At 69.8% G+C, this 115,343-nt stretch carries 100 protein-coding genes and 1 tRNA gene (2 of these 101 running past the window's edge); 50 read left to right on the forward strand and 51 right to left on the reverse strand.

What is annotated here, in order from left to right:
- On the reverse strand, positions 1–1,005 hold the 5' portion of the coding sequence (locus MNQ95_RS03935) for an efflux RND transporter permease subunit (protein WP_277884374.1). Its footprint begins 2,160 nt before the window's first position; the window shows 1,005 of its 3,165 coding nt (coding positions 1–1,005); it begins with the start codon at positions 1,003–1,005; its stop codon lies beyond the left edge, outside the window.
- Between the two features lie 3 nt (positions 1,006–1,008).
- Positions 1,009–2,136 carry an efflux RND transporter periplasmic adaptor subunit gene (locus tag MNQ95_RS03940; RefSeq protein WP_241953873.1) on the reverse strand — a complete coding sequence of 376 codons (1,128 nt, stop codon included), beginning with the start codon at positions 2,134–2,136 and terminating at the stop codon, positions 1,009–1,011.
- A gap of 76 nt (positions 2,137–2,212) precedes the next feature.
- Here MNQ95_RS03940 and MNQ95_RS03945 point away from each other — a divergent pair, with 76 nt between their 5' ends.
- The 3 genes from MNQ95_RS03945 (at position 2,213) to MNQ95_RS03955 (ending at position 5,127) form a co-directional block, all read left to right on the forward strand.
- Positions 2,213–2,875: a TetR/AcrR family transcriptional regulator gene (locus MNQ95_RS03945; RefSeq protein WP_241953874.1), complete on the forward strand. Its 663-nt coding sequence runs from the start codon at positions 2,213–2,215 to the stop codon at positions 2,873–2,875.
- A 139-nt stretch (positions 2,876–3,014) separates the two neighbouring features.
- Positions 3,015–3,677: a protein-L-isoaspartate O-methyltransferase family protein gene (locus MNQ95_RS03950; RefSeq protein WP_241953875.1), complete on the forward strand. Its 663-nt coding sequence runs from the start codon at positions 3,015–3,017 to the stop codon at positions 3,675–3,677.
- A gap of 85 nt (positions 3,678–3,762) precedes the next feature.
- Entirely contained in the window at positions 3,763–5,127 is a 1,365-nt protein-coding gene (locus tag MNQ95_RS03955; protein ID WP_241953876.1) for a TolC family outer membrane protein, read from the forward strand.
- 87 nt (positions 5,128–5,214) lie between these two features.
- Here MNQ95_RS03955 and waaA read toward each other — a convergent pair whose 3' ends face one another.
- Positions 5,215–6,552 carry a lipid IV(A) 3-deoxy-D-manno-octulosonic acid transferase gene (gene waaA / locus MNQ95_RS03960; protein ID WP_241953877.1) on the reverse strand — a complete coding sequence of 446 codons (1,338 nt, stop codon included), beginning with the start codon at positions 6,550–6,552 and terminating at the stop codon, positions 5,215–5,217.
- Positions 6,553–6,626: 74 nt separating this feature from the next.
- Between waaA and MNQ95_RS03965 the strand changes: the two genes are divergently transcribed.
- Positions 6,627–7,565: an LpxL/LpxP family Kdo(2)-lipid IV(A) lauroyl/palmitoleoyl acyltransferase gene (locus MNQ95_RS03965; protein WP_241953878.1), complete on the forward strand. Its 939-nt coding sequence runs from the start codon at positions 6,627–6,629 to the stop codon at positions 7,563–7,565.
- Here MNQ95_RS03965 and MNQ95_RS03970 read toward each other — a convergent pair.
- The 5 genes from MNQ95_RS03970 to MNQ95_RS03990 form a co-directional block, all read right to left on the reverse strand.
- Positions 7,535–8,869: an O-antigen ligase family protein gene (locus MNQ95_RS03970; RefSeq protein ID WP_241953879.1), complete on the reverse strand. Its 1,335-nt coding sequence runs from the start codon at positions 8,867–8,869 to the stop codon at positions 7,535–7,537. The two genes, MNQ95_RS03965 and MNQ95_RS03970, sit on opposite strands and share 31 nt — an antisense overlap.
- Positions 8,850–9,968 carry a glycosyltransferase gene (locus MNQ95_RS03975; RefSeq protein WP_241953880.1) on the reverse strand — a complete coding sequence of 373 codons (1,119 nt, stop codon included), beginning with the start codon at positions 9,966–9,968 and terminating at the stop codon, positions 8,850–8,852. The genes MNQ95_RS03970 and MNQ95_RS03975 overlap by 20 nt, the downstream gene beginning before the upstream one ends.
- A 31-nt stretch (positions 9,969–9,999) precedes the next feature.
- A complete protein-coding gene (locus MNQ95_RS03980) occupies positions 10,000–10,197 on the reverse strand; it encodes a zinc-finger domain-containing protein (RefSeq protein ID WP_162409794.1) in 198 nt (65 codons plus the stop codon).
- Positions 10,198–10,379: 182 nt separating this feature from the next.
- The gene (locus tag MNQ95_RS03985; protein ID WP_241953881.1) at positions 10,380–10,964 is read right to left on the reverse strand and encodes a YceI family protein; all 585 of its coding nucleotides are present in this window, start codon (positions 10,962–10,964) and stop codon (positions 10,380–10,382) included.
- A gap of 59 nt (positions 10,965–11,023) precedes the next feature.
- Positions 11,024–11,611, reverse strand: coding sequence for a malonic semialdehyde reductase (locus tag MNQ95_RS03990; RefSeq protein WP_241953882.1), 588 nt, complete (start codon positions 11,609–11,611; stop codon positions 11,024–11,026).
- 110 nt (positions 11,612–11,721) lie between these two features.
- On the opposite strand from MNQ95_RS03990, the gene MNQ95_RS03995 reads away from it, so the two are divergent.
- Positions 11,722–12,714 (forward strand): mitochondrial fission ELM1 family protein, encoded by a 993-nt coding sequence (locus tag MNQ95_RS03995; protein WP_241953883.1) that lies wholly within the window; start codon positions 11,722–11,724, stop codon positions 12,712–12,714.
- A gap of 3 nt (positions 12,715–12,717) precedes the next feature.
- On the opposite strand, the gene glnE is transcribed toward MNQ95_RS03995, so the two are convergent.
- From glnE to MNQ95_RS04010, 3 genes are all read right to left on the reverse strand, one after another.
- Positions 12,718–15,558, reverse strand: coding sequence for a bifunctional [glutamate--ammonia ligase]-adenylyl-L-tyrosine phosphorylase/[glutamate--ammonia-ligase] adenylyltransferase (glnE, locus tag MNQ95_RS04000; protein ID WP_241953884.1), 2,841 nt, complete (start codon positions 15,556–15,558; stop codon positions 12,718–12,720).
- 287 nt (positions 15,559–15,845) lie between these two features.
- Complete coding sequence (locus tag MNQ95_RS04005) at positions 15,846–18,014, reverse strand: AsmA family protein (RefSeq protein WP_241953885.1); 2,169 nt, start codon at positions 18,012–18,014, stop codon at positions 15,846–15,848.
- A gap of 172 nt (positions 18,015–18,186) precedes the next feature.
- Positions 18,187–19,260 (reverse strand): 3-deoxy-7-phosphoheptulonate synthase, encoded by a 1,074-nt coding sequence (locus MNQ95_RS04010; RefSeq protein ID WP_241953886.1) that lies wholly within the window; start codon positions 19,258–19,260, stop codon positions 18,187–18,189.
- A 349-nt stretch (positions 19,261–19,609) separates the two neighbouring features.
- On the opposite strand from MNQ95_RS04010, the gene MNQ95_RS04015 reads away from it, so the two are divergent.
- The 8 genes from MNQ95_RS04015 (at position 19,610) to MNQ95_RS04050 (ending at position 30,169) form a co-directional block, all read left to right on the forward strand.
- The gene (locus tag MNQ95_RS04015; RefSeq protein WP_241953887.1) at positions 19,610–20,218 is read left to right on the forward strand and encodes an ECF-type sigma factor; all 609 of its coding nucleotides are present in this window, start codon (positions 19,610–19,612) and stop codon (positions 20,216–20,218) included.
- A complete protein-coding gene (locus MNQ95_RS04020; RefSeq protein ID WP_241953888.1) occupies positions 20,208–22,859 on the forward strand; it encodes a serine/threonine-protein kinase in 2,652 nt (883 codons plus the stop codon). Before MNQ95_RS04015 ends, MNQ95_RS04020 begins: the two co-directional genes overlap by 11 nt.
- Positions 22,860–23,068: 209 nt before the next feature.
- Positions 23,069–24,673 carry a hypothetical protein gene (locus MNQ95_RS04025; RefSeq protein ID WP_241953889.1) on the forward strand — a complete coding sequence of 535 codons (1,605 nt, stop codon included), beginning with the start codon at positions 23,069–23,071 and terminating at the stop codon, positions 24,671–24,673.
- Between the two features lie 213 nt (positions 24,674–24,886).
- Complete coding sequence (locus tag MNQ95_RS04030) at positions 24,887–26,122, forward strand: hypothetical protein (RefSeq protein WP_241953890.1); 1,236 nt, start codon at positions 24,887–24,889, stop codon at positions 26,120–26,122.
- A 29-nt stretch (positions 26,123–26,151) separates the two neighbouring features.
- Positions 26,152–26,895, forward strand: coding sequence for a carboxypeptidase-like regulatory domain-containing protein (locus MNQ95_RS04035; protein ID WP_241953891.1), 744 nt, complete (start codon positions 26,152–26,154; stop codon positions 26,893–26,895).
- Between the two features lie 35 nt (positions 26,896–26,930).
- Entirely contained in the window at positions 26,931–27,299 is a 369-nt protein-coding gene (locus tag MNQ95_RS04040) for a hypothetical protein (protein WP_241953892.1), read from the forward strand.
- Positions 27,296–27,745, forward strand: a complete 450-nt coding sequence (locus MNQ95_RS04045; protein WP_241953893.1) for a hypothetical protein — start codon at positions 27,296–27,298, stop codon at positions 27,743–27,745. The genes MNQ95_RS04040 and MNQ95_RS04045 overlap by 4 nt, the downstream gene beginning before the upstream one ends.
- Positions 27,746–27,814: 69 nt before the next feature.
- On the forward strand, positions 27,815–30,169 hold the full coding sequence (locus MNQ95_RS04050; protein ID WP_241953894.1) for a coiled-coil domain-containing protein: 2,355 nt from the start codon (positions 27,815–27,817) through the stop codon (positions 30,167–30,169).
- A 699-nt stretch (positions 30,170–30,868) separates the two neighbouring features.
- Here the strand turns inward: MNQ95_RS04050 and groL are convergent.
- Both groL and groES read right to left on the reverse strand, forming a co-directional pair.
- Positions 30,869–32,509, reverse strand: coding sequence for a chaperonin GroEL (gene groL / locus MNQ95_RS04055; RefSeq protein ID WP_162409808.1), 1,641 nt, complete (start codon positions 32,507–32,509; stop codon positions 30,869–30,871).
- Positions 32,510–32,566: 57 nt separating this feature from the next.
- Entirely contained in the window at positions 32,567–32,857 is a 291-nt protein-coding gene (gene groES / locus MNQ95_RS04060; protein ID WP_052631102.1) for a co-chaperone GroES, read from the reverse strand.
- Positions 32,858–33,065: 208 nt separating this feature from the next.
- Between groES and cutA the strand changes: the two genes are divergently transcribed.
- The 13 genes from cutA to MNQ95_RS04125 all read left to right on the forward strand — a co-directional run bounded on the left by cutA (position 33,066) and on the right by MNQ95_RS04125 (position 46,195).
- A complete protein-coding gene (cutA, locus tag MNQ95_RS04065; RefSeq protein ID WP_162409810.1) occupies positions 33,066–33,383 on the forward strand; it encodes a divalent-cation tolerance protein CutA in 318 nt (105 codons plus the stop codon).
- Between the two features lie 10 nt (positions 33,384–33,393).
- Entirely contained in the window at positions 33,394–35,721 is a 2,328-nt protein-coding gene (locus MNQ95_RS04070) for a protein-disulfide reductase DsbD family protein (protein WP_241953895.1), read from the forward strand.
- Positions 35,718–36,311 (forward strand): TlpA family protein disulfide reductase, encoded by a 594-nt coding sequence (locus MNQ95_RS04075; RefSeq protein ID WP_241953896.1) that lies wholly within the window; start codon positions 35,718–35,720, stop codon positions 36,309–36,311. Before MNQ95_RS04070 ends, MNQ95_RS04075 begins: the two co-directional genes overlap by 4 nt.
- 304 nt (positions 36,312–36,615) lie before the next feature.
- Positions 36,616–37,056, forward strand: coding sequence for a type II 3-dehydroquinate dehydratase (aroQ, locus tag MNQ95_RS04080; protein WP_241953897.1), 441 nt, complete (start codon positions 36,616–36,618; stop codon positions 37,054–37,056).
- A 32-nt stretch (positions 37,057–37,088) separates the two neighbouring features.
- Complete coding sequence (accB, locus tag MNQ95_RS04085) at positions 37,089–37,568, forward strand: acetyl-CoA carboxylase biotin carboxyl carrier protein (RefSeq protein ID WP_162409816.1); 480 nt, start codon at positions 37,089–37,091, stop codon at positions 37,566–37,568.
- A gap of 10 nt (positions 37,569–37,578) precedes the next feature.
- Entirely contained in the window at positions 37,579–38,946 is a 1,368-nt protein-coding gene (accC, locus tag MNQ95_RS04090) for an acetyl-CoA carboxylase biotin carboxylase subunit (RefSeq protein WP_162409818.1), read from the forward strand.
- 120 nt (positions 38,947–39,066) lie between these two features.
- Positions 39,067–39,984 carry a 50S ribosomal protein L11 methyltransferase gene (prmA, locus tag MNQ95_RS04095; protein ID WP_162409820.1) on the forward strand — a complete coding sequence of 306 codons (918 nt, stop codon included), beginning with the start codon at positions 39,067–39,069 and terminating at the stop codon, positions 39,982–39,984.
- Between the two features lie 61 nt (positions 39,985–40,045).
- Positions 40,046–40,876 carry a DUF3426 domain-containing protein gene (locus MNQ95_RS04100; RefSeq protein ID WP_241953898.1) on the forward strand — a complete coding sequence of 277 codons (831 nt, stop codon included), beginning with the start codon at positions 40,046–40,048 and terminating at the stop codon, positions 40,874–40,876.
- 108 nt (positions 40,877–40,984) lie between these two features.
- Positions 40,985–41,260, forward strand: coding sequence for a DNA-binding transcriptional regulator Fis (gene fis / locus MNQ95_RS04105; RefSeq protein WP_162409824.1), 276 nt, complete (start codon positions 40,985–40,987; stop codon positions 41,258–41,260).
- Positions 41,261–41,352: 92 nt separating this feature from the next.
- Positions 41,353–42,936 carry a bifunctional phosphoribosylaminoimidazolecarboxamide formyltransferase/IMP cyclohydrolase gene (gene purH / locus MNQ95_RS04110; RefSeq protein ID WP_162409826.1) on the forward strand — a complete coding sequence of 528 codons (1,584 nt, stop codon included), beginning with the start codon at positions 41,353–41,355 and terminating at the stop codon, positions 42,934–42,936.
- 128 nt (positions 42,937–43,064) lie between these two features.
- A complete protein-coding gene (locus MNQ95_RS04115; protein ID WP_162409828.1) occupies positions 43,065–43,571 on the forward strand; it encodes a GNAT family N-acetyltransferase in 507 nt (168 codons plus the stop codon).
- An 84-nt stretch (positions 43,572–43,655) separates the two neighbouring features.
- Positions 43,656–44,945, forward strand: coding sequence for a phosphoribosylamine--glycine ligase (purD, locus tag MNQ95_RS04120; RefSeq protein ID WP_241953899.1), 1,290 nt, complete (start codon positions 43,656–43,658; stop codon positions 44,943–44,945).
- A 14-nt stretch (positions 44,946–44,959) separates the two neighbouring features.
- The gene (locus MNQ95_RS04125; protein WP_162409832.1) at positions 44,960–46,195 is read left to right on the forward strand and encodes an MgtC/SapB family protein; all 1,236 of its coding nucleotides are present in this window, start codon (positions 44,960–44,962) and stop codon (positions 46,193–46,195) included.
- 54 nt (positions 46,196–46,249) lie between these two features.
- Here the strand turns inward: MNQ95_RS04125 and ygiD are convergent, their stop codons facing one another.
- Positions 46,250–47,113: a 4,5-DOPA-extradiol-dioxygenase gene (ygiD, locus tag MNQ95_RS04130; protein WP_162409834.1), complete on the reverse strand. Its 864-nt coding sequence runs from the start codon at positions 47,111–47,113 to the stop codon at positions 46,250–46,252.
- Positions 47,114–47,273: 160 nt separating this feature from the next.
- Here ygiD and MNQ95_RS04135 point away from each other — a divergent pair, with 160 nt between their 5' ends.
- From MNQ95_RS04135 to MNQ95_RS04145, 3 genes are all read left to right on the forward strand, one after another.
- Complete coding sequence (locus MNQ95_RS04135; RefSeq protein WP_241953900.1) at positions 47,274–49,184, forward strand: MFS transporter; 1,911 nt, start codon at positions 47,274–47,276, stop codon at positions 49,182–49,184.
- A 195-nt stretch (positions 49,185–49,379) separates the two neighbouring features.
- Positions 49,380–49,721: a CD225/dispanin family protein gene (locus tag MNQ95_RS04140; RefSeq protein WP_241953901.1), complete on the forward strand. Its 342-nt coding sequence runs from the start codon at positions 49,380–49,382 to the stop codon at positions 49,719–49,721.
- Between the two features lie 6 nt (positions 49,722–49,727).
- Complete coding sequence (locus MNQ95_RS04145; protein WP_162409840.1) at positions 49,728–50,141, forward strand: DUF2752 domain-containing protein; 414 nt, start codon at positions 49,728–49,730, stop codon at positions 50,139–50,141.
- Positions 50,142–50,333: 192 nt separating this feature from the next.
- Here MNQ95_RS04145 and MNQ95_RS04150 read toward each other — a convergent pair whose 3' ends face one another.
- The 5 genes from MNQ95_RS04150 to MNQ95_RS04170 are packed head-to-tail and all read right to left on the reverse strand — an operon-like array spanning position 50,334 to position 53,765.
- The gene (locus MNQ95_RS04150; protein WP_162409842.1) at positions 50,334–51,224 is read right to left on the reverse strand and encodes a hypothetical protein; all 891 of its coding nucleotides are present in this window, start codon (positions 51,222–51,224) and stop codon (positions 50,334–50,336) included.
- A gap of 51 nt (positions 51,225–51,275) precedes the next feature.
- Positions 51,276–52,190 (reverse strand): NAD(+) diphosphatase, encoded by a 915-nt coding sequence (nudC, locus tag MNQ95_RS04155; protein ID WP_241953902.1) that lies wholly within the window; start codon positions 52,188–52,190, stop codon positions 51,276–51,278.
- An 18-nt stretch (positions 52,191–52,208) separates the two neighbouring features.
- Positions 52,209–52,568 (reverse strand): iron-sulfur cluster insertion protein ErpA, encoded by a 360-nt coding sequence (gene erpA / locus MNQ95_RS04160; RefSeq protein WP_162409846.1) that lies wholly within the window; start codon positions 52,566–52,568, stop codon positions 52,209–52,211.
- 31 nt (positions 52,569–52,599) lie between these two features.
- Positions 52,600–53,031: a bactofilin family protein gene (locus tag MNQ95_RS04165; protein WP_425501319.1), complete on the reverse strand. Its 432-nt coding sequence runs from the start codon at positions 53,029–53,031 to the stop codon at positions 52,600–52,602.
- Positions 53,032–53,033: 2 nt separating this feature from the next.
- On the reverse strand, positions 53,034–53,765 hold the full coding sequence (locus tag MNQ95_RS04170; RefSeq protein ID WP_162409850.1) for a DUF6776 family protein: 732 nt from the start codon (positions 53,763–53,765) through the stop codon (positions 53,034–53,036).
- Positions 53,766–53,894: 129 nt separating this feature from the next.
- Here MNQ95_RS04170 and MNQ95_RS04175 point away from each other — a divergent pair, with 129 nt between their 5' ends.
- From MNQ95_RS04175 to MNQ95_RS04185, 3 genes are all read left to right on the forward strand, one after another.
- The gene (locus MNQ95_RS04175; RefSeq protein ID WP_241953903.1) at positions 53,895–54,485 is read left to right on the forward strand and encodes a DUF4126 domain-containing protein; all 591 of its coding nucleotides are present in this window, start codon (positions 53,895–53,897) and stop codon (positions 54,483–54,485) included.
- A 74-nt stretch (positions 54,486–54,559) separates the two neighbouring features.
- A complete protein-coding gene (locus MNQ95_RS04180) occupies positions 54,560–56,431 on the forward strand; it encodes an EAL domain-containing protein (protein ID WP_241953904.1) in 1,872 nt (623 codons plus the stop codon).
- Positions 56,431–59,040, forward strand: coding sequence for a hybrid sensor histidine kinase/response regulator (locus tag MNQ95_RS04185; RefSeq protein ID WP_241953905.1), 2,610 nt, complete (start codon positions 56,431–56,433; stop codon positions 59,038–59,040). The genes MNQ95_RS04180 and MNQ95_RS04185 overlap by 1 nt, the downstream gene beginning before the upstream one ends.
- Here MNQ95_RS04185 and bfr read toward each other — a convergent pair.
- The 3 genes from bfr to MNQ95_RS04200 form a co-directional block, all read right to left on the reverse strand.
- On the reverse strand, positions 59,013–59,483 hold the full coding sequence (gene bfr / locus MNQ95_RS04190) for a bacterioferritin (protein ID WP_162409853.1): 471 nt from the start codon (positions 59,481–59,483) through the stop codon (positions 59,013–59,015). The two genes, MNQ95_RS04185 and bfr, sit on opposite strands and share 28 nt — an antisense overlap.
- 105 nt (positions 59,484–59,588) lie before the next feature.
- Positions 59,589–59,786 carry a (2Fe-2S)-binding protein gene (locus tag MNQ95_RS04195; RefSeq protein WP_162409880.1) on the reverse strand — a complete coding sequence of 66 codons (198 nt, stop codon included), beginning with the start codon at positions 59,784–59,786 and terminating at the stop codon, positions 59,589–59,591.
- Between the two features lie 99 nt (positions 59,787–59,885).
- Positions 59,886–60,482 (reverse strand): RNA pyrophosphohydrolase, encoded by a 597-nt coding sequence (locus MNQ95_RS04200; protein ID WP_241953906.1) that lies wholly within the window; start codon positions 60,480–60,482, stop codon positions 59,886–59,888.
- 114 nt (positions 60,483–60,596) lie between these two features.
- On the opposite strand from MNQ95_RS04200, the gene MNQ95_RS04205 reads away from it, so the two are divergent.
- Positions 60,597–60,673 (forward strand) — tRNA-Met (locus MNQ95_RS04205).
- A 237-nt stretch (positions 60,674–60,910) separates the two neighbouring features.
- Here the strand turns inward: MNQ95_RS04205 and MNQ95_RS04210 are convergent.
- The 19 genes from MNQ95_RS04210 to MNQ95_RS04300 form a co-directional block, all read right to left on the reverse strand.
- A complete protein-coding gene (locus tag MNQ95_RS04210; protein WP_241953907.1) occupies positions 60,911–62,410 on the reverse strand; it encodes a CoA-acylating methylmalonate-semialdehyde dehydrogenase in 1,500 nt (499 codons plus the stop codon).
- Between the two features lie 134 nt (positions 62,411–62,544).
- Complete coding sequence (locus MNQ95_RS04215; protein ID WP_241953908.1) at positions 62,545–67,788, reverse strand: Calx-beta domain-containing protein; 5,244 nt, start codon at positions 67,786–67,788, stop codon at positions 62,545–62,547.
- A gap of 416 nt (positions 67,789–68,204) precedes the next feature.
- Complete coding sequence (locus MNQ95_RS04220) at positions 68,205–69,584, reverse strand: metal-dependent hydrolase family protein (protein ID WP_241953909.1); 1,380 nt, start codon at positions 69,582–69,584, stop codon at positions 68,205–68,207.
- A 96-nt stretch (positions 69,585–69,680) separates the two neighbouring features.
- Positions 69,681–71,144 (reverse strand): DcaP family trimeric outer membrane transporter, encoded by a 1,464-nt coding sequence (locus tag MNQ95_RS04225; protein ID WP_241953910.1) that lies wholly within the window; start codon positions 71,142–71,144, stop codon positions 69,681–69,683.
- 128 nt (positions 71,145–71,272) lie between these two features.
- Positions 71,273–71,872, reverse strand: coding sequence for a cytochrome c3 family protein (locus MNQ95_RS04230; RefSeq protein WP_162411423.1), 600 nt, complete (start codon positions 71,870–71,872; stop codon positions 71,273–71,275).
- Positions 71,873–71,875: 3 nt separating this feature from the next.
- Entirely contained in the window at positions 71,876–72,439 is a 564-nt protein-coding gene (locus MNQ95_RS04235; protein WP_241953911.1) for a nitrate reductase cytochrome c-type subunit, read from the reverse strand.
- A 10-nt stretch (positions 72,440–72,449) separates the two neighbouring features.
- Positions 72,450–74,945 (reverse strand): periplasmic nitrate reductase subunit alpha, encoded by a 2,496-nt coding sequence (gene napA / locus MNQ95_RS04240; RefSeq protein ID WP_241953912.1) that lies wholly within the window; start codon positions 74,943–74,945, stop codon positions 72,450–72,452.
- Positions 74,942–75,250, reverse strand: coding sequence for a chaperone NapD (locus MNQ95_RS04245; RefSeq protein ID WP_241953913.1), 309 nt, complete (start codon positions 75,248–75,250; stop codon positions 74,942–74,944). Before MNQ95_RS04245 ends, napA begins: the two co-directional genes overlap by 4 nt.
- Positions 75,247–75,747, reverse strand: coding sequence for a ferredoxin-type protein NapF (gene napF, locus MNQ95_RS04250; RefSeq protein WP_241953914.1), 501 nt, complete (start codon positions 75,745–75,747; stop codon positions 75,247–75,249). The genes MNQ95_RS04245 and napF overlap by 4 nt, the downstream gene beginning before the upstream one ends.
- A gap of 3 nt (positions 75,748–75,750) precedes the next feature.
- Entirely contained in the window at positions 75,751–75,921 is a 171-nt protein-coding gene (locus MNQ95_RS04255; RefSeq protein WP_162411428.1) for a periplasmic nitrate reductase, NapE protein, read from the reverse strand.
- Between the two features lie 144 nt (positions 75,922–76,065).
- The gene (gene cobA / locus MNQ95_RS04260; protein ID WP_241953915.1) at positions 76,066–76,872 is read right to left on the reverse strand and encodes a uroporphyrinogen-III C-methyltransferase; all 807 of its coding nucleotides are present in this window, start codon (positions 76,870–76,872) and stop codon (positions 76,066–76,068) included.
- Between the two features lie 16 nt (positions 76,873–76,888).
- Positions 76,889–79,651 carry a nitrate reductase gene (locus tag MNQ95_RS04265; RefSeq protein ID WP_241953916.1) on the reverse strand — a complete coding sequence of 921 codons (2,763 nt, stop codon included), beginning with the start codon at positions 79,649–79,651 and terminating at the stop codon, positions 76,889–76,891.
- Positions 79,651–80,031, reverse strand: a complete 381-nt coding sequence (gene nirD, locus MNQ95_RS04270; protein ID WP_241953917.1) for a nitrite reductase small subunit NirD — start codon at positions 80,029–80,031, stop codon at positions 79,651–79,653. The genes MNQ95_RS04265 and nirD overlap by 1 nt, the downstream gene beginning before the upstream one ends.
- Before the next feature lie 2 nt (positions 80,032–80,033).
- Positions 80,034–82,469 carry a nitrite reductase large subunit NirB gene (nirB, locus tag MNQ95_RS04275; RefSeq protein ID WP_241954352.1) on the reverse strand — a complete coding sequence of 812 codons (2,436 nt, stop codon included), beginning with the start codon at positions 82,467–82,469 and terminating at the stop codon, positions 80,034–80,036.
- A 32-nt stretch (positions 82,470–82,501) separates the two neighbouring features.
- A complete protein-coding gene (locus tag MNQ95_RS04280; RefSeq protein WP_241953918.1) occupies positions 82,502–82,984 on the reverse strand; it encodes a GNAT family N-acetyltransferase in 483 nt (160 codons plus the stop codon).
- Between the two features lie 9 nt (positions 82,985–82,993).
- Complete coding sequence (locus MNQ95_RS04285) at positions 82,994–84,163, reverse strand: nitrate/nitrite transporter (protein WP_241954353.1); 1,170 nt, start codon at positions 84,161–84,163, stop codon at positions 82,994–82,996.
- Between the two features lie 410 nt (positions 84,164–84,573).
- A complete protein-coding gene (locus MNQ95_RS04290; RefSeq protein WP_241953919.1) occupies positions 84,574–85,653 on the reverse strand; it encodes a CmpA/NrtA family ABC transporter substrate-binding protein in 1,080 nt (359 codons plus the stop codon).
- A gap of 57 nt (positions 85,654–85,710) precedes the next feature.
- Entirely contained in the window at positions 85,711–86,280 is a 570-nt protein-coding gene (locus MNQ95_RS04295) for an ANTAR domain-containing response regulator (protein WP_241954354.1), read from the reverse strand.
- An 83-nt stretch (positions 86,281–86,363) separates the two neighbouring features.
- Entirely contained in the window at positions 86,364–86,801 is a 438-nt protein-coding gene (locus tag MNQ95_RS04300; protein WP_241953920.1) for a CopD family copper resistance protein, read from the reverse strand.
- A gap of 167 nt (positions 86,802–86,968) precedes the next feature.
- Here MNQ95_RS04300 and hemN point away from each other — a divergent pair, with 167 nt between their 5' ends.
- The 8 genes from hemN to MNQ95_RS04340 all read left to right on the forward strand — a co-directional run bounded on the left by hemN (position 86,969) and on the right by MNQ95_RS04340 (position 98,234).
- Entirely contained in the window at positions 86,969–88,372 is a 1,404-nt protein-coding gene (hemN, locus tag MNQ95_RS04305) for an oxygen-independent coproporphyrinogen III oxidase (protein WP_241953921.1), read from the forward strand.
- Between the two features lie 19 nt (positions 88,373–88,391).
- Entirely contained in the window at positions 88,392–89,147 is a 756-nt protein-coding gene (locus MNQ95_RS04310) for a helix-turn-helix domain-containing protein (RefSeq protein ID WP_241953922.1), read from the forward strand.
- A 341-nt stretch (positions 89,148–89,488) separates the two neighbouring features.
- Entirely contained in the window at positions 89,489–91,786 is a 2,298-nt protein-coding gene (locus MNQ95_RS04315) for a nitric-oxide reductase large subunit (protein ID WP_241953923.1), read from the forward strand.
- Positions 91,787–91,990: 204 nt separating this feature from the next.
- Positions 91,991–92,371 carry a hypothetical protein gene (locus tag MNQ95_RS04320; protein WP_162411441.1) on the forward strand — a complete coding sequence of 127 codons (381 nt, stop codon included), beginning with the start codon at positions 91,991–91,993 and terminating at the stop codon, positions 92,369–92,371.
- A gap of 56 nt (positions 92,372–92,427) precedes the next feature.
- Positions 92,428–93,717: a TolC family protein gene (locus tag MNQ95_RS04325; RefSeq protein WP_241953924.1), complete on the forward strand. Its 1,290-nt coding sequence runs from the start codon at positions 92,428–92,430 to the stop codon at positions 93,715–93,717.
- Complete coding sequence (locus MNQ95_RS04330; protein ID WP_338423332.1) at positions 93,714–94,763, forward strand: efflux RND transporter periplasmic adaptor subunit; 1,050 nt, start codon at positions 93,714–93,716, stop codon at positions 94,761–94,763. Before MNQ95_RS04325 ends, MNQ95_RS04330 begins: the two co-directional genes overlap by 4 nt.
- Entirely contained in the window at positions 94,753–97,956 is a 3,204-nt protein-coding gene (locus MNQ95_RS04335) for an efflux RND transporter permease subunit (protein ID WP_277884375.1), read from the forward strand. The genes MNQ95_RS04330 and MNQ95_RS04335 overlap by 11 nt, the downstream gene beginning before the upstream one ends.
- Before the next feature lie 101 nt (positions 97,957–98,057).
- On the forward strand, positions 98,058–98,234 hold the full coding sequence (locus MNQ95_RS04340; protein WP_202922904.1) for a hypothetical protein: 177 nt from the start codon (positions 98,058–98,060) through the stop codon (positions 98,232–98,234).
- Between the two features lie 6 nt (positions 98,235–98,240).
- On the opposite strand, the gene MNQ95_RS04345 is transcribed toward MNQ95_RS04340, so the two are convergent.
- Entirely contained in the window at positions 98,241–98,528 is a 288-nt protein-coding gene (locus tag MNQ95_RS04345) for a hypothetical protein (protein WP_162411444.1), read from the reverse strand.
- 217 nt (positions 98,529–98,745) lie between these two features.
- Between MNQ95_RS04345 and MNQ95_RS04350 the strand changes: the two genes are divergently transcribed.
- The 3 genes from MNQ95_RS04350 to MNQ95_RS15820 are packed head-to-tail and all read left to right on the forward strand — an operon-like array spanning position 98,746 to position 100,575.
- Complete coding sequence (locus MNQ95_RS04350) at positions 98,746–100,005, forward strand: NnrS family protein (RefSeq protein WP_241953925.1); 1,260 nt, start codon at positions 98,746–98,748, stop codon at positions 100,003–100,005.
- A gap of 15 nt (positions 100,006–100,020) precedes the next feature.
- A complete protein-coding gene (locus MNQ95_RS04355; protein ID WP_162411446.1) occupies positions 100,021–100,422 on the forward strand; it encodes a SirB2 family protein in 402 nt (133 codons plus the stop codon).
- A gap of 18 nt (positions 100,423–100,440) precedes the next feature.
- Positions 100,441–100,575, forward strand: coding sequence for a hypothetical protein (locus MNQ95_RS15820; protein ID WP_274379421.1), 135 nt, complete (start codon positions 100,441–100,443; stop codon positions 100,573–100,575).
- 10 nt (positions 100,576–100,585) lie between these two features.
- Here the strand turns inward: MNQ95_RS15820 and MNQ95_RS04360 are convergent, their stop codons facing one another.
- The 6 genes from MNQ95_RS04360 to MNQ95_RS04385 form a co-directional block, all read right to left on the reverse strand.
- Positions 100,586–100,945: a GFA family protein gene (locus MNQ95_RS04360; protein ID WP_202922905.1), complete on the reverse strand. Its 360-nt coding sequence runs from the start codon at positions 100,943–100,945 to the stop codon at positions 100,586–100,588.
- Positions 100,946–101,054: 109 nt separating this feature from the next.
- Positions 101,055–101,720, reverse strand: a complete 666-nt coding sequence (locus MNQ95_RS04365; RefSeq protein WP_162411447.1) for a DUF2894 domain-containing protein — start codon at positions 101,718–101,720, stop codon at positions 101,055–101,057.
- Complete coding sequence (locus tag MNQ95_RS04370) at positions 101,710–102,354, reverse strand: OmpA family protein (protein ID WP_241953926.1); 645 nt, start codon at positions 102,352–102,354, stop codon at positions 101,710–101,712. The genes MNQ95_RS04365 and MNQ95_RS04370 overlap by 11 nt, the downstream gene beginning before the upstream one ends.
- Entirely contained in the window at positions 102,351–104,456 is a 2,106-nt protein-coding gene (locus tag MNQ95_RS04375; protein WP_241953927.1) for a DUF802 domain-containing protein, read from the reverse strand. Before MNQ95_RS04375 ends, MNQ95_RS04370 begins: the two co-directional genes overlap by 4 nt.
- Positions 104,453–105,184 (reverse strand): DUF3348 domain-containing protein, encoded by a 732-nt coding sequence (locus tag MNQ95_RS04380; RefSeq protein WP_202922906.1) that lies wholly within the window; start codon positions 105,182–105,184, stop codon positions 104,453–104,455. The genes MNQ95_RS04375 and MNQ95_RS04380 overlap by 4 nt, the downstream gene beginning before the upstream one ends.
- Positions 105,185–105,331: 147 nt before the next feature.
- On the reverse strand, positions 105,332–106,567 hold the full coding sequence (locus MNQ95_RS04385; RefSeq protein WP_162411451.1) for an alginate export family protein: 1,236 nt from the start codon (positions 106,565–106,567) through the stop codon (positions 105,332–105,334).
- Between the two features lie 177 nt (positions 106,568–106,744).
- On the opposite strand from MNQ95_RS04385, the gene MNQ95_RS04390 reads away from it, so the two are divergent.
- From MNQ95_RS04390 to MNQ95_RS04415, 6 genes are all read left to right on the forward strand, one after another.
- Positions 106,745–106,999 carry a DUF2249 domain-containing protein gene (locus tag MNQ95_RS04390; RefSeq protein WP_162411452.1) on the forward strand — a complete coding sequence of 85 codons (255 nt, stop codon included), beginning with the start codon at positions 106,745–106,747 and terminating at the stop codon, positions 106,997–106,999.
- Between the two features lie 12 nt (positions 107,000–107,011).
- Positions 107,012–108,271, forward strand: coding sequence for a hypothetical protein (locus tag MNQ95_RS04395; RefSeq protein ID WP_241953928.1), 1,260 nt, complete (start codon positions 107,012–107,014; stop codon positions 108,269–108,271).
- The gene (locus MNQ95_RS04400; RefSeq protein ID WP_162411454.1) at positions 108,268–108,699 is read left to right on the forward strand and encodes a putative zinc-binding protein; all 432 of its coding nucleotides are present in this window, start codon (positions 108,268–108,270) and stop codon (positions 108,697–108,699) included. Before MNQ95_RS04395 ends, MNQ95_RS04400 begins: the two co-directional genes overlap by 4 nt.
- A gap of 119 nt (positions 108,700–108,818) precedes the next feature.
- Positions 108,819–109,697, forward strand: coding sequence for a ubiquinone anaerobic biosynthesis accessory factor UbiT (gene ubiT, locus MNQ95_RS04405; protein WP_241953929.1), 879 nt, complete (start codon positions 108,819–108,821; stop codon positions 109,695–109,697).
- Between the two features lie 13 nt (positions 109,698–109,710).
- Positions 109,711–110,748 (forward strand): quinolinate synthase NadA, encoded by a 1,038-nt coding sequence (gene nadA / locus MNQ95_RS04410; protein ID WP_241953930.1) that lies wholly within the window; start codon positions 109,711–109,713, stop codon positions 110,746–110,748.
- Positions 110,745–112,205, forward strand: coding sequence for an L-aspartate oxidase (locus MNQ95_RS04415; RefSeq protein ID WP_162411457.1), 1,461 nt, complete (start codon positions 110,745–110,747; stop codon positions 112,203–112,205). Before nadA ends, MNQ95_RS04415 begins: the two co-directional genes overlap by 4 nt.
- 34 nt (positions 112,206–112,239) lie before the next feature.
- On the opposite strand, the gene MNQ95_RS04420 is transcribed toward MNQ95_RS04415, so the two are convergent.
- The 3 genes in view from MNQ95_RS04420 to MNQ95_RS04430 are tightly spaced (at most 52 nt apart) and all read right to left on the reverse strand, a layout consistent with a single transcriptional unit that may run on beyond the window.
- Complete coding sequence (locus tag MNQ95_RS04420; protein ID WP_162411458.1) at positions 112,240–113,127, reverse strand: U32 family peptidase; 888 nt, start codon at positions 113,125–113,127, stop codon at positions 112,240–112,242.
- Between the two features lie 35 nt (positions 113,128–113,162).
- Positions 113,163–114,161, reverse strand: coding sequence for a ubiquinone anaerobic biosynthesis protein UbiU (gene ubiU / locus MNQ95_RS04425; protein ID WP_162411459.1), 999 nt, complete (start codon positions 114,159–114,161; stop codon positions 113,163–113,165).
- A 52-nt stretch (positions 114,162–114,213) separates the two neighbouring features.
- Positions 114,214–115,343: the 3' portion of a UbiD family decarboxylase gene (locus MNQ95_RS04430; protein ID WP_162411460.1), read on the reverse strand. It continues 355 nt past the right edge of the window; the window shows 1,130 of its 1,485 coding nt (coding positions 356–1,485); the start codon falls outside the window, past its right edge; it ends in the stop codon at positions 114,214–114,216.

The raw sequence follows: 115,343 nt of genomic DNA on the forward strand, positions 1-115,343 counted from the left end.
GCCGACCGATTCGCGCACCGCCTCGGGCTGGTCGGAGACCTTGCGCAGCTCCATGCCCACCGGCAGGGTGTCCTGCAGCTGCGCGAAGCGCGCTTCCAGCTCATCGCCCAGTCGCAGGATGTGGCCGCCGTCCTTCATCGCCACCGAGATGCCGATCGCGTCCTCGGCCATGAAGCGCATGCGCGGAGCGGCCGGATCGGAAAATCCGCGATGCACCCGCGCCACGTCGCCCAGGCGTATGGTGCGGCCATCGGCACGGACCGGGAACGCGCGGATCTCCTCGAGGCTGCGGAACGGGCCATCCACGCGCAACTGCACGCGCTCGCTCGCCGTCTCGAAGAAGCCGGCCGGCACCACCGCGTTCTGGCTCTCCAGCGCCTGCTGGACCGCCTGCAGCGGGATGCCCAGCGTCGCCAGCTTGGTGTTGTCGATCTCGATCCAGACCTTTTCGTCCTGCAGGCCGAGCAGTTCGACCTTGCCCACGTCGGGCACCCGCTGCAGGTCCAGCTGGATGCGGTCTGCATAGTCCTTGAGGATCGCGTAGTCGAAGCCAGGGCCGGTCAGCGCATAGATGTTTCCAAACGTGTCGCCGAACTCGTCGTTGAAGAATGGGCCGACCACGCCCTCGGGCAGGGTCGGGCGGATGTCGCCGACCTTCTTGCGCACCTGGTACCAGAGGTCGGGCACGTCGCGCGAGGGCATCGAGTCGCGCGCCATGAAGATCACCTGCGACTCGCCCGGGCGCGAGTACGAGCGCACGAACTCGTACTTGCCGGTGTTCATCACCGCCTTCTCGACCCGCTCGGTGACCTGCCTGGCCACCTCCTCGGCGGTGGCGCCCGGCCATAGCGTGCGCACCACCATCGCCTTGAAGGTGAACGGCGGATCCTCGCTCTGGCCCAGCCGCAGGTAGGACCAGCTGCCGATGATCGCCAGCGCGATCATCGCGTACAGCACCAGGCCGCGGTTGTGCAGCGCCCACTCGGAGACGTTGAAGCGGCGCACCGGTCAGTCCGCCTTCGGCTTCGAAGCGACGACGGCAACCGGGCGGTTCTCGCGGTCCACCGGCGCGACAGGCTCGCCTTCGCGCAACAAGTGACCGCCCGCGGCGACCACCCAGTCACCGGCCTGCAGCGCGCCGGTCACCGGCACGCTTTCGCTGCCGAACTTGCCGGTATCCACCGGCACGCGCAGTGCCTTGCCTTCGCGCACGACCCAGACCGCCGCGGCGCCATCTTCGCCACGCTGCAGTGCCGACAGCGGCACGTGCAGGCTGGCGTCGCCATTCGATTGGGGCAGGTAGACGCGCGCGCTCTGGCCCAGTTCGACCTCGCCCTGCGCGGCGGCGTCCAGCGCGACGCGCGCGGCGAAGCTGCGGGTCTGCGCGTCGGCAGCCGCGGCGATCTCGCGGATCGTGCCGGGCAACCGCTGGCCAGGCGCGCTCCACAGCTCGACCTGTGCGGTGTCGCCGACCTTGAACTGGCGGATGCGGTCTTCCGGCAGGTCGATGGCGACCTCGCGGCCGCCGTCGGCGGCCATCACGAAGATCGTCTGGCCCGCGGCGACCACCTGCCCGGCTTCGGCCTGGCGCGAGGCGATGACGCCGGCGCGCGGGGCACGCAGTTCGGTATAGCCGGCCTGGTTGCGGGTCACGTCGCGCTGCGCGCGGGCGGCGCGTGCCTGGCCGGCGGCGGCTTCGTACGCGGCCTTCTGCGCGTCGTAGGTGGAGCGGCTGACCAGTTGCTGCTCGACCAGCTTCGCGTAACGGTCCAGGTCGCCCTTGCTGCGGGCCAGTTCGGCCTCGGCTGCAGCGAGCTGGGCCTGCGCGGCCTGGGCCTGCAGCGCCTGGTCGGCGGGATCCAGTTCGGCCAGTACCTGGCCCTGCTCGACCCGCGCACCGGCATCCACCGCGCGGCGCACCAGCTTGCCGCCGACGCGGAACGAGAGCGGGCTCTCCTCCCGCGCATGCACTTCGCCCGGGAAGGCCAGCGCCGCGCCGGCACCGCCGGCCTGGGGCTGCACCACCCACACCGGCCGTAGCGCCGTGGCGGCTTCTTCCTTGCCGCCGCACCCGGCAAGCGCGGCTGCGACCAGTACCATGGCCGACACGCCGGCCATCCGGAATCCGTTCTTCATCGCCGCCATCCTGCTGTTCAATATTGAACCAGCGGGTATGGTATAAATAGAAAACCGAGTAGTCCAGTATTACCGCATGATCCCGAAGAACGCCGCCACCACTACCCCTGCCGCCCCGTCCAAGGCTCCCGGCCCCGGTCGTCCGAAGGACCTGGGCAAGCGCGCGTCGATCCTGGAGGCCGCCAAGCGTCTGTTCCTGGAGCAGGGCTACCAGGGCGTGAGCATGGACCAGATCGCCACCGCCGCCGGCGTGTCGAAACTGACCGTCTACAGCCACTTCGGCGACAAGGAAGCGCTGTTCTCCGAGGCGATCACGGCCAAGTGCCAGGAAGTGCTGCCGGACGACCTGTTCGTCAGCCCGCCGGAAGGACCGCTGCACGAACAGTTGCGCGCGATCGGCCACGCCTTCTTCGCGCTGATCACCAGCGAGGAGGCGATCAGCATGCACCGCATGATGAACACCCCCGGCACCGCCGAGCACACCCTGCGCGAACTTTTCTGGAACGCCGGCCCACGCCGCGTGCAGGAGGTCTTCGGGCAGTTCCTGCAGGCGCGCGTGGACCAGGGCCAGTTGCGGATCGACGACGTCGCCCTGGCGTCCTCGCAGTTCTTCTCGCTGCTCAAGGGCGAGCTGCATCCGATGATGGCCTGCGGCCTGTGCGTGGATCCGGGGCCGGCCGAAGTGGCGCGCCACATCGATGCCACCGTCGAATTCTTCCTGCGCGCGTATGCGGCCTGAACTGTGCCAGCACCGGGCGGGGATGGAGGTCGCGGTGACTTCCGGCACTGCGACGGTCCCGCCGGCCAAGGCGATCCTTGCCGGCAAGGGGCGGTCCGGCCCGGTAGAATGCCCGGCCTCCCGCGTTGGATGACTCCCCATGACGATCGACTACGCCCGCGCCCGTGAACTGATGGTGGAACAGCAGGTCCGGCCCTGGGACGTGCTGGACATGGCCGTGCTTGACGTGGTCGGTCGCCTGCCGCGTGAAACGTTCGTGGCCGAGCAGTACCGGGCATTGGCCTACGCCGACATGGAACTGCCGCTGGGCCATGGCGCGACGATGATGAAGCCCGTCGTCGAGGGCCGCATGCTGCAGGCGCTGCAGCTGCAGCCGGGCGACAGCGTGCTGGAAGTGGGCACCGGCAGCGGCTACATCAGCGCCTGCCTCGGCGCCCTGGCGCGCGAAGTGGTCAGCCTGGAACGGGTACCGGAACTGGCCGCCGCCGCACGTGCGCGCCTGGATGCCACCGGCCTGGGCACCAATGTCCGCATCGAGGTGGCCGACGCGCTGCAGTACGAGGGCGGCCGGCAGTTCGACGCGGTTTGCGTCACCGCCGCGGTCGCGGAGATTCCCGCCCGGTTCCTGCAGTGGCTGCGCCCGGGCGGTCGCCTGTTCGTGGTCCGCGGCCAGGCCCCGGTGATGGAGGCCGTTCGCCTGGTCAAGGGCGATACGGTCAACGCCGCCGCCACAGAATCGTTGTTCGAGACCGAGCTGGGCTATCTGCACGGCGCCGAGCCGGTCCCGCAGTTCCTGTTCTGACCGGCGCCAAGGCGCGGTCGGCACGACATTCCCCCCGACGACCTGCATTCCAGCGCAGGCCGCATACCTAGAAAGGAAGCCGCTGATGATCCGCCGTTCCCTCGCCCTGGCATTGGCCGCCGCCCTGGCCTCCGGCTCCGCGCAGGCAGCCGACCTGCTGCAGACCTACGAGATGGCCCGCAACGGTGATCCGCAGCTGGCGATCGCCGAATCCAACACGCTGTACGACAAGGAAGGCGAGGTCCAGGCCCGCGCCGCGCTGCTGCCACAGGTCTCCGGCGACGCCTCGCTGCGCAAGTCGCGCACCGAGTACGACGGCATCAGTGGCTCGTTCACCGGCACCGCGCGCAGCTATGGCGTCAACGCCAGCCAGACGCTGTTCAACTGGAGCCAGTTCTCCAGCCTGCGCACCCAGCGCGCGCTGAGCCAGGCCGCCGACTACACCCTGGACGCCGCCAACGACGACCTGGTGGTGCGCACCGCCGCGGCCTACTTCGACGTGCTGGTCGCGATCGAATCGCTGGCCGCCGCCGAGACCAACGAGGCCGCCGGCAAGCGCCAGTTCGACTACGCCGACAAGCGTCTGGAAGTCGGCCTGGCGCCGATCACCGACGTGCACGAAGCCCGCGCCCAGTACGACGACGCCCGCGCCAACACCATCCTGGTCCGCAACGCGCTGGCCGACGCCTACCAGGCGCTGGCCGAGCTCACCGGCCAGCCGGTGAACAGCCTGCGCGCGCTGCCGAGCGATTTCCGTCCCGAGCTGCCGGCGCAGCACGCCGATGCCAATGCCTGGGTCGCCCGCGCCATCGACAACAACCCGGCCCTGCGCGCGACGCAGCTGCAGGGCGACGCGGCCGAATCCAGCGTGCAGACCGCGCGCGGCAACCACTACCCGACCCTTTCGCTGGGCGGCGGCTGGGGCAAGGACGCGGCCTGGGGCGACAGCGTCGGCGGCGGTGGCGGTTCCACCGGCGACAGCACCGGCACCAGCATCGGCCTGACCCTGAGCGTGCCGATCTTCACCGGCGGCGCGACCCAGTCGCGCGTGCGCCAGGCCCTGGCCCAGCGCGACGTGGCCCAGGACCAGTACGAGCAGCAGCGCCGTGCGCTGGACCGCAATACCCGCGCCCTGTACCAGGCGCTGGTCGCCGGCGTCAGCGAAGTCGAGGCCCGCCGCCTGGCGGTGGTCTCGGGCCAGAGCGCCTTCGACGCCTCGCAGGTCGGCCTGGAAGTCGGTACCCGTACCGTGCTGGACGTGGTCCAGAACCAGCGCACGCTGTTCCAGGCGCAGGTCGAGTACGCGCGCTCGCGCTACAACTTCCTGCTCAACCGCCTGCTGCTGGCCCAGGCCGTGGGCGAGCTGGATATCGAGCAGCTGCGTACGGTCAACAACATGCTCACCGTGGATGCCGAAGCGCAACTGGCCAATCCGCAGACGCAGCAGTAACGCCACGCCGGCGTTCGCGCCGCAGCGAAAGGGCCGCCCTTGGGCGGCCCTTTCCATTTCCAGCAGGGACAGGCGGCCGCTTCGTGCTCAGCGCGCCGCTGCGACACCACCGGCGGGCACGGTTTCGACCGCGGCGGCCGGCAGGTCGCCGGCGATGAGCTCGAGCGTGCGCTGCAGCGCGCCGCGGCCCTGGTCGACCAGGGTTCCGCCCGCATCGGTCATCACCTCGCGCGCCGCCGGATCGCCCAGCAGGGTTTCCAGCAGGGTCGCCACCGCATCGGCGCTGTCACCGATGCGCAGCGCCCCGGCCTCTTCCATGCGCCTGGAGATCTCGGCGAAGTTGTGCAGGTGCGGACCGGTCACCACCGCGCTGCCGACCGCCGCCGGCTCCAGCAGGTTGTGGCCGCCGATCGGCTGCAGGCTGCCGCCGACGAAGGCCACGTCGGCGCAGGCGTAGAACGCCATCAGTTCGCCCAGCGTGTCGATCACGAACACGCCATCGTCCGGGCGTGGCCAGGTGTCGCGCCTGCGCGCGCCGACCTTCCAGCCGGCCTCCGTCGCCAGTGCCTGCACCCGCGCGAAACGTTCCGGATGGCGCGGCGCCCACAGCAGCAGCAGGTCGGGCCAGCGCGCGCGCAGGCGCCGGTGCATCGCGACCACGTCCGATTCCTCGCCTTCGTGGGTGCTGGCCGCCAGCCACACCGGCCGCGCGGAGCCCAGCGCGGTGGCGAACGCCGAGCGGAACGCATCGAGCCCTTCCGGCACGGCCACGTCGTACTTGAGGTTGCCCAGCACCTGGACCTGCTCGGCGCCGGCGCCGAGCCTCTGGAAGCGGCGCGCGTCGGCGACCGACTGCGCGGCCACGCACTTGACCGTGCGCAAGGCGCGGCCGATCAGCGGGCGCAACAGGCGGTAGCCACGCAGCGAGCGCGCCGACAGCCGCGCGTTGAGGATGTACACGGGGATGCCCAGGTTGCGGCAACCGAACAGCATGTTCGGCCACAGCTCCGTCTCCATGATCAGGGCCAGGCTGGGACGGAAGTGCTGCAGGAAGCGCGCGGTGCTGCCCGGCAGGTCGTAGGGCAGGTAGACGTGCTCGACCCGCTCCCCCCACAGCGCGCGCACCCGGTCCGAACCGGTTGGCGTGATCGTGGTGATGACCCAGTGGATGTCGGGCCTTTGCTTGAGCAGTGAATTGACCAGTGGCGCGGCGGCGTTCACCTCGCCCACCGAGACCGCGTGCAGCCACGCGCATGGCCGCCCCGGCTCCGCGCCGTAGGTGGCGTAGCGCTCGTCCCAGCGACGGAAGTACTCGTGGACGCGGAAACCGCGCGAGATCAGGTGGTACAGCGTGAACGGCGAAAGCAGGTAGAGGGCGAACGAATACAGCGCGCGCAACGCGCCTTCGCCCGGTTCCTTCCGCATGGCTTCGTTCGGCATGCGCGCAGCATAGCCGAGCCGCTGGGCCGCCATCATGGATGAAGCCGTAGAATCGCCCCATGACCGCGCCCGACTCGCCGCCACCGCGTCCACCCTTCACGCCACGCCACTGGCCGATGTGGATCGGCCTGGGCGTGATGACCGCCGCCGCGCACCTGCCATGGCTGTGGCAAAGGGCGATCGGACGCGGCATCGGCTGGCTGGCCCTGCGCCTGGCCGGCACGCGCCGGCGCGCGGCCGAGGTGAACATCGACCTGTGCTTCCCCGAGCAGTCGCCCGCATGGCGCCGGCGCCTGCTGCACGACAGTTTCGACGCGCTGGGCATCGGCCTGTTCGAATTCGCGCGGGCCTGGTGGGGCAACGTGAAACCGATGCGGCAGGGCCTGCGCATCGAGGGGCTCGAGCACCTCCGCGCGCTGCAGGCCGAAGGCCGCGGCGTGCTGCTGGTGTCGGGCCACTTCATGACCCTGGAAATCTGCGGGCGGCTGATGTGCGAGCAAGTGCCGCTGGCCGGCATGTACCGCCGTCATCGCGATCCGGTGATGGAATGGGCGGTCAAGCGCGGCCGCCTGCGCTACGCCAGCGCGATGTTCGGCAATGGCGACATCCGTGGCGCGGTGCGCCACCTCAAGCGCGGCGGCTTCCTCTGGTACGCGCCGGACCAGGACATGCGTGGCAAGGACACGGTGTTCGCGCCGTTCTTCGGCATGCCCGCATCCACGATCACCGCGACCCACCAGCTCGCGCGGCTGACCGGCTGCGCGGTAGTGCCTTTCTTCCACCGTCGCGAAGGCGGGCGCTACATCCTGCGCGTGGCTGCCCCGCTGCCGGACTTCCCGAGCGAGGACGTGGTCGCCGACACCGGCCAGGTGAACGCCGCTATCGAGGCGATGGTGCGCGAGGCACCCGCGCAGTACCTGTGGATCCATCGCCGCTTCAAGCGCCAGCCGCAGGGCCGCAGCACCTACTACGAACGTCCTTCGACTCCGCCCGCGTAGACGCCTGCACGGCCGTACAGCGCCCCGGCATAGAGTCCGGCCAGCAACAGCACCAGCCCGCCCCAGAAGGTCGAGTAGAACGCCAGGTGGGTGTTGAGCGGGAACACCGTGACCGCCAGCGCCAGCAGCGCCGGACGCGCGCGATCCCGCGCTATCGGATCGGCCCTGCGCCAGCTGCGCCAGACCAGGCCGGCACCCGCCAGCCAGAGCAGCAGGCCGGACAGGCCGGTCTCGCTGAGCAGCTCCAGCACCAGCTGGTGCGCGTGGTAGGCCTCGCCGCCGCCCCAGGCCGGTGCCTGCGCCGGTGCCGGATCGCACTGCGGCCAGGCGACGCGGAAGCCGCGCACACCGACTCCGTTGAGCGGGTGCTCCCGTGCCATGCAGGCCGCGCCTTGCCAGATGCGGGCGCGTCCCGACAACGCGCCATCCACGCTGGACCCGTCCGCCTGCAGAGCCATCGTGGTCCGCGCCACGCGCTGTTGCAGCTGCGGCGACACCAGGTACAGCGCGGCGATGCCGAGCAGGCTAGCGGCGGCGAATGCAGACAGCCTGCGCGCACCCAGCGCTCGCCAGCCCGAGAACACCAGCACGAGCGCGTAGGTGAGCCAGGCCGCACGCGCGCCACCGAGCACGATCGCAATACCCAGCGCCAGCGCGGCGACGCACCAGCCCAACACGCCGGAACGACGCGATGCCGCCGACAGCAGGAACGGCGACAGGCTCGCCAGCACCAGCCCCAGCTTCAGGTTGCACGGGCCGAACACACCGCCCAGGCGGTCGGCGGCCAGGACTTCGGCGGCGCTGCAGAACGCCTCGCCGCCCAAGCCGCGCTTGAGCGCGTCGAGGCTCCAGAACAGCGGGCTGGCGCCCAGCAAGGCCTGCATCAACGCGTCCAGCGTCCATGCACCCACGATCAGCGCCAGGCCGGCGAACACGATCTTCCGCCCGCGCGCAGCGTGCACGGCGATCGCCACGCCCCACAGGAACGGCAGGTAGCGCAGGTCGGCGGCAACTTCCTTCAGCGCGCGCCCGCGATCGAGTGCGTCCGGCGCGGAGAGCAGCTCCGGCAGCCAGTACACCGCGAACAGCGCCGTCGCCAGCCACGCCGCGCTCCGGTCCAGCGGCAACACCCGGCGTCGTGCGATGGCGAACAGCAGTTGCGCCAGCAGCGCCATCGCACCGAGCGCGAGCACGCCTTCGGCCGGCCCGGGCAGCGGCCACAGCGCGACGAAGGCCAGCAACCACCAGGGCGTCCAGGCGAAAGCGCGCGCGTGCGTTGCGTCGTCAGCCGGCCAGTTCGGCATACGTCTCCAGGGTCGCCTGCTGCATCGCGTCCAGCGTGTAGGGAACGCCATCGGGCGGTTGCGGCGGGGCACGCAGCAGCGAGGCCGCCGTGGCAGCCAGGGCAGTGGCATCGAAGGGTGCGATCGCGCCCTGCGGCTGCAGGTGTTGCAGCAACTCGCCGACTCCGCCGTGCGCCCACCCCAGCACCGGCCTGCCGACCGACAGCGCCTCCACCACGGTGCGGCCGAAGGCCTCGGGTTTGCGCGAAAGCTGCAGCACCAGGTCGCAGGCCGCATAGGCCTCGGCGATCCGCGAGGTCGGTGCGGTGAACAGCGCCGCGTCGGCCACGCCCAGCTGGACGGCCTGGCTCCGGAGTTCGTCGAGGTAGGCTTCGCGCCCGGCTTCGCGCGCGCCGGGCAGCCACAGCCGCGCTTCAGGGAATGGCCCGGCGCGCAGCGCCGCCAGCAGTTGCAGCGCGTCGGCATGGCCTTTCAGGCGCGTACCGCGGCCGGGCAGCAGCAGCAGCGGACCATGGCCTGCGAGTGGCGGGTACTCGGCACCCAGTCGTGCGCGCGCCACATCGTCCGGATGCGGGCGGCGCGGGAACTGGGCCGGATCGATCCCGCGCGGAATCACCCGCAGCCGCGCGGGGTCGAGCTTGGGGTAATGCCGCAGCACGTAGTCGCGCACCGTGTCCGACACGCAGATCACGCGTTCGCCGCTGGCCATCACCGCGCTGTAGCGGCCCGGCGAGTTGAGTCCGTGCACCGTCGTGATCCAGCGCGGCCGCGTTGGCGTGGGCAACGTGGCCAGCGCCAGCCGCCCCAGCCATGCCGGCAGCCGCGAGCGCGCATGCACGATGTCCACCCGCTCGCGTTCGAACAGTGCACGCAATGCGGGCACGTGGCGCATCACGGCCAGCGACTTGCGGCCGATGTCCAGGGTCACGTGTTCGCCGCCGCATTCGCGCAGTGCCGGCAGCAACCGGCCGCCCGCCGAGACGACGATCGCGCGATGCCCGGCCGCGACCAGCGCGGCGGTGATTTCGAGGGTGGACCGCTCGACGCCGCCGGACTCGAGCGCCGGCAGCAGCTGGACCACGGTCAGGCGGCGTCGCACGGGGAGGCCGGCCTGCACGTAGGCGATGGCGTCAGTCGACCAGCTGGTAGATCGCGCCGCAGTACGGGCACTGGGCCTGGTGGCCCGGGTCGTCCTCAATGGGCAGGTACACGCGCGGATGCGAGTTCCACAGCGCCATCTCCGGCGTCGGGCAGCTCAGCGGCAGGTCGGCGCGGTGGACGGTGTAGCGCTTCTCGGCGTTGGCGGGCGCGTTGGCAGTGGTGGTCATGGCGGCTACTGGCGATGCGGAAGCAGGCGCCAATTCTAGCCGCCCGCCGCCCGGGCGGGGTCGGCGGACCGAAAATAGCCCTGCCCTGCACGACGCCGGGCAACAAAAAAACGCCGGCCCGTCGAAACGGGCCGGCGCGCTCGGCGGTGGGGAGGGAGACCCGCCGGCTTACCTGGCCAGACTTACTTGGCCTTCGGCACCGAGGCCTCGGTGGTGATGCGCAGGGTGACCTGGTCGCCGACATTGGGGACGTAGGCACCCACGCCGAACTCGGTGCGGCTGATCGTGGTGGTGGCATCGAAACCGATCGCCTTGGCCTTACTCATCGGATGCTCGCCGACCTTGTTCAGGGTCACGTCCAGCACCACGGGCCGGGTCACGTCCTTGATGGTCAGGTCACCGGTGACCTTGAGCTTGCCCTCGCCGGCGGACTCGACCTTGGTGCTCTTGAAGGTGGCGTTCGGGAACTTGGCCGCATCGAAGAAGTCCGCGCTGCGCAGGTGGTCGTTGAACTTGGCGCTGAAGCCCTCCAGCCCCGACAGCGGCAGGTTCACCACGACGCTGGACTTGCCGACATTGGCGGCGTCGTACACCAGCGTTCCCTCGACGTTGCCGAAGTTGGCGAACGGGTTGGAGAAGCCCATGTGGTTCCACTGGGCCAGCACGTTGGTGTGGGTAGGATCGAGCTTGTAGGTAACCGGCGCGGCGAAGACCGGGGCGACGGCGAAGGCAAGCAGGGCGGCGGCGGAAAGCAGGCGGATACGCATGGGAGGGCTCCTGGAAAGCATGATGGAAAGCAGTCGGGTGGGTCGTGGCAGCGCGCGCGTTACTCGATGCGCGCGGCCTCATCGAACGACAGGCGCGGGGAGCGCGGATAGATGCTGGCCGGATCGCCCTGGCCGAGGTTGACCAGAATGTCGGACCTGATGTTCGTGCCCGTGAAGAAGGCCTCGTCGACCTTGGCGTTGTCGAAGCCGGTCATCGGACCGGCGTCCAGGCCGAGCGCCCGCGCGGCGACGATCAGGTAGGCCGCCTGCAGCGAACTGTTGCGCAGCGAGGGCTTTTCGCGCCCTTCGCGCGGGCCGTCGAACCAGGCCTTGGCGTCGGCGTGCGGGAACAGGTACGGCAGCTTCTCGTGGAAATCCTCGTCACGGCCGATGATCACCGTCACCGGGGCGGCCATGGTCTTGGCGTAGTTGCCCTCGGCCAGGGTCGGGCCGAGCTTGGCCTTGGCTTCCGGGGATTTCACGAAGACCAGGCGCGCCGGCGTCGTGTTGGCCTGGGTCGGACCGAACTTCAGCAGGTCATAGAGCTGGCGCAGGGTGGCATCGCTGACCTCGCCGGTGAAAGCGTTATAGGTGCGGGCGGTGCGAAACAGCTGGTCGAGCGCGGCATCGTTCAGCGGGTGCGGCATTATCGGTCCTTGGGTCGGAGGGGCCGGTCGGTGAAACCCGGCCTTTCAGGCTGGGCGCCAGTGTAGACTGTTGCACCCATGGTTTTGTGAACCCATTCCGGAACGAATTGATGTCGTTTCCGCAACAAACCACCCTGATTTCCACCACCTGGCTGCTCACTGACGGGCATGCCGGCAACGTGCGCCAGGCCGAAGCGCTCGCCCGTGCGCTGGGCCAGTCAACCGCGGCACCGCCCCTGGAGCCGGCCGCACCTTGGCGCTGGCTCGCGCCCCGCCGATTGCCCGGTGACGAGCGTGCGTTCGGCCCTTCCTTCGCTGCCGCCCTGGCAGGCCACGCGCCATCGCTCGCCATCGGCTGCGGACGACAGGGGGCGCTGGCCACGCGCCTGTTGCGCGAACGCGGTGCGCGCACGGTGCAGATCCTCGACCCGCGCATAGATCCTCGGCACTGGGACCTGGTGGTCGCACCCGAACACGACGGGCTGCACGGGGCCAACGTCATCCCGTTGCTGGGTAGCCTCAATCCGGTGGACGATGCCTGGCTGGCCGAGGCGGCCTTGCGCTTCCCGTCGCTGCTGGCATTGCCACGCCCGCGCATCGTGCTGCTGGTCGGCGGGCCGACGCGGAACGCGCCGTGGACCGCAGCAGCGCTGGAAGCGGTCCTGCAGCGACTGCGCAAGCGCGTGCTTGCCGAAGGCGGAAGCCTGTTGGCCACCGCTTCACGACGCACGCCCACGGCGGCCCTGGAGCTGTTGCGCCGGCAGCTGCGCGACGTGCCCGGCCTGCTGTGGGAAGGCAGTGGAACCAATCCGTACCCGGGGATGCTGGCATGCGCGGACCAGCTGGTCTGCACGCCCGACTCGGTGAACATGCTGTCCGAAGCCTGCGCGACGGACTTGCCGGTGCAGGTTCTCGAAGCCGCGCGAGCGAAGGGCCGGACCGCCGCTTTCCTCGCCTCGCTGCAGGGCCGTGGCCGGATCGCCACGATGGATGCAGGCCCGGACCACCCGCGCGTCGCTCCGCTGCGCGAAACCGCACGGGTGGCCGCGGAAGTCGCCCGCCGGCTCGGCCTCGATTCCGGTCGACCCGCCACGCCACGCTGATCGCTACCGGCCCACTCCCGGCGGATCGAACCCCAGGCCGTGTCGCTCCACCACGCGCCCGATGTCGGCGCGTGCCACGGTGATCGCTTCGGTTTCCGTCGCCAGCCGCGGCCTGCGATCCAGCGTGCAGGCCAAGCCGGCCTCCAGCAGCACCGCATGCGCGCGATGCAGGGCGTTCGCATCCTCGCCGTCGAGCCAGCCACAGCCGGCAAGCGCATCCAGCAGGCCTGGCGTGTCACGCGGTTCCAGCAGCGCGGCGACGTCCACCGAACCCGCCAGCACGCCGAACTGCAGCAGGAATTCCAGATCGACCAGCCCGCCCGCGCCCTGCTTGAGGTCGAACCGCGCCGCGTCGCTGCGGTCCAGCTCGGCACGCATGCGCTGGCGCATCTGGCCGACGTCGCCCGCCAGTACCGCGACGTCGCGCGTCTGGCCCAGCGTGCGTGCGCGTACCTGGCCGAAGTCCGCGCACAGCGACGCATCGCCGGCGACCTGCCGCGCACGCACAAGGGCCTGGTGCTCCCAGGTCCATGCACGCTGCAGCTGATAATCCGCGTAGCTGGCCAGCGAGGAAACCAGCAGGCTCTTGCCGCCATCCGGGCGCAGGCGCATGTCGGTCTCGTACAGGCGACCGGCACTGGTCACCGCACCGAGCAACGCGACGATCTTTTGCGCCAGGCGCGCGTACCAGCGCGCCGGTTCCAGCGGTCGCTTCCCGTCCGACATCGCCGCCGGATCGGCGTCGTACAGGAACACCAGGTCCAGGTCGGAGCCGAAGCCCAGCTCCCTGCCGCCCAGGCTGCCGTAGCCGACGATGGCAAAACGCCCCCCCGGCATCGCGCCATGCGCGTGGGTGACTTCGGCATCGGCCATGCCCAGCACTTCGAGGACGACCGCATCGGCCAATGTCGCCAGCTGGCGCGCACTGTCCTCGGCGGGCTGGCGCCGGTCCAGGGTCGCCAGGGCGATGCGGAAACTCAGCGCCAGGCGTACTTCGTTGAGCGCGCGCAGCGCCGCTTCCGGATCGTCGCCCTGGGCCTGCACCGCGCCGGCGCAGGCCGCACGCATCGCCGCGGCATCGGGCATCGCGCCGGCCACCCGCGTGTCGAGCAGTTCGTCGAGCAGCAGCGGATAGGCGGCGATGCGCTCGGCCAGCAAGGCACTGCGTGCGAGCACGTCGACCAGGCGGGCCAGCGCACTGGGTTGTTCGTCGAGCAGGGCCAGGTAGCTCGCCCTGCGCAGGATCGCCTGCAACAGGCCGAGCAACCGCCGCAGGGCGGCGTCGGGTTGCGCCGAGCGGGCGGCCGCACCGAGCAAAGCGGGCACCACCCGGTCCAGCCGCGCACGCGCCGCATCGGACAGGGCGCGCACGCCGTTGCCACGGGCGAAGTCGCGCAGCGAGGCGTCGGCCGCGGCCGCATCGCCGAAGCCCGAATCGGCCAGCACCTGCGGCTCACCGCCCTCGGGCAGCGCGCGCCAGTAGCTTTCAAGCGCATCGGGCGCCGCTTCGCCACGCCGCGGCACGAGCAGCGCGTCGAACTCCGCCGACACGCCGGCGCGGCACTGCGCCAGGTCCTGCCGTAGCGCATCCCAGCCCGCGTAATCGAGGGCCCGCGCCAGGCGCTGGCGATCCTCGTCGCTGCCGGGCAGCGCGTGGGTCTGCGCGTCGCGCAGCATCTGCACCCGGTTCTCGAGCCGGCGCAGGAAACGGTAGGCCCGGGCGAGGTTGAGCCCGTGCTCGGGTGCGACCTGCCCGGCGTCCACCAGCGCCTGCAGCGCCGGCAGCAACTGGCGTCCGCGCAGCGAAGACTCGCGCCCGCCGCGGATCAGCTGCAGCGACTGCACCAGGAATTCGATCTCGCGGATGCCGCCGGGGCCGCGCTTGAGGTCGTCGGCCATGTCGCGGCGCTGCATCTCGGCCACGATCGCGGCCTTCATCGTGCGCAGTCCGTCCAGTGCGGTGTAGTCGAGATAGCGGCGGTAGATGAAGGGCCGCAGCGTCTCCAGCCAGGCCTCGCCGGCGGCGATGTCGCCCGCCACCGTGCGCGCCTTGAGCCAGGCGTAGCGCTCCCAGTCGCGGCCTTCGCGCTGGAAGTACTGGTCCATCGCCGCGAACGACCACGCCACCCGGCCGGCGTTGCCGAAGGGCCGCAGGCGCAGGTCGACGCGATGACAGAAGCCGTCGGCGGTCATTTCGTCGAGCAGCTTGGCCAGGCGCTGCCCGAGCCGCGCGAAGTAGTCCTCCGCGGCCAGCGCGCGACGGCCATCGGATTCGCCATCGTGGGGATAGGCGTAGACCAGGTCGACGTCGGATGAAAAATTCAGCTCGGCGCCGCCCAGCTTGCCCAGGCCGAAAACGACCAGTCTCTGCGCGGTACCACCGGTATCGCGGACCACACCATGGCGTTCGGCGAACTCGCCCTCGACCGCCTCCAGCGCCAGGCGCAGGCAATCCTCTGCCAGCCGCGTGCTGCCGGCCAGGGTGGCGTCGACATCGTCCAGGCCCAGCACGTCGCGCCAGACCAGACGCGTGGACATGGCAGTCCGGTACTGGCGCAGCTGCGCCGGCCAGTCCGGCGGCCGTGCAGGATCGAGGACCGGCTCGGGGAGCGGGCCAGGATCGGCCTGCGAAAGATGCTCCAGCAGCGCCGGCTGGCGGCGCAGGGTCTCGATCGCGAAATCGCTGGCCAGCGCCACGCGTGCCACGCGCTCGCGCAGGCCCGGCATTTCGAGCAGGGCGCCGTGGCGCGGCGAGGAGGCCGCCAGCGTCGCCAGCGCGCGGGCGCCGATGCGCTCGCGGACATCGGAAGGCGGGTCGGGCGTGGGTCCGGGCGGCGTACTCATCGCCGCGATTGTGGCATGCAGCCCCGGCGTCTCCGGGCACCCGGCCAGCTTCCGGAAAGGCCCCTTGCCGGGGCGCGGGCAAAAAAAAGCCCGCTTGCAGCGAACTGCCAGCGGGCCTGCTCCCTCCCCCACGTCGGGATGCGGGACCATCGTGAAGGACTCGTTAGATGCATTGCACGCTGCACTGCAAAACAGCACCGGCAGGTTCAATTTCTGCGGTTTTTCCCCTTAAAACTGAATAGGCACAATCCGCAAATTGACACCGGTGACAGGGCGTTCGAACGGGGTCACTGGAGCAGGTGCGGCTGCGCGTCGAACCATTCCCGGGCACGAATCAGGTGCATCTCGCGCTGGCCGTTCCGAAGGTCGACGCCGGCCGAAAGCAGGCCCGAACGCGCGAACAGCTGCCCCTTCCGTTCGCCGCCGGCCAATCGCAGCCGCGCCATGACCTCGTAGCGGTCATTGCTGGCGTGCACCCTGTCCAGTACCAGCGCCTCGTCCTGCCAGTGCACGCGGGCGCGGGCCTGGACCTGCCCGGAATCGACCAGCCGGTCCATCCAGCGCGGGTAACTGCGCCCGCTGCCGAACAGGTCGATCAGGAAGCCCACGTCGCGCGCCTGCACTTCGACCTTGCCGGATACCGAACTGGATGCGGCCAGATCGATCCGCGCACTGGGCAGGTCGACCTTGGTCCACCAGCCCGTGCGCGACTGCCCGTCCGCATTGCGGAAGCTCACGTTGTGCAGCCGCACCTGGCTGCCATCGAGGTCGAACTGGCGTTGCTGCAGATCGGCACGTTGCAGGCGCGCATCCAGTTCGACATCGCCCTTCAACGCATGCCCGCCCATCGACATCCGCGCGCCGTGCCCCTGCACGCTGACCACGCCATGGCCGATCCCGCCGCTGCCATCCAGCTTCAGATCCGCGCTGGCGGTTCCACTGCCGCCATCGATGCGCATCTGCTCGGACAGGAACCGGTTGTAGACCCGCAGGTCCGGCACCTGCGCGCCGGTGAAACGCAGGTGCGCGGTGGTCGCGCCCAGCGCCTCCCCGCGCGCGGGCATGCCGTCGACGGTCAGGTCCAGCTGCAGGTCGGTGCCCTTGGCGTACGGAGCCGCCGCAGGACCGCCCGCGATCGAATACCCATCCAGGTGCACGGCCAGCTGGGTCTGCAGCGTGCCTTCGGCTGAAGTGACCAGGTCGGCACGGACGCGACCCTGGCCGCTGATCTGGTTGTCCATGACCGTGGCCGCCACCGCGACCTGCGGCAACTCGATGTGGCTGCCCGGCGCCGGCCGGCCCTCGTCCAGGCGCAGGTCGGCGATCAGGTCGCCGGAACCGTCCAGCCTTAACCACGGCGGCGCGTTGAACATCGTCGTGACCCACGCCAGCGACGGGAAGTGCCAGTGCCCCACCAGGTGCCCCGAGGCACGTGGCAGCACGGAGAGCAATCCGTCCTGGGTCGGCAACTCGCGGCCCTGCAAGCGCAGCTCCGCGTCCAGGTCCAGGATGCCGCCCTCGCGCTGGGGTACCTGCAGTCGTAGCGCGATGTCCTGGTCCACGCTGGCCTGCACCTGCAGCGCGCCGCCCAGCGGCGCACCGGTCACGCCGACGCCGTGCATGGGCGCGGTCCAGCTCAACGTGCCGCCGGGCTGGAGCACGCCATCGCGCATTTCCAGTTGTGCATGCAGCTCGCCCCCGCCTGGCGTGGTGGTGATCCGGAACTTGCCTTGCGGGTCGAAGTAGCCGCGCAGCGAAGAACCCTTGCCATCGATCGACAGCGCGCCGTCGGTCAGCGCCAGCTTGCGCATGCCCGGCGCCTGCGCACGCGTGTGGCGCTTCATCGAGAAGCTGCCGTCCAGGCGCACGCCATCCAGCAGCTCGTCGCCGTCGGCGAGCAGGCGCACGCTGTCGAAATGGACCGACGAGGGCAGGATCTGCATCGCCCCGCCACGCAACTGCTTGGAGAACCCGAACACGGCCTGGCCGTCCCCCTCGAGCACGAGTTCGTCGAAGTGGCCACGCAGCACGTGGTCGGCCGCGATCCGGTCGAACAGGAGCGTCCATCCACCTTCGCGTGGCGGTGGCGGTTCGAGGTTGCGTGCGACATGCCGCGCACCGCCAGCCACGCCGGTGGCGGCTATCGACGGTACGCGAACCTCCTTGCGCAGCAACGGCCACAACGCCAGGCGCCCGCTGACGCGCTGCGCCTGCACGTCCCAGGAAAGCTTGCGGACCTGCCCCTGCAGGCGGACATCCCGCGCGATGACGTGACCGGGATAGAGCGTGAGCGCCCGACCCCACTGCGCCTGGAATTTCTCCGGCTTGCGGTTGGCCGCCCACGGGCCCAGTGGCGTGTTGAGGAACAGGTTGCCCAGCAGGAAATAGGCCCCGTAGGCGACCAGCAGCGTCCAGACCGTGCGCCGAAGCCAGCGTGGCCGATCGTTCCAGAACATCCGCCATCGGGTCCTGCCCTGGCGGGCCGTCTCCCGTACCGCTTCAAACGTCCAAGCGCGAGCTTCCATGGCCAACGACCTTTCTGCGGCAGGGCGTGTTCACGCTACCGCGAATGCAGGTGCTGCGCACATGCGTAGAACTACGCAGGCCGCCCCCGGCCTGCCGGCAGGCTCAGGCCGCCACGCCGCCGGCGCTGGCGCGCCGCACGCGCACTGCCTGCGCGAGCCGCTCGAGCACGCCCAGCGAACGCTCCCAGTCCAGGCAACCGTCGGTGATGCTCTGGCCGTAGGCGAGCACGCCGCCGTCGACCAGTTCCTGGCGGCCACCAACCAGATGGCTCTCGACCATGACTCCGATGATGCGCCGGTCGCCGCCTTCCACCTGGCGCGCGATGTCCTCGACCACGGCGGGCTGGTTGTCGGGATTCTTGCCGCTGTTGGCGTGGCTGGCATCGATCATCAGACGTGCCGGAAGGCCGGCCTTGGCGAGCGCGTCGCTGGCGGCCTGCACGCCGGCGGCGTCGTAGTTGGGTGCCTTGCCGCCGCGCAGGATCACGTGCCCGTCCGGGTTGCCGGCGGTGGCGGCGATCGCCGAACGCCCGTCCTTGGTCACCGCCAGGAAATGATGCGGATGCGATGCCGCCATGACCGCGTCGGCGGCGATGCGCACGTTGCCGTCGGTCCCGTTCTTGAAGCCGACCGGGCACGACAGTCCCGAGGCCATCTCGCGGTGGATCTGGCTCTCGGTGGTGCGCGCCCCGATCGCGCCCCAGGCGACGAGGTCGGCGATGTACTGCGGCGAGATCGTGTCCAGGTACTCGCAACCGGCGGGCAAACCGAGCAGGTTGATGTCGCGCAGCAGCGCGCGGCCGACATGCAGGCCCTTGTTGATGTTGAAGCTGCCGTCCAGGTCCGGATCGTTGATCAGGCCCTTCCAGCCCACGGTGGTGCGCGGCTTCTCGAAGTACACGCGCATCACGATCTCCAGCGCATCGCCAAGCGCGTCGCGCAACGGGCGCAGCCTGCGCGCGTACTCCATCGCCGCGACCGGGTCGTGGATCGAGCACGGGCCGATCACCACCGCGAGCCGGTCGTCCTCGCCGTGCAGGATGTGGTGCAGCGCGCGGCGCGCATCGGTGACGGTGTCGGAAGCCTCGTCGTTGCAGGGCAGCTCCGCGATCAGTTGCGCGGGGGAGACCAGCGCGTCGATGCGCCGGATGCGCAGGTCGTCGGTATGGGGGGCCATGGGGGAATGCTCCTGGGGGCTTGTCTCGTTTCCCGCCGGAGACTGGCGACAAAAAAAACCGCCAGGGTCTCTGGCGGCTTTCAGGGGTGTGTTCTGTGGATCGAATTTCAGAACGCGCGTACCCCTTCCTCCGCCTGTGGCTTCGGAAAGTAATACCAGAAATAAAAACGGGCGCGTTGCGTGTTCACGGCGCCATTGATAACAGCCGGTTCCGGGTGGCGCAACCGTTTCAGGGGCAACACAGGCGCCAACGCGGTCGTTCTTGGCTGCCGGGGCCGGCAGCGCCTGCTTGTGCCCGCCGGGCCAGCGCTGTAGCGTCCCGGCGGGGTCTTCGAGGCTGGGGCTGGACTTGTCCGATACCGACATCACGCGGTTGCTGGCGCTCGCCCGCGCAGGCGAACCGGCGCAGCTTGGCGCAGTGTTCGAGGCGTTGTACCCCGAGCTGAAGCGACTGGCGCATTCGCGCATGCGTGGCGGCGAGGCGACCTTCACGCCCACCGTGCTGGTGCACGAGCTGTTCCTGCGCATCACCCAGGGTGCGCCGCTGGCGGTGGCCGACCGCGACCATTTCTTCGCCGCATCGGCGCGGGCGATGCGCTGGATCCTGGTCGAGCACGCGCGCCAGCGGGCCACCGACAAGCGCGGCGGCGGCCAGGTGATGGTCGCGCTGGACGAGGAGCTGGCCGGGGTGCAGCCGGCGATCACCAACGTGCTGCTGCTGGACCAGGGTCTGGAGGCGCTCGAGGCGATCAGCCCGCAGCGGCGCCGGATCGTCGAGATGCGCTACTTCGCCGGCATGGAGTTTGGCGAGATCGCGCGCCTGCTGGAGTGCTCGGACCGCACCGTCTACCGCGAGTGGGAGCGGGCCCGGGCCTTCCTGCAGGCCCTGTTCGAGGAACGGCCAGGCGATGACGATGGCGATGACGGGAATGATGGCGGGGATGGCGATGGACGCTGAAACACTGGCCTACTGGCGCACGGCCGACGCATTGTTCGACCAGTGGCTCGACCTGCCTGCCGGCGAACGCGAGGCCTGGCTCGCGGCGCAGTCGCCCGAGGCGCCGGTGCGGAACCGGCTCGAGCGCCTGGTCGCGGCGCACCTGCGGCCGGACGTCTCACTGGATCCGCTCGGCCACGGTCTGTCCGGCTGCCAGCTCGGCGACTGGACCCTGGAGGACGAACTCGGCCGCGGCGGGATGGCGGTGGTCTACCGCGCGCAGCGCGAACGCGGCATGGCCCGCCAGCACGCGGCGATCAAGATCCTGACCCTGGGCGCGATCGGCGCCAACGGCCGCGAACGCTTCCACCGCGAAGCGGCGATCCTCGCCCGCCTCGACCATCCCGGGATCACCCCGCTGGTCGACTCGGGCACCACCGCCGACGGCACCTGCTGGCTGGCGATGGCGCTGGTCCAGGGCGAGCGCATCGACGAGTGGTGCCGGGTCCGGTGCGCCGACGCGCATGCGGTGGTGCACCTGTACCTGCAGGTCTGCGAAGCGGTGGCCTGCGCGCACCGCCACCTGGTGGTCCACCGCGACCTCAAGCCGTCCAACGTGCTGGTCGACGGCGAGGGCCATGCGCGCCTGCTCGACTTCGGCATCGGCCAGTACGTGGACGCCGGTGGCGAGCGCACGCTCACCCTGTGGCGTGCGCTGACTCCGGGCTACGCCGCGCCCGAACAGCTGCGCGGCGATCCGCCCAGCACCGCGGTCGACATCTACGGCCTCGGCGCGCTGCTGCACCGTTTGCTGACCGGGCGCACGCCGCAGGCCATCACGCAAGGCGCGGACACCACCCGCCCCTCGCTGCTGGTGCGGGCCGCCGGCGATGCCTACCACCACCATTACGTGCCGCTGAAGAACGACCTGGACCGGGTCCTGCTCAAGGCCCTGGCCGAACAGCCCGACGAGCGCTATGCCACCGCGGAGGCGCTGGCCGACGACCTGCGCCGCTGGCTCGACGGCCTGCCTGTGCTGGCCCAGCCGCCGAAGCCGGCCTACCGCCTGCGCAAGTTCGTCGGCCGGCACAAGGCCGCGGTTGCCGCCGCCGGGGTGCTGGTGCTGGCGGTCGCCGGCGGCGTCGGCGCCACCTTGTGGCAGGCCGACATCGCCCGGGAGCATGCGGCCGAGGCGCTGGAACAGGCCGTCCTCGCCCGCCGCGAAGCGGAGAACGCGCGCCAGCGCGCGCACCGCGCCGAAGCCGTGCGCGACTTCCTCGGCAACATGTTCGTGAGCACGCGCGGCGGCGATGGCGGCGCGGCCCGCGTCGACGAGGTGATGGCGGCCACCGCCGCCGGCGCGCGCGGCGAGTACCTGGCCAAGGACCCGCAGGTCGCGGCCGACCTCCTGCTACTCACCGGCAGCGTGCGCTACAACCTGGACGATTACGTCCGCTCGCGCGAGGACCTCGAGCAGGCACTGCAGCTGCTTGCACCGCACGCGGACGGTTCGGCCGGTGAACTGGCGCGCGTGCACTGGGAACTCGGGCGCCACGCCAGGCGCGAAGGCGATGCCGCGGCGATGGCTTCGCATTACCGGCAGGCGGTGGCGTTCAACCAACGCTGGGACGCGCCGCCGAACGAGAGCCTGCGCGCGCGGATCTCGCTCGCCGAGGCGCTGCTGCAAAGCGACCGGCAGGGGGCCGAGCGGATGTTCCGCGCGCTGGTGGACGAGATCGCCGCCAGCGGGCTGAAGGATTCGATCCGCCATCTCAACGCGCTGAACGGCCTGTCCATCGCGCTTGCCGGCCCCGGCCAGGACCCGCGCCTGCGCCTGCCCGTGCAGGAGGAGCGGCTGCGCATCGCGCGCAAGGTCTACGGTCCCGACGACGGCGGCCTGGCCTTCACCCTGAGCGATGTGACCCACACCTACCGCGGCCTGGGCCTGCTGGACCAGGCCGAAGCGCTGGCCCGCGAGTCGATCGAAGTGGCCGACCGCAGCCTGCAGCGTCCGCTGATACTGCGGGCGATGACCCGCTGCAACCTCGGCCTGGTGCTGCAACAAGGTGGGCGCCATGAAGAATCGCTGCCCGTGTTCCGGCAAAGCGTGGCGATGCTGCGCGAACTGGACGATGACAGCCTGCCGGGCGAACGCTGCTCTTCCGGCCTGGCCTATGCCGCAGCGGCCGGCGCGCACGCGGCCGAGGCGTTGCAGGCACTGGCACGCAGCGACGAGTTGCTGACCCGCCACCGGCGCACGCGGCACGTGGATGCGGTGAAGGCCTGCGGCCTGCGCGCTTCGGTGCTGTTGCGCCGGGGCGATGCCGCCGCAGCCGGGCGGACCCTCTCGGGCTGCGCCCCCGCGGACGTGGAACAGGCGCCGGTTGCCTACCTGCAGGCACGCGCGGAATGGCTGCTGGTCACCGGCCAGACGGCTGCCGCCTCGGTGCTGCTGCGGGAACTGCGCGACCGGCAACCACCCGTGGATGGACAACGCGAGTGGATGCGTTCGTGGATGCTGTCGGCCCTGCTCACGCAACGCATGGAGGGCGGCGATGCCGTGGCGGCGCTGGCCTCGGGCCTGGGCAGCCACGCCACCCTCCCGGTACTGGCGCAGTGCCTGGCCCGGCCGGCCGAGGACAGCTGCCTCGCGCTTCCGTAAAGCGCGCTGCCGTAACCCGCCCGGGTTGCAACTCCCACGCCATCGTCCTGGTTCGCGCGCATTCGCCCTGGCCGAGCGAGCCGGTGATCGCGCACGGCCGGTCCGGCCCCCGGCGTGTCCGTCGCAGGCCCCTGTCAGTTGCCTGCCCTGGTTCGCGTGGATGGTGTGCCCACCCCGCCCCTGCGGGTAGGCACACCATCGGAGCCCGCATGAAACACCTCATCCACAGCGCCGCGGCCCTCGCCGTGACCGCCCTCGTCGCGGCGGGCCTGCTGGCCGCATGCACGCCCGGCGGCGCCGGCGGCGGTGCCGCCCCGGTCGACCTGGGCAGCTTCGACGACCCGCTCAAGGTCACCCCGACGCTGGACGCCGATCGCGCCGTCACCCAGGTCGTCGGCCTGGCTGGCGGGACCATCGCCGCCACCGCCGCCGACGGCACGGTCTTCACCCTCGCCATTCCCGCCGACTCGCTGCGCCAGGCCAGCCGCATCACCATGACCCCGGTGGCGAAGCTGGGCGGCCTCCCGTTCGGCGACGGCACCGACGTCACCGTGGACCTGCAACCGTCCGGGCTCGTCTTCGACGTGCCGGCTACGCTCACCATCGCGCCGGCCAAACCTATTCCCGCCGGCGAGCGGATCCTGTACGGCTACTCCGACGACCGGCTGGTGTTCGCCGAACCGGTGCTCGACGCCGGGGGCATCGCGATCGTGGTGCCGCACTTCAGCGGCTACGGCGCGGCCCGGGGGTTCCTGGGCGACGTGGAAGAAGCACGCAAGCGGATCGGTGGTTCGGCGGAGGAGCGGATCGGCAGCGAGATGCGGGCGGCCCTGCAGCAGGCTCACCAGGCCGAGCTGCGCGGCGAGCCCTTCCGGGGTTACTCCTACCTGCTCGACCCGTACTTCGAGCAATTCGAGCGTGAAGTGATCGAACCGCGCCTCGCGGCGGCCGGGCAGAGCTGCGCCGCCGGACGTTCGGCCATCTTCACCGTGCTCGGCTACCAGCGACAGCGCGCACTACTCGGCGACGAGGATGCCGGCTCGATGAGCGACATTTCCGACCTCCTGCAGGACGTGATGAGAAAGTGCATGGACGAGGAATACGAGATGTGCGTCAACGAGCACGTCGTCCATCGGCTCTACCCGAACTACCTGGGAGTCACCCGGACGCTGGAAATGCTCGACATCAGCAACGCCCCCCTTGTCGAGCACATGAAAAGGCAGGTGGAGAGCTGCATGCGCTTCGAACTGGACTTCAAGGTCCATACGAGGTTCGAGCTCGACACGCGCGCCCTCAACCAGAGCTACCTGTCGTTTGCCGAAAGCACCGAACTGTCCACGGAAATCGCCTCCAGCTTCGGCGGCGGGCTCTATCTCGACGGATACGAACCCTCCAGCGGGCCGATGCAGTCGCTCAAGCAGGTATACCGCCAGAAGGCCCCCGGCTGCGTCCCCGGGACCACATCGACCTGGACCGATACCGGCCATTTCCTCTCGATGTCATGGGTCGTGGATGCCCCCGACGACAAGCTGGGCAAGATCGAGTCCATCGAAGTCGAACTCGGCCTGCCGTCGCCGATGGTCACGATCTCCGGCATGTCCTGCGGTGGCGTCGCCGCACCCGCGGCGGCCGAACTCGCCGGCGCACCGGCCGCCTACCTGCTCAACCATGGCGACGGCTTCATACGCGACTGGAAAATCCACGGAAAGGGCGAAATCATCGCCACCGCCGAGTGGTCGAACATGAACGGGCTCAACGCCATGTCCTCGGTCGAAGACGTCGGTACCGCCACGCTGCGCCACACCCCGCGCTGATCCGGCGCCGCTCCGGAGGCGCGCTACGGTCGCCGCGGCATTCCTGCAACCGGTTCGCAGGGAACGGGCGGGCGGGTCCGCGCCCTCCGGAAACGCGCCGATCAGCATCGTCCTGTCAGTTGGCTTCACCCTTTCTCGTGGATGGCATGTCCGGGCGCGCACCGGGTCCGGCCAGGCCGCCGTCCGGCCCGTCTTTCCTGCAAGGGCACGATCATGCATGTCTCCGTCATCCCCGCCGCCTCGGCCTTGGTCCTCGCCCTGTCCGCCTGCCTGCCCGCGCATGCGCAGGCGACGCAGGCCGAGCTGTACATCGACGTCGCCACCCATGCCATGCCCGGGATGCCGGGCATGGGCGCGATCGGCCGGCTGGCCGGTGCCATGGGAGGCGAAACCGCCAGCTACGGCCAGGCGCGCCATCCGGGCATGCCGGGGAAATACCTGGACGTGGCCCTGCACAACCGCCGCCAGCCGGGGACGCCGGCCGACCAGGCGGTACCCGGCGGGCTCGGCGTGGGCCCATCGATTCGCCTGCTGGCACCGGCGACCAGCGGCTCCACGCCCGATGCCACTCCCGCCATGGGCAACGCGACGCAGCAGGATGGCAGCTTCCGGGTCCGCTACTACTGGGGCTGCGGCGACCAGGTGCGTTCCGGCCAGCCCGCCGAGTTCACGGTGACCGTGCGCAACGGCAGACCGGTGACCGGTGGCCGCGCGATGCAGCCGCGCACCATTCCCGCGCATGGCCCCAAGGCCGCTCCGCCCTACGTGCTGTGGCCCAACACCTCCACGCGCAAGGCAGTGGGACCCAAGGCTTCGCTGGTCGGCGCGCACCAGCTTGCCGGTGACGCCTTGCCTGAATCGATGCGCTTCGTACTGGACAGCGGCCACGACTTCCTGCCGGAACTGAAAGTCCGCAGTGAAGGCGGAGCCGGACAGGGCACGCTGCTGCGCTGGGATGGTGTGGATGGCGCACGCGCCTATTTCGCCCATGCCTTGGCCAGCGACGGTGACACCATCGTCATGTGGAGCAGCTCGGAGGACGGCTATGCCGGGCCGGAGCTGGTCGACTACCTGCCGGACTCGCTGGTGACGCAGTGGACAGGCAAGCGCACCCTGATGAAACCCGACACGCGCGAATGCCGCATTCCCGACGCAGTGTTCGCCAACGCCGGTGGCAACGGCCCGATGCTGCAGATGATCGCCTACGGCAGCGAGCGCTCGATCGCCGAACCCCGTCCGGATGGCGCCGCGCGCGAATGGAAGCCGGCCTGGAACGTGCGCGTGCGCACCAAGTCCACCGCGATGCTGATGCCCGGCCTGGGCGCGATCGGCGCCGACGCCGCGCGCGACGCGGCCAAGCCGGCGGCCAGGGACAAGGCCGGGAACGAGGTCAAGGAAGAGGTGAAGGACGCGGCCAAGAGCCTGTTGCGCGGCCTGATCCGTCGCTGATGCCGGCCCGGACATCGCGAACCATGGACATGAAGGCCCCCCTCCTCCTGGCAGCCCTGTTGTCGCTGGGGCTGCCGGCCTGTGAAACCGGCACCGGCAGCGGCGCGCCCAGGGTCGAATCCGGCCATGCCACCGGCAAGGTCGTCGACGCGCGGGGCGCACCCGTCGCTGGCGCGAAGATCCTGCTGGACAACAGCGTGCTCTACGCGTCCTACATCCGCGGCTCGTCGGGCGAGGACGGCCGCTACCGGATCAGGGTGCAACCCGGCGCCTGGACCGCACATGCCTCGCTGCAGCGCGAATACAACGGCAAGACCTACACCCTGGAACTGCATCCGGACCAGGTCGATTCGTTCGATGAGACAGGCGCGGTGCGCAACTTCTCCTGGAAACTGGAGGGGCGTACGCCGGCCAACCACTACGGCTACTACGGCGGCTTCATCCAGCTCAGTACCGACATCGGCTTCGACGGCGACCTGGACGACGTCGAACTGACCCTGGTACCCAGCGGCCCGCTGATCGACGGCTCCGAAGGGAAGACGCTGCGGCTGCGGCGGGGCGACCACTACTGGGTCGACCGCCACCAGGTCGAGGACGTGCCGATCGGCCGCTACCTGGTCACGGCGCAACTGCGCGACGGCCAGGCGACCCGCCCGCTCCGGATCCAGGACTGGCACGCACGCGGCCCGTTCGCGACGCAGTTCCAGCTGGATTTCCGGCCCGATTCCGCCGGCGGGACCCGGAACTCCGCTTCCATCGTCATTGGCCACTGACGCCGAACCGCCACACCAACCGGAGCACGACACCGATGGCAAACAACACCATGATCCGGACCGCACTGGCCATCGCAAGCCTGGCCATCGCGAGCCTGTCGCTGGTCGCATGCACCGGCGCCGCCGGGCGCGATGCCGCCCGCGTTGACTGCGGCACGCCCGGCCCCCACGGCGTCGACTGCCAGGTCAGGCGCACCGGCGGCGACGGCGCCTTCGAGGCCTGCTGGAGCCTGGCGATCACCTGCCAGAACGGCGGCGTGATGAACGGTTCCACCTGCCACGCGATGGCTGCCGGCGCGGGCGAGGCCACCGCGAACATGCCGGTGGCCGGGTTCTCCGGCCAGGACAGCTGCGACGTCCCGGCTTCCGGCAAGGTCGAACAGCTGAAGGTCACCTCGCGGTGACCGGTGTCCCCGCGCGGGCCGCGGCCACGCGCGGCTGGCTTGCGCTGTTCGGTGCCGCCGGCCTCGCCGTCGCCATTCCGGCCTGCGAGGCCCCGCCTCACGCGCTGCGCAAGGACTGCTCGGGCATGACCTTCGGCACCGAAACCAGCCGCGACTGCACGCTCGCCATCGCCCGGTTCGACCGGACTGTCTTCGCCAACCTGCCGGTCGACAGCAGGCGGCGCCTGGCACTGGTCCAGGGACACTTCAGCGTGCAGCAGGGGACCGTACGGGTATCGCTCCATGGCAGCACCGGCACGGCGGCGGAGTTCGTGGTCGGTCCCGGACGGCCCGGCAGCATCGACACCACGCTGCGCCTGGACCGCCGCAACGGCTTCCGCCTGCGCTTCGAGCCGGATGGCGAGGCCTCGGGACTCGACGCCAAGCTCCACTACGAAGCCCGCTGAGTCGTCGGCTGCAACCGTCCCTCACCATTCATCCACTGGAACCGCGGCATGGCAATGGGCTGGAAACACATGCTCGAACGGATCGCGAAGACGCTCGGCAAGGGACTGTGGCTCCTGGCCCGGTGGCTGTACGCGCTACTGGTCGTGCTCGGCCGGTTCATTTTCCTGCGGGCGATTCCCGGCAGCTGGCGATGGCTGCGGGGGACCCTGGCTCCCGCGCTGCGGCGGTTCTACCTGTGGCTGCCGCATCGGCGGGTCCTGGCCGCCGGCGCGGCTGGCATGGCCGTGATCGCGATCGCGGTCCTGCTGTTGCGCACGCCCGGCGACATGCCAGCCACGGACGAGACGATCGCGGGCGACGACGTCAACGCCTCGACGTCGTCCGCCCCGGTGCACACGATCGTGGACGCGAACGGCCTGACCCCGTTGCCGCGCGGACCCTGGACCGATCTCGCCCGCCAGCTGGTCGAGGCGAAGGACCTCGCCACGGCCACCCGCGTCACCCGGGAGGTGCTGGCGCGCGGCGGCATGGCCACGACCGACGGCGAACGGATCGTGGTCAAGGCCATCGGACCTCCCACGCCTTACGCGATCACTGCGCTGGAGGCGCGCAACCTCGCGCTGGAAGCACGCAACCGCGAAACCGCCTTCCGCCTGCATGCCTCGGAGTTCGCGCATTTCCTCGACACGTTCGCATGGGACCTGGGCGGGTCGTCCAGTAGCGATGCTCCGTCCTGGCTGGGCAAGGAGGAAGTGCGTGCGATCGAGGACGAGCGCGAAGCACGATTCGACGCCATCGCTGCCGCCGCGACCACCGAAGCCGGGGCACTTGAGCAGGAGTGGCAGCAGCGGATCGCTTCGCTCGAGGTCCGTTTCGACGAGGCACGCGCGGAGCTCAAGGTCGTCGAAGACGCCATCAGGGCCGTTCCGCTGGCGGAGCGCAAGCAACTGCAGCCACGCCTGGAAGCCGCCAGACAGCGCAGGCGGGACGCGCTCACGCCCTTGCTCTCCGCCCGCGATGCCGCGAAACAGGCCAACCGCGAAGCGCGGCAACGCGCCACCAGGATCGAAGAGGACGGAAACCGAGAGGCTTGGGCCGAACGCAATGTCGGCCCCAACTACGAATCGGGCGACGCCCTCCTGCAGTTGCTGGACACCTGGGTGCGCGAGGCGGCGGGGCACCCGGACGATCCGCAAAGCTTCACCCCCTTGTTCCTGGCCGAGATGGCGCGCCTGCAGCAGGCACCATTCGACCTCCTCGGCTCCGAGTACATGCGCCCCTCGCGCGGCACCGGCCAGCCGGTAGACCTGCGCGGCGCCCCGCGTGCGGACGACTACCGGATGACGCTGCTGGAGATGCAGATGTTCCTGGCCGCGTTCCAGCGCGGGCAGCCGCCCACGTCTATGGCTGGCCTTACGACGACATGGCCGTCACGATTCGCGACCGGCATCGCCGACGCATTGCTGCCTCCCGCACATGCCTACGACGGGCTGTCCCAGTGCGCCGACATCAAGAAGATCCTCGGCGGCGATTCGCCCGGCGAGGCCAGCGCGACCGACTGGGCCGTCAACGAATCCGGCAACTCCGCACTCGGGGCGCTCGGCAAACTTTTCGGAATTTCCGATGCGGCGCTGTCCGGCATCGGCAGCGCATCCAAGATCCTGCGGGTCGTGATCCAGTTCGCCAACACCGAGGCCAAGGTGCATGCGGAGCAGGGCACGGTGCACAAGCCGCCGTCGGGCGGTGGCGACGGACACGGCAGCCGCCATGCCTGGTTCACCGCCAGTGCCGGCGTGGATCCCAAGGACCTGGAGGACTACGAACGCGCGCTGCAGGATCAGGAAACACGCACCGGCGAGATCATCAACCAGTGCTTCGGCGCACTGGAACTGCCGGCCCTGCAAAGCTTGCGCGAGATCGCCGACGCCGCCGAGAACTGGCGCGTGCAATGGGAAATCCGCCCGCTGTTCCCCGCGCACATGAACATCCCCATGGGCGACCCGGACAACGACTTCGTCAAGCGCAACTCGGTGCAGCGCGAGATGCAGCTCAAGCGCGCCTCGCCCGCCCATGCCGAAGCCCGCCTCAAGGCGATGGTGGAGCCCGAACGGGCCAACCGCGGCGAAGTCGCCCTGGCCCACCACACCGTGGTGGCCAAGGTGGTGGACACCGGCGCTCCGGGCTTCGGCGAGATGGTGAATGCGGTCAAGGGCATGCTCGGCCTGGGCATGACCAGCACCGTCGTGGACATGGCCGCCGGCTGGATGAAGCACATCCTGGTGCCACGCGCCGCCGCCCTGCAGGCGGTCGAGTACCACTGCCTGGACAAGCATTACATCCGCCGGGTCAGCAATCCCGTCGCCGACGGTCGGCCGCAACCGCGGACGCGCGATCATTGCGTGGTGCCGGAGGTGGCGGATTAGGAAGCACCGGGTCAGCCCAGCCGCCATTCGACCGCTGCGGCGCGGCCGCCAGGCCCGGCCTGCGACGGCGGCAAAAGTAGGTTCTTTCCGGATTGCGGGGAGCGTGCAGGAGCAGGGCAGCAGCGAAGCCGAAGCCGAAGCCGAAGCCGAAGCATTGCATGGGTTGGCTCCGGAGGGGGCCGGCGTTCTGTTGCAATGGGGATCGTCGCTCACGTCGGCGTCCTTGCCTCAGCTCGCGACCGCGGCACATCCCTGTGCCGCTCGACCCCCATTGCAACAGAACACCGTCCTTCGGGGCGTTGGGAGTAGCGCTGCGATCATTGCGGCCCGACGTGGCGGGGAACGGGGTGAAAAGCCGCTGCAATGGCGGCGGGCGGCGGGGCGGTCGGGCTAGGCCGGCACTGCTTTCCCCAATCGAAGCCACGACCACAACGTTCGCCGAGGCCGTCGTCCCCCGCCGAAGCCGGCGCCTCTCGCTTGTCGCTTGTCGCTTGTCGCTTGTCGCTTGTCGCTTGTCGCTTGTCGCTTGTCGCTTGTCGCTTCCAGCTTCCAGCTTCCTGCCTCCCGCCTCCCGCCTCCCGCCAACGCACCGGAGCCGCCGCCCCTGGCTGTCACCAGCCAGCCCCCCGGCGGAAGAGCCAAAGAAAAACCCCGCCTCGCGGCGGGGTTTTCCGTGTCACGGTCCAGCGGTGGGGCGGATCAGAAATCCATGCCGCCCATGCCGCCCATGCCGCCGCCGCCCGGCATCGCCGGCTCGTCCTTCTTCGGAGCCTCGGCCACCATCGCTTCGGTGGTGATCATCAGGCCCGCGATCGAAGCGGCGTTCTGCAGCGCCGAACGGGTGACCTTGGTCGGATCCAGGATGCCGAACTCGACCATGTCGCCGAACTCGCCGTTGGCGGCGTTGTAGCCGAAGTTGCCCGTGCCTTCCTTGACCTTGTTGAGGATCACGGAGGGCTCTTCGCCGGCGTTGGTGACGATCTCGCGCAGCGGGGCTTCCATCGCGCGCAGGGCGATCTGGATGCCGTGGGTCTGGTCTTCGTTGGCACCCTTCAGGTCGCCGATCGCGCTGATCGCACGGACCAGGGCCACGCCGCCGCCCGGGACCACGCCTTCCTCGACGGCCGCACGGGTCGCGTGCAGGGCGTCTTCGACGCGCGCCTTCTTTTCCTTCATCTCGATCTCGGTCGAGGCACCGACCTTGATCACCGCCACGCCGCCGGCCAGCTTGGCCACGCGCTCCTGCAGCTTCTCGCGGTCGTAGTCCGAAGATGTCTCTTCGATCTGCGCCTTGATCTGCTTGATGCGCGACTCGATCGCCGCGGTGTCGCCGGCGCCGTCGATGATGGTGGTGTTCTCCTTGGAAACCTGCACCTTCTTGGCGCGGCCCAGATCCTTGATCGTGGCCTTCTCCAGCTGCAGGCCCACTTCCTCGGAAATCACGGTGCCGCCGGTCAGGGTGGCCATGTCTTCCAGCATCGCCTTGCGACGGTCGCCGAAGCCCGGGGCCTTGACCGCCACGACCTTGACGATGCCGCGGATGGTGTTGACCACCAGGGTCGCCAGGGCTTCGCCCTCGACTTCCTCGGCCACGATCAGCAGCGGCTTGCCGGCCTTGGCCACGCCCTCGAGCACGGGCAGCAGGTCGCGCACGTTGGAGATCTTCTTGTCGTGCAACAGGATGAACGGGTCATCCAGGTCGGCGCTCTGCGACTGCTGGTTGTTGATGAAGTACGGCGACAGGTAGCCGCGGTCGAACTGCATGCCCTCGACCACGTCCAGCTCGTTCTCCAGGCCCGAGCCTTCCTCGACCGTGATCACGCCTTCCTTGCCGACCTTCTTCATCGCGTCGGCGATGATGTTGCCGATCGACTCGTCGGAGTTGGCCGAGATGGTGCCGACCTGGGCGATCGCCTTGTCGTCGGCGGTGGGCTTGCTGATCTTCTTCAGCTCGGCCACGGCGGCCACGACGGCCTTGTCGATGCCGCGCTTGAGGTCCATCGGGTTCATGCCGGCGGCGACCGCCTTGGAACCTTCGCGGATCAGCGCCTGGGCCAGCACGGTGGCGGTGGTGGTGCCGTCGCCGGCGTTGTCGGAGGTCTTGGAAGCGACTTCCTTGACCATCTGCGCGCCCATGTTCTCGAACTTGTCGGCCAGCTCGATCTCCTTGGCGACGGACACGCCGTCCTTGGTGATCGTCGGGGCGCCGTAGCTCTTCTCGAGCACGACGTTGCGGCCCTTCGGGCCCAGGGTCGCCTTGACGGCGTTGGCGAGGATGTTGACGCCGCGCACCATGCGCGCGCGGGCGTCTTCACCGAAACGGATTTCCTTGGCAGCCATTGTCGAATTACCTCAGTTCTGTGAATGCGGATTTGAAAGGCGGGAAGCGGCGGGCGCTCAGCCCAGCACGGCGAAGATGTCGTCTTCCTTCACCACCAGGTACTCGGTGCCGTCGAGCTTGACCTCGGTGCCGGCGTACTTGCCGAACAGCACCTGGTCGCCGACCTTGACCTTCGGCGCGCGCACGTTGCCGTTGTCGAACACCTTGCCCTCGCCCACGGCGACGACCTGGCCCTTGATCGGCTTCTCGGTGGCGGAGTCCGGAATCACGATGCCCCCGGCGGACACCTTCTCTTCCTCGGTACGCTTGATGACGACGCGGTCGTACAGCGGCTTGATGTTGCTCATGTTTCAATCCCTCTCAAGTGATTGACTGGGTTGGAAAAAGGGCGGCTAGACTAGCACTCGGACACAGCGACTGCCAGCACCGCGGGCGGACAGGACCCGGTCTTGACCGGATGCAGGAGCAGATGGGGCGCCGGCCCCGGCCTTTCAAGGGGCGATGCGCGAGGCGCGCGCGTCTGGGATCGCCCAGCGGCCCGGTACACTTCCCGTCATGCCGGTCCACCTCGTGTTCTGCAGCTGCCCCGACCCCGATACCGCCCAGCGCCTGGCCACCACCCTGGTCGAGGCGCGGCTGGCCGCCTGCGTGAGCGTGCTGCCGCCGATGCGCTCGGTGTATCGCTGGCAGGGCGTGGTCGAGCAGGCCGACGAGGTGCTGTTGCTGGCCAAGACACCGGCCGAGCAGTTGCCCGCGCTGGTCGAACGGCTGCGCGAGCTGCATCCGTATGAACTCCCCGAAATCGTGGCGGTCGAAGCCGCCGCCGGCCTGCCCGCCTACCTCGACTGGGTGGCCGACGCCACTCGTGAGTGAACCCCATCCGATGCCTGCCCTGCTCCGTTGCCTGATCCCCGCTCCGTTGCGGCGCCTGCTGCTGGCCCTGCCCGTGCTGCTGGCCGCGCTGCCGGCCCTGGCGGTCGACGGGAACGACCTGCTACCGGTCGACGAGGCCTTCGTGCTCACCGCAAGCGCACCGTCCCGCGACCGCATCGAAGTCCGCTGGAAGGTCGCCGACGGCTACTACCTGTACCGGCACCGCACCGCGGTGAAGGCCGGCGCCGGTTTCGCCGCAGGCGCCCTGCAGCTGCCCGACGGTGCGCGCCACACCGACGAGTTCTTCGGCCCGGTGGAAACCTACCGCGGCGAACTGGTCGCCACCCTGCCCGGCAATGCCACGGGGCCCGGTCCCGTGCAGCTGGAGGTCAAGTACCAGGGCTGCGCGGACATCGGGATCTGCTATCCGCCACAGACACGGCGCCTGCAGGTGGCGCTGCCGGCCGGGGGCGCTGCCCCGCAGGCGGGCCTGCCCACGCCAGCCTCGCAGAAAGGCTTGCCGGGCCTGACCGGCGCGAGCGGCCCGGCGCGCGGCCTGCAGCTGCCGGGCCAGCAGGCATTGCCCGAGGCACAGGCGTTCGCCATCGATGCGATCGCCGACGGCGGCAACCGGATCCTGGTGCGGATGCAGCCGGCGCCCGGCTATTACATCTATCGCGACCGCAGCCATTTCGAACTGGAAGGCGATCCCGGCCTGCACGCGCAGCCACCACGCTGGCCCCAGGGCGCGCGCCACCGGGACGAGCACTTCGGCGAGGTGATGGTCTTCTTCGAACCGGTCGAGGTGGACCTGCCGGTGCGGCGCACCCATCCGCGACCGGCCCAGGTCACCCTGGTGGCGACCTTCCAGGGCTGCCAGACCGACGGCATCTGTTATCCGCCGATGACCCGGCGCCTGCCGGTGGACCTGCCGGCGGGACGCGTGGATACCGATGCCATAGCGCCCGGCGCGGACGATGCAGGCGTGGCGGTCGCGGATCCTGCCAGCACGGAGGATGCTGGCCCGGCGACGGCACCGCTCCCGACCCCATCGGAGGACGGGGCCACCGAAGCGACCCGCCCCGATGCCTCGGCCGGCAACGAGCTGCGCACGCGCGCGCCACCGACCACCGCCCCGCCCCGGCTCGCCGGCATCCTGCTGCTGGCCCTGCTCGGCGGCCTGCTGCTGAACCTGATGCCCTGCGTGCTGCCGATCCTCTCGCTCAAGGCGCTCGGCCTGGCCCAGAGCGGCGGCAGCCCGGAGCACGCGCGCCGGCATGCGCTCTGGTACACCGCCGGGGTGCTGGTCGCCTTCGCCGCGGTCGGCGCGCTGGTGGTGGCGCTGCGTGCCGCCGGGCAGGCGGCCGGCTGGGGCTTCCAGCTGCAGCAGCCCTGGTTCGTGGCGGCGATGGCCTACCTGATGTTCGCGGTCGGCCTGAGCCTGTCGGGCGTGTTCACCCTGGGCGGCGGCATCGGCGGCGGCCTGGCGGCGCCACGCAGCGGGCCGGCCGGCGACTTCCTCACCGGCGTGCTGGCCTGCGTCGTGGCCAGCCCGTGCATCGCCCCCTTCATGGGCCCTGCGCTGGCCTATGCGTTCGCCGCACCGGCGCTGGCCGGGATGCTGGTGTTCCTGGCCCTGGGCCTGGGGCTGGCGCTGCCGTTCCTGCTGATCGGCTTCGTTCCCGCGCTGGCACGGCGGCTGCCGAAGCCCGGCGCGTGGATGGAGACGCTCAAGCAGCTGCTCGCCTTCCCGATGTACCTGACCGCGATCTGGCTGCTGTGGATCCTGGGTCGCCAGCGCGGGGTGGATGCGGTGGCCCTGGTCCTGGCCGGTGCCACCGTGCTGGCTCTGGCGCTGTGGTGGTTCGAACGCAGCCGCTGGCGTGGACCGCGGGTGGCGGCCGCACTCGCCCTGGGGCTGGCGCTGGTCGCGCTGCTGCCGGTATGGGCGGTGACCCGGCTGGAACCGCCGGCGGCAAAGGCCAGCGACAGCGGCGTGCTCGCCTACTCGTCCGAAGCGCTGGACCGCCTGCGCGCCGACAACCGCGTCGTGTTCGTCAACATGACCGCCGACTGGTGCGTGACCTGCAAGGCCAACGAGCGCAGCGTCCTGTCCAGCCAGGCCTTCGGGGACCTGCTCGCGCGCACCGGCGCGACCTACATGCGCGGCGACTGGACCAATGCCGATCCGGCGATCAGCGCCTTCCTCGAGGAACACAAGGCGGTCGGCGTGCCGCTTTACGTGGTCTATGGTCCCGGCGCACCGCCGGCGGTGCTGCCGCCGGTGCTGACCCAGGCGATCGCCGAGGACGCGTTGCTGCGCGCGGCCGCACGGTGAGCCCCTCCCGACGGCTGCTGCTGGTCGCCGCAGGCGCCGGCGCGATCGGCCTGCTCGCGGGCCTGTGGCATGGACGCAGCCCGCTCCAGGACAGCGAAGCCGGGCAGCGCGCGCTGCAGGCCATGGCCGACGCCACCGCCCCGAAGCCGCCCGCAGGTGTCCAGCCCGCCCGGCCCGGCGACCCGCTCCCCGACATCCGGCTTCCCGGAATGGACGGGAAGATCGCCGAACTGGCCGCCATCGCGCCCGGGCGCCCGCTGCTGGTCAATGTCTGGGCCAGCTGGTGCGGTCCCTGCGTCGAGGAGATGCCCGAGCTGCAACGCTACGCCCGTGCGCAGGGCCCGACCGGCGTGCAGGTGGTCGGCCTGGCCCTGGATACGCCGGAAGGTGTCGCTGGCTTCCTGGCCCGCGTCCCGGTGGATTACCCGATCCTGCTCGAGACCCCGGGTCCGGCCGATGCCAGCGTCTGGCTCGGCAATACCCGCGGCCTGTTGCCCTACACCGTGCTGGTCGATGCGAGCGGTCGCGTGGTGAAGCAGAAGCTGGGTCCGTTCGAGCACGGCGAGATCGAGGGCTGGGCCAGGCACTGAGCCCTGAACCCGTTCTTGCGCTTGCGGAAGCGGGCATAACCGCGACCGGACGCGCCAAGGGCGGCACCTGGACCCACGCCGCCCGAGGCCACGAGCTCGCCCCGGAACAACGGTGTCGGCCCGGTAGCGATGCCGCGTTTTCGGGCTCCATCGAGGCTTCACGACTGAAATCCGCCCCCGCAAAGCGCTGCGCCAGACGCCGCCGCGGATTCAAGCATTTGCTTGAAACACGCTGATCTTCGTCGAACTGGACAGTAATGGCGCCTTCGCGCAGACTGCCGCCCTTTCCGGTTCCGCAACCCCGATGGCCCAACTGCTGGTCCTGCACGGCCCCAACCTCAACCTGCTCGGCACCCGCGAGCCGGAGGTCTACGGGCGCACCACGCTGGCCGACATCGATGCCGACCTGGCCACCCGCGCCACTGCGGCCGGGCATGCGCTGGAGTCGTTCCAGTCCAATGCCGAGCATGCCCTGGTCGATCGCGTCCAGGCCGCCCGCACGGACGGCACCGCTTTCATCCTGATCAACCCGGCCGCCTTCACCCACACCTCGGTCGCCCTGCGCGATGCGCTGGCGGCGGTGGCCATCCCCTTCATCGAGATCCACCTGTCCAACCCGCACGCCCGCGAACCCTTCCGCCAGCACAGCTACTTCAGCGACAAGGCGGTGGGCGTGGTCTGCGGCTTCGGCGCCGACAGCTACCGCTACGCCCTGGACGCCGCGCTGGCGCGGCTGCCGGGCTGATTCCCAACTTCCTGCAACACCCAGAGGCCACCATGGACCTGCGCAAGATCAAGAAACTCATCGACCTGCTCGAAGAATCCAACCTCGCCGAAATCGAGATCAAGGAAGGCGAGGAGAGCGTGCGCCTGTCGCGCATCCCGACCGGCGTGGCCGTGGCCGCCCCGGCCGCCGCGCTGGAAGTGCGCTCGCCCGTGGCTGCCGCCGCGCCGATGCCGATGAGCTCGCCGACCGAATCGGCCACCGGCGGCACCGCCAAGCCTGGCGCCGACCTGCCCCCGGGCCACGTGGTCCGCGCGCCGATGGTCGGCACCTATTACTCGGCCCCGGCCCCGGACAAGCCGGTCTTCGTGTCGGTCGGCCAGCAGGTCAAGGCCGGCGAGACCCTCGGCATCATCGAAGCGATGAAGATGTTCAACCCGATCGAGGCCGACGTCGGCGGCACCGTGGTCGCGATCCTGTGCGAGAGCGGCCAGCCGATCGAGTTCGACCAGCCGCTGTTCGTGATCGGCTGAGGAGCACCCCATGCTCGACAAAGTCGTCATCGCCAACCGCGGCGAGATCGCGCTGCGGATCCTGCGCGCCTGCCACGCGATGGGCATCCGCACCGTCGCCGTGCACTCCACCGTGGACCGCAACCTCAAGCACGTGGCCATGGCCGACGAGTCGGTCTGCATTGGCCCGGCGCCCTCGACCGACAGCTACCTCAACATGGCTTCGATCATTGCCGCGGCCGAGGTCACCGACGCGCAGGCGATCCACCCCGGCTACGGCTTCCTGTCCGAGAACGCCGACTTCGCCGAGCGCGTCGAGCAGTCCGGCTTCGTCTTCATCGGCCCCAAGGCCGACACGATCCGCCTGATGGGCGACAAGGTCGAGGCGATCCGGGCGATGAAGTCGGCCGGCGTGCCCTGCGTGCCCGGCTCCGGCGGCCCGCTGGGCGAGGACATCGTCGCCAACACCAAGATCGCCCGCGAGATCGGCTATCCGGTGATCATCAAGGCTGCCGGCGGCGGCGGCGGCCGCGGCATGCGCGTGGTCCACGCCGAAGCCGCGCTGAAAGCCGCGATCGAGACCACCAAGACCGAAGCCAAGGCCGCGTTCGGCAACGGCGAGGTCTACATGGAGAAGTTCCTGGAGAATCCGCGCCACGTGGAAATCCAGGTGCTCGCCGATGGCCAGGGCAACGCGATCCACCTGGGCGAGCGCGACTGCTCGATGCAGCGCCGCCACCAGAAGGTCGTCGAAGAGGCGCCGGCGCCGGGCATCACCCCCGAGCAGCGCGCGCAGATCGGCAAGGTCTGCGTGGAAGCGTGCCTGCGCATCGGCTACCGCGGCGCGGGCACTTTCGAGTTCCTGTACGAGGACGGCCATTTCTACTTCATCGAGATGAACACCCGCATCCAGGTCGAGCATCCGGTCACCGAGATGGTCACCGGCATCGACCTGGTGGCCGAACAGCTGCGCATCGCCTCCGGGCGGAAGCTGTCGATCCGGCAGGAGGACGTGGTCATGGAAGGGCACGCCATCGAGTGCCGGATCAACGCCGAGGACCCGGAGACCTTCATCCCCAGCCCCGGCCTGATCCAGCATTTCCATGCCCCGGGCGGCCCGGGCGTGCGCGTGGACACCCATATCTACGAGGGCTACCGCGTACCGCCGAACTACGACTCGATGGTCGGAAAACTCATCGTGCACGCGCCCGACCGCGCAACGGCGATCGCACGCATGCGCGTGGCGCTGAGCGAGATGGTGGTGGACGGGATCAAGACCAACATCCCGCTGCAGCAAAGGATCATGCGCGACCAGGGATTCCAGGCCGGCGGCCAGAACATCCATTACCTGGAAAAGCGCCTGGCCGAACGCAAGAACAAGTCGATCGCGCTGGGCTGACGCGCGGGCTCGCCCGCTCCGCCGCGCGCGGAGCGGGCCATCACCCCGCCGGCTTCGCGATGCGCGGGGCAGGGCATCCCGCGTGAGACAATCGGCACCCGCCCACGCAACGTCGCCGACATGCCCTACCTTGAACTGAGCCTGCGCAGCACCGAGGCCGAACAGCCCCGCTACGAACGCGCGCTGGAGGATGTGGGCGCGCTCGCGGTCACCCTGCTCGACGCCGACGCCGACACACCCAACGAACGCGCGATCCTGGAGCCGGGCGTGGGCCAGACGCCGGTGTGGAAGGCGCTGGTGCTCAATGCGCTGTTCGACGCGGACACCGATGCGCTCGCGCTGCTGGCCGCGCTGGAATCCTTCGATCCCGACCTGGACTGGAGCACCGCCTCCTTCCGCAAGGTCGAGGACCAGGACTGGGAACGGGCCTGGCTGGACCAGTTCCAGCCGATGCGATTCGGCGCACGCACCTGGATCGTGCCCTGGGACCATGAGCTGCCCGCGGAAGCCGATGTGGCCGACGCGGCAGTGGTGCGCCTGGATCCGGGCTTGGCCTTCGGCTCGGGCACGCACCCGACCACGGCGCTGTGCCTGCGCTGGCTCGACCGACTGGCCGGCGACGGGCTGCTGCGCGACGCGCGCGTGCTCGATTTCGGTTGCGGCTCGGGCATCCTCGCCCTGGCCGCGTTGAAGCTGGGCGCGGCGCAGGCGGTAGGCGTGGACAACGACCCGCAGGCGCTGCTGGCCAGCCTGGACAACACCCGGCGCAACGACGTCGGCGAGCGCTTCGCGGTGTACCTGCCGCAGGACGAACCGGCCGCGACCTATCCGGTGGTGGTGGCCAACATCCTGGCCGTCGCGCTGGATGCACTGGCCGAAGTCCTCGCCGCACGCGTGGCCCCGGGGGGACGCATCGCCTTGTCGGGCATCCTGCGCGGCCAGGAACCGGAACTGCTGCAGCGCTATGCCACCTGGTTCGACGACCTGCAGGTCGCCACCGACGAGGACTGGCTGCGGATCGAGGGCGTGCGCCGCTGAGCGTGCCGCTTCGTCCAGGATCGCCATCGACGACATCCCTGAACGTGTTTGAATAGGCCGCATGTTCGTTCCCTGCCCGCACTGCCAGTTCCTCGTCGCCCACCATCCGCAGCTGCGGCCGTTGCCCGCGGACTGCCCGCGCTGCGGGCGTGCGCTGCAGGCCGACGGCGAACCGGTCGCGTCCGCCGAATCGGGACCGGACACCGGACCGGAGCATGGCAGCGCCGCAACGATCGACACGGCCGCGCTGCTGTCGGACGGCAGGCCGCTCGACGACCCCGCAAGCGCGGACAATGCCGCGGAAGCACCTGCCGAAGGCGGCGTGGCGAGCGAATCCACCGGTGCCGCGAATACTGCGACCGTGGAAGCGACCCCCGTGGTCCCAGGCCCGGCGCCCGCCGTCACGTTCGCGTCGCCCGGTGCGCCACGCCGGCGCGCGCACTGGCGCTGGCCCCTTATCGTCCTGCTGGGGCTGTTGCTCGCGCTGCAGATCCTGCTTGCCGACCGTGCACGGCTGGCCGAAGACCCGCGCTGGCGCCCGCTGGTGGAAGCGGTGTGCGGAACGCTGGGCTGCGCGCTGCCGCCCTGGCACGAGCCCACGGCATTCACCATGCTCGACCGCAAGGTGCGGCCGGCGACGCACGCATCCGGCGCGTTGCGCGTGGACGCGACGTTCCGCAACGACGCACGCTGGTCGCAGGCGTGGCCGCCGTTGCAACTCGCACTCTCCGATGCCGATGGCCGCGTCCTCGGCAGCCGCGTGTTCATGCCGCAGGACTACCTGGGTGCGGCACCGGCCACGCTGCTGGCTCCAGGACAAAGTGCCCAGATCACCTTTGTGGTGCAGGAACCGGCGCCGGGCACAGTGGCGTTCTCGTTCCAGTTCCGCTGAACGCGCGACCGGTCGTCGCCGCCAATGGCAGCGACCGGATTCCCGCGCTAGACTCCCCTGCCCCGCTCCACCGGCCCGCGCTCGCGCGCCGCTTCCTCTGGACCTTCCGTGCAGCAGAACGCCACCTCCCGCGCCGACGCCGGTCGCACCGCTTCCCGTCCGCCGTTGCGCGAGCACGTGGCCCAGTCGGTCCGGCGCTACCTGCGTGACCTGGATGGCGTGGACGCCAACGACGTCTACGAGATCGTGCTGCGCGAAATGGAGATCCCGTTGTTCGTGGAGGTGCTCAACCACTGCGAGGGCAACCAGAGCCGGGCCGCGGCTTTGCTGGGCATCCATCGCGCCACGCTGCGCAAGAAGCTGAAGGACTACGGCCTGGCCTGAGCCGGCCGCGCCGCCGCGGGCGGCGTGCAGTCCAGGGCCGGCGGCGGCCGGGCGGCTATAATTCCGCTCCTCCCCCGCACCGCCTCTTTCCGATGACTGCCGAATTCCTGCCCGTGCGCCGGGCACTGCTGTCCGTTTCCGACAAGACCGGCCTGCTCGAGCTGGCCCACGCGCTCGCTGCCCAGGGCGTCGAACTGCTCTCCACCGGCGGCACGGCCAAGGCGATCCGCGAAGCCGGACTGGCGGTGAAGGACGTGGCCGAGGTCACCGGCTTCCCGGAAATGATGGACGGACGGGTCAAGACCCTGCATCCGCTGGTCCACGGCGGCCTGCTCGGCCGCGCCGGCATCGACGACGCGGTCATGGCCCAGCACGGCATCGGCGCGATCGACCTGCTGGTGCTCAACCTGTATCCGTTCGAATCGGTCACCGCGAAGGCCGATTGCACCTTGGCCGACGCGGTGGAGAACATTGACATCGGCGGCCCGGCGATGCTGCGCTCGGCGGCCAAGAATTTCGCCCGCGTGGCGGTGGCCACCACGCCCGACCAGTACGCAGCCGTAGTGGCCGAACTGCAGGCCAACGGCGGCGCACTGTCGTCGGCGACCCGCTTCGCCCTGTCGGTGGCCGCCTTCAACCGCGTCGCCCAGTACGACGCTGCGATCAGCAACTACCTGTCGGCCGTCGCCGACGCCGCGGCCCAGGTGCCGGTGCGAAGCGAATACCCGGCCCAGATGAACTCGACCTTCGTGAAGGTCATGGACCTGCGCTATGGCGAGAACCCGCACCAGTCCGGTGCGTTCTACCGCGACCTGCATCCGGTGCCGGGCACGCTGGCCACCTTCACCCAGCTGCAGGGCAAGGAACTGAGCTACAACAACCTGGCCGACAGCGACGCGGCCTGGGAATGCGTGCGCCAGTTCGACGTGCCGGCCTGCGTGATCGTCAAGCATGCCAATCCATGCGGCGTGGCCGTGGCGGCCGATGTCGGCCAGGCCTACGAACTGGCGTACGCCACCGATCCGACCTCTGCGTTCGGCGGCATCCTCGCCTTCAACCGCCGCCTCGATGCGGCCACCGCCAAGGCGATCCTGGACCGCCAGTTCGTCGAGGTGCTGATCGCGCCGGACTACGAGGACGGCGCGCTGGATTACGCGAAGAAGAAGGCCAACGTGCGCGTGCTGCGCATTCCGCACGGCGCCGGCCTGAACAACTACGACTCCAAGCGCGTGGGATCGGGCCTGCTCCTGCAGTCCTCCGACAACCGCGGCATGAGCGCGGGCGAGCTGAAGGTGGTCACGAAGATCGCCCCGACCGAGGCGCAACTGGGCGACCTGCTGTTCGCCTGGCGGGTGGCCAAGTTCGTCAAGTCCAACGCGATCGTCTACGCCAGGGACCTGCGCACCATTGGCGTGGGCGCCGGGCAGATGAGCCGGGTGTATTCGGCGCGCATCGCCGGGATCAAGGCTGCCGACGCCGACCTGGTGGTCGAAGGCTCGGTGATGGCCTCCGATGCGTTCTTCCCGTTCCGCGACGGCATCGACGCCGCCGCCGCGGCCGGGATCAAGGCGGTGATCCAGCCCGGCGGCTCGATGCGCGATGCCGAGGTCATCGCCGCGGCCGACGAGCATGGCATCGCCATGGTGTTCACCGGCGTGCGGCATTTCCGGCACTGAGGTTGGCCGCCTTGGGCCTGCGCCGCGCTCCTGGCGCCGGCGCCACGCCCGCGTCGTACCGCCGGCGTAACGCGCCGGGGCGCGTGACCGGCTAGGCTTGCCGCATCCATCCTGTGGAGGCGGTCGCCATGTGGATCCGCGAGGAAAGCCCGGACGACATCGATGCGATCCATGACCTGGTCCGCAAGGCCTTCGCCGGCAGTCCGGGCGAGGGCAAGCTGGAAAGCCGCACGGTCGACACCCTGCGCGCCGACCATGCGCTGGTCGTATCGCTGGTGGCCGACATCGATGGTCGCGTCGCCGGCCACATCGCATTCTCGCCGGCGCGCCCGTCGCGCGATGGCGACCGCTGGTACGTGCTCGGCCCGTTGGCGGTGGATCCGGCCGACCAGGGCCACGGCATCGGTGGCGCGCTGGTCCGGGCCGGCCTGCGCATGCTCGAGGAACGCGAAGCCAACGGCTGCGTCGTGCTGGGCGATGCGGAGTACTACGGGCGCTTCGGCTTCCGGCCCGACCCGCTGCTGACCCTGCCCGCCAGCCCGGAGGGCGCGTTCCAGGCGTTGCGCTTCACCGACGCCGGTTCGGCCGGGGAAGTCGTGCTGCACGCGGCGTTCGGCCACCACGAGTACGACTGAAACAGTTTCGAACCGTGCCGCGCCGGCCGGGACACGCGTCCACCGCGCTAGAATCGCGCTCCCCCCGGTGCCGAGTCAGCCCGCATGTCGAAAGTCCTCGTGATCGGATCCGGTGGCCGCGAGCACGCACTGGCGTGGAAGCTGGCGCAGTCGCCGCGCGTGTCGGAGGTGATCGTCGCACCGGGCAACGCCGGTACCGCCACCGAGGCGGCGTGCCGCAACGTACCGGTCAAGGTCACCGACATCGACGGATTGCTGAAGCTCGCGCAGGACGAAGGCGTGGCGCTGACCGTGGTCGGCCCGGAGATACCGCTGGTGGCCGGAGTGGTGGACCGCTTCCGCGGGGCGGGCCTGCGCATCTTCGGCCCCACTGCCGCCGCCGCACAGCTGGAAGGCAGCAAGGCGTTCGCCAAGGACTTCCTCGCCCGCCATGGCATCCCGACCGCGTTCTATGCGGTGCATACCGACATCGATGCCGCGCTCGCCTACCTCCGCGAGAAGGGTGCGCCGATCGTGGTCAAGGCCGACGGCCTGGCCGCTGGCAAGGGCGTGATCGTGGCCATGACCCTGGACGAGGCCGAGGCCGCGGTACGCGACATGCTCTCGGGCAATGCATTCGGCGAAGCCGGCGCGCGCGTGGTGATCGAGGAATTCCTCGAAGGCGAGGAGGCCAGCTTCATCTCGATGGTCGACGGTCGCACCGCGCTGCCGATGGCGACCAGCCAGGACCACAAGCGCGTTGGCGACGGCGACACCGGTCCCAATACCGGCGGCATGGGCGCCTACTCGCCCGCGCCGGTGGTTACCGCCGACGTGCATGCGCGGGTGATGCGCGAGGTCGTGGATCCGACCGTGCAAGGCATGATCAAGGATGGCGTGCCCTTCACCGGCTTCCTCTACGCGGGCCTGATGATCGACGCATCCGGCGCGCCGAAGGTGATCGAGTTCAACGTGCGCTTCGGCGATCCGGAGACCCAGCCGGTGATGCTGCGCCTGCAGTCCGACCTGGTCGAACTGGTCGAGGCGGCGATCGACGGGCGCCTGCACGAGACGCAGGCGCAATGGGACCGGCGTCCTTCGCTGGGCGTGGTGATGGCCGCGCGCCCCTATCCGGAAAGCCCGGTGACCGGTGACGTGATCGGCGGCCTGAATGCCGTCCCGGTCGGGGCGAAGGTGTTCCACGCCGGCACCGCGCTGGATGCGGCCGGGAACGTGGTCAGCGCCGGTGGCCGCGTGCTGTGCGTGGCCGCGCTGGGCGACTCGGTGTCCGATGCGCAGGAACGTGCATATGCCGGCGTCGACGCGATCCACTGGGCCAACGAGTTCCACCGCACCGACATCGGCTGGCGCGCGATCGAGCGCGAACGCGGCTGAGGCCGGCAATGGCGATGGACTGGAACGCAGCCCCCACCGGCCTGGCCACGGCCCTGGGCATCGGCCTGCTGATCGGCGCGGTGCGCGAGCGGCAACATGCCGAGCGCATCGGCATGGCCGGCGTGCGCACGCACACGCTGCTGGCCCTGGCCGGCGCGCTGGCGGCCGGCTTCGGAACCGCGACACTACTGGTGACGCTGTTGGCGGTCGCGCTGCTGGGCCTTGCCAGCTACCGGATCAGCCGCGAGCGTGATCCCGGCCTGACCGGCGAGGTCGCAATGCTGGTCACCGTGCTGCTCGGCGCGCTGGCGCAGCAGGCACACGCGCTGGCCGCTGCGCTGGGCGTGGTGGTGGCGATCCTGCTCTGGGCCAAGGCGCCGCTGCGCCGGCTCAGCCGCGACCTGATCAGTGAAACGGAGATGCAGGATGGGCTGGTGCTGGCCGCGGCCGCGCTGGTCGTGCTGCCGCTGCTGCCGGACGAGCCGGTGGATCCGTGGGGTGTCCTGCAGTTGTCGATGTTGTGGCGGATCGTGGTGTTGATCATGGCGGTGGGCATGCTTGGCCACGTCGCCGGCCGCGCGGTCGGCACGCGACGCGGCCTGCCGGTGGCGGGCTTCTTCTCCGGTTTCGCCTCTTCGACCGCGGCGGTGGTCAGCTTCGGCCAACGGGGGCGCAAGCATCCGGCGATGCAGCGCCCCGCGGCGGCGGCCGCGCTGCTGGCCAACCTGGCCTCGCTGCTGCTGCTCGTGGCGGTGGTCGGCACGGTATCCCCTGCGCTGGCGCTGGCAGCAGCCTGGCCGATGGCCGCCGCCGCCGCCGGCCTGCTGCTCGTGGCCGCCACCGGCCTGTTGCGCAGCACGGAAACCGGCGACCCGCAGGGGGATTCCAGTGCGCGCGCCTTCCACCTGACCCACGCGATGCTGATCGCCCTGCTGATCGCGCTGGTGATGCTGCTTTCCGAAGTGCTGTTGCGGCTGTTCGGCGAAGCGGGAGCGATGCTCGGCGCGGCGATCGCGGCGCTGGCCGAACTGCACGCCGCCGGCGCCACCATCGCCCGGCTGGCAAGCCTCGGCGAAATTTCCCCGGTGGAGGCGCGTTGGGCCCTGGTCGCGCTGCTCGCCTCCACGACGCTGGCCAAGACCCTGCTGGCGTTCACCAGCGGCGGTGCCGGCTACGGATGGCGGGTCGGCTTCGGGCTGGTGCTGATGACCGTCGCCGCCGCCGTCACGACCGCGTTCACCACGTACTGAGCCGTTCCGCAGGCCGCCACCCGCGGTCGTGCGCCGTAGCATGTCCCCGCCGGATCAGATGTTCGCGTCTTCCGGTGGCATCCGCGTCTGCAGCGACGCCGCGCCATCGAGGTCACCCGCGACCGGCCGCGGGCATCGCGCATCCAGGGTGTAGGCAGTCATCGACAGCGAACCGTAGGCATAGCCGTCCACCAGCACCTCGGCCTCGCGCCCGGATGCGGCGGTCAGGCCCGCGATGTAGAGCAGCGGCAGGAAATGGTCGGGCGAGGGCACCGCCAGGCGGAAATCCGGATGCGACACCAACGAAGGGATGTCGTGCGGGCGTTCGATCATCAGCTCGCGCGCATGCTCGTCGAACCGACGCGCCCAGTCGAACGCGCCATCGGGCTGCTGCCAGTCGATCGCGCGCAGGTTATGGACCACGTTCCCGCTGCCCACGACCAGGACACCCTGCTCACGCAGCGCGGCCAGCTTCGCACCCAGCGCCAGGTGCCACTCCGGCGGCCTGCGCGCGTCGATCGACAGCTGCACCACGGGGATGTCTGCGTCGGGGAAGGCATGCACCAGGACCGACCAGGTGCCGTGGTCGATTCCCCAGCCGTCGATGTCCGCGCCGACATGGTCGGGCTTGACCGCCTCGGAGACCTCCTCGACCAGCTCGGGCAGGCCGGGCGCCGGGTACTGCACGTCGAACAGCGCCTGGGGGAATCCGTAGAAGTCGTGGATCGTGCGTGGTTGCGCCATCGCGGTGACCGCGGTGGCATTGACGTACCAGTGCGCCGACACGGCCAGGATCGCGCGGGGCTTCGGCACCGAGGCACCAAAGCTGCGCCAGGCCTCGGTGAAGCGGTTGCTTTCCAGTGCATTCATCGGACTGCCATGGCCGAGGAACGCGGCGGGCATCGGATGGGCGGTCATTCCGGGCCTCCGGTAGCGACGACTGCGCCACTCTAGCAACAGGGGCCATGGCCGGCGTGCCCATGCCTGCAACGCACCGTCGCCTTCCGTACGGGCCGATGGCCGTCAACCGGCCGCCAACGCGCTCTGCTAGTCTCCGCGCAGTCCCGCGGAGACCTGCATGTCCGGCCACAGCCAGTTCGCGCTGCTGACCCAGCGCCGCTTCCTGCCCTACTTCATCGTGCAGGCGCTGGGCGCCTTCAACGACAACGTCTACCGCCAGGCGATCATCGGCCTGCTGTTCTTCCTCGGAGTGACCACCGAGGAGCGCTCGCTGTACGCGATGCTGGCGCCGGCGATCTTCATCCTGCCGTACTTCCTGTTCTCGGCCATCGCCGGACAGGTCGCCGAGAAGCTGGAGAAGCAGCGGCTGATCGTGATCACCACGGCGATGGAAATCGTGATCATGTCGCTGGCCGCGCTCGGCTTCCTGCTGCAGAACATGCCGGTGCTGCTGGTGGCGCTGTTCTGCACGGGCGTGCAGTCGACCCTGTTCGGCCCGGTGAAATACTCGGTGCTGCCGGCCATCCTCAAGCCCGAGGAACTGACCGGCGGCAACGGCCTGGTCGAGATGGGCACCTCGATCTCGATCCTGTGCGGGATGATCTTCGGCGGCCTGATCTTCCAGCTTGCCGGCGCGCAGGGACCGGCGGTCGCGGCGACCGCGATCATCCTGCTGGCGGTGACCGGCAACCTGGTCGCGCGACGCATCCCGCGGGTCGATGCCGGTGCGCCCGACCTGAAAGTGCACTGGAATCCGTTGCCCGAATCGCTGGCCGTGCTGCGCATGGCCCGGCGCCAGCCGGCGGTGCGCAACGCGATCCTCGGCGTGTCGTGGTTCTGGTTCTTCGGCACCCTGCTGACCTCGCAGTTGCCCGCCTACGCCGAGGTCAACCTCGGTGGCGTCGCCAGCTCGGCTTCGCTGTACATCTTCGCGCTGGCGCTGTTTTCGATCGGCACGGGCACCGGTTCGCTCCTGTGCGAGCGGCTCTCCGCGCGCACGGTCGAGATCGGCCTGGTGCCGCTCGGCGCGTTCGGCATGAGCGCGTTCCTGCTGGACCTGTACTTCGCCCGCTCGGGGGCCGCGCCGGTTTCCGGACTGGACGTGGCCGGCTTCCTCGCCCAGCCGGGCAGCGTGCGCCTGGTGATCGACCTGCTCGGCATCGGCATGTTCACCGGCTTCTTCGTGGTGCCGCTGTTCGCGCTGATCCAGAGCCGGACCCCGGCCTCGCAGATGTCGCGCGTGTTCGCCGCGGTAAACATCCAGAACTCGCTGTTCATCGTTTCGGCCGCGCTGGTCGGCATCGCACTGCAGGAGGTCCTGCACTGGACCACCCCGCAGGTACTGCTGGGCCTGGCCATCGCCAACGTGCTGGTGGCGGTATGGATCTTCACGATCGTTCCCGAATTCCTGATGCGTTTCCTCAGCTGGCTGATGGTGCGCGCGCTTTACCGCCTGCGCCTGCACGGCATCGAGGAACACGTGCCCGACGAGGGCGCCGCGTTGATCGTCTGCAACCACGTCAGCTACATGGACGCGCTGATCCTGGCCGCCAGCATTCCCCGCCCGGTGCGCTTCGTCATGTACTACCGGATCTTCAACATCCCGGTGATGCGCTGGATCTTCCGCACCGCCAGGGCGATCCCGATCGCCGGCGCGCGCGAGGACCCGGCGCTGATGCAGCGCGCGTTCGACGAGATCGACGCGACCCTGGCCGAGGGCGAGCTGGTCTGCATCTTCCCCGAGGGCGCGCTGACCCGGGATGGCGGGATCGCACCGTTCAAGTCCGGCGTGGAGAAGATCCTGGAGCGTGCCGCCGCCGCGGGCCGTCCGGTGCCGGTGGTGCCGATGGCGTTGCGCGGCATGTGGGCCAGCATGTGGAGCCGGCGCGACAGCCGCCTGGGCCGGATGCGCGTGCCGCGGCGTTTCCGGGCGCTGGTGGAGGTGGCCGCCGCCGCACCGGTGCAGGGACAACCGTCGGCCGAGGACGTTGAAGCCCGGGTGCGGGCGTTGCGTGGCGACGCCGCATGACTGCACGCGTCTTTGCCCGCGGCAATGGGTCGGTTAGGCTTGCTGCAACGCGCCAGGGGGCGCGACGCCGAGCCCTGGATGGCCGGCGCATTGGATTTCGCGCCTGTCGTGCCATGCGACCGGCGAAGCCTCATCTTTGTAACGCACGATCTTCTCCCTAAAACCGTTCGCCCGAAACCGCCAGGAGGCACTGTCATGAGCTACGTCCCGCCGCCCACCCCCAACGCCGCACAGGTCCACGAGCCGGTGCCCAACCACCTGGCCTGGGCAATCATCGCGACCGTGCTGGCGACCTGCCTGTGTTGCCCGCTGGGCCTGCTCGGCATCGTCGCCATCGTGTTCTCGGCCAAGGTCAACGGCCTGTTGCGCGCAGGCGACATCGAAGGCGCCCGCCGCGCCTCGGCCAACGCCAAGACCTGGTGCTGGGTTGCCACCGCGCTGGCGGTCATCGGGCTGCTGATGAACATCTACTTCGTCTCTACCGGTGGCATGGCCGAGTACCAGCAGATGCTGGAGCAGATCCAGGCCGCGCAGTAAACGGAGATGGCTGTCCTGCGCCCCCTGCACATCGCAGGCATGGCGTCGGCCGCGATCGCGGCCGGCGCCGGCGTATGGCTGCTGCGCACCTATGACCCGAACGTGGCGGGAAATCCTTTCCCGCCCTGCATGTTCCACGCCTTCACCGGCCTGTACTGCATCGGCTGCGGCCTGACCCGCGCGCTGCACGCGCTGGTCCATGGCGACCTGCCCGGCGCGCTGTCGATGAATCCGCTGGGCGTCCTGGTGTTGCCACTGGTGGGGCTGATGGTCGCCTGGTCGCAAGGCTGGCAGCCGCGCTGGCTGCGGCCGCTGATGGACGTGGTGATGGAACCGAAGCTGTGGCTGTGGCTGCTGCCGGGGTACTGGATCGCCCGCAACCTGCCCTGGTTTCCGTTCACGCTGCTCGCGCCGGGCTGAAAGGCTTCAACGGCAGCGCCATGGCGCACGGCGCGCGCGGGCGCGGATCACTCGCAGCCCCGCACTCCTTCCAGGTCGCTGGCCCCGCTGTCGCAGGAGCGGGCATGACCGCGACGCCGAAGGCGTCGATGCAGGCGATACCTCGTGGTTCCGAGCGCGCCGTTGCGGGGATTGCGAATCGCCCTGCCTGACTCAGCTCACCCAGCCGGCGATCACCAGCAGCGCGAGCAACGCCAGCCACAGCAGCAGCATGCGCCAGACCAGGCTCATCGCGTCACGCAGTTCGAGCAACTCGCCGGCGACCGGCAACTGGCCTTCGCTCAGGTAATCCGCAGCTTCTTCGGCCAGCTCGCCGCGCACGGCCGCGCGGCCGCAGGCCTCCAGGAAGCCGCTGGCAGCCTGCCAGCGATCGCCGCCGCCCGCCCGCCATGCGCGGAATACCAGGTCGAAATTTCCGGCCAGAGCCAGGGCCAGTACCATCAACTGCGCCACCGGCCATTCCAGCCAGCCCAGCACGACGCGCGTGCCGGCGGCGTTCTCGGCCGGCAACAGCGCCGCATCCGCCACCGCGGCGCGTTCGACCAGTCGATACAGCAGCGCGCCGGCCGGCCCCAGCAGGAAGAACCACATGAGTGGCGCGAACCAGCGCCGCAGCGCGCTGCGCATCACCCGCCCGGGCAGCGCCGGACCTTCGGCGACCACCATGCCCGGCTCCGGCGCCAGTTGCGCCAGGCGCGCGCGCCGGCTTTCCGGATCGCTCGCATCGAGCGTGGCTTCCACGTCGATGTCCAGGTCCCGCGGACCCCAGGTGCAGACCAGCACGACCACGCCGAACAGCAGGCTGACCAGCCCCATCAGTCGCCCGGACAGGGTGAACTGCAGCAAGGCCACCAAGAGTACCGGGGGCAGCAGCGCCAGCCAGATGCCGTGCCGTCCACGCCAGAAGCCGCCCTCGGCCACATGCGATCCCAGCCACTCCAGCCAGTGGCTGTACCAGTGGAACTGGCGCAATGAGGCACCCAGCGCCGGGGCGACATGGCCCAGCACCAGTGCAACGATGACCGCGACCAGCGTAGTGAACATCGAGTGGACCCTCCCTGCGGCGATTCTAGCTGGACGCCGCCGCGGCGGGCGCTAAGTGCGCGTGAGCGTGGTCCCCTGGCCGTACCAGTGCACGATCAGCGCGCGCGCGATCGAGATTCCTGGCGACAGCACGATGCCGTCCGTCCCGGGGCCATCCTCGCGCAGGGCCCGGCCGATCTCTTCCCGGGTAAACCAGCGCGCCGCCTCCAGTTCGCCATCCACGCGTGGCTCGTCGCCTGCCGCCAGCGCTTCGAATCCCAGCATCAGCGCCCCGGGGAACGGCCAGGGTTGCGAGGCGAGATAGCGGCACCCGAGCACGCGCACGCCCGCCTCTTCATGCACCTCGCGCACCACGGTCTGTTCGAGCGTCTCGCCGGGTTCGACGAAGCCGGCGAGCACCGACCACCGCCGCGCCGCCCAACCGGGCTGGCGACCGAGTAGCAACCGCTCGCCATCGCTGACCGCCACGATCACGGCCGGATCGACCCGTGGATAGTGGTCGTTGCCGCATTGCGCGCAGTGGCCTGCAAAGCCGCCGCGGTCGAACGTGACTCCGCCTCCGCAAACCCCACAGAAGCGGTTGCGGGCATGCCAGTACAGCATGCCGCGGGCGTAGGCGAAGGTACCGGCCAGGTCGGCGGGCCAGTCCGCCGCCGCCCGGCGCAGGTCGACCCATTGCGCGACGTCCAGCGCCGGAAGTGCGGAGGCCTCGAGGGCGAACCACGCCTGGGTGTCGGTCCGGCCGAGGAAGATGGCGGTACCGGGTCCACCGCCGAAGGCCGCACCCCGCAACGGAAGCGGCATGCCGTCGGCACCAGCCGCCGCGCGGCCTTCGCCATCGAGCACGATCAGCCACGCATCGGGCCACTGGTCACGCAAGGCGCCGGCATCGCCGCGCAACGCGTCGGCGCGATCCAGCCCCATGGACTGGAACGCGAAACCCTCGAGGGTGGCCGGGTAAGGCATGGCGCCGGCCCGGCGGTATCAGACGCTGAAACTGCTGCCGCAGCCGCAGGTAGTACGCGCGTTGGGATTGCGGATCACGAACTGCGCGCCGCTCAGGCCTTCGCTGTAGTCGACTTCCGCACCCATCAGGTACTGCAGGCTCAGCGGATCGACCAGCAGGGTCACCCCGTCGGTGTTGACCGCCATGTCGTCCTCGGCCCGGTTCTCGTCGAACTCGAAACCGTACTGGAAGCCGGAACACCCGCCGCCCTGGATGTAGACGCGCAGCTTCAGCTCCGCATTGCCTTCTTCGGCGATCAGTTCACGCACCTTGGAGGCCGCGGCCGTGCTGAAGCGCAACGGCTGCTCGAGTTGCTGGTAGCTGGGCAGGATATCCATGGAGCCAAGATGGGGCCGGGGAGCCCTTCGATCAAGCCTTGGCGGCCTTGGCGGCGGTGATCGGCGTGGCCCCTTCCGGCACCGTCAGCACGCGCGCCTGCGCCTGGACGTGGACCAGCCGCCCGGTGAGCTGGGCACCGGCGCTCATTTCGACCACGGTGTAGTGGACGTTGCCTTCGACGCGCGCCTTCTGCGCCAGTTCGATCCGCTCGCTGGCATGCACGTCGCCGGCCAGCGTGCCGTTGATGATCACCACCGGGGCATGGATCTCGCCCTCGACCGAACCCTGCTCGGCGAGCACCAGGCTGGCCGGCCGGCCCTCGGCCGCGGTGATCTTGCCGACGATGCGGCCCTCCACGTAAAGGCCGCCACTGAATTCCAGGTCGCCGCGGATGACCACGTCCGGGCCGATCAGGGTATCGATGGCGAAGCCGTCACGCTGGGTCGATTTGTTCTTGAACACGTTCATCTACCTCCCCCGCTACCCGCGAGTTTCCAGTCGAAAGTCTGGTCGGTGCCCCCCGCGCCGCCTCGCAGGGAGACTCGCACACGTTGCGGGGTGAAATCCTTGGGCAGCATCACGTTGCCACCCAGTTCCTGGAAATACCGGAACGAATACTCCTGGCCCGGGCTGGATGGCTTCTGGTGCAGGTCGTCCCAGCTGACCGTGGCCAGCTTGCCGGCGCGGACGCCCTCGACCGAGAAGCGCAGCTGCCCCTGGCTGATCGCACCGCGATTCAGGTTCTGGGTCAGGATCACGCGGTAGTTCCAGGTGCCCGCCTCGGTCGGTGCGAACTCGATCGAATGGACGTTCAGGCCCTTGCGCTGGGCCGTTGCGCCGACCAGTCGTTCATAGAAGGCCACGTCGGCGCGCAGCGCGGCGATCTCCTCGTCGCGCTCGGCCAGCGAGGACTGCAGTTCGCTGTTCGCGGCGCGGCTGATCTGGTCCGAGCGCGACAGCGTGACCAGGCGCTGGCTCACCTCGTCGAGCTGGCGCTTCTGCAGCGCCGCTGTGCGTTCGGCGGTGCGCAGCTGCCCGCGGGTATCGCCCAGGCCCGGGGCGGCGCGCCAGGTCGCCAGTGCCCATACCGCGACCAGCGAGAACAGCCAGGCGACAACGATGGCGATCAACCAGCCGCGGCCCGAAAAACCGGGCTGGCGCGGCACCACACGGAAGCGGGACAAGGGTTCTGTCATGGCGGATGGCACGGGCCGGCATCGGACCGATTCTGCCTATACTGCGGTTCGGACGGGGCCGCTAGTGTAGCGTCCGCCCGATGCGGGGCCACATCACCCGCGCTACCGCGGCCGAGGGAGGATCGCCTCATGACCGAGGCCCATATCTACGTGATCGGAATCCTGCTCGCCTGGATGGCGGGGATCCGCGCCTACCTGACCGTGTTCGGCGTGGGACTGGCCGGCCTGCTGGGCTGGGTCGACCTGCCGCCGGCGCTGCAGGCCACCCAGTCGTGGTGGGTGCTGGGAACGTCGGGCGCACTGGCCCTGGCCGAGTTCTTCGCAGACAAGATCCCGGGCGTAGACTCGGTGTGGGACCTGGTGCAGACCCTGGCCCGGGTGCCTGCCGGCGCCTTCCTGGCCGCGGCCACGCTGTCGCCCGATGGCCAGCTCGGTACCGGGGCGCTGGTCGCCGGGGCCGGCGTGGCCCTGGCCAGCCACGGCCTCAAGGCCGGCTCGCGCGCATTGCTCAACACGTCTCCCGAGCCTGCCAGCAACTGGGTCGCATCGACCGCCGAGGACACCGTGGTCATCGGTGGCCTGGCACTGGCCATGGCGCATCCGTGGGTCGCGCTGCTGCTGGTGGTCGGCTCGAGCCTGCTCGGCGCCCTGCTGGTGTGGTGGATCTGGCGCACGCTCAGCCGCGGGGTGCGCCGCCTGTTCGCATCACCACCGGCCTGACCGGCGATGTCGTACAGGCTTGTCCTCGTGAGCGTACTTGGCCACATAATGCGGTCCCAGCAGGGGGAATACTGATGGCCGCAAGAGAACCCGCTTCGTTGCCGGAGGATTCGGCTGCGCGCCAGCGTCCGCGCGTCGAAACGCCACCACCGCATTACTGGCGTCGCTGGACGCAGGATGCGAAGGACGAAGCCACCACCATGGCAAGCGGCAAGCCGCCGGCCGGAAGCGACCTGCCCGCCAAGGCCAAGGCTGCGGCCACCACGGCGAAAGGGGGCTCGCCCGAAGATGCCGCCGAATCGCCCTATCGCATCCTGATCGTCGAGGACGACCGCACCCAGGCGCTGTTCGCGCAGAGCGTGCTGCATGGCGCCGGCATGAAGGCCGAAGTGCAGATGCAACCGGAAGGGGTGATCGACGCGATCCAGCGCTTCGACCCGGACCTGATCCTCATGGACCTGCACATGCCGGGCCTCGATGGCATGCGCCTGACTTCGCTGATCCGGCAGCAGCCGCAGTTCCAGCTGCTGCCGATCGTGTTCCTGACCGGCGATCCGGACCCGGAGCGCCAGTTCGAGGTGCTGGAGAGCGGCGCCGACGACTTCCTGACCAAACCCATCCGCCCGCGACACCTGATCGCAGCGGTCTCCAACCGGATCCAGCGCACCCGTGCGCAGTTGCGCCAGCCCGCGCCGCAAGCCAACGCGATGCTGCGCAGCCACCCGGAAACCGGCCTGGCCACGCGCGGCTGGCTGCTGCAGCAGGTCGACCAAGCGTTGCAGGAGAGCGCCGTCGGTGGACTGTTCTTCGTCGAGATCGCCAGCGCCCTCGGCCTGCGCGAGCGCTACGGCTACGCAGCGTTCGAGCGCCTCATGTCCCAGGCCGGCAGCTGCCTGGCGCGGATCGGCGCACCGGCACCGGTGGCCCGCCTGAACGACAACAGCTTCCTGACCCTGATGCGCGACCTCGACGAGTCCGGGCTCGAGCAGCACGCGCAGCGGTTGCGCGCCGGCCTCGCCGAGCAGGCCTTCACCGTGCGCGACGAGGAACAGGTGCAACTGCGCAGCGCGGTCGGTTACACCGCGCTGTCGATCGGTTTCGAAGGCGCTGGTCCGGCGCTGGAGGCGACCGAACGCAGCGCGCTGCAGGCGCGCCTGCACAGCGAGGGCGTCGCCGCCTACGTGCCGCCCAGCGATACCGAGGCGCAGGAACGCATGGCGCTGCTCGAAGGCCAGCTCGAGCTGGCCTACCAGCCGATCGTGGCGGTCGCCGGCAACGAACAGGCCCAGTATCAAGTGCTGCTGCGCCTGCGCCAGCCCGATGGCACGCTGCTGTCCGCCGGCCAGGTGGTGCCTGCGGCCGAGGCCAGCGGACGCATCGCCGACCTCGACCAGCAGGTGATGGAGCATGCGCTGGACATGATCGTCCAGCGCAACGCCAGCGGCGCTCCGTTGCGCCTGTTCGTCTCGCAGTCGCCGCGCACGCTGGCGCGCGAAGTCTTTGCCGAATGGCTGCTGCAGACCATCGCTGCGCGCAGCATCGACGGCACTTCGGTGGTCATCGACCTCCGCCTGGGCGATGCACTGATCCACAGCGTCACCCTGGCCGAGTTCTGTCGCCGCCTGATGGGCGCAGGCGTGCAATTCTGCCTGAGCCAGTTCGAGCCGGGCCCGGAAGCCGATGCGTTGCTCAACCAGTTGCCGCTCGGTTACGTGCGCATGGCGGCGCGCTTCGCCGGTGCGCATGCGGACGCGCAGTTGCGCGACCAGCTTCGCGGCGTGATCGACCAGGCCCATCGCCTCGGCCTGCAGGTGATCGGCCAGCAGATCGAAGATCCGCAGGCCGCCGCGGCGATGTGGATGGGTGGCATCGACTACATCCAGGGCAACCTGGTGCACTCGGTCGGCACCGACCTGGACTTCGACTTCCAGAACGCGGTGCTTTGATGGCAGCCCCGGCCCAGCGTCGCGTGTGGCCCGTGCTCACCGCGATGTCCGGCGCGTGCACCCTGCTGGCAGTCGGCCTGGTGCTGAGCGGCAATGCCACGCCGTCGTGGTGGACGGTGGCGGCCGGGCTGGCGCTGTTGACCGTCGTTTTCGCGCTGGGCTCGCTGTTCTCAAGCGGCGCGCAGGCACGCGACCTCAACGAGGCGCATGCACGCGCTGCGGCTGCCGAGGACGAATGCACGCTGTTGCAGCGCGACGTCAACCGCCACGACCAGCTCGAGCAGCAACTGCTGCAGGCCAAGCGCGCGGCCGAGTCGGCGGCGCTGGCCAAGGGCGAATTCCTGGCCACGATGAGCCACGAGATCCGCACACCCCTGAACGGCATCATCCCGATGCTCGACCTGGTGGCGCGCGGCAACCTGGCTCCTGACCAGCGCGAGATGCTGCGCACCGCGCACGAATCCTCGCTGCAGCTGCTGCGCATCGTCGATGACATCCTCGACTACTCCAAGCTGGAGGCCAACCGACTGGAGCTGGAGATCACCAGTTTCAACCTGCGCGAACTGCTCGAGGCGGTACTGCAGCTGATGCAGCGCCCGGCCGAGAGCAAGGGCCTGCGCCTGGAGCTGCAGATCGACCCCAACGTGCGCCTGCCGGTGCGCGGCGATCCGGTCCGCATGCGCCAGGTACTGACCAACCTGATCGGCAACGCGGTCAAGTTCACCGAGCGCGGCGGCATCCAGCTCACCGTGCGCCGCCTGGGCGAAACCGCGGCCCAGCACATGCTGCGCTTCGAAGTGCGCGACACCGGTATCGGCATCGGCCACGCGCAGCAGGCGCGCCTGTTCAGTGCGTTCACCCAGGCCGATGCTTCGACCACGCGGCTGTATGGCGGCACCGGCCTGGGCCTGGCGATCTGCAAGCGCATCGTCGACCTGATGGGTGGACGCATCGGCGTGCAGTCCGAACCTGGCCAGGGTTCGACCTTCTGGTTCGAGGCTCCGCTGCTGAAGGTCATCGGCGACGTACAGATCCGGCAGACCGCGCATGACGCCCGGCGCGTGCTGGCCATTACCCCGAACCTGCGCCTGCGCCAGCGCATCGCCCTGCTGCTGCCCAACTGGGGCATGACCGTCAGCATCGTGGAGACCACCCAGGAAGCGCTGGAGCGCTTGCGGCAACAGACCGCGCCCGGGCAGTCCGCCAATTTCGTGGCCGTCATCGCCGACTACGACGGGCTGCGCCACAGCGCACGCGCCCTCCATCGGGCGCTGCTGCGCACCCCTGCCTACGCCGACGTCAAGCTGCTCTGGCTGTACGGCGAAGAAGAGATTCCGGAAGAGTTGCGCGAGGGTACCGGCCTGCTGCCGCGGCTGGCGCCGGACGCGGACCTGCGCGGCGCCCTGCTCGAGCCGCAGCCCGTCGCGGAGAGCCCGAAGGAACTCTTCGCGTCGACAACCGCGGCACCGGATCCGCCTGCCCTGGAGCCGAGCCATCCGGCTCCGCCAGCGCGCCTGCTGCTGGTGGAAGACAATCCGGTCAACCTGCTGGTGGCACAGAAGCTGCTCTCGGTGCTGGGCTACGAATGCGACACGGCGCCCAATGGCGAAGTGGCGCTGTCGCACATGGCCAGTGGCAGCTACGACCTGGTCCTGATGGATTGCCAGATGCCGGTGCTCGACGGCTATTCGGCCACCCGCCGCTGGCGAGAACACGAAGCCGGCCAGGCACCAGGCAAGCGCCTGCCGATCGTGGCGATGACCGCCAATGCGATGGCCGGCGACCGCCAGCGTTGCCTGGACGCGGGCATGGACGACTACCTTTCCAAGCCGGTGGCACGCGACCAGCTCGACACCTGCCTGCGCCGCTGGTTGCGCATGGCACCGGCGCGCGGCGCAACGCGCGCATCGACGGCGGCGGCCGGCGCCCCCCCGGCAGCCGAGCCGGTCGTGGGGACGCCGTCCACGCCGGCTCCGTCACCGTCGCCCGCTCCTGCCACAGCCATCGCGCCAGCGCCCGCCCCGGTCACCCCGCCAGTACCCGCGACACCCGTCGTGGAAACCGTCGTGGAAACCGTCGCCACCTTGCCCGCAACGCCACCGGCGGCGACACGCGAAAAGCCGGCCGTGGCCATGTCACCGGACATGCCCATCTTCGTCCCCGTCGCGGGCAGGCCGCCGGAAGCCTCCGAGCTGCGCGCGGAAGAAGCGCCATCCGCACAGGCCCCACCGCCGCCGGTGCTGGAACCGGAGATGCTGGATGAGCTGCGCGAGATCGCTGGCGACGAGGCCATCTCGATCGTCAACCTGTTCCTCGAGGATGCCCCGCGCCTGGTCCGACTGATGGAACAGGCGTCGGCGATGCCCGACCTGGAAGTGATGCGCGAAGCCGCGCATGCGCTGAAATCGTCAGCGGCCAACGTCGGCGCACTGGCCCTTTCGGCCGCGGCCAAGCGCATCGAACTGGGCGCGCGTGCACACGCGCTGGAGCGGCCCGCAGTGGCGGTGGCCCTGCTGATCGCCGAGTACGCGCGTGCGCGCGTGGCCCTTCAGGGCTGGCTCTCGACGACCGCCTCGACCACTCAGTCCTCGAGCTTGCTCAGCAGGTAGTTCGGCTCGCCGATGCGGGCGATGAGGTCGAGCTGGGTTTCCAGCCAGTCCACGTGCTCTTCCTCCGAATCGAGGATCTTCACGAACAACTGGCGGCTGACGTAGTCGCCTATCGAGTCTGCGTGGGCGATCGCGTCGCGCAGCAGCGGCAATGCCTCCATCTCCAGCGCCAGGTCGCATTCGAGCAGTTCGCGTGGCGTCTCGCCGATGCGCAGCTTGCCCAGCGCCTGGAAGTTCGGCAGGCCCTCGAGGAACAGGATGCGCTCGGCAAGCCAGTCGGCGTGGCGCATCTCGTCGATCGATTCCTTGTACTCGTGCTCGGCCAATTCCTTCAGGCCCCAGTTCTTCAGCATCTTGGCGTGCAGGAAGTACTGGTTGATCGCTGTGAGCTCGTTGTACAGAGCCTTGTTGAGGAATTCGATGACCTTGGCGTCGCCCTTCATTGGCCCGCTCCATGTTCCGGAATCGGGCGCACTCTAGCGCGCCGTGGGCAAAGGCGAAGTAACGCGAATCGTGTTCATTCCGGCTGCGCCGGGCGCGGCAGCCTGTCAGGCCGCGCAGGCGAGGATCGGCAGCGGCAGTTCGGCCTGCATCTCGGCGATCATCGAGGCGGCCATCTCCAGGCACGAACCGCAATTGGCGCCGCACCCGGTACGCATGGTCAGTTCGCCGACGCTGCCACAGCCGTTGTCCACGGCTTCGCGAACCTGACGATCGGTGACACCGTTGCAGAGGCAGACGTACACGGGCGGGTCCTGCTGGAGTAACGCCGCCATTCCATCAAGAATGAGAATGGCTGTCAATTGCGAGGTGATCGCATTCCAGCCCACGGCCCCGCTTTTCGTTCAGGCGGATGAACGGCGGCCCCGGTTATTCCTCGGACGCCTGCGCGGACGGTCATTACCGGCGGTATTGCCCGGCAACCAGGCCTCCTGTGCGGCAGCGGGCATCTCACGCACTACTGCGCCGCTCCCCTCGGCAAGAGGCGCCAGATGGCGCAGGGCACGGGCGTAGACACCCCGCTTGAAGGTCACCACATGCTCGACCGGATACCAGAAGTCGACCCAGCGCCAATGGTCGAATTCCGGCGTTTCGGTGGCATCGAAGTGCACCAGGGATTCATCGCCCACCAGCCGCAGCAGGAACCAGACCTGCTTCTGGCCGATGCAGATCGGCCCGTCGCCGCGGCGCACGGCCCGCCCCGGGAGCCGATAGCGCAGCCAGCCAGGCGTCGCTCCGAGCAACTCCACATGCTCGGGCAGCAGCCCGGTCTCCTCATGCAACTCACGGTACATGGCCTCGGCGGGAGTCTCGTCGCTGCGCATTCCCCCTTGCGGAAACTGCCAGCCGTCCCGGCGCACACGGCGCGCCCAGAACACCTGGCCATCCGGGCGCATCAGCACGATCCCGACGTTCGGCCTGTATCCGTCCGGATCGATCACGATGCGGACTCCAGAAATTTTCGACTGACCCGACTCTGCCATGCCCCCGGCGGGCCGACAAGCGGCGCATTGACAGCGCGGCCCGGAAGGTGAAAAATTCGCGGTTCTCCGCGTGGCTATGTAGCTCAGCCGGTTAGAGCACAGCACTCATAATGCTGGGGTCGGTGGTTCGAGTCCACCCATAGCCACCACTCCGGAGAGACCGGAAAACCCCGCCAGCGCGGGGTTTTTTGTTGTCCCTTGATCGCTTCCCCGGATACGCCGGCTGGCGCCCGGCCCGCGGAAGTTCCGACGCGACAGCCCCGGTTGGCGTTCACCCATGCGGGGTGCCGATGCCTCGGCCGCCGCCGAAGCCGAAGTGTTCGTTGCGCCTGGCAAGGCGCATGCCACCGACATTCCCGATGCAGGTGGCGCGCACCCGGAGCCGATCAACGCATGGTCGGAATGACGAAGCTCTGGTCGGCGACCACGCCGTCGCGTGGCCAGCGCTGGGTCACTGTCTTCGTGCGGGTGAAGAAGCACACGCCGTCCTGGCCATACTGGTTCAGGTCGCCGAAGCCCGATCGCTTCCAGCCACCAAAGCTGTGATAAGCCACCGGTACCGGGATGGGCACGTTGATGCCGACCATGCCCACCTCGACCTGTTCGGCGAACTCGCGTGCGGCGTCACCATTACGGGTGAAGATCGCCACACCGTTGCCGTACTGGTGCCGGCTGGGCAGCGCCAGCGCCTGCTCGAAGCTGTCGGCGCGCACGATCTGCAGCACTGGTCCGAAGATCTCCTCACGCCAGGTGGCCATCGTGTCGGTCACCCTGTCGAACAGGCTGGGGCCGAGGAAGAAGCCGTCCTCGTGCCCAGGCAAGCGGAAGCCGCGGCCGTCGATCACCAGCTCGGCGCCTTCGTCCACGCCCATCTGGATGTACTGCTCGATGCGCGCGCGATGGGCGGCGGTCACCACCGGCCCGAACTGAGCCTGCGGATCGCTGGAGACGCCCACGCGCATTCCCGGAATCTGGGCGACCAGCTTCTCGCGGAGTGCTTGTGCGGTGGCCTCGCCCACCGGCACCACGACCGGCAGCGCCATGCAGCGCTCGCCGGCCGAACCGTAGGCGGCGCCGAGGATGTCGGCCACCGCATGGTCCAGGTCGGCGTCGGGCAGCACGATGCCATGGTTCTTGGCCCCGCCCATGCACTGCATGCGCTTGCCGTGCTGCGCACCCAGCGCATACACCGACTGGGCGATGTCGGAGGAGCCGACGAAGCTCACCGCGCGGATCTGCGGGTGCTTGAGGATCGCCTCGACCACGTCCTTGTCGCCATGCACGACATTGAGCACGCCTTCGGGCAGGCCAGCCTCGATCATCAGCTCGGCCAGGCGCACCGGCACCGAGGGATCGCGCTCGGAGGGCTTGAGGATGAAGGCATTGCCGCAGGCGATCGCCGGTCCGAACATCCACATCGGGATCATCGCCGGAAAATTGAACGGAGTAATGCCGGCAACCACGCCCAGCGGCTGCCGCATCGAGTACACGTCGATGCCCGGACCGGCGCCCTGCGTGTACTCCCCCTTGAGCAGGTGCGGGATGCCGCAACAGAATTCGATCACCTCGAGTCCGCGCTGGATGTCGCCGCGCGAATCACTCAGCACCTTGCCGTGCTCGCTGGACAGCAGTGCCGCCAGCTCGTCCATGTTCGCCTCCAGCAGGCGCTTGAACTCGAACATGACCCGCGCGCGGCGCTGCGGGTTCACCCGTGCCCACTCGTGCTGCGCCTTTGCCGCGCTCTGGACCGCGCGATCCAGTTCGGCCGCGCCGGCCAGCGCCACCCGCGCCTGGATTTGTCCGCTGTTCGGATCGAAGACGTCGCCGTGGCGCCCGGAGGTTCCGGGGACGCGTCGCCCGTCGATGAAGTGGTCGATGCTGCGCATGTATTCCTGCCTTGCTCTGAGCGGATCAGCCCCCGCGCACGATCCGCTCGTGCGCGGCGTGGTTGCGGAACATTCCGCAGCCGCCAGCCGGCCCTCTACCTTGAGGCACTATAAACCGCGGCCGCGCGGCCGTATCAGAACTGCTTCTGCAGGTTGACCGATACATCCTGCTCGCGCCTGTCGTCGTCGCCGGCTCCTGTCCGGTACTCGAGCCGCACGCCCAGGCCACTGCTCCAGTCGAGCGTGACCCCGGCGCCGAACACAAGACGCCTGCGGTCCAGGCGCGTGCTCTCCATCCGGTACGTGAGCCCTTCCGGAAGATCCGCGTAGCGCATGGCGGCCACCTGCGGATCGGTGAAGTCGTACTGGTACTCGGTGCGGAACTGCGGCGTCACCGTGCCCCACGACGTCGCCAGGCGGTAGTCGTAGCGGAAACCGAGGTTGCCCGTGCTCGCATCGACGTCCATCGCGTCGAAGTGCAGGGCGCGGGTCGCATGCCCGGACTCGCCGTAGGCGTTCAAGGTGGCGCTGGCGACATCGAAGCGCGCGTACGGGGTGAACTGCCCGTTGCCCGACGGCAGGTCCGCGCCCAGGATCAGCGAACCGAACCACTGTCGGCCCTGGCGCGTCCCGGTCACCATTCCGCCATCGGCGAGCGCGCGGCGAAGATCGAAGGTCAACTGCTGGTAGCCGGCCAGGCCATCGATGAAGAGCCGGCCCGGGTGGTAGCTGGCATACCCGAGGTAGGAGGTGGCACGACCTGCCAGCGAGCTGCCCTGCTCGCCGACGTCGTTGTCGTCGCGGCCATAGCCCACGCCGGCGCCGACGGTGAACGCCGGAGCCAGATCGATGTCGACGCCGAGGCTGACGCCGTCGGTCTCGAAGCCCACGCCTGATCCCCCGGAACCGTCGAAGCTGCCCGATCGGATCTGCCCACCGATCCAGGCGCCGTAGGGCCGCGCCGGCTCTTCGCCGGAGGCCTGATCCGGGGCGGTCGCCTGGCCGGGATCCGCATCGGCCCGCTCGCAGCGCGGCTGGCCCTCGGGTTCGCCCGGGCGCGCCGGCTGCACGCATTCGCGCGACAGCGCGAAGCCCACCCGGTTGTCGAGCCGGCCCTGGCGACTGCCGCTACCGTGCAGGCTTTCCAGCCGGCCCCGCACGTTGTCGCCCTGCACGTCGGCGAAGCGCCGCGTCGACTGCACCTGGGCATCGACGATCCCGCGAACCTCCGGATCCAGCGCGGGGTCCGGACGCGGCTGCACCTGGAAGGTCACCGTGGCCACCGGCGAGACCGCGAATGCATTGGCAAGCGTGAACTGCACCCTGGCGCTGCCACCGAAACCGGCCGCCGGAACGAACTCGAGGAGGAACCGCGCCGTCGCGCCGCTGCCCGTCGCGTGGATCACCGCACGACCGGCGCTGGCCGGCGACAGCGCCACCAGCGTGGCCGCGGTGAACGGCCCGCCGCTCGCGCCTTCGGCCAGGTCCACCGTGGCCGGTGCGTCGGCTGCGATCTCCAGCTCGCGTGACTGCGCCGCGGGCGCGGCGTTCACCGTGATCGTGGCGGTCGCGTCGTCGCAGTTGCCCGGATTGAGGACCTCGCAGAGGCGGTAGGCCAGCACCTGCGCCCCAGCCGTGGCGCTGGCGGCGACCTGGACCGCACCACTGCCGGTATCCAGGGTGACGGCAGGATCGGACGTGGACACCAGCGCCAGCGACACGCCGGCGAGGGTCGCCGGCGCGGCATCGAGGGTGTCGTTGGCCAGGACGCTGGCAACGGCCACCGACGTCGTGCCGGCCAGCGCGCTGCCCGCATCGTCGGCCGCATCGATCACTGCGGCACCCACGCTGACCGTCACCGTGGCATCGCGGCAATTGGAGGCGTACCGCGCTTCGCAGATGCGATAGCCCAGCGTGTAGGTGCCGGCGCCCGTCGCAGCCGCGACGTTGATCGCGCCGCTGCCCGCGTCGAGCGTGACATCGGGATCGGAAGTCGAGAGCTGCGCGAGCGTGACGGTGGCCAGCGTCGCCGGGCTCCCACCCACGGTGTCGTTGGCCAGTACGTCCGCGACCGCGATGCCGCCCCTGCCGCCATTGGCCACCGCGCCGGCATCGTCCACCGCTTCGATCGCGGTCGCCGCGATCACCAGCGCATAGGCCTGGCTGGCCGCGTAGGGACCACTGCCGGTGCTGCTGTCGGTTGCGGTGAAGGTCACGTTGAACGTCCCGTCCGCCAGCGGCGTTCCGGCCAGCAGGCCGTCGGCCGTCAGCGTCAGTCCTGCCGGCAGTGCACCGGCCGTCACGGCATAGCTGTAGGGCGCGATGCCGCCGCCGGCGACAAGGGCCTGGCTGTAGGTGGCGCCTGCCGTGCCATCCACCAGCATCGCCGGACCCAGCGCTATCGCCGGTGCGTTGACGGTCAGCACGTATCCGTTGCTTTGGGTGAAGCCCAGGCTGTCCGTCGCCGTCACCGTCACTGCGAACGCGCCGCCGGCCGTCGGCGTGCCCGACAGCGCGCCATCGCTGGCCAGCGCCAGCCCCGACGGCAATGCACCGGCGGTCACCGCATAGGCATACGGACCATTGCCGCCACTGGCGACGATCGCCTGGGTGTAGCCGCTGGCGACCGTCGCCGCCGGCAACGTCGCGGGGTCGAACCTGATCGTATCGAGGCTGCGGATCGTGCCCGTAGCGATTGCCGGCGAACCCACCGAGTAACCGGTACCCGGCGCAAGCGCCAGGACGATCGTCTCGTCCGCCTCCACGGTCGCATCCGCAATCGGCGTGACCGTCACGGTCCCGGTGATCATTCCCGCGGGAATGATCACCGGGTTGCTCACGGCTGCGTAGTCCGCACCCGCGGTAGCCGTGCCTGCCACGCTGAAGTCCACTTCGGTCGCCGCAATCGCCACCTGCGACAGCGTCACCGTGTACACGAGGGCGGACACACCGTCCTCGGGCACCACGGCCGGAGACACGGCGATGGAAGCCAGCACGACGTCGTCATTGGCGATGGTTCCCGTCGCGCTGGCGGGAGCCGCGATTGCGTAGCCCGTGCCCGGCACCAGGGTCAACACGACGCTCTCGTCCGGCTCCACCTGCGTATCGGCCAGCGGGACCACCGTCACCGTGCCGGTCGTGCTGCCGGCGGGAATGATCACCGGGCTGCCGATGGCGACGTAGTCGTTGCCCGCGCTTGCGGTTCCGCCCACGGTGAAGTCCACCGCCGTGGCCGCCGCCGCCGGCTGCGACAGCGTGACCGTGAATACCAGCCCCGCACCGCTGTCCTCCACCACGCTCGACGGTGCGACCGCGACCGTCGCGGTCGATACGTCGTCATTGCCGATCGTTCCGGTCGCACTGGCGGGTGCGCCGACCGCATAGCCCGTCCCCGCGACCAGGGTCAGAAGGACCGTCTCGTCCAGTTCAACGGTGGTGTCCGCGATCGGGACGACCGTGACCGTGCGAGTGGTGGCGCCGACCGGAATGACCACCGAGGTTCCGACAGCGGTGTAGTCGGTCCCCGAGGTGGCCGTACCGGCCATCGTGAAGCGCACCGTCGTGGCCGCGAGCGCCGGCCTGGAGAGCGTCACCGTGTAGACCAGGCCGGTCGCACCGTCTTCCTGCACCGTGGCCGGTGCCAGCGCGAGGGTGGCGGTGCGGGTGTCGTCGTCGGTGATCGTGCCGACGCCCTGCGTATCGGCCAGCCGCGCATTTACAGGGTTGGAAAGATTGACTCGGAAGGTCTCGTTCGGCTCGGCCAGCGTGTCGCCCCTCACCGGAACGGAGATCGTGCCGGTGGTGGCACCCGCGGCAATGGTCACGGTGCCGCTCGTCGGCGTGTAGTCCGTGGTTCCACTCGCCGTCCCATTGGCGGTTGCGTAGTTGACGCTCACGTTCTGGCCGACCGCCGGACTCAGCGTCACCGTGAACACTGCGTTGGTGGTCCCACTGTCGCCTTCGACGATGGACACATCGTTGATCACCAGCGCGGGCAGGTCGTCGTTGGTGATCGTGCCGGTCGCACTCGCCGGCACTCCCACGACATAGGTGCCGCCCGCTGCGAGCGTGACGACGACCGTCTCGTCCGCCTCGACCGTGGTATCGGCGGTCGGGTTGACGGTGATGGTGCGAGTGGTGGTGCCGGCCGGGATGACCAGCGGCGAGACGACCGCGGCGTAGTCGGAGCCCGAGGTGGCCGTGCCGCCGACGCTGAAGTTGACCGACGTGCTCACCGCCGCGGCCTGCGACAGGGTGACGGTGTAGATCAGGTTCGGCGTGCCGTTCTCCAGCACCGCGCCCGGCGCCACGGCAATGGTCGCCGTCGAGGTGTCGTCGTTGAGGATGGTTCCGGTCGCGACGGCCGTGCCACGCGTGTACCCGGTGCCGTTCTGCAAGGTGACGATGACGGTCTCGTTGGCTTCGATCGCGGTGTCGGCCGTGGGCGTCACGACGATCATGCCGCTGGTGCTCCCCGCCGGAATGACCAGCGGTGAAGCTGGCGCGACGTAGTCCGTACCCGACGTTGCCGTACCGGTGAGCGTGTAGACCAGCGAGACGGCGGTCGCCTTGGGCTGGCTCAGGGTGAAGGTGTAGACCAGGCTGGTCCCCGCGTCCTCGGCCATGCTGGCCGGCGCCACCGCCACGTTCACCACGGGGCTGTCGTCGTTGAGGATCGTGCCAGTGGCCGAGGCAGGCGAACCGACCGTGTAACCCGATCCCGTCGCCAGCGTGATGATGACGGTCTCGTGCGGCTCCAACGTGGAGTCGCCGGTCGGGTTGACCGTTACGTTCGCGCCGGTGCTGCCGGCCGGGATCGCAACCGACGCGCCGATGGCCGCGTAATCGGTTCCCGCCGTCGCCGTGCCGCCGACACTGAAATTGACTGTAAGCGCCGTCCCGTACGGCTGGCTCAGTGCGACCCGGTAGACCAGGTTGGGGCTGCCGTTCTCCACCACGCTGGCGGGGCTGACCGAAATGGAAGCCGTCGGCGCGGTGTCGTCGTCGATGATGGTTCCGATGCCGGCACCGTCCAGCACGACCAGCGGCTGGGCGTTCACCGGATCGTTGGTGATGCTGACCAGCACCGTTTCCTGCGGCTCGACCAGGGTGTCGCCGCGGACCGGCACGGAGAAGGTGGCGGTGGCCTGCCCGGCCGCCAGGGCGACCGATCCGGACATGGCGGTGTAATCGGTCACCGCCGTTGCGGTCCCGCCGGTGGCGGTGGTGTAGAGGAACCGGGCCGCGGTCGGATCGCCGGTGCGGGTGACGGTGAACACCATCGAGCGTGTGCCGGTGTTGCCTTCCACCACGCTGGCGTCCGATACCGCCACGGAGACCTGCGCAAGGGCGGTTGGCGACCACAGCGCCAGCAGCAACCCTGCGCACCGGGCCACCCTCCCGCCGGCACGCCCGGCCTGGGCCTGGCCCACGCGAAGCCACCACGGGCGCGCCTTCCGCTGCCCGGCCCCGCATTCCCCCAGATCCATCCCCGCCCCCAATGCACCCACGACTGCTTGCTGGGCGACTTCACACTCGCGAAGCCACCCTCCCCTTGTGTGCGAATCCGTGCACTGCGCCCCTTGATTGCGGCGACAGGATATGGCCGGGCAGCACCGGCCAGCAATACGGCGGTGACCGACGGACTCGCCGCATGTGAAGGGGTCAGCTTCAGGCGCAAGCCACGGCGCTGGACGTGGCCGGCCGCGACCGCGGCGCCCTGCCCGGCGGATCCCCGCAACGGCGTGGAATCAGGGTTGCCGGGCGGAACTGGGCCGCCCGGCAACCGCCCCGTTCAGGGTACCTGGGCGCCCAGCGTGTCCTTGTAGATCCGCCCGTCCTTCATGATGACCTTGAAGGCCTGTTCCGGGCGCGCGACCAGGCTGATGTCCACGGTCGGATCGCCGTCGACCAGTAGCAGGTCGGCGAACGCGCCCTCCTGCACCACGCCGACCCTTCCGGGATAGGGATTGCGCTTGCCGCTCAGCTGCAGCAGTTCGCCGTTGGTGCCGGTGGCCATGACCAGGGTTTCGGCCGGCGTGTACCAGCGGGTGAGGCTGGCGAGGATCGCGCCCTGCCGCCCGGCGAGTGCGGCGGAAAACAGCACGTCGGTGCCCCACGCAGTCTTGAGCCGGTACTTCTTGGCCAGGTCGTAGGCGTGGTTGTTGCCCGCGAACACTTCCTCGGCCTTTTTCCGCTCGAACGAACCCGGCGGGAACGCCTCGGCCAGTTCATCGGGGAACGGCTGGATGCTCAGCCAGATTCCCCGCTGCGCCATCAGCCGGGCAGTGGCATCGTCCATCAGGCTGCCGTGCTCGATGACCTTGACCCCGGCCTCGATCGCCTGGCGCACCGCTTCGGCCGTATAGGCATGCACGGTGACGTAGGTGCCCCAGTTGCCGGCCGCCTCGGTCGCCGCGCGCAGCTCCGCCGGCGTGAAGGTGATCGCATCCAGCGGACTATGCGGCGAGGACACGCCGCCTCCGGCGGTCAGCTTGATCTGCGCGGCGCCGCGCATGAGCTGCTCGCGCACGCGCATGCGCACCTCGTCGGGGCTGTCGGCGATGGCGGTGTCGCCCTCCAGGTCGGTCGGGCCGGGGGCACCCATCGTCCGCGGCAGGTCGCCGGGCTGGCGGAAGTCGCCATGGCCGCTGGTCACGCTGATCATCGCCCCGGATGCGTAGATGCGCGGGCCGGGCAGCACGCCCTCGTCCACCGCCTGCTTCAGGCCGAAGGAATTGCCACCCACGTCGCGCACGCTGGTGAAGCCGCGCATCAGGGTGCGGGTGGATTCGGCGGCTGCGATCGCGGTCAGGTAACGGTGGTCGCCACTGAGGATCGCGCCCAGCGACGGAGCGGCCATCATGCTGTGCCAGTGCGCATCGATCAGGCCGGGCATGAGCACGCGGCCGCCACCCTCGATCACCTTCGTCGCCGGCTCGGGCACCTGCCCCGGCGCGATGCGTTCGATCAGGTTGCCACGGACCAGCACGTCGCTCGGACCGGATACGCGGCCGGACGTGCCATCGAAGATCCGCACGTTGCGGAACAGCACCGATCCGGGCGCTCCTGGCGCCGCTGCCTGGCCGCCTGCCGCCTGCGCGGCGGCCAGGGCGAGCGAGTCATCGTGCGCACCGGCATTACCGGTGGTCAGGCCCGAGAGAAGGAAAACCACCGCAACGATCAGCTGACGCGAACCGGTTCCCATGACATCCCCAAAGCCTTGAAGGTCGGGCCGATCATGTCACAACTTTCCGCCCCCCAAGCCCTGCTACTTGATGAAGTCGTACTTCAACGAGGTCTGCAGCCGGAACGCATCGCCATCGGTGCCGTCCTGCTGCTGCAACTTGCCATAGACCAGTTCAAGACCCCAGCTCCAGCTGGGCACCGGTGCGTAGATCACGTTGGCCGCCGCATAGTCGCTGCGCCGGAATGCGTCCGGCGCGAGCGAATCGTTCCGGTCCAGGTACAACCGGCCCCAGGTCAGGGTCGAACGCCAGTGTTCGTTCCAGGGATGGCCATAGCCGATCCAGCCGCCCCATTCGTCGAGCACCTCGAGCGCGCCGGTGTCATCGACCACCGCATCCAGTCCGATGCCTCCCAGATCGCCGACGTAGGTGGCGATGCCGCGGCCGCCGACCGCGCCCCAGGTCACGTAATTGCCCGCCTCGGCACCCCATGCACCACTGACGGTGATGCCGCCCGCCATCGCCTCGTCGCTGCCCGCATCGTCGCGGTAAGCCAGCTGGCGCAGCAGCGTACCGACCTGCATGTGGCCGCTTTCTCCTTCATGTCGGGCGACGAAGACCAGGTTGGGCGCGGTCGTGCGCGCCGACCCCGATGAGGATGTGATCTCCGGCGGCGCGTGTTCGGCGGCGAAGACCAGCTGGTTGCCGTTGGACAGCGGCACGTACTGGCGGACACTGGCCAGGCGCGCGAACGGGACCGCGCCGGGTCCGGCGAAGTCGAGCGTATCGGGCCCGGAATCCAGGTCGAGGAACGCCGAGAAGCCGTAGCCGACATAGGTATTGCCCAACTGGCCCCAGGCATGGCGCAGGTTGTATCCGTACGAACCACCGGAACCATAGAAGTCGTTCTGCAGAACGAAACGCAGCCAGCCGTAGTCCGTCTGCCGGCGCGCCTCGATGGTGAACCGGGTCTGGCGCGCGTGCATGTTGAAACTGCCATCACCGGCCTGGTCGCCGGCCGGGATCGTCGAGGTGATGAACTGGTCGCTGACGCCGGCGTCATCGGTGTCGTACATCGCATCGAGCTTGGCGTAGCCACTCAGGCGCAGCCAGGTGGAGGTGCCGCGGACCGGGAAGAATCCCTCCTGCCCGTCCTCGCCCGGCGCCAGCTCGTTGTCCACGCGCGCGCCGCCGAGCTCGTCCTCGCTGAAAGACGGATGCGCGGGCAGCGGTGATTCGTCGGGAGCGGGAACCGGCGCGGCCGCCAGCGCCGCATCGGCGGCGGCGGGCACAGGCACAGGCGTGGCGCTTGCCGGCGGAACGGGCGCCGCTGCCACCGCCACCGGTGCAGGCAAGCCAGGGCCCGCCGTGGCTGGCGCCTGCCCCCGCTCCGATTCCAGTACTTCGATGCGATGGACCAGCCGGTCCACGGTCTCGCGCAGGCTGGCGATCTCCGCGTCGCGCTCGTCATCGGTCTTCTGCGCAAGCGCCGACAAGGGCGAAAGCGCGGCGACCAGGACCAGGAACCGCAGGGTTGCTCCATTCATGTCCGGACTCCGGGTGGACAAGCATCCATCGCGCCAAATGCCGGCTGCGAGGATGCGATCGGGAACGGCACGTCCTGCCTTCCAGCCGTGCCCTGGTTACCCCTGTATCCCGCACCCGACCGCGCGGCTCAGCCCTGCGGCACGCCCGCCATGTTCGGCAGCTGGTGCGCGACGCCCTTGTGGCAGTCGATGCAGGTGCGCTCGCCGCTGCGCAGCCAAAGGCCATGGATCTGCGCCGCGCGCGGACTCTGCCGGGTCAGGTCCATCGAATCGAAGTCGTGGCAGTTGCGGCACTCCAGCGAGTCGTTGGCCTTCAGTCGCGTCCATTCGTGGGTGGCCAGGACCAGGCGTTCGTCGAGGAACTTCTCGCGGGTGTTGATCGTGCCGAAGATCTTTCCCCAGACCTCCTTGGAGGCCTGCATCTTGCGCGCGATCTTGTCGGTCCAGTTGTGCGGCACATGACAGTCCGGGCAGGTGGCCCGGACCCCGGAACGGTTGGTGTAGTGGATCGTGCCCTTCAGCTCCTGGAAGACGTTGTCGCGCATCTCGTGGCAGCTGGTGCAGAACTGCTCGGTGTTGGTCGCCTCCAGCGCGGTGTTGAAACCACCCCAGAACATCACACCGGCGATGAACCCGGCCACGGTCAGGAAACCCAGGCTGTAGTAGCGGCTCGGCGAACGCAGCGTCCGCCAGAAGCCCTGCGCATGCCGCTTGGTCCATGCCCACATGGCTCAATGTCCTCCCGGCGGCGGCGCGGCCATCAGGCTGTCGATGTCGCGGAAGCCGTTGGCCACCAGCGTCGGCGCGTCGGTCTGGACCACGTGGCACTGGCTGCAGAAGTAGCGTCGCGGCGAGATCGTCGCCAGGAACTGGTCGTCGCGGTCCATGTAGTGGGTCACGCTGACCGGCGGGGCCTGGAAAGTGGCCGCATTGGCGCGCGCATGACACAGCATGCAACGGTTGCTGTTCTTGTCGACCTGGTAGCCGTCGATCGCGTGCGGGATGGTCGGCGGCTGCATCGGATAGTTGCGCACCCGGCGCATGTCGGTGTTCTCCACCCGCGCCATCGGTGGCGGATGGCCTTCCTTGTCGACCGGGACGCCGCGGCGGAGGGCGTCGATCTGGCCATCGCCCGGGACGAAGATGGCACGCGCGCCCACCGGGGTCGAAGCAGTCGCGGCGGGCTGGGCGTCGTCGGGCCGCTTCAGGCTGCCGAACATCCAGCCGGCGGCGAACACCAGCACCGACAGGAGCAGGACGAGGCCGGCGACGATAAGCAGGGGTTTGTTCCGCATGACATGCCTCCTAGGCGATCACGACCTTGCAGGCGCACTTCTTGTAATCGGTCTGCTTGGAGATCGGGTCGGTCGCATCAAGCGTGACCTTGTTGATCAGCTGGCCGGCATCGAACCACGGAACGAACACCATGCCCGGCGGCATCCGGTTGCGCCCGCGTGTCTCCACCCGCGAGCGCATCTCCCCGCGTCGCGACACCACCCGGATCTCGTCACCGCGCTTGAGCCCGCGCGCGCGCGCATCGTCGGGATTCATGAACACCACCGCCGCCGGGAACGACCGGTACAGCTCGGGGATGCGCATGGTCATCGAACCGGAATGCCAGTGCTCGAGCACGCGCCCGGTCACCAGCCACAGGTCGTACTCGGCATCCGGCGATTCTGCGGGCGGCTCGTAGGGCAGCGCCCACACCACGGCGCGGTTGTCCGGGAACCCGTAGAACTTGTGGCCCTCGCCAGGCTTGACGTACGGATCGGCGCCTTCGATGTAGCGGCGGCGCGTCTCCTTCCCGTCCACGACCGGCCAGCGTAGGCCGTGCGCTTGGTGGTACATGTCGAACGGGGCCAGGTCGTGGCCGTGGCCGCGACCGAACGCGGCGTATTCCTCGAACAGGCCCTTCTGCACGTAGAAGCCGAAGTCTTCCGACTCATGGTTCGCGAACCCCTCCTCGATGTCCGACACCGGGTAGCGATCCACGTTGCCGTTGGCGAACAGCACCTCGAACAGGGTCTTGCCCTTGAACTCCGGATTGGCCGCCAGCAGTTCGGCCGGCCAGCACTCGTCGGTGGTGAAGCGTTTGGAGAATTCCATCAGCTGCCACAGGTCGGACTTCGCTTCGCCGGGGGCGTTGACCAGCTGGTGCCAGAACTGGGTACGACGCTCGGCGTTGCCGTAGGCACCCTCCTTCTCCACCCACATTGCCGCCGGCAGGATCAGGTCGGCCGCCTGCCCGGTGACGGTCGGATAGGCATCGGATACCACGATGAAATTGTCGGGGTTGCGATAGCCCGGCCAGGCCTCCTCCATGATGTTGGCCGCGGCCTGCATGTTGTTGTTGACCTGCACCCAGTAGGCATTGAGCTTGCCATCACGCAGCATCCGGTTCTGCTGCACCGCGTGGTAGCCGGGCTTGGGATTGATCAGCCCGTGCGGGACCTTCCAGATCTCCTCGGCATGCTTGCGGTGCTCGGGATTGGCCACCAGCATGTCCGCCGGCAGGCGGTGGCTGAAGGTGCCGACCTCGCGCGCGGTGCCGCAGGCCGAGGGCTGGCCGGTCAGCGAGAACGGGCTGTTGCCCGGGGTGGAGATCTTCCCGGTCAGCAGGTGGATGTTGTAGACCATGTTGTTGGCCCACACGCCACGGGTGTGCTGGTTGAAGCCCATGGTCCAGAACGAGGTGACCTTCACCTCGGGGTCCGCGTACAGCTCGGCCAGCTGCTGCAGCCAGCCGCGCTCCACGCCGCTCATCTCCACGGCCTTGTCCAGCGTGTAGGGCTTCACGAATTCGGCGAACTGCTCGAAGGTGATCGGTTCGCCGCCGCCCGGGTCGTCGGCGTTCTCGGCTTCCATTTCCAGCGGATGGTCCGGGCGCAGGCCGTAGCCGATGTCCTGGTTGCCACGCTTGAAGTTCAGGCGGGAATCGACGAAGGCCTTGTTGACGCGCCCGCTCTGGATGATGTGGTTGGCGATGTAGTTGAGGATGACCAGGTCGGTCTGCGGCTTGAACACGATCGGGATGTCGGCAAGTTCGAAGCTGCGATGCTCGAAGGTCGACATCACCGCGACCTTTACGTGCGGGTGCGACAGCCGGCGATCGGTCACCCGCGTCCACAGGATCGGGTGCATCTCGGCCATGTTCGAGCCCCACAGCACGAACGCGTCGGCGGCTTCGATGTCGTCGTAGCAGCCCATCGGCTCGTCCATGCCGAAGGTGCGCATGAAGCCCATCACCGCCGACGCCATGCAGTGCCGGGCGTTGGGATCGATGTGGTTGCTGCGGAAGCCGGCCTTCATCAGCTTGTTGGCCGCGTAGCCCTCCCAGATCGTCCACTGGCCCGAGCCGAACATGCCGATCGCATCGCCGCCCTTGGCCTTGAGCACCTTCTTGAACTGCTCGGCCATCACGTCGAAGGCCTCGTCCCATTCCACCGGGGTGAAGTCGCCATCCTTCGCGTACACCCCGCCCTTCTTGCGCAGCAAAGGCTTGGTCAGGCGGTCGGTGCCGTACAGCACCTTGGACAGGAAGTAGCCCTTGACGCAGTTGATGCCGCGGTTGACCTCGGAGTGGACGTCGCCATGGGTGGCGACGACGTGGCCGTCGCGCACGGCCACGTTCACCCCGCAGCCGGTGCCGCAGTAGCGGCAGGGCGCCTTGCTCCACTTGAGCGAAGTGAGGTCGCCTTCGGTGATGACGTTGCTGCTGCCACCCGGAAGCGGCAGGCCGGCAGCGGCCGCCGCGGTGGCGACGGCGCTGTTGCGGATGAAATCGCGGCGTGTGGTGCTCATGCGGGGGCTCCGCTCACGTTGGCGTTGGACAGGGGTTCGTCGAGCGCCTGGCGCGACTCGGCGTGATGGTGGACCAGCAGCACGTTCAGTACACCGGCGACTTCCTTGAGCTGGTCGACGCGATCCATCACCGCATGGCGGTCGGCCGATTCGCACAGCAGGACGCTGCGCGTGGCGCCGGGTATCGCCAGCTCCAGGTCGCCATGACAGGCGACCATCGCCGCCAGCGCCGGACCCGAACCTTCGCGGTGCTGGACCACGAAACTGGCGATGTGGATTTCGTCGTCGGGCGCGGGCGCGGTCATGCGGGGACTTCCAGCGGCAGGTGGGCCAGGGTGATCGCCTGGGCAGGGCAAATACCCACGCACGCGCCACAGCCGCTGCAACGCTCCGCATCGACCATGGCCGCGCCGCGCCCACCCGGTGGAACGCGGATCGCCGACTCCGGGCAGACTTCGCGGCAGCTGGCACAGACGACGCCATGCGCCGGCAGGCAGCTGTCCTGGACCTGCGCACGCAACTCCCACGGTGGCGAAACCGTCGCCTGCAACGCGCCGCTCCCGCAGGCCTGCACGCAATCACCGCAGAATGTGCATTCCCCGCGCGCCGGATCGAAGCGCGGCAGGCCGTCGCCATCGCGCAGCAGGACCTGCTCCGGACAGGCGCGCACGCATGCGTCGCACCGCGTGCAGCGCGCGGCGAACAGGTCGGCATCGATCGCCCACGGCGGGCGCAGCGGGGAATCAGCGGTCGCGTTGCGACCGAACAACAGCATGCGGCGGGAAAGCGGCGTGGCGGCCATGGCTCAACCCGTCGGCGGCCCGGCGAAGAACATCTGCCAACCCCACACCAGGAAGCCGTAACCGGCCACGATCAGGACCGCCATCAACGGAAAGATCACCGCCGTCACCAGCAGGAACGCGAGGCGCTCCTGGTTCCGCGTGGCCGGGACATCCGGGTCGTGATTCCGCTCCATGGGCCTACCTTCGCAGGATGGGGACGCAGCGAGACTTCAGGCATGAGGCTATCACCACGGCCCGGGAGCGGCAAACGCGGGACGTCATGGAACGGCAATGCGCAAGCGGCATGCGTCGCTCCTCGCAAGTCGCAGCGCGTCGATTCAGGCGATGGCGGGGACCTGCTCCGGAACGGCGGAATCGATCGTCGCCGCGCATTGCGGCAAGGCTTCCGCCAACGCCCGGCCGACCAGGATCACCCCGGGCTGCCCGGCTTCCAGCGACATGGCCGACGTGGCCAGGTCCTGCAGCGTGGCGACCACGTAGCGTTCGCAGGACTGGCTGGCCGCCTGCACGATCGCCGCGGGCGTGTCGGCCGGCAGGTGCCGGCGCAGTGCGCCGATAATCGAAGCAAGCCGGCCCATGCCCATGTAGATCGCCAGCGTGGTGCCGCTGCGCGCCAGCGCTTCCCAGTCCGGCTCGCCATGGTCGGCGGTGTGCGCGGTGACGAAGGTGATCCCGTGGCAATGTTCGCGATGGGTGAGCGACACGCCCAGCGAAGCGGCCGCGGCGAAGGCCGCGCTGATCCCGTTGACGATCCGCACCGGAACTCCGGCCTGGCGCAGGAACGCGATCTCCTCGCCGGCACGGCCGAACATCAGCGCATCGCCGCCCTTGACCCGGACCACGCGCAAACCCTGCAGGGCGTAGCGGCGCATCAGCCGGCAGATGAAGGCCTGCGGCGTGGAACGGCATCCGCCGCGCTTGCCGACACGCACCACCCGGGCATGCGGTGCAAGGTCGACGATCCCCGGATTGACCAGGTCGTCGAGCAGCAATACTTCAGCCACCTCCAGCGCGCGCACAGCCTTCAGGGTCAGCAGCTCCAGGTCGCCAGGCCCCGCGGAGAGCAGGACGACCTCGGCCGGGATGCGTCGGCCGGAATTTGCATCGTGCAGGGACTTGGTCATCGGGGCTCCTGGCGATTCATGCGCTGGCGGTCTCGCGGGCCAGGCGGTTCAGCTGCGGGACGCACGAGCCGCAGACCGTGCCGCATCCCAGTCGCTGCTTGAGTGCGGGTACGTCGGCGCCATTGCGCACCTCGGCGCGGATCGCCGATTCGGTGACCTGGCGGCACACGCAGACCAGCGGGTCGCGCTCGACCTCGGCCAGCGCCGAGAATGCGGCCAGGCGTGGCCTGCGCCACGCATCGCCGGCGATCGCGTTGCGCAGAAGCGATTCGCCGGCCGGATGGACATCGGTCCAGAGCACGCCGTCGATGAAGTTTTCGCCATCGGCCTCGCGCCAGGCCACGCGCTTGAGCAGGCCGCGCCGCGCATCGCGGTACTCAAGCGTATCGGCGCCGGCAGCCAGTCCGAGGGCGTGGTCGAGCGCCGCCAGCCAGTCCGCCGGCATCGCCTCCACCGAAGCGGCGCGCAGCACCAGCCAGGCGACGTCGATCGCCGCGCCCGCCTCGGCCTGCAACGAGAGGGCGGCGTACCCGCAGTCCTTCAGCAGCGGCTGCACCGCCGCATGCAGCAACAGTGCGTTGCCTCGGCGGGCGGCCAGCAGGTGCCAGCCGAATTCCGCCTTCTCCACCCGCACCGCGGCGTGCTTGAGTTCGGGCTGGCGCGAACGTGCGTCCGTCGCCGGCTGGCTCACCTCGTTGATGCCGCCGCTGGACAGGTGCTGGCCGCTCCAGTGCATCGCCGCGAACACCGTGCCCGACGCGACTTCGTCGGAGGGTTCCAGCGGCAACACCAGCTCCCCGCGCTTGCTCGACACACGCACCAGGTCGCCCGAACGGAGGCCGCGACGCGCCGCATCGTCCGGATGCATGCGCAGGCCCGGCTCCGGGTTGTGCGCGAACAACCTCGCGACCCGGCCCGTACGCGACATGCCATGCCACTGGTCGCGCAGGCGACCGGTGACCAGGCGCAGCGGATAGCGCGCGGAGGTCTGTTCGGCCACCGGCCGATAGGCCGTCGCATGGAAGCGCGCGCGACCGTCGGCGGTGGGAAACACGCCATCCCCGTAGCGGCGCGGCTGGCCCTGCGCCTGGCCTTCGGGAAACGGCCACTGCTGCGGACCGTGCGCGTCGAGGCGCGCATGATCCAGCCCGCCGATGTCCAGGTCGCGGCCGACCGTCATCGCCCGATGCTCGTCGAAGATCGCCGCCGGCGCATCGGCCTGGAACAGCGGCGCGGCGCCGGGCGCGGCCAGCCGCGCCTCGATCCGCCGGGCCACCTCGCGCACGATCCACCAGTCCGGCTTCGCCTGCCCCGGGGCTGCGATCGCGGCACGCACCCGCGAGATGCGCCGCTCGGAGTTGGTGACCGTGCCGTCCTTCTCACCCCAGGTCGTGGCCGGCAGCAACGCATCGGCGTAGGGGACGGTATCGGTATCGGCGAACGCCTCCTGCACGACCACGTACTCGGCGCGCTGCAAGGCCTCTCGCACGCGGCCGATGTCGGGCATCGAATGGGCCGGGTTGGTGCATGCGATCCAGACCGCCTTGACCTTGCCACTGTGCAGGGCTTCGAACAGCTCGACCGCGGCCAGGCCCGGGCGCGGCGACAGGCTGCCTGGTGCCAGCCTCCACAGCGCCTCGACTTCGGCGCGATGCGTGTCGTCCGTGATCTCGCGGTGCGCGGCGAGCATGGTCGCCATGCCACCGACCTCGCGGCCGCCCATCGCATTGGGCTGGCCGGTCAGCGAGAACGGTCCGGCGCCAGGCCGGCCCAGCTGGCGCGTGGCCAGGTGCAGCTGGATCAGGGCCAGGTTCTTGTCGGTGCCGTGCGCGGACTGGTTCAGGCCCATGCAGTACAGCGACAGCGCCGCCGGGCTGCGGCCGAACCACTCGGCGGCGGTGACCAGATCCTCCGCCTGGATGCCGCAGATTTCGGCGGACATCCTCGGCGTGTACTCGCGCAGCAGCTGCTTGAGTTCGCCGAAGCCGGTCGTGTGCGCGTCGATGAATGCCTGGTCGAGCAATCCCTCCCATACCAGGTGGTGGAGCATGCCGTTGAACAGCGCCACGTCGGTGCCCGGCTGGATCTGCAGGTGCAGGTCGGCCATCGCCGCGGTATCGGTGCGGCGTGGATCGACCACAATCCAGCGGATGTCCCGATCGCGCTCCTTCGCGTCCTCCAGCCGGCGGAACAGCACCGGATGCGCGTAGGCCGCGTTGCTGCCGGCGAACAACACGGTCTTCGCGTGCTCCAGGTCGTCATAGCAGGTCGGCGGACCGTCGGCACCGAACGCCAGCTTGTAGCCGGTCACCGCGCTGGACATGCATAGGCGCGAATTGGTGTCGATGTTGTTGGTGCCCAGCAGGCCTTTGGCCAGCTTGTTGAAGACGTAGTAGTCCTCGGTCAGCAGCTGCCCGGAGATGTAGAACGCGACGGCGTCCGGGCCATGCCGCTCGACGATCCCGGCCAGGCGTTCGGCCACGGTATCCAGCGCCAAGCCCCAGTCCACCGCGCGACGGGCCTCCTGGCGGCGACCACGCAGCTGCGGCGCGAGCACGCGTCCTTCCAGGCTGCGCGCGCTCTCGGCCAGCGCGAGGCCCTTGCTGCACAGGCGGCCGAAGTTGGCCGGATGGTCCGGGTCGCCCTCCACGCCGGTGATGCGCTCGCCCGCGGCCGTGCGCTCGCTGTGGATCAGCACGCCACAACCGACGCCGCAATAGCAGCAGGTTGAGCGCGTGGTGCGGCGCTCACCCGGCAGCAGCGGGCCGGTGCCGTCCATCAGGCGGCGGCCACCGCGGCCACGCCCGCATTCGCCGCAATGCCGTCCGCATGCTGCGAAAGCGACAGCCACACTTCGCCATCGCGCACCTGCGCGGGGTAACGGCGCGCGCAGCCCACGTCCGGCGCGCAGGCCTGGCCGCTATCGAGCTGGATGTTCCAGCCGTGGAGCGGGCAGGTCACCGTGTCGCCGGACACAATGCCCTGCGACAGCGGCCCGCCCTTGTGCGGGCAACGGTCGGCCAGCGCGAATACCCGTTCTGGCCCCGGTCGGAACAGGGCGATGTTGTCGCCCTCCCCGCATTCGAGCACCCGCGCGCCCAGCAGCGGGATGTCTTCGAGCGCGCAGATGCGCACCCAGGCTTCGGTTGCCGTGGCCATGCTCAATCCTCCAGGGTCACGGCGATCTGCCGTTGCGGCTTGGGTGGCTCCAGCTTCAGCGGAACGAATTCGCGGGCCTGCGTGCCGGCGATGCGCGCCGCCCACGGATCGGGCAGGCCTTCGAGCGCGAACAGCAGCCGCTCGAACAGCGCGCGCCGGCTCGAAGCGTCATCGACCACCTTCTGCTTCACGTACTCCAGGCCGACCCGCTCGATGTAGTGCACGGTGCGGTCGAGGTAGTACGCCTCCTCGCGATACAGCTGCAGGAACGCACCGGTGTACTCCTTCACCTCGTCGGCGGTCCTGACCTTGCACAGGAAGCGGGCGACCTCGGTCTTGATCCCGCCGTTGCCGCCGACGTGGATCTCCCAGCCCGAGTCCACCGCGATGATGCCCACGTCCTTGATCCCCGATTCGGCGCAGTTGCGCGGACAGCCGGACACGGCCAGCTTGACCTTGTGCGGGCTCCACATGTTGGCCAGCATCGTTTCCAGATCGATGCCCATCTGCGTGCTGTTCTGGGTGCCGAAGCGGCAGAACTCGCTGCCCACGCAGGTCTTCACCGTGCGGATCGACTTGCCGTAGGCGTGGCCGGAGTTCATGCCCAGGTCCTTCCACACCCCGACCAGGTCCTCCTTCCTGATCCCGAGCAGGTCGATGCGCTGGCCTCCGGTCACCTTGACCATCGGTACGGCGTACTTGTCGGCCACGTCGGCAATGCGGCGCAGTTCGCTCGCGTTGGTCACCCCGCCCTTCATCTGCGGGATCACCGAGAAGGTGCCGTCCTTCTGGATGTTGGCGTGCGCGCGCTCATTGATGAAGCGGCTCTGCGGATCGTCCACCGCCTCGCGCGGCCAGGTCGAAAGCATGTAGTAGTTGACCGCCGGCCGGCAGGTCGCGCAGCCGTTGGGCGTGCGCCACTCCATGAGCGCGTAGGCCTGCGCGTGGCTGACCAGGTGGTGCTCGCGAATCGCCTGGCGCACCTCGCCATGGGTCAGCGACGTGCACGCGCAGACCGCCTTGGTCTTGGGCGTCTCCTGGAAGTTGGAGCCCAGGCAGTTCATCAGGATCTGCTCGACCAGGCCGGTGCAGGAGCCGCACGAACTCGCCGCCTTGGTGTTCTTCTTGACCTCGTCGACGGTGAACAGGCCCTGCTCGCGAACCGCCTTGACGATCGTGCCCTTGCACACGCCATTGCAGCCGCAGACCTCATCGCTGTCGGCCATGGCGGCGGCGCGATCCTGGCCACCGGTGCCGGCATCGCCCAGTGCGGTCTCGCCGAACACCAGGGTGTCGCGGCGCTCATCGATCGATGCGCCATCCCTGATCTGCCTGAAGTACCAGGCGCCGTCGCCGGTATCCCCGTACAGGCACGCACCCACCAGCCTGTCGTCGCGGATCACCAGCTTCTTGTACAGGCCGCCGGCCGGATCGGAGAGCACGATCTCCTCGGTGCCCTCCCCGCCCATGAAGTCGCCGGCCGAGAACAGGTCGATGCCGGTGACCTTGAGCTTGGTCGAGGCCACCGAACCCTTGTAGATGCCGATGCCGTAGGTGGCCAGGTGGTTGGCGCAGATCTTGGCCTGTTCGAACAGCGGCGCGACCAGGCCGTAGGCGATGCCGCGATGGCTGGCGCATTCGCCGACGGCATAGACGCGCGGGTCGTAGGTCTGCAGCGTGTCGTTGACCACGATGCCGCGGTTGCAGTGGATCCCGGCGGCCTGCGCCAGCGTAGTGTTGGGGCGGATACCGGCCGCCATCACCACCAGGTCGGCCTGCACTTCCTCGCCATCGGAGAAGCGCACCGCGGCCACTTCGCCAGCAGCATTGCCGACGATCTCGGTGGTGGAGGTGTTGAGGCGGAAATCCAGGCCACGCCCGGCCAGGGACTTCTCAAGCAACGCCCCGGCGACCGGATCGAGCTGGCGCTCCAGCAACCAGCCGGCCAGGTGGACCACGGTCACCTGCATGCCGCGCAGTTTCAGGCCGTTCGCCGCTTCCAGGCCGAGCAGTCCGCCACCGATGACCACCGCGTGCTTCTTGACCTTCGCGGTGTCGATCATCGTCTGCGTGTCGTGGATGTCGCGGTAGCCGATGACGCCTTTCAGGTCCTTGCCCGGCACCGGCAGGATGAACGGCACCGAGCCGGTGGCCAGCAGCAGGCGGTCGTACTCGGCCTCGGTGCCGTCGCTGGCGACTACCTTGCGGCGCACGCGGTCGATCGTGGTGACCTCCTTGCCCAGGTGCAGGGTGATGCCGTGGTCGGCATACCAGGACAACGGGTTGAGCACGATCTCGTCGAAGGCCTGCTCGCCGGCCAGCACCGGCGAGAGCAGGATGCGGTTGTAGTTCGGATGCGGCTCGGCACCGAACACGGTGATGTCGTACATGTCCGGCACCAGCTTCAGCAGCTCTTCCAGCGTGCGGATGCCGGCCATCCCGTTGCCCACCACCACCAGCCTTGGCTTCTTCATTGCAGGTTCTCGTTGGACACGGGAGGCAGGGCGCGGGTCATGAACGCGCTGCAGGGGTCTTCTCTGTAACTTCCGAACGGGGCGCAGTACTGGAAGCCGAAGCGCGCGTACAGTGCGCGCGCCGGCGCGAACTCCGGCTGGGTGCCGGTCTCCAGGCTCAGCCGGCGGTAGCCGCGCTGCACGGCTTCGTCGATGACCTGCCGCAGCAGCGCCTCGGCCACGCCGCGGCGGCGGTGCGCGGCGGCGGTGCGCATCGACTTGATCTCGCCATGCCAGCCATCGATTTCGCGCAGCGCCGCGCAACCGACCAGCGCACCGTCCTCGCGCGCACTCCAGAAGGTGATGTCCGAAGCGCGCAGCCGGGCCAGGTCCAGCGCATGCACGCTTTCCGGCGGCGAGATGCGGCGCATCTCCTCCAGGTGCTCGCGCAGCAGGGCGACGATCTCCGTGCCGTCGAGAGGATCGATGGCGATCTGCATGGGCATGCCTCAGACCCGCGCCGCGCCCAGCGGGGCCCAGTGCAGGCGCCAGCGCTGCTTGACCCCGACCAGACACAGCGAAGCGGCCAGGGTCACCGCCGCGAACAGCCACAGGCCGACCGCATAGCTGCCCAGCTGCTGCTTGACCACGCCCAGTCCGGCGGCGAGCAGGAAACCACCGACGCCACCGGCCATGCCGATCAGTCCGGTCATCAGCCCGATCTCGGCGCCGAAACGCTGCGGCACCAGCTGGAATACCGCGCCATTGCCGGCACCCAGGCACAGCAGGGTGAGCACGAACAGGGCCACCGTTGCGCCGGCGCCGCCGATGCCCAGCGCCGCGGTCGCGACCAGCACAGTCACGGCGAGGTAGACCATCTGCAGCGAGCGGGTGCCGCCGATGCGATCGGCGATCACGCCGCCAAGCGGACGCATCACCGAGCCGGCCAGCACGCAGGCCGCGGTCGCCCAGCCGGCGATTTTCGGCTCGAAGCCGAACTGGTCGTGGAAGTAGCCCGGCAGCGCGCTGGCGAAACCGGCGAAGCCACCGAAGGTGATGGCGTAGAAGAACATGAACCACCACGAGTCGCGGTTGCCGACCAGCACGCGTCCGTAATCGCCCAGGCTCTTGCGCGCCACCGGCACCGGCGCGTCCTTCGCGCAGGCGGCGAAGATCGCCAGCACCACCAGCAGCGGGATCACGGCCAGGCCGAACACGTTCTGGAAGCCGAACGCGGTGGCCAGCACCGGCGCGAACAGCGCGGCGAACACCGTGCCGGAATTGCCGGCGCCGGCAATGCCCATCGCCGTGCCCTGGTGCTCGGCCGGATACCAGCGCGAAGCCAGCGGCAGCGCCACCGCGAACGAGGCCCCGGCCACGCCGAGCATCGCGCCCAGCAGCAGTACCTGGCCGAAGCTGTGCACGCCCAGCCGCCATGCCACCAGCAGCGAAGCGATCACCACCACCTGCGCCAGCACGCCGGTGCGCTTGGCGCCGATGCGGTCGGCGAGCAGGCCCAGGAACAGGCGCAGCACCGCCCCGCACAGGATCGGCACGGCGACCATCAATGCACGCTGCTGCGTGTCCAGTGCCAGTGTCTGCGCGATCTGCACCTGCAAGGGACCGAGCAGGTACCAGACCATGAAGCTGACATCGAAGTAGAGGAAGGCCGACAGCAGCGTGGGGGCGTGTCCGGCGTTCCAGAAGGATCGGTTCATGCGTCGCCATCTCCGGGTTTGGGCGCGCCGTGGGGGCGGCTGGATCGCAAAAAAAAAGGCGTCCCCGGTTCGCACCGGGAAGACGCCGTTGTCTGGGTGGCCGGACCGCCGTTGGCCGGGCTACCTGATCAGGTTGTGGACGGCCACGCCGTTGTGTCCGCACCCATGGCTACGCAATGGCCATGCCAAGTCGTGTCGCAGCGCAGCATCACCAGCGCACGCGAGGAAAAACATGGAGTTGGGTGCGCGATGGACGCCATGGCGCGATCCGCGCGCGCAGGCTCACGAACCCACTTGCACCGGGCTGGTGCGCTTTGCACTGCGTACGTGCGCCATGCACCACGAGTGCGCACGCGGAGCGGCCGCGAGGTTCAGTCCGTCGCGTCCGTCCGCAGGCCGGGGGCCGTGTCCCCCGCAGGTACGGCGACACCCAGTTGCCCGGCGGCTTGCCGGTAGGTGTCGATCCGGTACACATCGGCCAGCCAGGCATCGCGCGCGTCGTCTTCGGTGGCCGGCGGCAGCCAGCGCCAGCGGCGGAACTGCTGCAGGAACCAGCGCCCGTTGCCGGCGCGCGGCACGTTCGCCTCGCCCTGCGCGTGGAACTGCAGCGCTTCTCCGGGAACGTCGCCATCGCGTGGGAGCAGGCCTTCCGCCAGCCGCGCGACCGGCAGGCCGATGGCCTCGGGTGCCGACAGCCATTGCGCGGCCTGCATGCGGTTGCGTGGATCGGCATCCAGCCAGCGGCAGGCTTCCAGCGCCACCGTGGTGAGCGCGAGCGCAAGCTCGGGCTGCAGCGCGGCGAAGTCGCGCCGGCACGCGAGCACCTTCTCCGGATGACCCGGCCAGGCCTGGCCGCTGCGCACCACCCGGCGACCGGCACCAGTCGCTTCGGCCTGCTCGCCCCAGGGCTCGCCCGCGCAGAAGCCGTCCAGTTCGCCCTCGGCCAGCGCCTGCGGCATCTGCGGCGGGGGCAGGGTCAGCACCTCGATGTCGCAGGTGGGATCCACGCCCTGGCGTGCCAGCCAGTCGTACAGCCACAACGCATGCGTGCCGGTGGGAAAGGTCTGCGCGAACACGGCGCGGCGCGGCAACGCGCGCAGCGCATCGCGCACCGTCCGCCCCTGGTCCAGTGCAGCAGCCAGCGCGGGCGAGACGGTGATCGCCTGCCCGTTGCGGTTCAGGCCAAGCAGGATCGCCAGGTCCGCGCGCGGGCCACCGATGCCGGTCTGCACGCCCAGCACCATCGCCTCCATCGCGTGCGCCGCATCCAGCTCGCCCGACAGCAGGCGGCCGCGCAGCGCGGCCCAGGACGCCTGCCGGTGCAGGCGCAGCGCCACGCCATGCTGCCGGTCCAGGCCCAGCCGCGCGGCCACCAGCAACGGGGCGGCGTCCAGCAAAGGCATGAAGCCCACGTCCAGCGCGTGCGGATCGTTGCGTCCGGCATTCGTCATCGCTTGCCCATCCCGTGCGTCATTGCGGCTTGCCCTGTTGCATGTCTTCGCTTCGTTTCATCCGAGCAGGTCGGACATCGAGAGGATCCGGCGCGCCACCTCGGCCAGCTTCAGGCCGTGCTTCATCGCCTGCTGGCGCAGCGCCGCGTAGGCCTGCGCCTCGCTCATGCCACGCCGCTCCATGAGCAGCCCCTTGGCCCGATCGATGTCCTTGCGGTCGCCCAGCTTGTGCTCGAGTTCGTCCAGGCGCAGGCGCACGTTCGCCTGCTGCTCGAAACGCGCCATCGCCACGCGCAGGATCGGCGCCAGCCGGCCGGGGGCCAGGCCGTCGACCACGTAGGCGGCCACACCGGCGCCCAGGACATCGCGGATCAGCCCTTCGTCGCCATCGGCCGAGAACATCACCACTGGCCGCGGCGCGTGCCGGTCGAGCATGGCCAGCTGCTCGAGCGTATCGCGCGAGGGCGAATCCACGTCGAGGATGACCACGTCCGGCGCGGCGGCCTCCACCGCGCGCAGCAGGCCGCTGCCGGACACATGCGGCAGCACCTCGTAGCCGGCATCGCGCAGGGCATCCTGCAGGTCGGCGATGGGCTTTTCCGTGTCGTTGACCAGCAGGACGCGCAGCATCGGGCACAGGGCGGGGGACGTGGGGTCGCCTCGATGTTGCCATGCAACATGAGGCGCCGGCGAGCCCTGCCTCGCGCGGCTCAGAGGTGGAACATCAGCTTGGCCAGGACGGCGATCGCCAGCACGTGGACCAGCACGCTGCGGTGCAGGCGCTGCGAGCGGGGGCCGTCGAGGCGGCCCTGCCGCTGCCAGGCCATCGCCCGCAGGAAGTGGCCGAAGACGCTGGCCGCCAGGACCATCTTGGCCCACAGCAGCAGGGCGAAATGACTGCCCAGCGGCTGCGCCAGCGCTCCCCTGTGGTGCCACGCCAGCCCCAGCCCCGCCAGGTAGAGCACGGCCAGGACCCAGGGCATCACCACGCGGGCCTGCGCGGCGAACGCCGCTTCCAGCCGGCGCGCGGTCGCCGCCGGCAGCCGCCGGCGCACCCCAGGCAGGAACAGCACCTCGACCACGACCGTGCCGATGAACACGATCGCGGCCAGCAGGTGCAGCAGCAGGAACTGCAGATACGTCGACATGCCGACAGCGTGGCGCCCGCCACGGCCGGACGCCTTGACCACGATCAGGCGCGCGCCACCCCGCATCGGCCAGGCCCGACCGTTACCAGCCTGAAGCGGTCGCAATCACGCGTCGCGGATTGACCTGCATCAAGGACAGGTTCGGCGTATGGTTCTAGCCTGTCGCCATGGCTACCCTGTCCGCCCTCTTCGACCCGCAGCTGCTCCAGCGCTACGACGTGCCGGGGCCGCGCTATACCTCGTATCCGACCGCGCCGCAGTTCACCCCCGGCTTCGGCGAATCGGAGCTGCGCCAGGTCGCCGCGGCCAGCAACGGCGATCCGATCCCGCGCCCGATTTCCCTGTACCTGCACATCCCGTTCTGCACCAGCCCGTGCTTCTACTGCGGCTGCAACCGGATCATCACCCGCGATGCGAGCCGCGGCGCGGCCTACCTGACCCGCCTGTATCGCGAGATCGCGATGGCCTCGTCCATGTTCGATCGCGACCGCGACGTCGAACAGGTGCATTTCGGTGGTGGCACGCCCAATTTCCTGACCCCGGACCAGATCACCGAAGTGGTGGACGTGCTGCGGCGGCAATTCCATTTCGCCGCGGACGCCAAGCTGGACTGCTCGATCGAGCTGGACCCGCGCTTCATCACGCCCGGCGAGATCGGCCAGCTGGCATCGGCCGGCTTCAACCGCGCCAGCCTGGGCGTGCAGGACTTCGACCCGGTCGTGCAGCAGGCGGTCAACCGCGTGCAAGGCGTCGAGCAGACCCTGGGCATCATCGATGCCTGCCGGCAGCACGGCTTCCGCTCGGTCAACGTCGACCTGATCTACGGCCTGCCCAAGCAGACCCTGGAAGGTTTCTCGCGCACCCTGGACATCACCCTGCAGGCGCGCCCGGACCGGCTGGCGATCTACGGCTACGCACACATGCCGCAGCTGTTCCGCCCGCAGCAGCGGATCAATGCCGAGGAACTGCCCAGCGCGGAGACCAAGCTGGACCTGCTGCGCCTGGCGATCGACAAGCTCGGCCAGGCCGGCTACGAATACATCGGCATGGACCACTTCGCCCTGCCCGACGACGAACTGGCGCGCGCCCAGCGCGAGGGCGGGCTGCACCGCAACTTCATGGGCTACACCACGCACGCCGAAAGCGACCTGGTCGGCCTGGGGGTGAGCGCGATCAGTCACATCGGCGCGAGCTTCAGCCAGAACCCGCGCGACATCACCAGCTGGGAGCAGGCCATCGACGACGGCCGCCTGCCGGTGTGGCGCGGCATGCGCCTGGACGAGGACGACGTGATCCGCGCCGACGTGATCCAGTCGCTGATGTGCCACGGCGAGCTCGATTTCGAGGCGCTGGGCAGGCGCCATGTGATCGATTTCCACGACTATTTCCGCGATGCCATCGAGCGGTTGACGCCACTCCAGGATGATGGGCTGGTCGAAGTGGACGGCCGCGGCCTGCACGCGACCTCGCGCGGAAGGCTCCTGCTGCGTATCATCGCGATGTGCTTCGATCGATATCTACCCCCGGCCGCGGATGCGACGGCCACACCCCGGTACTCGCGCACCGTCTGAGTGTGACGGGAGTCATTGCATGACCTCACCGACCGTCTTCCCGCGGACCAGCCCGACCGTGCTGGCCGACGACGGCGATGCCCTCTCCTTCTGCTCGACGTGTGCCTTCTCCCAGGCCTGCCTGTCCGAAGGCATGGACAAGCGCGCACTGATGGACCTGCACGTGCTGGTCGAGCACGTCGGCCCGCTGCACCCGGGCGAACACGTGTTCCGCGAAGGCGATGCCTTCGGCGCGATCGCGGCGGTACGCGCCGGTACGGTCAAGACCTACCAGATCGACCGCAACGGGCACGAGCAGGTCCTGGGCTTCCACCTGCCGGGTGAGGTGATCGGCCTCAACGCGATCCACGGCGACCGTTACCCGTGCAATGCCATCGCGCTGGACACGGTGATGCTGTGCCGGTTCTCGTTTCCGAAGATCGCCCTGCTGGCGCAGCGCCTGCCCAACCTGCAGCAGCACCTGTTCCGGCTGATGAGCCGCGACATCGGCGTGGCCTCGCTGTTCGCGCGCGACAACACCGCCGACGAGCGCATGGCCGCGTTCCTGATCGGCCTGTCGCGGCGCCTGGCCGCGCGCGGCTTCTCGCCGCGCCGCTTCCAGCTGACCATGTCGCGCACCGACATCGCCAACTACCTGCGCCAGGCGCCGGAGACTGTCAGCCGGGTGCTGCGCCGGTTCGAGGTCGAAGGCCTGCTGCATATCAAGCAGCGCGACGTCGAGATCGTGGACCTGCCGCGCCTGGAAGCGCTGGCGATGACGGTGCTGCGCCAGTAACGGCGGCCGGCCGCACGCGTCGACGCGTGCGGCCTGTCGGGCCGGGAAGACGCTGCGGGAAAAGCCCGTCACCAGGGCCGCGTGCGCACGTCGCTCGAAGGCGTGGGCCCGCCCGGTTCGGCCGCACCGGGCCCATGCCACGCCCTTTGCCGCGGTCGGGAAGCCCTCCACACCCCTAACGCCGGTCGCCGTCGTCGGCCCGCCGTGCACGGCGAAGATCGGCGCCGAGGGCATTCCGCGGCCAGCCAGACGGCCGAATCGGCACGGCTTGACCTGCGTCATGGAGGCCGCGGCCCCCGGCGCCGAACATGCGGCCATTCCCCGCAGGAGAGAGCCGCGTCATGAATTCCACCCGCAAGCTTTGGACAGGCCTGGTGGTCCTGCTCATCGCCTCGTTTGCCGTCCTGCTCTGGGTCGGCAGCGAGATCCACCGCCAAGCCCCCCCATTGCCCGAACAGGTGGTCAGCACCGACGGCCAAGTGGTCTACACCCGCAAGGACATCGAGACCGGACGCCAGGTATGGCAGTCGATCGGTGGCCAGCAGCTGGGCTCGATCTGGGGCCACGGCGGCTATGTCGCCCCGGACTGGGGCGCTGACTGGCTGCATCGCGAGGCCGAAGCGGTCCTGGACCTGTGGGCCGCGCGCGAGCATGGCCTGGACAGCTACAAGAAGCTCGATGCCGCCACCCAGGCCGCCTACGCCCAGCGCGTGCAGGCCCTGCTGCGGCCGAACACGTACGAGGCGGCCACCGGCACGATCCACATCGATGCCGATCGCGCCGCCGCCATGGCCACGGTCGCCACGCACTACCAGACCCTGTTCGGCAACGACCCGTCGATGACAGGACTGCGCGAGGCCTATGCCATGCGCAACGGCACCGTGCCCGATGCCGAGCACCGCCGCCAGCTGACGGCGTTCTACTGGTGGGCGGCATGGTCGTCGGTGACCGAGCGTCCCGGCGCGGACATCACCTACACCGCCAACTGGCCGCATGACGAGCTGGTCGGCAACACGCCGCCGTCGAACCTGTTCATGTGGACCGTGTTCAGCGTGCTGTTCCTGATCGCCGGCATCGGCCTGCTCGGCTGGCACTACGCGGTCAGCCACGGCGAGGAGATGGTGCCGGTACTGCCGAAGTCCGATCCACTGGCCGCGATCAAGGTCACCCCATCGATGCGCGCCACCGCCAAGTACTTCTGGGTGGTGATCGCGCTGTTCCTGGTGCAGATCCTGCTCGGCGCGATCACCGCGCACTACCAGGTCGAAGGCCAGGAGGCCTACGGCTTCGCCCTGGCCGACGTGCTGCCGTACTCACTCACCCGCACCTGGCACACGCAGCTGGCGGTGCTGTGGATCGCCACCGCATGGCTGGGCATGGGCCTGTACATCGGCCCGGCCATCTCCGGGCATGAGCCGAAGTTCCAGCGCCTGGGCGTGAACGTGCTCTGGACCTGCCTCCTGGTCATTGTCGTTGGCTCGTTCGCAGGCCAGTGGTTCGCGGTGATGCAGAAGCTGGGCCTGGCCCACAACTTCTGGTTCGGCCACCAGGGCTGGGAATACGTGGACCTGGGCCGCTTCTGGCAGTGGTTCCTGTTCATCGGCCTGCTGCTGTGGCTGACCCTGGTCGGTCGCGCGCTGTGGCCGGCCATGCGCAAGGGCACCGAGTCGCGCTCCATCGTCAGCCTGCTGTTCCTGTCGGTGGTGGCGATCGGCATCTTCTACTCGGCCGGCCTGATGTGGGGCGAACACACCCACCTGTCGATGGTCGAATACTGGCGCTGGTGGGTCGTGCACCTGTGGGTCGAGGGCTTCTTCGAGGTGTTCGCGGTGGCGGTGATCGCCTTCCTGTTCACCCGCCTGGGCCTGCTGCAGGTGAAGTCGGCCACGATCGCGGTGCTGTTCGCCACGATCGTGTTCATGGCCGGCGGCGTGCTCGGCACCCTGCACCACCTGTACTTCACCGGCACGCCGACGGCGGTGATCGCCCTGGGCGCGAGCTTCTCGGCGCTGGAAGTGGTGCCGCTGGCCTACGTCGGCTTCGAGGCCTACCACAACTACAAGCTGGGCAAGGCCACGCCGTGGATGGCCAAGTACAAGTGGCCGATCATGTTCTTCCTGGCCGTGTCGTTCTGGAACCTGGTGGGCGCGGGCCTGTTCGGCTTCCTGATCAACCCGCCGCTGCCGCTGTACTACATGCAGGGCCTGAACCTGACCGCCAACCACGGCCACACCGCGATGTTCGGCGTGTACGGCATGCTCGGCATCGGCCTGATGCTGTTCTGCCTGCGCGGCCTCAAGCCGGACGTGAAGTGGAACGAAAAGCTGCTGGCCACCTCGTTCTGGTCGCTCAACATCGGCCTGGCTGGCATGTCGCTGTTCACCCTGCTGCCGCTGGGCATCCTCCAGCTCAACGCGGCGATCGACAAGGGCTACTGGTACGCGCGCTCGGCCGACTTCATGCAGCAGCCGATCGTGGACCTGCTGGTGTGGATGCGGGTGCCGTCGGACACGCTGTTCAGCGTCGGCGCCGCAGCCCTGGCATGGTTCGTGTTCCGGCTCTGGGTGGCACCCAAGCGTGAATCGCCGGTGCCGTCGGCTACCGCGGTGGCCGCTGCGGCGATCACGCCCAAGCACTGATCCTCGCTGCATCGCTGCATCCATCGGGGCCGCCTTCGTGCGGCCCCGATGTTTTTCCGGCCGGGACTGCGCGCCGGGGGCCGGGCAGTCCACCCGCCAGCACGCTGCCCGCCGCGTCGACCCTGGATCGTCTGCGGCCGATGACCGATCTCACTGCCCTGCCCGAAATTGTGTAACCCGACCGGCGCGGCCTATCCTGCCGCCATGTCCCGCGTCTTCGGCCCCCGCCGGCTCTCCTTCCTGCGCACCAGCGTCATGCTGGCGTTCGCGCTGGGGCTGTTCTGGCAATCGATGCTGGGTTCGCTCGGCGAGATCCACGAAGCCGTCGAGCACGCGAGTACGGCAGCGACCCACGAGGCCGGCGTCGAATCGCACGAGGCCCCGGCGCACGGGAATCCCGCCGACGATGGGCTGCATTTGGCGCTCCACTACGCGCACTGCTGTGGCCAGGCGGCCGGCCTGGCCGATCCGGGCATCACCTGTGCCGCCGTCGCACCGCAATCCGTGCAGCCGCGGACCTTGGCCTCGGTGCGGACGCCTGCGTCGCACCTTTCCGGTCCGTTCCGTCCTCCGATCCGGGCCTGACGCTCGACTGGCGATAAGCCAGCGTTCCGTCACTGCACCCTTTCCGGAGTATCCCCATGCCTGTGCGACTCGCGGCCCTGGCCGCGTGGATCGTCGGCTGTGCCATGGCCTGGCCGGCCGTGGCCGCCGATCCCGCCCCACCCGCCCTCACCCTGGATGACGCGTTCGTACGCGTCGCCCGTGCCCACCCGGACCTGCGCCTGTTCGGTGCGCAGACCGACCTCCTACTCGCCGAGCGTGACCAGGCCAGCCTGAAACCCGCGCTGCGCGCCGGCCTGGACATCGAGAACGTGCTCGGCACCGGCGCGACGCGCGGCTTCGACCAGGCCGAAGTGACGCTGACGCTGGCCGGCGTGCTGGAACGCGGCGGCAAGCTCGACGCGCGTCGCGCGCTGGCGCAGAGCCGCATCGATGCATTGTCCGTGCAGCGCGAGGCACAGCGCCTGGACCTGCTGGCCGAGACCGCGCGACGCTACCTGGCCGTGGCCGCGGCACAGGCGCAGGCGGACATCGGCCGCCTCGACATGGAACAGCGCCGGCGCACGGTCGCGGCGGCCCGTCATCGCCTGCAGGCCGGTGCATCGCCCGAGTCCGTCGTGCTGACCGCCGAAGCCGCGCTGGCGCGTGCGGAAATGAGCGTGGATCGCGCCACCCAGCAGGAGCACGCTGCGCGCCAGCACCTGGCCGCACTGTGGGGCGAACGTGATCCGGCCTTCCTGCTCGCCGCGGCCGATCCGCTGCTGACGCCCGCCGTGCCCGAACTCGAAGAGCTCGCCGCCTGGCTCGAGCGCACGCCGGAGCTGGCCGGTTTCGTCGGCGAGCAGCGCATCCGCGAAGCGCGGCTGCAGCTCGCGCGCAGCGCCGCCACGCCCGACCTGGACTGGCAACTGGGCATCCGCCGCCTGCAGGAAAGCGACGACACCGCGCTGGTGGGCAGCCTCTCCATGCCACTGGGGGGCACGCGCCGGGCGCAGCCGGAAATCCGCGCCGCCGAAGCGGAGCTGGCGTCGCTCGGGCTGGAACGCGAATCCCGCGACGTGTCGCTCTACAGCACGCTGGTCCAGGCACACGGTCGCTACCGCGTCGCCCAGCAGGAGGTGCGGCGCACCGCGCAGGACGTGCTTCCGCGCCTGGCACGCGCCGAGCGTGCCGCGCAGCGCGCGTACGGCGCCGGCGCGATCAGCTACCTGGAATGGGCGCAACTGCAGTCCGAGCACACCGCCATGCAGCGGCAGCAGCTCGACGCCGCGCTTGAAGCACAAAGCGCCCTCATCGAAATCCAGCGCCTGACCGGCCAGCCCTTCGTGGCCGGCGCCGGCGCCTCCGGACAAGGAACCTCCCCATGATCCGTTCACTGGGTACCGCGATTTTCCTGGCCCTGCTGCTCGCCGCCTGCGGGCGCGGTGCGGCCGATGGCGAAGCCGGACACGACCATGCCGACGGCGGCCACGAAGGCGAACGCCTTGATGAAGCAGGTCGCGAAAAGCGGGGCGCCGCCAACAGCAACGCCAGAAATGAAGAAGACGCCGACCACGCGCACGATGCAGACGGCGCCGAGGAAGGCGAAGCCCACGCCGACAGCACGGTCATCGCCGCCGACATCGCCCAATCCTCGGGTATCCGCGTCGCCGCAGTGGCCGCCGGAATCATCGCCGACGAACACGAGGTGCAAGGCCTGCTGACCCCGGTCGAAGGCCGCGCCGCGCAGGTGTCGGCGCGCTATCCCGGTCCCATCCGCAGCCTGGCGGTGAACGTCGGCGACCGGGTCCGCGCCGGGCAGGCGCTGGCGGCCGTGGAAAGCAACCTGAGCCTGTCCACCTACACCGTCACCTCGCCGCTGGCCGGCGTCGTCCTCGCGCGCCATGCCAGCCTGGGCAGCGTCGCCAGCGAAGGCAGCGCGCTGTTCGAGGTCGCCGACCTGTCGCAGCTGTGGGTGGACCTGCACATCTTCGGTTCCGATGCCGGCCACATCGTGCCCGGCGCGCCGGTCACGGTGACCCGCCTGAGCGATGGCGTCACCGCGCAGACCACGCTCGAGCGCGTGCTGCCCGGCACCGCCACCGCCAGCCAGAGCACGGTCGCGCGCGCGGTGCTGGAGAACGAGGACGGTTTGTGGCGTCCCGGCTCGGCGGTCAGGGCGCGCATCACCGTCGAACAGCAGCCGGCCGCGCTCGTCGTGCCGCTGACCGCGCTGCAATCGCTGGAAGGCCGTGACGTGGTGTTCGTACGCGAAGGCGACCGCTACCAGGCGCATCCGGTGAAGCTGGGCAAGCGCGATGGGCAGAGGGTGGAGGTCCTCGAGGGACTGAATGCCGGCGACGAAGTCGTGGTCGAACAGAGCTACCTGGTCAAGGCCGACATCGGCAAGGCGGGGGCTTCGCATGAGCATTGAGCCCATGGGCGAGGCCCCGCGCGGAACGCTTGAACGCATCATCGGCTTCGCCATCGCGCATCGCTGGCTGATGCTTGCGCTGACCCTGGCGCTGGTCGCGGTCGGCATCTGGAGCGCGCGCCAGCTGCCGATCGACGTCACCCCCGACATCACCAACGTGCAGGTGCAGGTCAATACCGCGGCGCCCGGTTTCTCGCCGCTGGAAACCGAGCAGAGGGTGACCTTCCCGCTGGAGACCGCGCTGGCCGGCCTGCCCGGGCTGGACTACACGCGCTCGCTGTCGCGCTACGGCCTGTCGCAGGTGACGGTGGTGTTCAAGGACGGCACCGACCTGTACTTCGCCCGCCAGCAGGTGGCCGAACGCATCGCCCAGGCGCGCTCGCAGCTGCCTGCGGGGCTGGATCCGGAGATGGGTCCCATTGCGACGGGCATGGGCGAGATCTTCATGTACATCGTGCAGGCCGCGCCGGACGCTAGGAAGGCCGACGGCACGCCCTGGACGGCCACCGACCTGCGCACCCTGCAGGACTGGGTGGTGCGTCCGCAGCTGCGCAACGTGCCCGGTGTAACCGAAGTGAACACGCAGGGCGGCTTCGCCCGGCAGGTCCACATCACCCCCGATCCGGCGCGCATGGTCGCGTTGGGCTTCAACTTCGACGACGTGGTGCGCGCGGTGGCGGCCAACAACCGCAATGTCGGCGCCGGCTATATCGAACGCAACGGCCAGGAACTGCTGGTGCGCGCACCGGGCCAGGTCACCGACCTGGATGACATCCGCGACATCGTGCTCGACCGCCGCGAAGGCGTGCCGATCCGCGTGCGCGACGTGGCCCAGGTCGGCGAGGGTCGCGAGCTGCGCACCGGCGCGGCGACCCTGGACGGCGAGGAGGTGGTCCTCGGCACGGTGTTCATGCTGGTCGGTTCCAACAGCCGCGACGTCTCGCAGGCCGCGGCCGCGCGACTGGAGGACGCGAACCGCAGCCTGCCGGCGGGTGTGTCGGCGGTGCCGGTCTACGACCGCACCTCGCTGGTGGACCGCACCATCCGCACCGTGGCCACGAACCTGGTCGAAGGCGCCCTGCTGGTGATCGTGGTGCTGTTCCTGTTGCTGGGCAATTTCCGCGCGGCGCTGATCACCGCGGCGGTGATCCCGCTGGCGATGCTGTTCACGCTCACCGGCATGGTCCGCGGCGGCGTGTCGGGCAACCTGATGAGCCTGGGCGCGCTGGACTTCGGCCTGATCGTCGACGGCGCGGTGATCATCATCGAGAACTGCCTGCGCCGCTTCGGCGAGCTGCAGCATCGCCTGGGCCGGGTGCTCGACGAATCGGAGCGGCTGGCGACCACAGCCTCGGCCACCGCCGAAGTGATCCGCCCGAGCCTGTTCGGCCTGGGGATCATCGCCGCGGTGTACCTGCCGATCTTCGCGCTCACCGGCGTGGAAGGAAAAATGTTCCACCCGATGGCGATCACGGTCGTGCTCGCGCTGACCGGCGCGATGCTGCTCTCGCTGACCTTCGTGCCCGCGGCGATCGCGATGTTCCTGCGCGGCGACGTGCAGGAAAAGGACACCCGGCTGATGCAGTGGTCGCGTCGCGCCTACCGGCCGGTGCTGGACTGGGCGCTTGGCCATCGCCTGGCCGTGCTCGGCGGCGCCGTGGTCGTGCTGGTGGGCGCCGGCCTGCTGGCCACGCGGCTCGGCTCGGAGTTCGTGCCCAGCCTGGACGAGGGCGACATCACCGTGCACGCGATGCGCATTCCCGGCACCAGCCTCAGCCAGGCGGTGACCATGCAGGCGTCACTGGAAAAGACCTTCGCCGCCTTTCCCGAAGTGCGCAGGGTCTTCAGCAAGATCGGCACCGGCGAGGTGGCCAGCGATCCGATGCCGCCCTCGGTGACCGACACCTTCATCATGCTCAGGCCGCGCGAGGAGTGGCCGGATCCGCGCAAGTCCAAGGCCGCACTGCTGGAGGAGCTCGAAACCGCCGCGCGGCGCCTGCCCGGCAACAACTACGAGTTCACCCAGCCGATCCAGATGCGCATGAACGAGCTGATCTCGGGCGTGCGCGCGGACGTGGCGGTGAAGGTGTACGGCGACGACCTTGACACCCTGGTCGAGGTTGGCCAGCGGGTCGAGGCGCTGGCACGCGGAATCGAAGGCGCAGCCGACGTGCGCATGGAGCAGGCCGAGGGCTTGCCGATGCTCACCGTCACGCCCGATCGCGCGGCGCTGATCCGCTACGGGCTCAATCCCGGCGACGTGCAGGACACCGTGGCGATGGCGGTGGGTGGCGAAGTCGCCGGACAGCTGTTCGAAGGCGACCGCCGCTTCGACATCGTGGTCCGCCTGCCCGAGCACCTGCGCCAGGACCCCACTGCCCTGGCCGACCTGACCCTCCCGCTGGGCAGTGCCGGCAACGACGACGAATCACGCAGCCGGCCCGCATGGGCCTCGGGCGAACCGCGCACGGTGCCGCTGCGCGAGGTCGCGAAGATCGAGACCGTGCTCGGGCCCAACCAGGTCAACCGCGAGAACGCCAAGCGCCGCGTGGTGGTGACCGCCAACGTGCGCGGCCGCGACCTCGGTGGTTTCGTCGCCGAACTGCGCGAGCGCGTCGGCACGCAGGTCGAACTGCCGGCCGGCTACTGGATCGACTACGGCGGCACGTTCGAGCAGCTGATCTCCGCAAGCCAGCGCCTGGCAGTGGTCGTGCCGGTGACCCTGCTGGTCATCATGGCACTGCTGTACTGGGCGTTCGGTTCGATCCGCGACGCGGCCATCGTCTTCACCGGCGTGCCGCTGGCGCTGACCGGCGGCGTGGTGGCGCTCGCCCTGCGCGGCATCCCGCTGTCGATCTCGGCCGGCGTGGGCTTCATCGCCCTGTCGGGCGTTGCGGTGCTCAACGGCCTGGTGATGATCAGCTTCATCCGCAAGCTGCGCGAGCAGGGCGATCCGCTCGACCTGGCCGTATACGACGGCGCGCTCGGCCGACTGCGCCCGGTACTGATGACCGCGCTGGTGGCCTCGCTCGGCTTCCTGCCGATGGCCTTCAACGTCGGTGCCGGCTCGGAGGTGCAGAGGCCGCTGGCCACCGTGGTGATCGGCGGCATCGTCTCCTCGACGCTGCTGACCTTGCTGGTGCTGCCGGTGCTGTACCGGTGGCTGCACGGGCGCTCGCAGCCGGCCGCGTAAGCGGCTGCGGGCCGGCGCGCGCAACGGGTGCGCGCGCCATCACTGCACGACGACGGCCATCGTCGTGCAATGGGCCCCACGCTGCGCATGAGGACGCGACCATGAAACCCACGCCGGAATCCAATCCCGAGGGCGACCAGGCCAAGTCGCATACGCCCGACAAGCTGCGCAACGACAAGGCACGCTGGAAGGACCACGACCAGCCCGACACGCCGCGCAAGGACGGACCCGACCCGGAAAGCGACTATCCGGACGCGCGCGAAAGCGTACCGCGCTGACCGCGCTCAGCTGCGGCGGCAGCCGCAGCCGCAGCTGCCACCCGTGTTCGTGCCGCGCGCTTCGTCGGCGTCCTCCGCGTACGCATCGCCGGACAGCTCGGCCGTTTCGCCCAGCGCCTGCAACACGGCCATCACCTGGGCGGGTGGCAGCACGGTCAGCACTTTCAACTTGCCGCCGTCTGGATCCAGCGCGACCTGGGCATCGGGATCGAGCTCGCGCAGCGCGGCGTTCATCGCCGACAGGCGCGACAGCGCAATAGTGGGATCGGTCGGGGAAGCCGGTGCGATGGACATGGGTTCTCTCGTTCGGAGGGGCGTTCACGGGATCGTTCAAGGACGGCCACGGCCGCGCGCGCATGGCGTGCGACCGGTACTGGAGCGACTGTAGGCAGCGGCGGCGCTCGCGGCCTTGACAGGGGTCAAGGCGCAGCACGGTCGCACGGGGCGGCCGATCAGCGCCGGCCTGACGTGGGTCAAGGCGTCGCTTGCGTCCGCGTCGCAGACTGCGGCCATGCACATCGAGGTCGCTCCCCCGCCCCGTCCCCACCGCGCTGGCGCATCGCCGGCCTGGCTGGCGCATGCACCACACCGGCTGATGTTCTTCATCGGCGCCTCCAACGTGCTGCTGGCGATGCTGTGGTGGACGCTGTGGCTGCTGTCGGTGCGCTTCGGCCTGTGGACGCTGCCGGCGATGGCGGTGCCGCCAGGGTGGCTGCACGCCTTCCTGATGCAGTACCTGGTGCTGCCCAGCTTCGTATTCGGCTTCCTGCTGACCGTGTTCCCGCGCTGGCTTGGCCTGCCCGACCTGCAGCGCTGGCACTACGTGCCGGTGGGCCTGGGCCTGATGGGCGGGCAACTGGCGATCCTGCTCGGTGCCGCCGGCTGGGAGGTCGGACTGACCGTGGGACTGTGGATGGCGCTGGCCGGCTGGACCGCGGCGCTGGCGATCCTGGGCCGCCTGCTCGCCGACGAGAAAGGGCGCACCTGGCACGCGCGCTCGTGCTACGCGGCGCTGGTGCTGGGCTGGCTGGGCGTGGCAATGTTCCTGGCCTTCGTCCTCGGCGCACCGGCGAACTGGGCATTCGCCAGCATCAAGCTGGGCGGCTTCGGCCTGCTGCTGCCGGTGTACGTAACCGTCGCCCATCGCATGTTCCCGTTCTTCGCGGGCAATGCCGTGCCGGGCTACAAGGCGTGGCGGCCGCTGGCATGGCTGGGTGCTGTGTGGGCCTTCGCGATGTTGCACCTGGCGCTGGAACTGGTCCACGGCTACGCGTGGCTTTGGTTGGCCGACGTGCCGCTGCTTTCGTTGACCGGCTACGCGGTGTGGCGCTGGTGGCCGCGCCGCGTCGCAGGCGCCCCGCGCATGCCGGGCCTGCTGGCGGTGCTGTTCATCGGCACCGCGTGGCTGCCGGTGACTTTCGCCCTGTACCTGGCGCAGAGCCTGGTCTACGCCACGAGCGGCGAGTTCATCCTCGGGCGCGCGCCGATGCACGCCTTGTTCATCGGCTTCTTCGGCAGCGTGCTGGTGGCGATGGTCACCCGCGTGACCCAGGGCCACTCCGGCCGGCCTTTGCAGATGTATCCCATCGCCTGGTTCGCCTTCATCGCGATCCAGCTCGTCGCCACGCTGCGCATCCTCGCCGATGTGCTGCCCGACCCGGGCCTGTGGCAGGCGCTGGCCGCGGTCGGCTGGCTGCTGGCGCTGTCGCCGTGGGTGGCGCGAATCGGCCACATCTACCTGACCCCGCGCCGCGACGGACGTCCCGGCTGACACACCGACTCCGCGATGATCACCTTCTATCCCGACATCAAGCTCGTCCACATCGCCGCCGCGCTGGCCAGCGGCGCGTTCTTCGCCTTGCGGGCGATGGCCCTGCTCGGCGGCATGCGCTGGCCGCGCCTGGCCCCGGTCCGCTACCTCAGCTACACGATCGACACGGTGCTGCTGACCGCCGCTTTCATGCTGCTGACGATCCTGCCGCGCGAGCTGTACGCCAACGGCTGGCTGCTGGTGAAGCTGTGCTTCGTTACCGCCTACGTGGTGCTGGGCATCCTGGCCTTCCGCCCGCAAAGGCGCACCTTGCCGCGCGCCGCACTCGTGGCCGCCGCGGGCCTGTGTTTCCTGCAGGTCTACTGCATCGCCCGCGTGCACCATCCCCTGGGCGCGTTCTACCTGCTGGCGGGCTGACACCCGCGGAGTCACACCATGGACCTGAGCGAACTGGAACTGCCCGATCCCTGCCTGCCGGCCTGTCCCCTGCTGCAGGAATCCTGGCAGGCCGCCGGCCTGTCGACCGACACCCCTGAAGCGCGGTCAGCGGACGATCCCTGGCACGACTGAGCGTGCCGCCTCAGTCCATCCCGGCTCCCACCGTGCGCCGTACCGGTATGCCCTCCGGATCGAAACCCTCCAGGCAGAACACGTTGATGCCCAGGTAGTCGGGCGTGACGCGCTTGCGGTGGAATGGATAGATGCCGCAGGTCTTGCAGAAGAAGTGTCGCGCGGTGCGGGTATGGAACTGGTATTCGGCCAGCGCCTGCTCACCGGCGAGCAGCTGGAAGGCGCTCTCGTGCACCTTGACCATCAGCGCGTTCTTGCGCAGGCAGATCGAACAGTCGCACGTGGTCAGCTCGGGAAACCCGGTCTCGATCTGGAAGCGCACCGCGCCGCAATGGCAGCCCCCCTGGTATTTCTGCAACGGACGATTCATCGGTCGTGCGCTCCGGAACCCTGGCATGCGGCGGATGCGGGCATGCGCCTGGCCGGACGTGCCGGCGGCGGCAGCCGACGATACGGCAAAGGTGCCGCTGCTGCAGCTGTCAGCCGCTGCGCTTGCGCCCGCGACCGCGCGTTGGCGCGCGCGCGTCGGCGCCCGCCGGGACGGTACTTTCCCGCAGCTGCTGCAGCGAGGAAAGCGTGTCGGCATAAGCGATGAAATGCTGCAGGTAGCCCGGGGCGGTGGCCTGCATCAGTTGCAGAGCGCGATGCACGAGCATGCCGGAGTTGAGCGGGCCGGCATCGGCAGGCACCTGCTCCATCGATTCGCGCATCTGGCTGTCGTTGCGCAGGCGCGACCAGACCGTGCGCAGTTCGTCCAGCACCGGCAGCTCGGGATACAACGGCGCAGGCGCAGCCTGCAGGTCCGCTGACGCAGGATCCGCCACGACCGGCCGGGCCAGCGACGCGGACAGTGCAGCAAGTGCGCTGCTCGCGATCGCGCCTTGCTTTGCCACGGCGTCGCCCGGACTGGCGGACGCAATGGTGTCCGCGTACGCCTGGACCAGGCGGGACAGGCGCTGCTCGAGAAGTGCGCGCGCCGTACCCGCGTGGTCGTGCACGCGCGCGGCCATCGCCGCGATCAGGTCGAAGCGCAGCGGATCGATGCGATCGGCACCCTGGGCGCGCCAGGCCTCGAGTGCGGCCTCTGCCGTCGGCGGCGCGTCTGGCTGGCTGCGCACCGTGGCGTGCACGGCATCACCGTCCATCGGGCGTCGTGGTCCTTGATGGCCGCCGCACCGGTGCGATCTCCACCCGGCGGTTGCGCGAACGCCCGTCCTCGTCGGCATTGGTGCTGACCGGCTGCTGCGCACCGAACGCGGCCGCGAACACCGAAGCCGCCGGCACGCCTTCTGCCACCAGGACGCGGGTCACGGTCAGCGCGCGCTGCGCCGACAGCTCCCAGTTGTCGGCGAAGCGGGCATTGCCACCGCGCACCTGGCGGTCATCGGTGAAGCCGCTGACCATCAGGATTTCCTCGCGCGAAGCCAGGTAACCGGCCAGTGGCGCGGCCAGGCTGCGCAGCAGCTCGTGCCCTTCCGGCTGCAGCTGGTCGGAATTGAGTGCGAACAGCACATTGCCGCGGATGCCGATGCGACCGTCGACCAGGGTCACCCGGCCCGCCGCCAGCGGCGCGGCCAGTGCCTGTTCGAGCGCATGGCGCTGTTGCGCTTCGGCTTGGCGCCGGCGCACTTCTTCGTCCAGCCGGCTGGCCAGCTGGGCCTGGATGGCGATGACGCCGACCAGGACCAGCACGAACGCGCCCAGCAGCACCGACATCAGGTCGCCGAAGCTGGCCCAGACGGTGGTGCCGAGTTCGGCATCGTCACTCTCCACGCTCATGCCGCGTGGGCTCCGGCGGACGGCTGGCCACCGATCCGCTGCAGGTCGGCCATGATCTGCTTCTGCGCGAGCAGGCTCAGGTCGATCACCTCGCGCGCCTGCGCCACGTAATAGGCCAGCTGCTCGTCGCTGCGCACCAGCGAGCGGTCGAGCGCGCCCTCGATCGCGCCCAGGCGCTCGACCAGGATGTCGTTTGATGCGCCGAAGCGTTCCACGGCCATGCCGAAGGCGTCGCTCAGACTCGCCACTTCGGTGGCGCCCGCGGCGACCTGCGCGGCGACTTCCTCGAGCTTGCCGGTGCCGGCCTCGACCTGGTCGGCGAAGCGGTTGCCGACGCGGTCGAGCAGGTCGGCCGAGGTGGCGACCAGCGCATCGATGGCACCACGCTGCTCGGTCGATGCGTGGTTGACCGCGGCAAGCAGGGTGTCGAGGGTGGCCAGCATCTGGTTGCGTTCTTCCAGCATGGCGGTGTCGCGGACCATGCTGTCGGAAAGTTTCTGGCGCAGCTCGGCGATGACTTCGGCGGCGGCGCGCGGCGCTTCGGATGCGACCTGGACCAGCCGGGAAATCTCGGCGATCGTCTCGCGGGCGTGCGCCTGCGCCTGCGCGGTGATGTCGGCCGCGCTGCTGGCCAGCGCATCGCAGATTTCCTGCTGGCGCGCGGCGGTGTGCGCGCCGGCGTGCTCCCATTCCTCGCGCAGCGCCACGCCGGTCGCCGAGAGCTGCCCGGTCCAGGCTTCAAGCCGCTGCTGGTCCTGCCCGGCCAGCGCGGCCTGCAGCTCGTCGTGCGATTGCGCCAGGCGCGAGATGAGCGCATCGGCATGCCGCTCGAAAGTCGTGGCCGCGTTCGCCAGCGCCTGTTCGTTGCGGCTGGCCAGCGCCGCACCAGCGGCGTCCTGCTGCGCCAGCGCCTGCTGCCAGGCGGCCGCGACGTGGCCGGCGGTCGCATCGAGGCGCTGCGAGACGCCCTCCACCAGGTCCACCGAGCGCTGCTCGAACGTCGAGGCAAAGCGCGTCAGCGCTGCTTCCAGCTCGCGGCCCTGGGCTTCACTGGCGCCTCGCTGGCCCTCCAGCGCCGTGGTCCAGGCGGCGGCGGCGGCCTCGCGCGTCGCATCGACGCCAGCGGTCAACGCTTCCAGCTGGCGCTGCACGGCCTGGTTCACCGTGTCGTGCAGCACCGCGGTTTCGCGCGACAGGCCCGCCATCGTCGTTTCGATCGCCGGCTGCAGGACCGCGGCGGCGGCACGCGTGCTTTCGGCCGCGCCGGCGCGCATCGACTGCTCCAGCGAGTGGGCCAGCTGCGCGTAGGCGCTCTCGGTGCGCGCATGGAACTCGGCCTGGTGCGCGGCCAGGCGATCGCCGTTGGCCACGCCCTGACGTTCGATCGCCCCGACCATCGCCTGCAGCTGTTCCACCAGCGCCGGCACCACCGTCGCCTGCTGCTGCAGGAGCCGGAACGCCTCTTCGCGCTGCCAGGCCTGCGAATGCACGCGCAGTGACGTGGCGATCTCCACGTCCAGCTGCTGCACCGCCTGCAGCCGCTCGCGCCGGCACAGCGCCGAGAGCAGGCCGAGCACCGCGGAGCTGGCGACGCCGGCGATGGAGGTGCCGAAGGCGAAGGCCAGGCCCTTGATCGGTGCGGCGAGCGATCCGCGGATCGCGTCCAGGTCGGTCGCGCTTTCCAGCGCCAGGCCGGTGCCGCGCAGGGTCGCCATCATGCCCATCAGCGTGCCGAGCATGCCCAGCAGCACCAGCAGGCCGACCAGGTACGGCGTCAGCGCGGGCGCCGGCAGGGCGACGCGCTCGCCTTCGATGCGCAGGCGCACCGCGTTGCGCAGGCCCGGATGCAGTCGCGCAAGCCAGGCGTCGAGCATGCCGCCGGCGGCGGGCATCTCCTGCAGCGCGGCGGACAGCGTCGCCGTCGCCTGCCGGTAGCGATGCAGTTCGATCCCGCCCGCCAGATAGCAGGCCGCGATGACCCCGGTGACGAGTGCGCCGAGCGGGTTGGTGACGACGTAGCCGGCGCCGATCCAGCAGGTCACGCCCAGGCCGGTCAGGTACAGGGCGAAGTAAGGGGCGAAGTAGGGGGAATGCCGGTTCATGTTTTCCGCAAGGTCTGGGGATCGAGCGCTGCGAGCAGCGCCTGGATCGGTTGGAAACGGACATCCAGTTCGGCCAGCAGCACCGCCTGCATGTCGCGGCTGAACGCATCCAGCCAGGTGTGTGCGGGCACCGAACCGGCGCCCGTGGATGCCTGCGCCAGGCGCAGGCGCTCGAAATGTTCGCCGAGCATCGCCGGCACGCCCGACAGGAGTGCCTGTTCGCGCGGACTGAGGGTCAGTTCCATCACCGCGTCGACTTCGGCCAGCCGGGCCAGGTCGGCCGGGCCGTGGGCGAGCTGGTCGCGCAGGCGACCGCGCAGCTGGCCGGTGGCCGCCTGCATCGAGCGCTGCCGGGCCAGGTGGAACTGGCGGAAAGGGGCGTAATCGGGCGCCTCGCCGCTGGACGCGCAGCGTTCACGCACGCGGGCGAGGGCCGCCGCGCCTTCGTCGACGATCGCACTGGCCTGCATTTCGCGCGCACGGGCGCAGGCCGCGGTCGCGTCGTCGTCGGCAGCCGGTGCGCCATCGCCGGCCGGCGCTGGGAGCCGCCCGTCGAGCGCCCGCGACAGCACCACGGCACGGTTCCAGTCGAACCACTGGCCCAGCCGCCCTGACAGGGCCGGGCCCGACGCCGGGAGTTCAGCCCCGGTGACCCGCGCCAGCAGGCGGGTGAAGGCCGGGCCCGGAACGGGCGTTCGATGTCGCGCTTCTGCCACTCTGCCGCTCAAAAGACGGCGATTTTACATGATGGGCCGGCCCCGGCCGGGTATCCGGGGCTGGAAGACCCGCCGGCGGCCGGCGGTCAGGGAGGCTTCCGGCGCCGGCCGGAGGGACCCGGACGGCCCCGGCACCCGCCGGGACGGGCCAGGACAGGCTCAGTAGGTGTACTGCAGCTGCAGCCAGAGCTTGTCGGTATCGACCGTGCGGCTTCGGTCTTCGCTGCGGTAGCGGGCCAGCTTCAGCAGGCCGGAAAGGCCCTTCAGCGCGGGGATCGGGTGGGCGTAGGACAGGTCGATCTCGTCGCCGTAGCGTCCGCCGCCGCGCTGCGGCGAGAAATCGTGGTACCAGGCCTGCAGCGTGCCGCCGGCCAGCGGCACGCTCACGCCGGCGTAAAGGTCGTCGACGCCCTGCGCCGGGGTGGTCAGGAACATGTCGGCCCAGCCCTGGAACAGGTGCTTGGTCGCCAGCGGGGTCTGGAACGCGCGGTTGCCCGTGCCCTCGCCGCCGCCCAGCGATTCGAAGCCGGCCTTCAGGGTGGCGCCGCGGACCTTGTAGCCCAGCTCGGCCAGCAGGTAGCGGCTGTCCAGCGTCCACGGGTTGTCCGCCAGCTCCTGCTGGCGCGCGTACTCGGCGGCGTAGCTCCATGCGCCCTGCGCGCCTTCCAGGCGCAGGCCGGTGGTGTGGCTGGACAAGGTGCCAGGCGGCGCGGTCGCAGTCACCGCGATTCCGTCGAGGTCGAGCCGGTAGTGATAGGCGCTGGCCGACAACGCAGGCGCGAACCGCAAGCCGACCTGCAGCAGGTGACTTTGGCCTTCGATGTCCGACGGATTGCTGCGGTTGGAGGCGGCGCTGTCGTCGGGCCCGAACACCGTATTGATCCCGTCGACGAAGCTGTAGTCCACGCTGAGGCGTTCCAGCGGCGCCAGCTGCACGCGCACGCCATCGTAGGTCTGCTCGTTCTGGCGCCAGCCGACGCCGCCGACGAAGCGCTGGTTGCCCAGGTTGATCCGCTGGCGACCGAGCGTGGCCGTGTTGCTGCCACTGGTGTAGCGCAGCAGCGCCTGGTTGATCTCCGCGCCGGGTCGGTCGGCGATCACCGGGTACTGGCGCTGGCCGTTGCGGGTGTCGTTGTAGCGGCCATCGCCCAGGCCGAGCACGGCGTCCGCCTCGGCCAGCGCCGTCCAGCCGTGCCAGGCCGCAGTGGCGTAGCCGGCGCGCACGCGCAGCGTGTCGGCATGGGCGTCCTTCGCGAAACCGTCCTGGTCGACGGATTCGTGCCGGTAGCGCAGGTCGAGGATCGGCGTGCCGGCGTCGGCAGCCAGTGCCTGTCCGGCGGCAAGTGAGAGGAGGATGCATGTGGCCAAGGTCGAACGGATGGCGTGACGCGACATCGGAAGCTCCTGCTTGGAAGATGCGCGCACCGTAGGACCGGTGCCATCGCGTCCTCCATGATCAGGATCAATTCCGGCGCCTCCCGCGCGCCGATGCCGCGCCCACCTGATGCAGGTCAAGGCGCGCGCATCCGGGGGTTGCGATGGTGGCGCCATCCGCGACCTGCCGTATACGCCATGCACGCCTTGCTGGACCTGCGCCACCTGCCCCCGCCCGCACCGATGGAACGCATCCTCGACGCGCTCGATGCGCTGCCGGCGGGCGCCTGCCTGCACGCACTCACCCCGCACCGGCCCGGACCGCTGCTGCCTATGCTGGAACGGCAGGGTTACGCCTGGCGACTGGACGACCTGGGCGACGGCGGGGCGCGCATCGCCGTGTGCCGGCTCGAAGACGCCGCGGTGTTGCCGGCGCAACCACCCGCTTCGTGACGGGGTGATGCGATGACTGGCCTGGCGCTCACGCGTGCGCCGCCCGCGCCGCGGCCGCTGCGCTTCCTGTTGACCGCGCCGCTGTGGGGCGTGGTTGCCGGCGTGCTGCTGGCCGCATCGCCGGACACCCTCGCCGGCGGACGCTGGTCGCCCACGGCGGTCGCGCTGGTGCACCTGTTCACCCTGGGCGTGCTGGGCAACGCGATGCTCGGCAGCCTGCTGCAGTTCCTGCCGGTCGCCGCGGGTATCGCACCCTCTGCGGCGCGACTGGCGCCGGTCGCGCATGTGGCGCTCAACCTCGGCCTGCCGGTGTTCGTGGCCGCGCTGTTCTTCAACCACGCTTTGCTGCTGCCGGCATCACTGCTGCTCGCCGCCTCGCTCCTGCTCGTCATCGTGCCGCCACTGCCGGCGCTGCTGCGTGCAGGCGCGCAACGCCTGTTGCGCGCGGGTATCGGCGGCGCGCTGCTGGCGCTGCTGGCCACGATCGCGCTGGGCCTGCTCGCGGCCCTGGTGCTCGGTGGCCATGCCGCCCTGCCCTTGGACCAGGTGGTCGATGCGCACGCCACGCTCGGCGCCGGCGGCTGGATGCTCGGCCTGCTGGCCGCGGTGGGCAGCGTGACCGTGCCGATGTTCCAGGGCACGTCGCCGGTCCCGCCGCGCGCGTTCGCGGCATGGCTGGTGCTTGCCCTGGGACTGCCGATCGCCTGGGGCCTGGCGCGCCTGGCGGGTGCGCCGGTGCTGTACGCCGCGCTGTCGCTCGCGCTACCGGCGATGGCCTTCGCCGCGGCGCTGCTCTGGCTGCAGTGGCGCGCACCGCACCGGCGCAATCGGACCCTGGTCCGCTTCTGGTGCGTGGGCAGCATCGCGCTGGCCCTGGCCGGGATCGCCGCGTGCGCGTCAGCGGCCGGTGCGCCCGCCATCACGACGGCGCTCGCGGGCATGCTCGCACTGGGTATCGGCGTGCCGCTGCTGGTCACCGGCATGCTGCTGGAGATCACCGCATTCATCACCTGGATCGCCTTGCGCGGCCAGTGCCCGCGCGGCGTGCGTATTCCCGCAGTGGGCCGGCTGGTCACCGATGGCGAAAAGCACGGAGTGCTGTGCGTGCACCTGGCGGCGGCCGGGCTGCTGCTGGTTGCGCTGGCCTGGCCGCCGCTCGGACGGATCGCCGGTATCGCGCTGGCGGTCGCGTATGCAGGCAGCGCCCTGTGCCAGTGGCGCTGCCTGCAGCGCGCCCGCGCATTCGCACGCCAACACGGGGAACCGCAATGACCGGAAAACTTCCGCTCGTCTACAGCTGCTCGGGCTGCTCGAGCGCGGCGCAGATGGCCAACCAGATGGCGCTGTGGCTGGACCGCGCCGGCGCCGCCGAGATGTCGTGCATCGCCGGCGTCGGCGGCGGCGTCACCGGGCTGGTGCGCACCGCGCAGTCCGGCCGGGCGATCCTGGCCCTGGACGGCTGCGTGCTGCATTGCGTGCGCGCCTGCCTGGAGCGCGCCGGCGTGAGCGCCGACACGCACCTGACCCTGTCCGACCATGGCGTGCGCAAGCGCAGGCATGCGGACTTCCTGCCGGAACAGGCGGAGACCGTCTACCGGCAGACGGTGCTGCCGGCGGCACGGGCACTGCATGCCGCCGGACCGGTGCCGGTTGCCATCGATCCCGAGGCAGGAGAGGAAACCCGCGCAGTGCCGCCTTGATCGACCGGCCACCCGCCCACCCGTGCGCATGCCATATCGCGGCGCGCTTGATCTGGATCAGAAGCCGCGCGCAACGGCGCCGCTAGCATCGTCGCGCTCGCCACCTACGCGGACCCCGCATGGAAACACCCCGAGGGCTGCCACCGTTCCCGCTCTCCCCCACGGGTCCGGCGCAGCACATCGCTTCCGGAACGCTGGTCGGCGCACGCCATGCGATCGACCACGTGGACGACGCGGTGGTAGCCCTGGCCGGCCTGCGCCGACGCCTGGTCGGAGCGGTCCATCGCAGCAAGCGCGTGGCTGGCCTGCCGGTCCGCGATGGCGAGCGCGAGGCGGGGGTACTGTCACGCGCAAGGCGGGTGGCCGCGCGCGTGGCAGTACCCGGCGATACCGCCGACGCACTGATGCACGCGCTGATGTCCGATGCCTGCCGACAGCAGGTCCAGGCCGGCAACGCCGGTCCCCGCCCTGCCGTCAGGATCTCCATGTCCACGCCCGTCGCATCCCGCTCCTTATCCGCTGCGCGCCTGTTGCGCCTGCTGCCCCCTCCTCGCCGGCTGCGCCCGCTGCTGCGCCGCCTGCCGCGCGTCGCCCACGAGCCGCTGGCCGAGCGCATCCTCGCCCGCGCCGTCCGCCGCGTGGATCCGGTCACGCTGGATCTCGTGCGCGGACGACGCCTGGGCATCGAGCTCGAGGACCTTGGCCTGGCCTGGGTGTTCGCGTGGAGTGGTGAGCGGCTGCTCGCCTGCCATGAACCGGCCGAGGCGACCGTGCGCGGCAGCGCCACCGACCTGTTCCTGCTGGCCAGCCGCCAGGAGGATGCCGACACCCTGTTTTTCCAGCGTCGCCTGGTCCTTACCGGCGATGTCGAGCTGGGCCTGACCGTGCGCAACCTGCTTGATCGCCTGCCCTGGGAAGACCTGCCGCTGGGCCTGCGGATCGTCCTGCACCGCGGCAGCCACCTGTTGCGTGCCGCGCGCGACGCACACCGCGCCTGACCGGAACCCACGCATGCACCACACGGCGGCACGACCCGGCCTGAGCTGGCACCCCGAGCTGGAGGCACGCTACGCGGAACTGGGCGCGAAGCTCGAACCCCTGCTGCCGTGCCTGGAATGGCCACTGCACCTGCCCTGGATCGACGCGATCCGCGCGCTCAAGCGCGAGCGTGGCGCGGTGATCATGGCGCACAGCTACCAGTCGCCCGAGATCTTCCATGGCGTGGCCGACATCACCGGCGATTCGCTGGCACTGGCCCAGGCCGCCGCCGATTGCGACGCGGACATCATCGTGCTGTGCGGCGTGCACTTCATGGCCGAGACGGCGAAGATCCTCGCGCCCGGCCGCACCGTGCTGATCCCGGACCTGGAAGCCGGCTGCTCGCTCGCCTCATCGATCACCGCCGCCGACGTGCGCGAACTGCGCCGCCTCCACCCCGGCGCCCCGGTGGTCAGCTACGTCAACACGACCGCCGAAGTGAAAGCCGAATCGGACGCCTGCTGCACCTCGGCCAACGCGGTGCAGGTGGTCGAGGCGATGGCCGCCGAATCCGGCTCGGAACGCGTGATCTTCCTGCCCGACCGGTTCCTGGGCCACCACGTCGCCCAGCACACCGCGATCGAGCTGGTGCTGTGGGACGGGCGCTGCGAGGTCCACGAACAATTCACCGCGCAGCAGGCACGGCACGCCCGCGAGCGCTTCGACGCGCGCCTGGTCGCCCATCCCGAATGCCCGCCCGAGGTACAGGCCGAAGCCGACTTCGTCGGCTCCACCACCGCGATGGGTGCGTGGCTGGAGAAGGAACAGCCGCAACGGGTCGCGCTGATCACCGAGTGCTCGATGGCCGACAACCTGCGCGCGCGCTTCCCGAAAGTGGAGTTCATCAAGCCCTGCAACCTGTGCCCGCACATGCAGCGGATCACCCTGCCCAACATCCACGCCTGCCTGCAGCACCTGCAGCACGAAGTGGTGGTGCCCGATGACGTGGCCCGCCGCGCGCGCCACGCGCTGGAGCGGATGCTGGCGGTGGGCCGGCGCGACCGCGTGTGAGCGCCCGTCCCCACCCGCTGGTGGTGGTCGGCGGGGGCGTAGCGGGATTGTCGGTGGCGCTGGCCGCCGCACCACGGCCGGTGCTGGTGATCGCCCGCGGTACCCATGGGCAAGGCAGTGCCAGTGCCCTGGCACAGGGCGGCATCGCCGCGGCCCTGGCCGTGGGCGATACGCCGGCCGCGCACGCGCGAGACACGCTGGAGGCCGGCGCCGGGCACAACGACACCGCCGTGGTGGAGTACCTCGTCGAGCATGCGCCGGCGGCGATCGGGCGCCTGCAGGCGCTGGGCGTGCCGTTCGATTGCGACGACCACGCACGGCTGCGCCTGGGACGCGAAGGCGGGCACCGTGCCGATCGCATCGTCCACGCCGGTGGCGATGCCAGCGGCGCGGTGCTGCTCGCCGCGATGTTGCGCAGCGCGCGCGCGGCCGGGCATATCGAACTGCGCGAAGGGGTCGAGGTGCAGGCCCTGCTGCTGCGCGACGGCGGCATCGCCGGCCTGCGCGTGCGCGATGCGCACAACGTTACGACCCTGGTCGGGGCCAGCGAGGTGGTGCTGGCCACCGGCGGCATCGGCGCGCTGTTCTCGGCCAGCACCAATCCTTCCAGCGCCGATGGCAATGGCCTGGCCCTGGGGCTTGCGGCCGGCGCAGCCGGGCGCGACCTGGAATTCGTCCAGTTCCATCCGACCGCGTTGGCCGTGCCCGGCGACGCGGCGGGCGGCGAGCCGCTGCCGCTGGTCACCGAAGCCCTGCGAGGCGCGGGCGCGCGCCTGTACGACGCGCGCGGCCGCCTGCTGATGGCGGGACTGCATCCGCTTGCCGACCTGGCGCCACGCGACCTGGTCGCACGCCGCGTGTGGCAGGCGCTGCGCGAGGACGGGCAGGCCTGGCTCGATGCCACCGCGCTGGGCGATGCCTGGCCCACCCGATTCCCGACCGTGCACGCGAGTTGCCGCGCCAATGGCATCGATCCGGCGCGCGAGCGCATCCCGGTGACGCCGGCGGCGCATTTCCACATGGGTGGACTGGCCACCGACCACGATGGACGCACCGGCGTGCGCGGGCTGTATGCCGTCGGCGAAGTGGCCTGCAACGGCGTGCACGGCGCCAACCGGCTCGCCAGCAACTCGCTGCTGGAAGGGCTGGTCTTCGGTGATCGCCTGGGCCGCCGCCTGGCGGACATCGACACGCTGGCCCAGCCGGCGCGGGGCCGATACGCGTGGAGCGGACATGGCGCCGCGGCCGACCCGCAGGCGCTGGCCCACGTGCGGCAGTTGCTGTGGAGCGCGCTCGGACCGGTGCGCAACGGTAGCGACATGGCCGCGGCGCAGCACGCGCTGGCAGCGGATGCGCCGGCCTGCGGCTGGCAGGGAAGGCTGGCCCGACAGCTCCTGGCCGCCGCATCACGGCGTGCCGCCAGCCTCGGTGCGCATTACCGCAGCGACGACGCCTGACCGCGCGGATGCGCGATCGCAACCCTGGCCGGACTCAGGCGACGGCCAGTTCGGCCAGCGACGCCTTGCCCGGCAAGCCGTCCCAGTAGCCGTTGCGCGCGCCCAGTCGCGCCGGCGGCTCGGCTGCATCGAGCGCGCCGCGGAAACGCGCCACGACTTCTCCGGTGCCCTCTGCCTGCGGCGAAATCCGCAGCACGCCCACGCCGCACGCGGCCAGTTCGTCGCGTTGCGGCGCCAGGTCGATCACTTCGCTGCCCTGCACCTGGATGCCATTGATGGTCAGGAACGGTTCGCCCTCGCGCGTGGCCAGCGGCAGGCCATCGGGATGCTCGATGCAGCGGAAACCGCACTGGTCCTTGGGCAGGTCCAGCGCGCGGGCGGTGAAGCAGCGCGCCGAGTAGGCCAGCGGCAGGCGGCCCCAGGCCAGCATCTCCAGCTCGGGCATGGCTCCGCCCTCGCCTTCGCGCGCCGCACGCATTTCCTGCAGCAGGGCCCGCCCCTGTTCGGCACCGGGCACCCAGCGACGCATGCCGTCTTCCATGAGCAGGGCCAGCGCGCGATGGTTGTAGACGTTGAGCGAAGGCCCGCCGACGAAGGGCACGCCGCGCTCGCGGCACAGCTGCACCGCCGACAGGTCGTTGGCTTCGACCAGGTAGCGTCCGTTGCCGACCTGGCGCCGGACTACGCCCAGCTCGGATTCGGCCTCCACCAGCGCCAGCGTCGACAGCACCACTTCCTTGCCGGCCTCGCGCAACGAATCGGCCAGCGCCAGCCAGTCGCGCACGCCCAGCTCGCGGCGCTTGCTGCACACCGTTTCGCCCAGGTAGACGATGTCCACCGGCCAGCTGCCGACGGCGTGGTAGAACGCCAGCGTGGCCTGGCGCGGCCAGAAATACTGCAAGGGTCCCAGGCTCAGCTTCATCGCAGGCTCCGCGTCGGTGCGTCGATCGTCAGGGTTCAATGCCAGGCCCGGTGGTACGGCCCGAGCGTGGTCTGCTGGCCTTCCGCATGAGCCGACAGCGCCTGCTGCCAGGCCGCCTCGCTGGTCCAGTGGTCGGGGCCGGCGCGATAGCGGTCGATCGCCTTGCGCCAGGTGGAGGCCACCGTACGCACGTAGGCGACGCCGCGCTGGCGGCCTTCGATCTTCAGCGCGGCCACGCCGGCCTGCGCCAGTCGCGGCAGCAGCTCCAGCGTATTGAGGCTGGTCGGTTCCTCCAGCGCGTGGAACACCTCGCCGCCGACCTCGTAACGACCCTTGCATACGGTCGGATAGCCCGCCGGCTCGCCTTGCGCGAAGCGGTCGATCAACATCCCGTTGACCCGCACGCTGCGGCTGTCGTCCGGGTGCTCGTCCCAGCGCACGAAACTGGCCGGTGAACACACCCCGTGCCGGTTCGGCGACATGCCGGTGACGTAACTGGAAAGCTGGCAGCGCCCCTCGACCATGATGCACAGGCTGCCGAACGCGAACACTTCCAGCGGCACCGGCGAAGCCATGCACAGGCGCTCGACCTGCTGCACCGACAGCACCCGCGGCAACACCGCGCGGGCGATACCGAAGCGTTCGTATGCGTACTTGAGCGCCGGCACGGTGGTCGCCGAACCCTGCACCGACAGGTGCCGGGCCAGCTGCGGATGGGTGCGGCAGGCGTAATCGAGCACGCCCATTTCCGCAGCGATGATCGCGTCCACGCCCAGTTCGGCGGCGTGGTCGACCGCGGCCTGCCAGTGCGGCAGGCGCACGCTGTCGGGATAGGTATTGAGCGCCAGGTAGACCTGCCGGTCCAACGCGTGCGCATAGGCGATGCCCTGGCGCAGCTCGCGCTCGTCGAAGTTCAGTCCCGGGAAGGCGCGCGCATTGGTCTGGTCCCGGAAGCCGGCGTAGACCGCGTCGGCACCGGCATCGATGGCCGCGCGCAGGGCCGGGAGGTTGCCGGCCGGACAGACCAGTTGCATGGGCGTCTCCGCATCGAAGGGAAGGCCATGCTAGGGGGCGCCGACGCGCTGCTCATTGATCCATGTCAGGTCCGAGCGTGCGCAGCAGCGACGACCACAGCGCATCCACGCGCTTCTCCACCTTCGGATCGAGCGCGATCGCCCGGCCCCATTCGCGCGCCGACTCGGCCGGCCACTTGCGGGTCGCATCCAGGCCAAGCTTGGAACCCAGCCCGGACACCGGCGTGGCGAAGTCCAGGTAGTCGATCGGCGTGTTCTCCACCAGCATGCTGTCGCGCGCCGGGTCCACCCGGGTGGAGAGGGCCCAGATCACCTGGCCCCAGTCACGCACGTCCACGTCCTCGTCGGTGACGATCACGAACTTGGTGTAGGTGAACTGGCGCAGGTAGGACCAGACCGCCATCATGATCCGCCGCGCGTGGCCGGGATACTGCTTGCGGATGCTGACCACCGCGATGCGGTACGAGCACGCTTCCGGCGGCAGGTAGAAGTCCACGATTTCCGGGAACACCTTGCGCAGGATCGGTACGAAGATGTCGTTGAGCGCCATCGACAGCACCGACGGCTCGTCATGCGGCGAGCGGCCCATGTAGCTGCCGTGGTAGATCGCGCCGCTGCGCATGCGCATGCGCTCCACGGTCAGCACCGGGAAGGTCCCCTGCGCGTTGTAGTAGCCGGTGTGGTCGCCGAACGGCCCTTCCAGCGCGGTGTCGCCCGGATGGATGAAGCCTTCCAGCAGGATCTCCGCGCCGGCCGGCGCATCCAGCCCGGTCAGCTCGCTGCGCCACACCCGGCTGCGCGAGCCGCGCAGCAGGCCGGCGAACTCGTACTCCGACAGCGTGTCGGGCACCGGCGCGACCGCCGCCAGCAGCGTGGCCGGATCGGCGCCGATGGCCACCAGCACCGGGAAAGGCTTGTCGGGATAGGCGTACTGCCACGACGCGTAGTCCTGCGCGCCACCGCGGTGCGGCAGCCAGCGCATGATCACGCGATTGCGGCCGATGAGCTGCTGGCGGTAGATCGCCACGTTCTGGCGAGGCTGGTGCACGCCGCGGGTGACCACCAGGCCGAAGGTGATCAGGCGGCCTGCATCCTCCGGCCAGCAGCGCTGGATCGGCAGCATGCCCAGGTCGATGTCGCCGCCTTCCACCACCTGCTCGCAGAACGCCGGATCATCGACGT

Origin of the sequence: Pseudoxanthomonas daejeonensis (genome assembly GCF_022637495.1) — a bacterium.
GTDB lineage: Bacteria > Pseudomonadota > Gammaproteobacteria > Xanthomonadales > Xanthomonadaceae > Pseudoxanthomonas > Pseudoxanthomonas daejeonensis.

Coding starts and splice junctions, on each gene's coding strand:
- MNQ95_RS03940 (WP_241953873.1), bottom strand. CDS start 2,136: ATGAAGAACGGATTCCGGATGGCCGGCGTGTCGGCCATGGTACTGGTC.
- MNQ95_RS03945 (WP_241953874.1), top strand. CDS start 2,213: ATGATCCCGAAGAACGCCGCCACCACTACCCCTGCCGCCCCGTCCAAG.
- MNQ95_RS03950 (WP_241953875.1), top strand. CDS start 3,015: ATGACGATCGACTACGCCCGCGCCCGTGAACTGATGGTGGAACAGCAG.
- MNQ95_RS03955 (WP_241953876.1), top strand. CDS start 3,763: ATGATCCGCCGTTCCCTCGCCCTGGCATTGGCCGCCGCCCTGGCCTCC.
- waaA (WP_241953877.1), bottom strand. CDS start 6,552: ATGCGGAAGGAACCGGGCGAAGGCGCGTTGCGCGCGCTGTATTCGTTC.
- MNQ95_RS03965 (WP_241953878.1), top strand. CDS start 6,627: ATGACCGCGCCCGACTCGCCGCCACCGCGTCCACCCTTCACGCCACGC.
- MNQ95_RS03970 (WP_241953879.1), bottom strand. CDS start 8,869: ATGCCGAACTGGCCGGCTGACGACGCAACGCACGCGCGCGCTTTCGCC.
- MNQ95_RS03980 (WP_162409794.1), bottom strand. CDS start 10,197: ATGACCACCACTGCCAACGCGCCCGCCAACGCCGAGAAGCGCTACACC.
- MNQ95_RS03985 (WP_241953881.1), bottom strand. CDS start 10,964: ATGCGTATCCGCCTGCTTTCCGCCGCCGCCCTGCTTGCCTTCGCCGTC.
- MNQ95_RS03990 (WP_241953882.1), bottom strand. CDS start 11,611: ATGCCGCACCCGCTGAACGATGCCGCGCTCGACCAGCTGTTTCGCACC.
- MNQ95_RS03995 (WP_241953883.1), top strand. CDS start 11,722: ATGTCGTTTCCGCAACAAACCACCCTGATTTCCACCACCTGGCTGCTC.
- glnE (WP_241953884.1), bottom strand. CDS start 15,558: ATGAGTACGCCGCCCGGACCCACGCCCGACCCGCCTTCCGATGTCCGC.
- MNQ95_RS04005 (WP_241953885.1), bottom strand. CDS start 18,014: ATGTTCTGGAACGATCGGCCACGCTGGCTTCGGCGCACGGTCTGGACG.
- MNQ95_RS04010 (WP_241953886.1), bottom strand. CDS start 19,260: ATGGCCCCCCATACCGACGACCTGCGCATCCGGCGCATCGACGCGCTG.
- MNQ95_RS04020 (WP_241953888.1), top strand. CDS start 20,208: ATGGACGCTGAAACACTGGCCTACTGGCGCACGGCCGACGCATTGTTC.
- MNQ95_RS04025 (WP_241953889.1), top strand. CDS start 23,069: ATGAAACACCTCATCCACAGCGCCGCGGCCCTCGCCGTGACCGCCCTC.
- MNQ95_RS04030 (WP_241953890.1), top strand. CDS start 24,887: ATGCATGTCTCCGTCATCCCCGCCGCCTCGGCCTTGGTCCTCGCCCTG.
- MNQ95_RS04035 (WP_241953891.1), top strand. CDS start 26,152: ATGAAGGCCCCCCTCCTCCTGGCAGCCCTGTTGTCGCTGGGGCTGCCG.
- MNQ95_RS04040 (WP_241953892.1), top strand. CDS start 26,931: ATGGCAAACAACACCATGATCCGGACCGCACTGGCCATCGCAAGCCTG.
- MNQ95_RS04050 (WP_241953894.1), top strand. CDS start 27,815: ATGCTCGAACGGATCGCGAAGACGCTCGGCAAGGGACTGTGGCTCCTG.
- groL (WP_162409808.1), bottom strand. CDS start 32,509: ATGGCTGCCAAGGAAATCCGTTTCGGTGAAGACGCCCGCGCGCGCATG.
- groES (WP_052631102.1), bottom strand. CDS start 32,857: ATGAGCAACATCAAGCCGCTGTACGACCGCGTCGTCATCAAGCGTACC.
- cutA (WP_162409810.1), top strand. CDS start 33,066: ATGCCGGTCCACCTCGTGTTCTGCAGCTGCCCCGACCCCGATACCGCC.
- MNQ95_RS04070 (WP_241953895.1), top strand. CDS start 33,394: ATGCCTGCCCTGCTCCGTTGCCTGATCCCCGCTCCGTTGCGGCGCCTG.
- aroQ (WP_241953897.1), top strand. CDS start 36,616: ATGGCCCAACTGCTGGTCCTGCACGGCCCCAACCTCAACCTGCTCGGC.
- accB (WP_162409816.1), top strand. CDS start 37,089: ATGGACCTGCGCAAGATCAAGAAACTCATCGACCTGCTCGAAGAATCC.
- accC (WP_162409818.1), top strand. CDS start 37,579: ATGCTCGACAAAGTCGTCATCGCCAACCGCGGCGAGATCGCGCTGCGG.
- prmA (WP_162409820.1), top strand. CDS start 39,067: ATGCCCTACCTTGAACTGAGCCTGCGCAGCACCGAGGCCGAACAGCCC.
- MNQ95_RS04100 (WP_241953898.1), top strand. CDS start 40,046: ATGTTCGTTCCCTGCCCGCACTGCCAGTTCCTCGTCGCCCACCATCCG.
- purH (WP_162409826.1), top strand. CDS start 41,353: ATGACTGCCGAATTCCTGCCCGTGCGCCGGGCACTGCTGTCCGTTTCC.
- MNQ95_RS04115 (WP_162409828.1), top strand. CDS start 43,065: ATGTGGATCCGCGAGGAAAGCCCGGACGACATCGATGCGATCCATGAC.
- purD (WP_241953899.1), top strand. CDS start 43,656: ATGTCGAAAGTCCTCGTGATCGGATCCGGTGGCCGCGAGCACGCACTG.
- MNQ95_RS04125 (WP_162409832.1), top strand. CDS start 44,960: ATGGACTGGAACGCAGCCCCCACCGGCCTGGCCACGGCCCTGGGCATC.
- ygiD (WP_162409834.1), bottom strand. CDS start 47,113: ATGACCGCCCATCCGATGCCCGCCGCGTTCCTCGGCCATGGCAGTCCG.
- MNQ95_RS04135 (WP_241953900.1), top strand. CDS start 47,274: ATGTCCGGCCACAGCCAGTTCGCGCTGCTGACCCAGCGCCGCTTCCTG.
- MNQ95_RS04140 (WP_241953901.1), top strand. CDS start 49,380: ATGAGCTACGTCCCGCCGCCCACCCCCAACGCCGCACAGGTCCACGAG.
- MNQ95_RS04145 (WP_162409840.1), top strand. CDS start 49,728: ATGGCTGTCCTGCGCCCCCTGCACATCGCAGGCATGGCGTCGGCCGCG.
- MNQ95_RS04150 (WP_162409842.1), bottom strand. CDS start 51,224: ATGTTCACTACGCTGGTCGCGGTCATCGTTGCACTGGTGCTGGGCCAT.
- nudC (WP_241953902.1), bottom strand. CDS start 52,190: ATGCCTTACCCGGCCACCCTCGAGGGTTTCGCGTTCCAGTCCATGGGG.
- erpA (WP_162409846.1), bottom strand. CDS start 52,568: ATGGATATCCTGCCCAGCTACCAGCAACTCGAGCAGCCGTTGCGCTTC.
- MNQ95_RS04170 (WP_162409850.1), bottom strand. CDS start 53,765: ATGACAGAACCCTTGTCCCGCTTCCGTGTGGTGCCGCGCCAGCCCGGT.
- MNQ95_RS04175 (WP_241953903.1), top strand. CDS start 53,895: ATGACCGAGGCCCATATCTACGTGATCGGAATCCTGCTCGCCTGGATG.
- MNQ95_RS04180 (WP_241953904.1), top strand. CDS start 54,560: ATGGCCGCAAGAGAACCCGCTTCGTTGCCGGAGGATTCGGCTGCGCGC.
- MNQ95_RS04185 (WP_241953905.1), top strand. CDS start 56,431: ATGGCAGCCCCGGCCCAGCGTCGCGTGTGGCCCGTGCTCACCGCGATG.
- bfr (WP_162409853.1), bottom strand. CDS start 59,483: ATGAAGGGCGACGCCAAGGTCATCGAATTCCTCAACAAGGCTCTGTAC.
- MNQ95_RS04210 (WP_241953907.1), bottom strand. CDS start 62,410: ATGCGCAGCATCGACCACTTCATCGACGGGCGACGCGTCCCCGGAACC.
- MNQ95_RS04225 (WP_241953910.1), bottom strand. CDS start 71,144: ATGAATGGAGCAACCCTGCGGTTCCTGGTCCTGGTCGCCGCGCTTTCG.
- MNQ95_RS04230 (WP_162411423.1), bottom strand. CDS start 71,872: ATGTGGGCATGGACCAAGCGGCATGCGCAGGGCTTCTGGCGGACGCTG.
- MNQ95_RS04235 (WP_241953911.1), bottom strand. CDS start 72,439: ATGCGGAACAAACCCCTGCTTATCGTCGCCGGCCTCGTCCTGCTCCTG.
- napA (WP_241953912.1), bottom strand. CDS start 74,945: ATGAGCACCACACGCCGCGATTTCATCCGCAACAGCGCCGTCGCCACC.
- MNQ95_RS04245 (WP_241953913.1), bottom strand. CDS start 75,250: ATGACCGCGCCCGCGCCCGACGACGAAATCCACATCGCCAGTTTCGTG.
- napF (WP_241953914.1), bottom strand. CDS start 75,747: ATGGCCGCCACGCCGCTTTCCCGCCGCATGCTGTTGTTCGGTCGCAAC.
- MNQ95_RS04255 (WP_162411428.1), bottom strand. CDS start 75,921: ATGGAGCGGAATCACGACCCGGATGTCCCGGCCACGCGGAACCAGGAG.
- cobA (WP_241953915.1), bottom strand. CDS start 76,872: ATGACCAAGTCCCTGCACGATGCAAATTCCGGCCGACGCATCCCGGCC.
- MNQ95_RS04265 (WP_241953916.1), bottom strand. CDS start 79,651: ATGGACGGCACCGGCCCGCTGCTGCCGGGTGAGCGCCGCACCACGCGC.
- nirD (WP_241953917.1), bottom strand. CDS start 80,031: ATGGCCACGGCAACCGAAGCCTGGGTGCGCATCTGCGCGCTCGAAGAC.
- nirB (WP_241954352.1), bottom strand. CDS start 82,469: ATGGCCGGCATCCGCACGCTGGAAGAGCTGCTGAAGCTGGTGCCGGAC.
- MNQ95_RS04280 (WP_241953918.1), bottom strand. CDS start 82,984: ATGCAGATCGCCATCGATCCTCTCGACGGCACGGAGATCGTCGCCCTG.
- MNQ95_RS04290 (WP_241953919.1), bottom strand. CDS start 85,653: ATGACGAATGCCGGACGCAACGATCCGCACGCGCTGGACGTGGGCTTC.
- MNQ95_RS04300 (WP_241953920.1), bottom strand. CDS start 86,801: ATGTCGACGTATCTGCAGTTCCTGCTGCTGCACCTGCTGGCCGCGATC.
- hemN (WP_241953921.1), top strand. CDS start 86,969: ATGGCTACCCTGTCCGCCCTCTTCGACCCGCAGCTGCTCCAGCGCTAC.
- MNQ95_RS04310 (WP_241953922.1), top strand. CDS start 88,392: ATGACCTCACCGACCGTCTTCCCGCGGACCAGCCCGACCGTGCTGGCC.
- MNQ95_RS04315 (WP_241953923.1), top strand. CDS start 89,489: ATGAATTCCACCCGCAAGCTTTGGACAGGCCTGGTGGTCCTGCTCATC.
- MNQ95_RS04320 (WP_162411441.1), top strand. CDS start 91,991: ATGTCCCGCGTCTTCGGCCCCCGCCGGCTCTCCTTCCTGCGCACCAGC.
- MNQ95_RS04325 (WP_241953924.1), top strand. CDS start 92,428: ATGCCTGTGCGACTCGCGGCCCTGGCCGCGTGGATCGTCGGCTGTGCC.
- MNQ95_RS04330 (WP_338423332.1), top strand. CDS start 93,714: ATGATCCGTTCACTGGGTACCGCGATTTTCCTGGCCCTGCTGCTCGCC.
- MNQ95_RS04335 (WP_277884375.1), top strand. CDS start 94,753: ATGAGCATTGAGCCCATGGGCGAGGCCCCGCGCGGAACGCTTGAACGC.
- MNQ95_RS04340 (WP_202922904.1), top strand. CDS start 98,058: ATGAAACCCACGCCGGAATCCAATCCCGAGGGCGACCAGGCCAAGTCG.
- MNQ95_RS04345 (WP_162411444.1), bottom strand. CDS start 98,528: ATGTCCATCGCACCGGCTTCCCCGACCGATCCCACTATTGCGCTGTCG.
- MNQ95_RS04350 (WP_241953925.1), top strand. CDS start 98,746: ATGCACATCGAGGTCGCTCCCCCGCCCCGTCCCCACCGCGCTGGCGCA.
- MNQ95_RS04355 (WP_162411446.1), top strand. CDS start 100,021: ATGATCACCTTCTATCCCGACATCAAGCTCGTCCACATCGCCGCCGCG.
- MNQ95_RS15820 (WP_274379421.1), top strand. CDS start 100,441: ATGGACCTGAGCGAACTGGAACTGCCCGATCCCTGCCTGCCGGCCTGT.
- MNQ95_RS04360 (WP_202922905.1), bottom strand. CDS start 100,945: ATGAATCGTCCGTTGCAGAAATACCAGGGGGGCTGCCATTGCGGCGCG.
- MNQ95_RS04365 (WP_162411447.1), bottom strand. CDS start 101,720: ATGGACGGTGATGCCGTGCACGCCACGGTGCGCAGCCAGCCAGACGCG.
- MNQ95_RS04370 (WP_241953926.1), bottom strand. CDS start 102,354: ATGAGCGTGGAGAGTGACGATGCCGAACTCGGCACCACCGTCTGGGCC.
- MNQ95_RS04375 (WP_241953927.1), bottom strand. CDS start 104,456: ATGAACCGGCATTCCCCCTACTTCGCCCCTTACTTCGCCCTGTACCTG.
- MNQ95_RS04385 (WP_162411451.1), bottom strand. CDS start 106,567: ATGTCGCGTCACGCCATCCGTTCGACCTTGGCCACATGCATCCTCCTC.
- MNQ95_RS04390 (WP_162411452.1), top strand. CDS start 106,745: ATGCACGCCTTGCTGGACCTGCGCCACCTGCCCCCGCCCGCACCGATG.
- MNQ95_RS04395 (WP_241953928.1), top strand. CDS start 107,012: ATGACTGGCCTGGCGCTCACGCGTGCGCCGCCCGCGCCGCGGCCGCTG.
- MNQ95_RS04400 (WP_162411454.1), top strand. CDS start 108,268: ATGACCGGAAAACTTCCGCTCGTCTACAGCTGCTCGGGCTGCTCGAGC.
- ubiT (WP_241953929.1), top strand. CDS start 108,819: ATGGAAACACCCCGAGGGCTGCCACCGTTCCCGCTCTCCCCCACGGGT.
- nadA (WP_241953930.1), top strand. CDS start 109,711: ATGCACCACACGGCGGCACGACCCGGCCTGAGCTGGCACCCCGAGCTG.
- MNQ95_RS04420 (WP_162411458.1), bottom strand. CDS start 113,127: ATGAAGCTGAGCCTGGGACCCTTGCAGTATTTCTGGCCGCGCCAGGCC.
- ubiU (WP_162411459.1), bottom strand. CDS start 114,161: ATGCAACTGGTCTGTCCGGCCGGCAACCTCCCGGCCCTGCGCGCGGCC.